We start from the raw sequence: 111,764 nt of genomic DNA, 5'->3' as shown, positions 1-111,764 counted from the left end.
TCGGGAAGCGAACCGGATCGTGCAGACCCTCCTCATCCCCGCCTCCGAGATCGCGCGCCGGGAGAAGGCAGTCCGGGCGGTGATCCACTCGGGCTACTTGGAAGGGTTCCCGGACGACATGCCGTGGCAGTCGCAGCTGTGGATGTACGCCCGAGGGGAAGTCACCCGCGAGCAACTGTCCGCGTACGCCGACGAAGGCCGACAGATCCCCCGCCAACCTGACCACTCCGCGGTCGGTCCGGCGGACGTTCCCGAGGACTGGTGGCGTTCCACGCAGGCGCGCATTCGCCGGAACCTCCTGAACACCACCCTCACCGAAGCGGAAGTCGCCGCGGCGCTGCAGATCAGCATCGATGAGGTCGGTGAGCTGTTTGAAGCGAACCGGCTGACGAGCTTCGATCTCGACGGCGAAGAACGCATCCCCGACTGGCAACTCGTCAAGCCCGCTCTGCCCGAGTTCGGCGACCCGTCGTCGCTGCTGCCCGGCCTGGACGTCCTCTACGCGGCAGCACCTCAACCGCTCCTCGATGCAGCCGCGATGACGGAGTTCATGAACACACCGCGCGACTTCCTCACCGTCGACGACCGGGCCCTGACGCCGCTGGATTGGATGCGAGAAGGCCGGCCGTTGACGACGATCGTCGCCCTGTTCCGCGGACGACGGTGGCGGCCATGACCATTCGGCCGGACCTGTTCCTTCTCAACGTCGCCTACGACGTCACCGGTGTGCACGGGCATGTGTTCTTCCGCGACCCGCCCAGCGGCGAGCTGCGTCAGGTCATCATCCGCAGCACCGACACCGGCAACATCTGCGAACCAGCACACGGCGACACCCGCACAGGGTGGGAACCCTTCCTCGAGGAAACCCGCTGGCTCATCGCCCTCACCCAGCCCGACACCCCAGACGAGCGCAGCTGATGATGCCGGGGCTCGAATGGGTCAACGCCGCATACGCCGGCAGGCCGCAGATCACGATCCCGTACGGGCTCGGTGACACCACCGACCTCACCAACACCCTCTCGGTCCTCAAGCTCGCGGGGCTTCGCTCGGTCGTGGAGTCGCACGACACGATCCGCCTCGCCGACGGACGCCGCGCACGCTTCCCCACCCTCACAAAACACCCCCGCGACGACGACCCGAATGATGCGGAACTACTCCTTCTGGCACCGCGCACTGTCACTGCGACGCAGATCGCGCTCGCGGAGCAGACGGCGACGGTGCTGCTGGTCGATGTTGACCGGCGCCGTGTCTGGGTCGACGGCAGACAAGCGCTCGGGACGAAAGACCGGTGGAAGGACGCAGCACCGATCTACGTCACCTTCGCCGTCGCACGGATGCTCGCCGTCAACGGTGCCACCTTCGACAAGCTTGTGCAGTCCGGGCTCACCGCCGGGCAGGTGGATGACGGGCTCGCACGCCTCGGAAAGCGCGTGCACCGCACTGACATCGGGTGGGAGTCACGGCAGGTCGGTGGCCTCGTGGACTTCTCGATCGCGTGCTATTCAGGACCCGGCGGGGTCAGGACTCGATGGACGTCCGATCTGCCGCTGGTCGAGCAGGCAGACCGGCTCATTGAAGCGGGCTGCCGTATCTCCGGCCGCGCGATATCTGACCGGCCCAGCTACCCAGCGATCAGCAAGCGTGAGATGCCCTATCGAGTCGTCGCGTTCACTGAGGAGGAAGTCGACATGGCCGCGCTCGGCTTCGAGCCCGACACGATCGGCTTCGCAGGCACCGAACTCATCCGCCCGGCTGACCCGACCATCTTCCTCACCGCGGCCGCCGCCGGCTACTCGGACCGCACCGACGACATCATCACCGCGAACACGCTCCTCCGAGCCGACTACCGCAACGCCGACGACTCGGCATCACTGCAAGAAGTGCGGGACCGGCTGCAGTTCCTCGCCGACACCGGATACGACCTACGACACAACCTGCCGAACTGAGCGCTCAGCCTTCGTGCGCGGGACGTCCGTTCGAGGCAGCCCGGATTCACTCGATCGACGCAACACCTTCCTCCGAGGTGTTCGCCGTGTACCTGTCCGTGTCGTCTCCGCAAGCTGTCCGCTTCCTCGCACTGATCCGGGAGGGACGAGGTCTCAAACCGTCCGCCCGAATCGCCGGTATCAGCAAGGAGACCGGGTACCGGTTCCTGCGCGAGCGGTATCTGCAGCTCCGCCGTTCCGGTTCTGATCCTGCAGCAGCGTTGACCATCGTCGGTGTGACCAGCAGTCGCGTTGCCTCCTGGGAAGCGCGCCTGAACCACACCGATCGACACCATCTGCGTGTCGAGCTGAGCGTCGAGGACCGGTTCTGGTCGGCGTTCAACGCGGGCTCATCCGTCGAAGATGCCGCGGCGGAAGCCGGGCTGGGCCGCGCGACCGGCTACCGGCTCCTGCGACGCCGATTCGACGAGCTCCGGAAGGGAAGCTCTGTCGCGTCTGCCGCCGTCACGCTTCGGATGAGCCGGAAGCGCGCTGACCTGCTCGAACGGGAACGGCAGCGCCGGATCCGTCGTGACCAGAACGCCGCCGCGGCGGCGTTGCGGAAGGCGCTGGCTTCGTCGGCGGACGTTGCTGATCTCACCCTGACCACGACGCGGCGAGGCCGGAAGGTCCGTGACGTCGAGGACGAGTACTGGCATCTGATGCGGCAGGGCGTGAGCGACACCGACGCCTGCAGACTGCTCGGCATGACGCGACGTTCCGGCACCTGGATCCGACAACGAGCCGGCTACCGCATCCCATCGCTCACACCGACCGCACCGGCAGCGGTCGGACGCTACCTCGAGCTGCGGGAACGGCTCCAGATTGCCGACCTGCGCCGACTGGGACTCTCGATTCGCCAGATCAGTGTCCGTCTAGGCCGGCACCCGTCGACGGTCAGTCGCGAGCTCCGACGGCACCGGACGGGAACCGGCGACTACTTGCCGCATCTTGCTGACGATGACGCCAAGCGCCAACGCGCCCGTCCGAAACCGCACCGCCTCGTCGCGGATGGCGCTCTTCGACGGCTGGTGCAGCGGAAGCTGAACCTGTTCTGGTCACCGGAAGAGATCAGCGGCTGGCTGCGAAAGACCTACCCTGCGGACTCGGCCATGCGCATCTGTCACGAGACCATCTACCGAGCCCTGCTCCTCCGGGAAGATGCTGGCCTGCACAAGCGCTACACGGGCAAACTCCGCACGGGACGTCGAGTTCGACGCACCAGGTGGAACCATCCCCTCGGTCGCGGGTCCCGGATCCGGAACATGGCCAGCATCACCGAGCGCCCCGCCGACGCTGCCGACAAGCAGACCGCTGGGCACTGGGAAGGAGACCTCATCGTCGGTGTTGGCTCCGTGTCCGCGATGGCCACCCTCCGTGAACGCACCACCCACTACGGCATCGTGGTGAACCTCCCGGCCGACCACACCGCGCGCAGCGTCAACGCGGCGATCACGGAAGCGTTCGCCTCGATCCCCAAGCACCTGAAACGGTCGCTGACCTGGGATCAGGGCGTCGAAGATGGCCGCCCACGAACAGCTCACCGCCGCGACCGGTGTCCCGGTGTTCTTCGCCGACCGATCCAGCCCCTGGCAGCCCGGCGCGAACGAGAACTTCAACGGGCTCCTCCGGCAGTACTTCCCCAAAGGCACCAACCTCGCCCTCCACAGCAGCAGCCACGTCGCCACCGTCATGAACGAGCTCAACAACCGCCCACGAAAGCGCCTCGACTACGACACTCCTGCCCAACGATTCAACGCCGAGAAGCGCCGCATCACCGCCCTCCAGCTACCCTGAAACCAGCCCCAAAACGACCATCTGTTGCGTCGACCATCAGAATCCGCCGCAGTCTGGCGAGAATCAAATCGGACGGGGTATCTGCGACTCGACGACGCGAGGCAAGGCAGACGGACCGCCGCTGGCCGATGAACGACCGGCTATCGAACGGTCGGCCCGAACTTAGAGATCCTTGCGTGCGGGGTAGGAGCTTTGCGCGCCGTGGTGCTGGACGCTGTGCGCGGCAACCTTGCAGGCGAAGCGTGCGCCCGCGACGAGCGAGGCACCTTGGTCAAGCTCTGCGCAGAGGGCGCCGGCGAACGCGTCCCCGGCGCCGGTGGTGTCGACCGGGGCGATGCGAACGCCGCTGATCTTCGTGATCTGCTGACCGTGTTCGGCAACAACGGCGCCGGCAGAGCCGGCAGTGATGACGACCGAGCGGGCTCCAAGCTCGAGCACCGCTGCAGCGACCACGTCCAGCGCGGCGCTGGGATCGTTGACGAGTTCACGCGCTTCGTGTTCGTTGACGATGACAGGGTCAGCGGCAGCGAGAAGGGCTACGACGTCGTTGGTCACCGGTGAGGCGTTGAGCACGACGCGGTGCCCTCCCGAGACTGCTCGTTCGACTGCGGTTTGGATTGGTGCCGCTGGCCCTTCCATCGCGACGGACACGATCAGGTGATGATCTTCTGGCCAGTGGTCGCTCACATCAGTAGGGCGGAGCTCGTCGTTGGCGCCGGCGATTACGACGATCTGGTTCTCCGCGTCATCGCCGACGGCGATGAAGGCGCTACCGGTCGGGGCGGCGGTGGTGCGGACGACTGTGCTCGTGTCGACGCCGGCGGATCGCAGTGCGTCAGTGAGTACTCGTCCGTCCGCGTCATCGCCAACGGCGGCGATCAGTTTCACGTGTGCCCCGAGTCGGCCGGCTGCTGCTGCCTGGTTTGCTGACTTCCCACCGGCACCGGTCCGGGACCGGCGCGCGACGACGGTGTGACCGGGTGCTGGGAGCTTGGTCACTTCGGCGGTGGTGTCGAGGTTCGCAGTTCCGACGAAGAGGACCGTCACGGAGCGCTTCCTTCCAGCATCGCGATCGGGTTGTGATGCGTCATGAGCTGCCACGCTCGGTCGTCGATGGCGTGCTCGCGGAGGTAATCGCGGAATCGGGACGGCACGAAGGTCAGCCCTTCACCGCCGTGCTGGGTCCACATCTGCTTCAAGAAGAGGTCGTGGGAGAGCAAGATCTGGCTGGTGTGCCCGTCTCGAACGAGCGCAGCGATCGCGGTCGCGGTCTCGGATGGGTCCGGTGCGCGGCCCTCACCGGGGAAGGTGATGCCCATTCCGATCATGTCGAACTCCAACCACACGCCCCGGTCCGCAAGGGACCGTTGGTAGTCGGCGTCGTGGCCGGATGGGTCCATGTGGGCCAAGACAATTCTGTCCGCGGGCACTCCGGATTGCTCGAGGACATCAAGAACTTCGTGGCCACGGCGGAGCCAACCCGGGAGGTGGACCATGAGGGCCACCTCCGGGCGGACTCGGTGTGCTTCCGCAGCGGCGATCAGACCGTTCCGTTCGGAGGCTGTGAAGGCAGGTGATACCCCGACTTCACCGATCAAGCCGGCCCGAACGGATCCGTTCCCGACGCCGATGGTGAGGTCATGGATCATCTCGGCCGCGACGGCGTCGACCGTGTCAGCGGCGTGGTCGCCCTGTGCGGCTTCGAGGTACGGCCCGGTTGCCATGACGATCGCGACGCCGCTTTCGCGGGCCATCGCGGCGAGAGCGTCGGGGTCACGGCCGATTGCAGCGCTGCCGGTGACGTCGACGATCATCGACCCACCAACTGCTGCGAACGCCGCAACCTCAGTAGCGACCGCGGTCTGGCCCTTCGCGGCGACGTTGTCGTAGTTGCAGTACGGGTCGGACCGGAGCCGCCACTGGTGCTCTGCTGCCACCGGGACATCCACCAGATCTCGGTGTTGATCTTCCGGAACTGGGCTAGACGCTGCGGGGAGTGCGTTGAAGAGGTGTTCGTGCGGGAGGACGATGCCGCTGGGAGGGGCTGCCTGCAGTCCAAGGACCGTTTGGATCATCGGTGCTCCTGCAGTCGGGTCATCGTCTTCGCGGGAATCATCGCGATCCCTGCTGCGACAAGAGCGACCACAGTTCCGATGATGGTCACGATGTGGAGCGGGTGCCCGACCGACGGCACGAGAACGTCAAGACCGAGCGAACCGATCAGCTGCCCGGACACGGACGCCAGACCAAGGAGGAGCAGACCGATGCCCCGGACCAGGAGCGCCATCAGAGCGATCGAGAGGAGCCCGAGGGGGCCGCCGAGGTACATCCACCAGGTTGGCGGCAGCGTGATCGTGGCGTGGCCGACGATGACACGGATCATCAGGGCGATGAACAGTGCGGTGAAGCCGACGAGGAAGTTGAACCCGATGGCAACGAGCATGGACCCGGTCTGCTTCGCAACAGCGCTGTTACCGGCCGGTTGCCAACCTGCGAGGAGGCCCGCCGCGAACGGCAGCACAGCGAGGGCGATGACGCCGGGGGCGTGGAAGCTCGGCACGATGGTCAGGACCGTTGCGACGATCGCGAGAGCGGCCCCGAGCAGGCGCCAGGTGGTCAGCGGCTGCTTGATGGATCCGCTGACACCGAGCCGGTCGCAGATGACGCCGGACACGATCAGACCTGAGATCAGGGCGATCTGGAAGACCGCCACCCCGAGCCCGCCAACTGAGACACCTTCTGACAGAACGACCATCGCGCCGCACAGGCCCGCGAGGTAGTTCCACCAGCCCAGCTCACGGCTCCGGATCAGGCCTGGGATTGCAAGCGCCTGCCGGCGGGTGGTCGGCCTTGCGAAGATGATGATGATCATCACGATGAGTCCGACGGCGAAGGAGATCACGGCGGCGAGGTTGCCGTCGTTGACCGCTGTCCCCAGGGCGCCGTTCACGGTCGACTGCATCGGGCTCAGTGTGCCCGCGAGGATGGTGGCGAACACGAGGAGTGCGGTGGTGGTCGCGCCGACGCGTACGGCGTTCACTGAGGTTGTCGCGGTGACGGGGGTGTTCGAAGTCATTGCGGTGGCTCCTTTGCCAGGGAAATGGTGCGGAGAGGGGTTAGTGGGTAGCGAGCCAGGTGATGGCTCGGTCGAACAGGGTCGCGTAGCCGGGCCACTGCATGAACTCTTCGGGTGCCCAGTGCGGTGACACGTCGGAGGCGAACGCCAGGCTCTTTCCTGCATCGACCGATCGGACAGCGAGCAGCGGGTGACCGTCGATCGTGGCCAGCACGTCGGCGTCGTCCCGGGCGATCAGCTCCTGGTAGCCGAGCAACGCCGGCCAGACAGCGTCGAGTCCGTCCGTGATCGTGTGCTGCAGGCCGGTGGTCTCACCCTGAACGCCCTCGGGGCTCTCGACACGGTCGTCGAAGGGGTGGATCTGCACCGGCAGGACCGCTTCGAGGGGCGAGCGGTGGTAGTTCGCCTTCGCGCCGAAGCCCTGGAAGCTCATGTAGCCGCCGGCCATCATGAGGCCACCGCCGTCGCGCACCCACTCAGCAAGAAGCTTGAGTCGGTTCGGTCGGCGCTCGCCCTTGTTGAACACCCGCGGGTGCAGCAGCAGGGTGTTCGCGCCGATGTCGGAGAGAACGACCACATCGAACACGTCGAGGTCCTCGCGAGTCTCCGGGAACCGGACCGCGGCCTCGTGTGTCGGGATGTACGTCACCTCGTGGCCAGCGGAACGCAGGACGCTGATGAAGTGGTCCGCTCCGTACTCGAGCTGAGCCCGCGGCACAGAGTCGAAGCCCTTGATGTCCAGGGCAGCGCCCAACCATGATTCGCCAGCCAGTAGGACCTTCGACATGCCGCTCTCCTTTGCGCAAGTTTGTGTAACTTGCGCAAATGTAGGGGGCGTTGGGCGATGTGTCAACTAGGATCGGGAGCAGAACGGGGGTGATCACCGATGACGATGACGGAAGTTGCGCAAGCAGCGGGGGTGTCGCTGTCGACGACGTCTCGATACCTTCGTGGCCAGTTGCGCCTCTCACCAACGACCGCGGCTCGTATCGATGACGCGGTCCGCGAGTTGAACTACGAACGTCCCGCTCGGACCCGTGAAGCGGACCCGACGACGGCCCTGCGCATCGCACTGGTCCTCCCCGAGCTCGGGAACCCCTTCTTTGCGCAGATCGCCGATGCGGTGAGCCTGGTGGTCGCGAGCACAGCAGCATCGCTCTACATCACCGTCGCTGGCGGCGAAGCGACCCGCGAAGCAGTACTGACCGATCTCCTCGATGGAGCCGCACGGTTCGACGGCATGATCTACGTCGGCATGGAACCAAGCAACAGCGCGGTCACCGCCGCCATCCGCCGGGGGTTTCCCGTCGTCGTCCTTGACGAAGCACTGACGGACACTCCGGAAGTTGACACTGTCTGCGCCGACAACTTTGGCGGCGCCTACCAAGCAACCATCTACCTGCTCCAGCTCGGGCACCGCAGTATCGCGCACATCGGTGGGCCAAGCGATCTCGCGACATCGCAGGAGCGAGAGCGCGGCTTCCGTGCCGCCTTCGAACATGCCGGCGTTCCGGTCAACGAATCATCCATCCTCCACGGCCCCTACTCCGAACAGTTCGGAGCAAACGCCTTTACACAGCTGATCGGCGCCACGCCCACCGCGGTATTCGTCGGAAGCGACATCGCCGCCGTCGGACTCCTGGGCGCAGCCGCACGATTCGGCTACCGAGTCCCCCACGACCTCTCCGTCGTCGGCTGCGACGGCATCAGAGTCGGCGAATGGCTCCAGCCGCAACTCAGCACCCTGCGCCAACCACTTCGCGAACTCGCCGAACTCGCCGTCGGCACACTCACGCGACGCATCAAAGACAGCACCACTGCACCCGTGAGTGAACAGCTACCCATGACCCTGACCATCCGGGAGTCATCAGCCGCCCCCGCACCGACGGTCTGATCCTCGATCGGCTCCCGATACGGTGCTGGGATGCTTCCCGCCCCCACCACGCGGCTCCAATTTCGCGAGATGACCCCGGCAAACCTCGACGACATGGCCGACCTGCTCGGTGACCCCAGGTCATGGAGTTCTATCCCGCGACCAAGAGTCGAGACGATGCGGCTCGATGGATCGCCTGGAACCAGGACAACTACGACACCCACGGCTTCGGGCTCTGGATCATCGAGACCCACGCGGGGCAGTTCGTCGGTGACTGCGGCTTGACCTGGCAGGACGTCAACGGCGTCCCGATGCTCGAAGTCGGCTACCACGTGCGCGCGACGCTCCACGGGCAGGGATACGCCACTGAGGCAGCAGCAGCCTGTCGGGACTTCGCTCGTGCTGAACTTCACGCCCCCGAACTCGTCGCGATCATCCACCCCAACAACACTGCTTCCGAAAGAGTCGCGCAGAAGATCGGGATGACACGACGAGAAAAACGACCATGGCGGCCCCATCGCCGTGCGCGACGTACCCGGCATAACGCTGTAACCGCGTCTCGGTAGCCGATCGGCTACCGGACAGGCCGAAACCAGTGTCTGCCCCCGCCCAGCCCAGGGGCCGGCGCAAGAAGCTGGCACGAGAAGCAAATCAATGAGCCGGCGGCCGGAGCCCGGTAATCACCAGAGTCAGAACCCGGTGCCACGCGTCTGCAGGTGCGGGCGGGTCCATGACGAATACGACTGCGGCACAGACCGCTCGGAAGTCAGCGAACGAGAAGTCGTCACGGACAAGCCCCTGGGCATGGTCGGCAGCGATGAGGGCACCTATGGGCCCCTCCGACTCCTCGATCGCGAGCCGGACCTCGTTGCCGAGCCCTGTCGCGTGGCCCTGCAGCGCAGCACGCAGCGCACCATCCTCTGCGGCGCTGGCCATGTACGCCTCAAGCAGCGTTCGGACGCGAGAGCGCCCGTCGACCTGCTCGCCGGCGAACCGAACAGCATCGTCCGCGAGTCGACGAATGCGGAGCGCGGCGATCGCGTCGACGAGGGCCGCCTTGTCGGGAAAGTGCCGGTAGAGCGTTCCCACACCAACGCCAGCATCCGACGCGATCTGCTCCATCGACACTCCAGTGCCCGAAGCGCGAAGAAGCACCGCGGCGTGATCCGTGATCCGCTGGCGATTGCGCTGCGCATCCGCTCGCATCGTGCCCCTTCCGTCTGCAACGTCTGAGGCGTACCGTATCAAACGGAATCAGCCTTCCGTTTACGAAATGGAGACCCATGAACGCCACAGCCGAACTCATCATCGAAGCACAGACCGACACCTCACGAGCGGCAGTCGCCGTGCGCGGCGGCCGGATCGTGGCAGTCGCCGCGGACGCCGCCGGCGTCGATGCACTGCACGGCACCTGGCGCGGTGACTCCACATCCGTCTTTTTGCAACACGGGGTCCTTGCTCCGCTCTTCGTTGACACGCACAACCACCTTGCGTTGGCGTCTCGGAACGTGCTCGGAGTGCCTATGCACGACGTGCGAACGATCGACGAGATCCTCGATCGCATTCAGGAACGCGCCGCGCACACTCCGGCAGGATCCTGGGTCATCACCGCGGCGGACTGGCACGAGATGCAGCTACAGGAACGCCGCTTCCCCACTGCAACCGAGCTCGACGAAGCAGCACCGGACCACCTCGTCCTGGTGCAGCGTGGTGGCCACAACGCCGTCCTGAACAGCGCAGCGCTTGCTGCTGCCGGCGTCACCGCGACCTCTGGCGACGTCGCTGACGGGTATGTCGCTCGGGCCGACGACGGGACCCCCACCGGGCTGCTTCAAGACGGTGCACTTACTGCTATGCAGTCAGTGCTCCCCGAAATGTCCCAAGAGGACCTCATCAAGGGGATCGAAGCGACGAGTTGCACCTACCGGGCAGCGGGCGTCGGCGTCGTCCGCGACCCAGCCGTGTCTGTGGAGGAGTGGGGCGCGTTGCAACGGGCCCGATCAGAGAACCGGTTGCACGTCCGAGCCTTTTCTATGATCTTCTCCCCGGCTACCCTGATCGCGGCCGCTGGCTCGATGGACGATTACCTCGACGGACTTGAGGCGAAGGGAATCCACCCGGACGACGGTGACGACCTCCTCCGCCTCTGGGGGATCAAGCTCGTCGTCGACGGCGGGGTGGAAGCCGCTGCGCTCCGCGAGCCGTACGCGGATCGGCCGGACTTCACCGGCACTCTGCTGATGACGCCCGATGCGCTGACGGATGCACTGCGCGCCTGCGTCACCCGCGGATGGCCCGTCGGCACCCACGCCTGCGGAGACGCCGGAGTCGACGCGTTCCTCGACGCCGTCCAGCGGAACGTGGGCCGCGGCATCCAGCACGAGCACGGCCAGGTCGTCATGGAGCACGGCGCCCTCATGGACGCCGACCAGATCGCGCGAGCAATCGCGCTGGACGTGCACATCACCGCCCAGGAAGCTCTCCGGAATGGGCTCATCGCACCGTTCGTCGAAGCATGGGGACAGGAGCGAGCAGCCGCAATGTTCCCCTGGCGGGAACTGCTCAACGCGGGCGCTTCCGTCAGCGCCGGCACCGACCATCCCATCAGCCCCCTCGACCCGATCGCTGGCGTCCTCGGAATGACTACCCGACGTACGACGCTTGGGATCCTCGGCGCAGAGCACGCATGCACCAGAGACGAGGCGCTCGAGCTCTACACACGTGCAGGCGCGGAGCTCCTTGGGCACGACCTCACGGGAACGATCACGGTCGGAGCGCCAGCGGACTTCGCCGTATACCCGGTTGACCTGCACCACGCTCCCGACGAAGCACTCGCTGACGCCCACCCGACCCTGAGCGTCCTCGCCGGTGAAGTGCTTCACCACCAGGAGGTGTCTCGATAGCGGATCGGCGGTTTCAAGGGGTCGTTGCAACGGGTGGTTGTTTCGGGTCCGAGAGTAGCTGCTCGAACGCCTCGGCTGGCGTGCGGTAGTCGAGGGTTTTGCGGGGCCGTCCGTTGAGTTCGGCGGCGACTTCGAGGAGCCGTTCCGGGCTGTGGACGCTGAGGTCGGTGGACTTCGGGAAGTACTGCCGGAGGAGGCCGTTGGTGTTTTCGTTCGAGCCGCGCTGCCAGGGCTTGTGGGGGTCGCAGAAGTAGATCGCGAGGTCGGTCGCGAGGGTGATGTCTTTGTGTCGGGCTAGCTCGGTGCCTTGATCCCACGTCGACGAGCGGCGCAGGTGACCGGGGAGGGTCTGGATGGTCGGGATCATTGCGTCGCGGAGGGCGTCGGCGCTGTGCCCATCCGGGAGGTGGAGCAGCATCACGTAGCGGGTGGTGCGTTCGACGAGGGTGCCGATCGCGCTCCGGGCGTTGATTCCGACGATGAGGTCGCCTTCCCAGTGACCGGGAACAGCCCGGTCATCGGCCTCGGCGGGGCGTTCGCTGATCAGGATCATGTCGCGGATTTTCGACCATGACGCCCGCCTGGGTTCTCCCCGGTGCCTGCGATGGCGCGGCCGGTGCGGAGGTGTTTGTGCAAGTCAGCGCGCAGGTGCCCGCGGCCCTGAACGAACAGGGACTGGTAGATCGTCTCGTGCGACACGTGCCTCTCCGGCCGGTCGGGGAACGTCCTGGCCAGGTCATCACGGATCTGCTCCGGGGACCAGTTCCGCACCAACCGCAACTTGACCTGCAGGGCAAGCTCGGCCCGGTCCAGCTTCCGCGGTTCTGGGCGCCGCGCACGAGTCCGACACTGCTTCTCGGCGGAGTATGGGTGGTAGGTTCCACCGGCAGCGGAGTTTCTCGTCAACTCACGGCTGATCGTCGACGGCGCCCGACCGAGTGCTTTCGCGATCGCGCGCACGCCCTCACCGTCCTGGCGTAGGTCTGCGATCTGGAGCCGCTCTTCTTGGCTGAGGTACCGGTCGGAGCGGGGCGTGTGGGCGAACGGGTTCCGTCCGCCGGCTGCTTTGACCCATCGGTATCCGTGACGTCGGTCCACGCCGACAGCATCACAGGCCGCCGTCCGTCCCAGGCCCTGTCTCAATAGCTCCCAGAACCAAGCCTCCCGGGCACGCTGCTCCAGCCTCGATCCCATCTGCAGCACTTTGATTCACGGTGGTGTTGCAACGACCGGCTGAACCCAAGGATCGGCTATCGGACGCCGCTGTCGCCGCTCATGTTGGCGGCGGTCGTCGCTGCCATCCAGTTTGTGAGGAGCGTGAGCGCGTCCACGCTCGGGGAGTCAGGCTCGGCCGTGTCGACGGTCATGTCGAGAGACGCGTCCGCGGCGAGGGCCATGGAGTCGAAGGAGAGCTCCAGGTCCCCGACAATGGGGTGGTGCAGGCGCTTTCGCCCGGAGGTGTGCCGGCGGACGTGGTGCGCGGCCCACATGGTGCGGAAGGTGTCGCTGCGGGTAGCGAGTTCGCCGATGAGGTCGGAGAGGTCTTTGTCGTAGGGGTCCTGCCCGGCTGACGAGCGGAGGAGCGCGACGGTCATCTCGGCAATCTCGTCCCAGTCGCGGTAGAACGTCGCCGCCCGAGGGTCGAGGAAGGTGTACCGGGCTAGGTTCATCGCTGCCCCGGTAGGTTCGGCAAGGTCCGCATAGAGGGCCGCGCACAGCGGGTTCACCGCGATCAGGTCCAGGCGCGAGTTACTAATGAACGCAGGACTCGTGGTGATGCTATCCAGCACCCGTTGCACGCTCGGCGTCGCGGCACGCGACGGCGGCCGACGCTGCGGCCGGATCGCCCGGCCGGCGCTGCGGATCAGGTCTTCCAGGTGCGCCCGCTCCGCGTCGTCGAGTACCAGCGCACGGCTCAGGCCGTCGAGCACCGCGTCGGACACCCCGGTCGCGTCGCCGCGTTCCAAGCGCGTGTAGTAGTCCACGCTCACCCCGGCAAGGACTGCGGCTTCTTCGCGTCGAAGCCCCTTCACCCGCCGGTTCGCAGCGCCAGCCGGGAGGCCGACGGACTCCGGCGTCGTCCGTGCACGACGGCTGACGAGGAAGTCACGGATCTGCTCACGGTCGCTCATGATCGTCCGACTGTACGACCGCCGGCCGGGAGAAGGCAGGCCCTCCGAGGCACCCCCTCACCGTGACTCCCTCAGCGGTAGCCACCCCGGTTCGCTGATCGGTGATGCGCGGCACCGTGCCACGCCGGAAGGACCCCAGATCATCATGAGTACCACCACCCGGACCTGGTTCATCACCGGATCCTCCCGCGGTTTCGGCCGCGTGTGGGCTGAGGCAGCCCTGAACCGTGGCGACAACGTCGTCCTCACCGCCCGCAACACCGATGCCGTCGCCGATCTCATCGAGCAGTTCCCGGAGCAGGCGCACGCCGTCCAACTCGACGTCACCGACCGTGACGCCGTGTTCGCCGCCGTCCAGGAAGGCCTCGACCGGTTCGGACAGCTCGACATCATCGTCGCCAACGCCGGCTACGGCCTCTTCGGCGCGGTCGAGGAGACCACCGAGGACCAGGCCCGCCGGCAGATCGAGGTCAACGTCTTCGGTGCCCTCTGGCTCCTGCAGGCCATCGCTCCCGTCCTCCGCGCGCAGCAGCACGGCCGGGTCCTCATCACCTCCAGCTTCGGCGGCCTGATGAGCTTCCCGACCGCCGCGCTCTACGGCGCATCGAAGTACGCCGTCGAAGGGCTCGGGGAGTCCTTCGCCCAGGAGACCCAGGACTTCGGCACGAAGGTCACCCTGATCGAGCCCGGCGCGTACGCGACGGACTTCATGGGTGACTCCGGCGACCAGACCGAACCGAACCCTGCCTACGACGGCGCACGAGGACGCACCGGCGAGTTCTTCAGCAAGATGCCCGTCGCCGACCCAACCCACACCGGCGACGCGATCCTCGCGCTGACCGACATGGACCAGCCGCCCCTGCGGCTCATCCTCGGCGAGCACGCCATGCCGCTCGTCGTCGACACCTACAACGAGCGCATCGCGTCCTGGCAGGAACACCAGCCCCTCACCGCTTCCGCGCAGTAGTCCGGACACGAGACCGCGCATCCGCATCACGTGGTTGCGCGGTTTCGTTGGACCATCGCTCATCGGACGCGTCCTTAGGATCCGAGGGGTCCCGTCATTCGATATTCGGGATGCCGAACAGGTGCACGAGCAGGCAGGTGTAGAGCACACTGGTAGCGAAGGGGAGTAGCTCCCACAGCCCCCAGCGGGCGATGCGGCGGATGTCGACACACTGGCGGTCACGATGACCAGCCCGGCACCCCACCCCGGTTGCTCGGGGCGAGCGAGACCTTCGGCCCTCAGCTGACGGCCGAAGCTCCTCCCGAGGCGTTCCGGTTGCGGCTCCGACCGGAAGTGCCACCATGCCCCGTACCGCTTGGGCGAAGATCGCCCTCTGCCTGGCCTTCATGGCGCCAGGCGTCGTGTTCCGACTCACCGGGTTCGCACCGCACCCCGTGGTCGACCTATTCATTTTTGGCGGTGCAGTTGTCGCCGCGTCGTTCCTGCTCGCGTGGGCCGCGGAAGCGGCGCAACTGGACATCTCCGGGCCGCTCGCGATCGCAATCCTCGCACTGATCGCCGTGCTGCCCGAGTACGCTGTCGACCTGTACTACGCATTCCGGTCGGGCTACGACCCCTCCTACGAGCAGTTCGCGGCCGCGAACATGCTCGGCTCGAACCGGCTCTTGCTCGGCTTCGGGTGGCCGTTGGTCGTGTTTGTCGCGATCATCGTCGCCGTCCGCGCGATCCGCGCCGGCCGCAGCCGGACCGGCGACGCCCGGATCCAGGGGCGGAGTGCGTTCTTGCAGCTCGACACCGGTGTGCGGATGGAGATCGGGTTCCTGGTGCTCCTGGCCCTGGTGGCGTTCCTGATCCCCATCCTCGGCATCATCCCGATGTGGTTCGGCGTGCTACTGATCCTCGTGTTCGTGGTGTACCTCTGGCGTGCCGGGCAGGCGGAACAGGGCGAGCATGAAGAACTCGTCGGCATGGCTGCGAACATCGGCAACCTCCCGCAGCGCCGGCGCCGCATCACCGTGATCGCGCTGTTCGTCATCGCGGCCGCCGTCATCCTCGCCTCCGCGGAGCCGTTCGCGACGGCCCTGGTTGACAGTGGCAGCACGCTCGGCATCGACAGCTTCTTCCTCGTGCAGTGGCTCGCCCCGCTTTCGTCCGAAGCGCCGGAGTTCATCGTCGCGATCCTGTTCGCCCTCCGCGGCAACGGTGCGGCCGCGATCGGGACGCTGATCGCGTCGAAGGTGAACCAGTGGTCGCTGCTAGTCGGGTCCCTCCCGATCGCGCACGCGCTCGGTGGCGGCGGGTTCGACGTCGTCCTCGACGCCCGCCAGACCGAGGAATTCGTCCTCACCGCGTCGCAGACGCTGATGGGTGTCGCGATCATCATCGGTCTCCGGTTCCACCGTTGGGCCGCGATCGCGCTCATCGCCCTGTTCGCGGTGCAGTTCGCCGTCACCGGCACCACCGGGCGGTACGTGCTCTCCGCCGCGCACCTGCTCATCGCGCTCGTCGTGTTCTGGATCCAACGCCGTCATATCGTACCCACCCTCGCTGCACCATTCCGCCGACCCACGCAGCACCAGGTATTAGAGGAACCGCTCCCTGTGCAGTAGGCCGCCTGCCTCAGGCGCTGCCGTGTGTGTGGGTGCAGGTCGTCCCAGTAGACGATCGAAGGCACCGTGGGGCGCTGCTCGTCCCTTTTCCTGGTGCTCTTCAGCTAGCGCGGTGACTGAGCTTGTCACCGGCCGCATCTACGACGACGCCGCAGTGTTGCTGGGAGTCAGTACGACGTCATTCAAGAGACCTTTTACCGCGACCCGGACACGCTCTCGCAACCACGCGTGCGCCGCATCGGAGTCCGAGCGCTGGTGCCAGACGCTGACCACCTGCGGCGACGGCAAGTTCAAGGGAATCGGTGTGGTGAGGAGGTCGAACGCCGCGGTTGCCGAGTCGATCATCCCGCCAGGGGCGGTCAGCACGGCGTCGGTACCGGCGACGATCTGCGCGGCGGCGGCGATGGTGCCCACGCTGGCCACGACGAGGCGTTGGGCGTCGTGCTCGGCGAGAGCATCGTCGACCGGGTCGGCAAGGCGGCCTCGCCGGGAGACCACGACGTGCGGCAGCGCGGCGTAAACCGGCACGTTCAACCGGGCGGCGGCGGGATGCCCCCGTCGCAGCACCACCAGCAGTGGGTCGCGGCCGAGCACGTCGTGACGCAGCTCCGGAGCGTTGGGCACGCTAGAGCCGAGTTCGAGGTCCACCACTGCGTGTCGCAAGTCGTCGGTGCTATGAGGGGTCTCGGTTAGGAAGCGCAGTCGCACCCCTGGTGCACTCCTGAGCACGTCGCTCACCAGGGCAGGGGCGATCGCCGCGGTCAGCGCGTCGTGAGCGCGCAGGGTGAAAACTCGCTCGAGGGTGGCGAGATCGAGCGACCCGCTCGGGGCAAGCAGCTGACCGGCCTGACGCAGGAGCTCTCCGACGTCATCACGCACCGCGAGGGCGTAGGGGGTCCGTGTCATCGTCCGACCGGTGCGCACGAGGATCTCATCGCCGGTGAGACGCCGTATTCGGCCGAGGCTGCGGCTCACCGCTGGGGAAGAGAGCCGTAGCCGCGCGGCTGCCCCGGCCACGCTACCTTCCTCGACGAGCGCTTCAAGCACCGTCAGCAAGTTGAGATCCAAGTGCATGCCGGTAAACCTACCCGTAACAACGTTGCACTGGACTTCATCCAGGATGCCAGCCACGGTAGAGCCATGCCCACGAACGAAGAACTCCTTCACACCCTCACCACCGCTATGGCCGCCGCCGCCGCAGGCATCACGCGCCCCGAACGGCGCTTCAACACCCCAACCGAGCTGACCGCGGCGCTAGCCGCGAACGACGACGCCGTCACCGCAAGCCTGCGCCCCGCCCTGCTCGCTGCGCTGCCCGGATCGCAATGGACCGCCGACGAACACGGAGAAGGTCCAATGCCGGCCGGGGACTGGTGGGTCGTGGATCCGGTCGGGGGCAACCTCAACGCGATCCAGGGAACCCCGGACTGGAACATTGGCGTCAGCTTGGTCCGCGAGGGCCGTGTGGTCCTCGCGGCGCTGCACTCACCGGCCGTCTCGGAGACGTTCACCGCGATCGCCGGCGCCGGCGCCTTTCTCAACGGAGCCCGGCTGAGTGTCTCGAGCAAGACCGACCTCGCCCTTGCGCTGACCGGCACCGGCCAGGCCCGTCCCAGCAGTGATCCCGCTCACGCTGACCTGCGCGGACGGGCCATCGCGGCCATGATGCGCAGCGCCCTAGCGGCGCGTCAGTCGATCCCGGTAGGTCAGCACCTGACCCAGGTCGCGGCCGGTCGCGCCGACGTGCACTGGCAGTTCGAGAACCTGCGCTCCCACATCGCCCCGGTCCTCATCGCCATCGAGGCCGGAGCCGTGGTGAGCGACCTGAACGGTGACCCCTGGAGCATCACCAGCGAGGGCTACGTGGCCGCTGCTCCCGGCGTGCACGCTGCGGCTCTGGCGATCCTGGGAGCGCTGCGATGAGCACTACCCCGAACGTCGCGCCGTTGCAGATCACCGTGCTGGGTGCCTCGGGTGCGACCGGGCTCCAGCTCGTCCGTCAGGCCCTGGACCGCGGGCACACCGTGGTGGCCGTCGCTCGCCGTCCCGAACGCATCGATGTCCCCGACGGAGAACGGCTACTGCGACGAGCGGGAGATGTCACCGACCCGGACAGCATCGCCGAGGCGTTGCGCGATAGCACGATCGTGGTCTCGGGCCTCGGTGTGGTCGGCGGGGAACGGGGTGGCGTGCTCAGCGCCGGTGCCCGTGCGGTCATTGCCGCGCGACCAGAGCGGATGGTCTGGCTGGGCGCCTTCGGTACCGGCCCTTCGGCCGCCTCCGCCGGCCCGCTCACTCGGAGCCTGCTCCGGGTCGTGCTGCGCGCGGAGATCGAGGACAAAGTACGTGCCGACGCACTCGTCCTTGGCGCCGGGGGGTCGGTGGTCCACGCCGGCCCGTTGAGTAATCGCCCGGAGTCCGCGTCCCCCCGCGGGGTTCTCCTAAGCCAAGTTCCTCGCCGGCTCTTCCCCGCCTCCATCAGCCGGGCGAGTGTCGCATCCGTCATGCTCGACGCCGCGCAGTCAGGCGTGCGGGGAGTCATCGTCCCGTTGATAAATCCAGTTGGGAAATGACCACTGGCGTGGAGGGCTTACTCGTGTGGCCCAGTTCAAGCCTCGCATGGAGGCAAATCAGGATGCTGAGACGATCGTCTCTGACCGCCCGGTAGGCGATCTGCAACCGGACATCACCACGAAGCAGGCCGAGCTGTCACAAACGAACGTTTCCGGTAGGTCGTCGCGCTCAGCTTGCGAGACCCTGCCGCAAACGATGGCTGCTTCTCGGCCTAGCTGGCGGCTGCCTGAGGCGGCGGAGGTGTTCGGTAGGCCTTATGTCCCGGGTCGCGGCAAAGGGCTGTTCATATCGCCAACCATGTGGGTGGTATTCGGGAACGGCTCCGTCGAGCGACATCGGTCACCCGCTGCTACGAAGCGCCCCTGAGGAACTGCTCGACGGCGATACGGGTGAGACGGTCGAGTCGACTCGCATGGACCGCTGAAGTGTTCACTAGGGTGGCAATGCCGTTCATCGTGGCATACAGGATCAGACCGATCTCTTCCGGCTTCCCGGGGCGGAGTGCGCCCTCTGCCTGGCCGCGATGAATAAGCCGCAGGATCGGTGCATACGCGACTTCGGAGGCACGAGGAACCTCTGATGACTGCGTACCGTGCTTCGCGGCGTTCATGACCTCCAGCAGCGCAGCGTTCTCAGAGGCGAAGTGTACGAACGCGGATGCAGCTGCGTGGACGAGTGTCGCGAAGTCCGCGGTTTCCTCTGCTGTGGCGTTGTGGATCTGAGCGCCGAGGCGGGCGTAGCCCGCCTCGGCGAGGGCATCGAGGAGGTCTTGCCGCTCGACGAAATGTCGGCGGGGTGCGGCATGGCTCACCCCGACGTCCCTGGCGAGATCACGCAGGGAGAGCTGGGCGACACCGCGCGCACGAAGACTGCGCTCCGCCGCGTCCAGCAGCGCTGCGCGAAGGTTGCCGTGATGGTATTGCCGCGGCGGGGGGAGCGTGTTCACCGCTCCAGCATATGCGCCCGATGTTGATGTTGACAACATCAGTAGTCAGCGCCTACATTGATCTCATAAGTCAACGCGTGACAACGGCGATCCCTTCTCAGACAGGCCGCGTCATCGTAATCACAGGCGGGATCGGCGGCGTCGGGCGCGAGACCGCGAGTGTGCTTGCCCAACAGGCCGCGTCACCTCCTGGGCTTGCGCGGCGCTCCCGCCCTCGCCCGGCGTGCGGTCCGAACCCACGATGCACGGACCGGAAGGCGCCTCAGGGAGCAATCGGAGGCTCTCACTGGAACCTCATTCCCTGCCCCCAACCGAGCGCAGAAAGATGCTGATAAATGATCCCCTCAAAGAACGAACTGGTCGCTATTTCGGGTGCGTCGACGGGGATCGGTGCGGCCACCGCCCGCCGCATCGCCGGACGCGGATATCACGTGCTCGCCGGTGTGCGCCGCGATGAAGACGCAGACGCAATCCGCGCCGACCTCATCGAACCGATCACACTTGACATCACTCGCGCCGATCACATCGCCGCGCTCGCCCGCCGCATCGCGGACGACCCACAGAAGCGCGCACTGCGAGCCGTGATCAACAACGCCGGAATCGAGGTGAACGCACCCATCGAGGTGCTGCCACTCGGCACCTGGCGGGAGCAATTCGAGATCAACCTCTTCGGCCACATCGCCATGACACAGGCGCTGCTTCCAGCGCTTCGAGACAGCCGCGGCCGAATCGTGAACATTAGCTCCGTCGGGGCCGAAGCCACCCTCCCAATCTACGGAGCCTATGCAGGAAGCAAAGCCGCCCTCGAATCCGCCAGTGACGCCCTCCGCCAGGAAGTCCGGGCGCAGGGCATCCAAGTCGTGATCGTGCAGTCCGGCGGCGTGAAGACTCCAATGGCGGAAAAGAGCGGACCACTGTCGCTGCGTCTCGCTGCAGCCATGAGCCCGGAGCACACCCGCCTCTACGGCGAGCTAATCGCCGCGACCGTGAAGTTCCAATCAGCCTTCCTCACACGCGCGATCACCGCCGAGAAAGCCGCCGCCAGGATTGCCCAGATCACCACCACCCGAAGACCCCGCACCCGGTACAGCCTCGGACCCGACGCTGCCTTCACCCTCCCCCTCAACCGCATCCTCCCCGACCGACTCATGGATCGCATCTTCGCCCGATAACCGCCTCCCTCACCGCCGACAGCAGGAGAACACGACCATGACCCATGACACCGACCGCGCCCACATCATCGAACTCTTCGGCCGATACGCCGACATCGCCGACACGAAGAACTTCGGAGAACTCCCTCTCCTGGTCCACGCAGATCCCTTCACCATGGACTTCGAGTCCGTCACCGGGATGCCTCCGGTCCAGACCCCGCTCGACGACTACCGAGACGCGCTTCGCGAATCCTTCGACGCATTCATCGCCACCCACCACACCATCACCGGCCACGTCATCACCATCACCGGCGATCACGCCAAAGCCCACGCCCACGTGCGCGCCGAACACTGGGTGCCCGACGACATTGCGGGCGACGGCCCCAACCGATGGCTCGTCGTCGGCTTCTACGACAACGAAGCTACACGCACCGAACACGGCTGGCGATTCAGCAAAGTCACACTCACTGCGACCTATCAAGAGAACAGCCATCTTCTTGCCGCACACTCCGAAGGATAGGACGGCACCTCCGGACTGCCTACTGGAAACAATCGCCCGACTACAACTCGCGGGCGGTTCGATCCACCCGTTGCGAGCAGTCTCGCTCTGTGCCGTCGTTCTCGCTTCGAACGGTGTCGGTTCAGGTGGTGCCGATGACGCGGGTGCTCCGCACGGCGTCGACGACGTCGTTCGTGATGACGTCGAGCTCGTTCATCTTCAGGACGCGTTGGATCTGTGGGGGCAGACGCTCGAGGAGGCGGAAGTTGCCGCGGGTGATGCGGCCGACCGCGGCGATGGCGTGCGCGTCGGCGAAGTCGTCGGGGTCGATTGTCTTGCCGAGCTTTCGCCATTGGCGTTCGAGCACGAACGACAGCTGGTCGTGGCCGAGCAGACGGTACTGGTGGGCGAATCCGAGGCGGCTTAAGAGCTGCGGGTAGTGGCTGAACTGCTTCTCGATGCCGGGCATGCCGATGAGGATCATCGCGATGCCGGGGCGGTCGTACTGGTCGCGGAGCCACTCACTGGCGTTGCCGGTGAAGCGTTCGGACTCGTCGATGATGATCAGCTCGAACATGGACGGGTTGGGCCGTGGGAGTGGTCGAAGTGGCGGCCGTGGAGGCGTACGCAGCACTGCCGGAGGCCCCGCTCGATCATAAGCCCAGCAGTGTCACCAACGTCACGGCCAGGTACAGCTAGCGGCTTCCTCCCATGCTGACGCGGTCGATGATCATCTGGATACGCTCGGCGGCTTCGCCCGGTTCGGAGGTGATTGCCACTGGCGAACCGTCCTCGCTGGCGCCCCATGGCACGAGCACGTCGAAGTCAAGGTCGCGTACGATCTCGAGGCTGCGCACATAAGCGCTTCGGAGGCCCGGGTCGAGCACGACCGCCTTCCACTCGCCGCCCTCAATCCAGATGAAGTCGCCCGTAAACAGGTATCGGTGCGTCCCGCTGTCCCAGAGATAGGACGTTGTTCCGGGGGTGTGCCCAGGGGTGGGGATCACCTCGAGATCATCGCCTATCGTCTGGGGACCGTCATAGACCTGCGCCACCGGCATCGCTCGGGCGATGTCGTCCCAGTCGGCTCGGTGGACGGCGATCGGGACGTTGATCGGCGGACGGCCGTACATCGACTCGTGCGCGTGATTGATCAGCAGCAGCTCGGCTCCGCCCGCCGCGTTGATCGCGTCGGCGGCCTGAGCAATGCCCGGCGAGTTATAGACCAGCACGTTGCCGGTGCTGCGACGCAGCAGATACGAGCGCAGGAGCACGTCGTGCTGGTAGGGCAGGCGAGCGGTCGGGGTGGCCAGCAGGTCGTCGGTGACGGTCTCCAGTGGCGTGGCGCTTGCGGACATGGCGTTGCTCCTCAGATTCAGTTGGCGCGGCCGAGCGCGATCGCGCTGTCGGCGAAGGAAAGCGGGGCAGGCAGCCCGTGAGCGGGCGCGGGCCGGAGCCCATGGATGAGAAACTGCGCATATCGCCGCCACACATCCGGGTCCTGGTCATGAGTGATGTCGGCGACTCTGCCGACCATGAAACCGAGCAGGCAGACCTCGTCGGCGGAGAACTCCGCGCGAATCTCGCCGGCCTCGATTGCTCTGAGGATGAGGCGATGCACGATCGGAATGAACTCGCGGCCGAGGACCTCCGAGAACTGAACATCCCGCCCCGCGGACGTGAGCACCGCCTCGAGGCCGCGATCGGTCGCGCGCAATTGCATGACCGCGAGCAGCAGGCCACGCACCGCGGCCCCCGCATCGTCGACAGCGTCCGCCTCGTGCGCAAACCCGATCAGCATCGCTACTTTTTCATCGAAGAGGGCGTCGAGCACCGCTTCCTTGTCCGCGAACTTGCGGTAGACCGTGCCGATACCGACGCCTGCGTCACGCGCGACATCATTCAGCGTCGCGGCGGTGCCGCGCGCCGCGAACACCCGCGACGCTGCATTCAGCACCCGTCGGCGATTCCGCTCGGCATCCGTACGTGGCGCTCGTGACGCAGAGGAAGCTGGCATCGCCACAGTATACGGCTTAAAGGATACGGACATTCCGTGTCCGCTTCGCTGGGTCGGCTGCCGGGCAGCACCGCGTCACCGCACTACGCAGCTCGCTGGTCACATTGAGAGGAGCTAGGCGTTCCGGGCTGCGACCTGCTCGTCCGTATCCCGGGAACTCCTCGGCGACCCGAACTCCTCGGTCTCCGACTGGATCCTCTCCGCGGTAAGACGGTGATTCCTCTGCTGGGCCAATAATGAGTCCAGGCTCCGGCAAGGCGGCTATCGAGGCGGACGCCGCCTGCCTCGATCATGCGATCAGCAACAACGGTTGATTCGTCGCTGAGCTTTACCGGGCCACTAAATGTCCGGCCATCGTCGCGCACGTCGACGCCGGCAGTGACGAGCGCGTCGTGGACCGGAGCAGCCATCTGAGAGTCGAGGAGACAGGACGTGCGCTCCTCGCTGCACGAGAGTCAACCGTGCATGCCGCGCAAGAAGATCCTCAACGGCTTCAAGACCGAAAAATTGCACCCCGATCGCGAGGGCGCCGGCCTGCCTGGTACCCCGTCGAGAACGGCGCTGAGGTGGTCGACGTCTTCGATGCCCTCGACGCTGCGCATGGTGTGCGTCGGGATGATGCCCGACGTCGCGCCGGCCGTTGCCCCAGCGCCCACGCGCTGTAGTGCACGGTAGATCGCCTAATGGGGCTCCCTATTCATCTCAGGGGGCGACGAGGCGGGCGTGATCGAGGTGGTGAGCTGCTGCATGATCCGGGCGAAGAGGAGGGTCGAGTCTGGTTGCTCTTGGTGGAGGTGCCCGCTGTGCAGCAAGGTCGGGTACAGCTCTGGATGCGTTTCCATCATGGTGGCCGCCGCGCGTCGCAACGAAGCCCCATCGGCCTGCCGAGCGGCTGACTCCGTCAGGGCTGATCCGACGGTTATATCAGCGAACAAGCGTGTGGCGGCCGCGAGGGCTAGGTCCTGGAAGCCGCCTCGGACCAGCGCGGCTTGTAGTGCTTCGATGCGCAACGTGACCAGCGGGCCCTGGAGGGGGCGACCCGCGAGTGGCGGCGACCAGGGATGTTTGAGCATTGCACGACGCCAGTCGACCATCAGCTGTACGACGGCCTGATCCCAGGGCAGGTTCGTGTCAGGGATTCGTACCTCGCCGAACACGGCGTCGAGGGCGTGGTCGAGGAGTTCGTCGCGCGTGCGAACGTGCCAGTACATCGCCGCCGCGGTCACTCCAAGCTCTGCTGCGAGGCGCCGCATTGTCAGACCGTGCGGCGTGCTTTCCGTGTCGAGGATGTCGACGGCCTTCGCCACGATCGCGCTCAGCGAGAGCGTGGTGGATCGATCCGGTCGAGCGAGTGGTGCCGTCGTCCATGCCGAGTCGATGGGTGGCGTCCGAACCGGCAACTCCTTGGTCATCGTCCAACAATACTCGACAAGCATCATTAACTGAACACTGTTAGTCTGACTAAACGCAGTTAAGGAGAAGCGATGCGGACGTGGAAGTGGTGGCCGCTGGCGGTGGCCGGCCTCGCGCAGGTGATGGTGGTGTTGGATGCGACCGTCGTGACGATCGCTCTTCCGGCGATGCAACAACAGTTCGGGATGAGTGATCTTGCACGGGGATGGGTCATCACCGCGTACGCGTTGGCGTTCGGCGGGCTCCTCCTCGTCGGCGGTCGCCTTGTGGAACGGTTCGGTCAACGACGAGGTTTTGTCTTCGGGCTCATCGGTTTCGGCCTCGCGTCGCTGCTGGCGGGGGCTGCGCCGACCGCCGCTCTTCTGTTCGCTGGTCGGGCGCTGCAGGGCGTGTTCGCGGCGCTGCTTGCCCCGGCGGCGTTGACGATCGTGAGCACCACCTACGCAGAGGGACGAGTCCGCGCGCGCGCCTTCGGTATCTACGGAGCACTCAACGGCGCGGGCGCGGCGCTCGGATTGTTGCTCGGCGGTTTCTTCACCGAGTACGTGAACTGGCGGTGGTGCCTGCTGATCAACGTGCCCATCGTAATCGTCGCGTTGCTGCTGACTCGTCCGGTGATCCGGCGTGGTAGTCCGCAGCGACCACGCTTCGACGTCTTTGGAGCACTCTCGAGCGCTATCGGGATCGGGGCACTGGTGTTCGCCCTGACCGAAGGGGCGAACTTCGGGTGGTCGAGCTGGGTGACGATCGGTTGCTTCGCGCTCTCGGCTGCCGCGTTCGCGGCGTTCGTCCTGTCGCATCGCCTCACGCGGGACCCGATCCTGCCCTTCGGGGTTGTCCTTCATCACCGGCGGGGTGCGGCGTTTATCGCGATCGGCTTGCCGCAGATGGCGCTGTTCGGCTTTTACCTCGTTCTGACGTACTGGTTCCAGAGCATCTTCGGCTGGCCGGCCCTCCTCGCAGGCGTTGCCTTCCTGCCCCTCGCGTTCGCAATCGTGCTCGGCTCGACCTTCCTCAGCGCTCTGCTCGTGCGGCTGCTCTCCGCCCGGGTGGTCGTCACTGGGGCGCTGGCAGTCATGGCGGTCGGCATGCTGATTCTCGTCGGGATCGACCCGGAGAGCAGCAGCGCCTTCGCAACCCGCTTCCTCCCCGCTGAGCTCCTCGTCGGCATCGGCCTCGGAATCTCCTTGAGCATCGCAATCCCGGAAGCCACTCAAGAGCTCCCGGAGTCGGCATCAGGCACGGCTTCCGGAGCGGTGAACATGTTTACGCAGCTCGGCGGCGCTGTTGGGCTTGCGATCCTGAACACGATCGCTGCCGGCGTCACGGCTGCCGCACAACGGTCGTCTCTAACAACCCGCGCACCGGACGCGGCTATCGCCGGCTACGACGTGACCATGATCTGCGCTGCCGGCTTCCTCATCATCGCAGCGGCCCTCGTGTCCCTCGTGCGAGGTGCGCTCCGGCCGCGCAACGGCTGAGCTGGTCCGCATTACCCGGCGCCATCATCGCGATTTCCAGTGCAAGAGCTGAGGTCGGTGGACTTGGGGAAGTGCTGCCGGGGCAGGCCGTTGGTGTTCTCGTTCGAGCCGCGCTGCCAGGGCTTGTGGGGGTCGCAGAAGTAGATCGCGAGGTCCGTGGCGAGGGTGATGTCCTTGTGCCGGGCAAGCTCCGTGCCCTGATCACATGTCAACGAGTGGCGCAGATGCTCAGGCAGGGTCTGGATGGTGGGAATCATCGCGTCGCGGACCGCGTCGGCACTGTGCCCATGCGGCAGGTGCAAGAGCATCACGTACCGGGTCGTGCGCTCGACGAGCGTGCCGATAGCGCTACGCGCGTTGGTGCCGACGATGAGGTCGCCTTCCCAGTGGCCGGGCACGGCTCGGTCGTCGGCTTCGGCGGGGCGTTCGCTGATCAGGATCATGTCGCGGATTTTCGACCACGATGCCCGCCTGGGCGCGCCCCGGTGCCTGCGGATTGCGCGGCCGGTGCGGAGGTGTTTGTGCAGGTCAGTGCGCAGGTGGCCGCGGCCCTGGACGAACAGGGACTTGTAGATCGTCTCGTGCGACACGTGCATCTCCGGCCGGTTCGGGAAGGACCGTGTCAGGTCACTACGGATCTACTCCGGAGCCCAGTTCCGTACCAACCGCAGCTCGACCTGCAGAGCCAGTTCGAGCTGGTCGAGCTTCCGCGGTTTCGGGCGTCGCGCACGAGCGCGGCACCGCTTCTCAGCGGCGTAGGGCCGGTAGGTTCCGCCAGCTGCGGCGTTCCTGGTGAGCTCACGACTGATCGTCGACGGTGCCCGACCAAGCTCAGTCACGGTCCGGCGGACGCCTGCGCTGCCGAGGTGGAGGGCAGCGATCCGGAGCCGTTCCTCCTCGCTCAAGTACCGGTCCGAACGAGACGCGGGCTCGAACGGGTTCTCCCCGCGAGCGGCTTCAAACCATCGGTATCCCCGACGTGTACGCACGCCGACAGCATCGCAGGCAGCAACAAGCCTGCTCACGCGCTGTCCGAGTAGCTCTCAAAACCGCTCCTCTCGGGCACGCTGTTCAAACCTGAGTCTCACTTGTGAATCTCCGATTCGCAGTGGTAGCGCGACGAGCGGCTGAACCAAAGATGGTCAAGCGGACGCCTATGGTTCCAGCGAGGTATATTCGAGACGTGCAAAGCGGCCGGGCGGGTGACCGGTCAGCCTTGAGAAGGTCTGCGCGAACGCTGCTGGGGTGGGGAAGCCGCAGCGCATCGCAACTTCAGTGACCGATAGGCCCTCTGCGAGAGCGACCGATGCGTGAAAGGTCCGCAGCACCGAGCGCCACTGGGGGTAGGTCATGCCGAAGTGGGAACGAAACAGACGACTCAGCGTTCGCTCGCTCACCCCGACATGTTGCGACAACGCACCGATTGCCACCGACTCGGACAGATGGCTCTCTACGTAAATGCAAGCGCGCTGTAGCCGATGGTCCGAAGGGCGGGGCAGCGTCAGACCGTGTGACGGGAGCTCCGCTGCGAGCTGCAGGAGGAGCGCCAGTGCCGTACCACGAGCAGCTCCCTGCAACAGCTCTCCACTGATGTTGAGAATGAGCTCCCGAACGAGGCCTGTTGCCGGAACGACCCTGGGAGCGTTCCGTTGCGCTCTGGGCAAAGGCTCGGGCACACCGATGACATGGACCGTGCTCGCACCGAACACGCGATGCTCGTGCCACACGCCGGCCGGTATATGCACGGCACGCTCCGGGGTGGCGGCCCATCTCCCTTCGCTCGTCTCAACAGCGAGGACCCCGTTACTGGCGTAGAGGAACTGGTCGTCGTCGTGGACGTGCGCAGCGATCACAGCACCGGCCGAGTGATACTCGATCCCGGTAGCGGCGCGAGGCTGATGGCTGAATTCCTTCATGCGGCGTCAGAATACCGGAAGCCGACACCAGTCGATGGGCCTCAAGCTGCAGTGTGCTCAAAGACCGTGACCGGCCGAAGTTCCCTCCATATGCATTCCGCTCCATCCTCGGAGGGCTCCTCGTCGACGTCGCCCCCCTCCGTCAGTCGCCGCCATTCGCACGGTTATGGACGGGCAACCTGATCGCAGGCATCGGAACGCAGCTCACCGTCGTCGCGGTCGGTCTCCACGTGTGGAGCCTGACGACCTCCACCCTCGCAGTGTCCCTCGTCGGCGCGCTCGGCCTCGTCCCGCTCATGGCCGCGGGCCTCTACGGCGGTGTCGTCGTCGATGCCTTCGACCGCCGAACTGTGCTTCTCGGCGCATCGACCGTCATGTGGTGTACGACGTTGGCGCTCGTCGCAACAGCGCTGTCGGGGTCGACGTCCTTGCCGCTGCTCTACACCCTCGCAGTCGCCAACTCTGTGGCAGCGGCAGTCGTGGCGATCGCACGCACAGCCGTCATCGCACAGCTGGTTCAACCAGAGCACCTGCCCGCGGCGGCCGCGCTCTTCGGTATCTCCTCCGGCGTGTTCATCACCGTCGGACCAGCACTTGCCGGTGTGCTCGTCGCAACCGTCGGCCTGCCGTGGACCTACACCCTCGATGCAGGGCTTTTCCTCGCCTCCCTCGTGGCTGCGTGGACACTTCCATCGCTCCGACCCGAAGGTGAGCGCGTACGCCTCGGTCTTCGCTCCCTCGTCGACGGCCTGACGTTCCTCAAGCGTTCTCGGGTCATCAGCGCCTCATTCCTGGCTGATATCGCCGCGATGACCTTCGGCAGACCGCACGCGCTTTTCCCCGCGGCGGCCGCGACCGTCATCGGTGGCGGAGCGTCCACCGTCGGCATACTCACGGCCTCCCTTGCGGTCGGCGCGGTCGGGCTCGGGCTGTTCAGTGGTCCGCTCTCCCGCATCGAGCAGCAGGGACGCGTCGTGGGATGGTCGATCGCGGCATACGGCGCGAGCATCGCAGGATTCGGCATCGTCCTCGTCGGCACTGGCATGCGCGGGGCCACAGCTCTCGTCGACCCGCTCGCGCTCACACTCAGTTGCACGTTCCTCGCGGCCGCAGGCGCAAGCGATGAAACCAGTGCGATCTTCCGCACGGCGATCCTGCTCACCGCCGCCCCGGATTCATTGCGCGGCAGACTCCAAGGGGTTTTCACAGTCGTGGTCAACGGTGGACCCCGAGCAGGGGATCTCTGGGTCGGACTCCTCACTACCGCGACGGCGATCTGGGTTCCACCTGTCCTCGGCGGCGCGCTCGTCATCGTGACCATTGGCCTGGTCCTCAAATGCTTCCGCGAACTCCGGCTCTACCGCAGCACCGCCGGCGCGAGCGGGACGTCGGGCCACCCGACGGCAGCACTTTGAAGGAGACCGTTCGGGTGACAGATCGGCTACTGAGACGCCGCTAGCAAGCGGTGATGTCTTCGATCCGCGACGGGCGGATAGCAGCGTCACGAGCGAGGGTGACGATCAGTACGGGATGACGGCTTTCCGTCGGTCGGCTCAGGACGATTCCGCGAACCGGGCTGCCGTGGACCGAAACGCTTCGGAAGCGTCGGTGAGAGCAGCATCTACGTCGACGTGGAGTCCGCGAGCCGTCGCTGCGAGGTCCGCTTCCGACAGGATCGCTTCTCCGATGCCATCGGTGACCGCCTGCATCACTGTCGTGAGGGCACTGGCATGGGCACGCGCGACGAGAGCCGGAACAGCAGGATCCGTCTGCTGGATCGCCGCGGCGATCGCTTCGGCTTGATCGTTGCGGAACGCCAGGGCGTACCGGCGGAGTGAGGCGCTGATCACGGACTGCGCCGGGAACTCACCTCTCGCGAAGACGGCATCCCGAGCGGCGAAGTGATCGATGTCGCCGTGCACCTGCGAGCGCAGGGCCTCGGCCGGGGTGGTGCTCCGGTCACGGTCCGCCACCGCGCGGCGTGACCGTTCGAGCATGTCGTCAGCACGGTCGAGCACGAGGTCCGGCTTCGCGGGGAAGTAGTTGTAGAGCGTCTGCTGGGCGACACCGGCCGCCCGGGCGACGTCCACCATCGCGACGGCGTCGTAACCACGGTCGGTGAAGAGCTGCGCTGCGACATCGGCCAATCGCTGACGCATCGCGCGCTTCTTCTGCTCCCGGAGGCCCACCACGTGCGTCACACCGCGATCTTCCCACAGAACATGGAGTAACTCCATCTTCACTGCTACGCTTCAAAACGTAGGGTTACTCCACCAATGAGCCCGGCGATCTGCCAGGGAGGAACACATCATGAGCACGGAACCCATGCAGCAGCCCGCTCGGGTCCTCATCTCGGGGGCGAGCTTCGCCGGGATGACCACGGCGATCTGGTTGCGGCGACTCGGCTACGAGGTCACGATCGTCGAGCAGGCACCCGGACTCCGCCGGGGCGGCACCCCGGTCGATCTCCGGCGCGACGCGATGGAGATCTTCGACCGCTTGGGCATCTTGTCGGCCGTGCGGGCAAAAGCACTGCCACCACGGACCACGGTCATCGCCCACCTCGACGGCACTCCTGTCGTGAGCGCCGCGCCGGATCCGTCGGATGAGAGCATCGTCGTCGACCAGTACGAGATCCACCGCTTCGACGACGTCGAGGTCCACCGCGACGACCTCCTCGACATCCTCCACGCCGAGATCGAGGGCGCTGTCGAGATCGTGTTCGGCGACTCGATCACCACGCTCACCGAGACGGACAACGGGATCCGGGCGGCGTTCCGTTCCGGCGCGGACCGGGAGTTCGCGATGGTGCTCGGCTGCGACGGCAACCACTCCACGGTGCGGCGACTGTGGTTCGGTCCGGAATCGGACTACAGCCACTTCCTGCACCACTACACGTCCGTCACGGTCGTGCCGGACATGTTCATCGAGCCGTGGACATCGCGCATCCAGAACGCACCCGGCCGCACGCTGCTGCTGAACTCCTACGCGGGCACCACCGACGTGGTGTTCCTGTTCCGGTCGGAGGATGAGATCGCCTACGACCACCACGATCTCGAGGCGCAGAAGCAGATCATCCGGAACGCGTTCAACGACGCCGGGAAGCCGTTCTCGGACGTCCTCGAGCAGGCCCTGAGTGCCGACAACTTCTACTTCGACAAGCTCAGCCAGAACCGATTGCCGGCATGGTCAGCCGGCCGGGTCGCGCTCGTCGGGGACGCCGCATACTGCCCATCACCCGCGGCCGGTATGGGCGGGTCCGTCGCCATCCTCGGAGCGACCGCCCTGTACGACGCGTTCGTCACCGCCGACGGGGACATGGCGGCCGCATTCGCCGAGTACGAGCGCAGCTTCCGCCCCACTGCAGAGCGGATCCAGTCCGAGACCGAGGAGTTCGGGCTGCCGATGATCGCACCGGACACCGAGGAGGAGATCGCAGCCCGGAACGCTCAGCTCCTCGCGATGTGAGGTCGCTTGACATCGAACAGCGGGAGGGCTTCGCCTGGTAGCCGACTGACAGCCGGGCGGTCTCCTCGTCTCCGCGGGGAGTCAGGCGAGGACGGGTGCCGCGTTGGCTTCCTCGACGCCGGTGGCGGCGAGGGCAGCCATGAGTTCGGTGACGGCCTGGGAGTCCTCGTTGGCGTCGATGGCGGTGACCTTGCCCCAGCGGAGGGCGACGATGTGGACGCCGTGCTGGTGGTACGGGGAGCCGTCGGGGAAGGTAGCGGTCCCGGTCCAGCGGATGATCACCCTGGTCGCCTACGCCCAGCCCTTCACCCACATGTCGGTAATCGCGAGGTGCAGGCGCGCGTGGGGCGCGCGTACGTGCACTTCGGCCTCGAGCGTCCAGCGCTGTTCGCGCTGATGTTCCCCCCCCCCCCCCCCCCCCCCCCCCCCCCCTCCCCCCCCCCCCCCCCCCCCCCCCGAGGAACTTCACCCGGACGACTTGGACCTACGACGAGCTCAGACAGAGAGCATCGGCATTCTCGCCTCTGCGACCGCCACGATCGGCATCGGCGGAGACCAGCCCGACGGGGTACTGCCACTTATAGCGTTGGTGAGTTGGGCATTCGCCCACGGACTCGCCGTCCTCGTCCGCGACGGAGCACTGCAGAACCTCGCTGACCAGCTCGTCGACAACTTTGACCGCGCTGTCCGGTAGTCGATCGGCTATCGGACACCGAAATGGCCCCCGACAGCGAGCTGCTGTCCGGGGCCGTTTGCGTGCGACGCGATTGGTGTCAGTCGGTGCTGTGTCGCCGTGGTCGGCGTGCGAGTGCTGCTGCTTGGTCGTCGCGGGTGTATTCGAGTGCGTGGATCGCGTGTTCGACGCGGGACCTGGTTGCAGGGCGGACGTTGGTGGCGCCGTTGAGTACGCGGGACACGGTCTGGTGCGATACGTGTGCGGCGGCGGCGACGTCGTGGATGGTGGGCGGTTTGGTCACGTGCTGGCTCCTCATGGCTGCTGAGGTGCGGGCACCGTCGTGGACGACATGACGGTGCCCGCCGGGCCGGCGGAAAGGGGGACGCCGGCCCTTGTGCTCCGCCCGTTCACTCGGTGCCCCGGGTTGGGGCCGGGCGGAGGTGGGAGGGTTTCAGTGGCCGGAGCCGAGGTTGCCGGCGAGGCGGCCGTGGAAGGCCTGGCTGGCGTCGTTCATGCCACGGATCTCGACCCGCTTGCCGTGCTGGTGGTACTTCGTCTCGATCGAGTCGAGCACGGCGACGGTGGAGGCGTCCCACACGTGCGACTTGGTCATGTCGATGATCACGAGCTCGGGGTCATCGACGTAGTCGAACTGGGTGGTGAGGTCGTTTGAGGAGGCGAAGAACAGTTCCCCCTCGACCGTGTAGAGCGCGTGCTGCTCGCCGGTGCTGAGCGTCTCGATGCTGCGCGAGACGCTGGTGAAGTGGGAGACGCGGCGGGCGAAGACGATCATCGCTGCGATGATGCCGATGATGACGCCGATGGCGAGGTTGTCCGTGGCGACGACGATCACGACGGTGAGGACCATGACGATGGTCTCGCCGACGGGCATCCGCTTGAGGGTGGAGGGCTTGATGCTGTGCCAGTCGAAGGTGCCGACGGAGACCATCACCATGACGGCGACCAGGGCGGCCATCGGGATGATCGCGACGATGTCACCGAGCCCGACGACGAGGACCAGCAGGAACACGCCGGAGAGGAACGTGGAGATCCGGGTGCGAGCGCCGGAGGCCTTGACGTTGATCATCGTCTGGCCGATCATCGCGCAGCCGCCCATCCCGCCGAAGAGGCCGGAAGCGATGTTCGCAACGCCCTGCCCAAGCGCTTCACGGGTCTTCCGTGAGCCGGTGTCGGTGACCTCGTCGACGAGCTTCGCCGTCATCAGGGACTCCAGGAGCCCGACGAGCGCCATCGCGAGGGCATAGGGGGCGATGATCGTGAGCGTCTCGAGGTTCAGCGGGACGTTCGGGATGAACAGCGTCGGAAGGCTGTCGGGCAGCTTGCCCTCGTCGCCGACCGTCGGGATCGCAATCGACGCGAACACGGTCACCAGGGTCAGGACGACGATAGCGACCAGCGGTGCCGGGATCGCCTTGGTGAGGCGGGGCAGCAGGACGATGATCGCGATGCCGACGGCGGCGATCGGCCAGACGAGCCACGAGACGCCGATGATGTTCGGCAGCTGCGCGGTGAAGATCAGGATCGCGAGCGCGTTGACGAACCCGACCATCACGGACCGCGGCACGAACCGCATCAGCTTCGCAGCGCCCAGCCCGCCGAGGATCAGCTGGAAGATCCCGCCGAGGAGGACGGTCGCGATCAGGTAGTCGAGACCGTGCTCCTTGACCACGGGGGCGACGACGAGGGCGATGGCGCCGGTGGCGCCGGTGATCATGGCGGCTCGGCCGCCGACAAACGAGATGACGACGGCCATCACGAATGCCGAGAACAGGCCGACGCGCGGGTCGACGCCGGCGATGATCGAGAACGAGATCGCTTCGGGGATCAGGGCGAGGGCGACCACGAGGCCGGCGAGGACCTCGCGGAGCAGGATCTTCGGGTTCCGCAGTGCGGACAGGACGGTGGGACTGTGGTGCGCCTGGACGGGCACCGACTGCGTGACGGTCGTCACGGTTCTCCTTCAGTGAGGGGTGCGGGCGCTGCGCCCGCGAGAGCTGTCGAGGGGCGCGTCATCGCGCTCGGCCGGCGGCATCAGAGCGTCCAGCCAATCCCAAACCTTCCGTTGCGGCAAGGTCGGTATGGTTCGACTCTAACGCAACGGAAGGGTTGGTGTGCAAGTGGGGAACGAAACGAAGACCACTGCGTCGAGCGAGTACCTGATGCACATCGGCGAGGTCGCCGAGCGCACCGGGTTGAGTGTGAAGACGATCCGCGACTACGACGCCGCGGAGGTGCTGCATCCGTCCGGCCGGACCGATGGTGGGTTCCGGCTGTACTCCGAGGACGACGTCGCTCGGCTGCTGATGGTGCGGCGGATGAAGCCGCTTGGGTTCTCCCTTGGGGAGGCGGGCATCCTCGTCGACGCGGTGAAGGTGCTCGACGAAGCGCAGCCCGACGTCGACGTGACCGCGGTCCGGTCCCGAGTGGCCGCGTTCATCCGGGACGCCGAAATGCGGCGGGATCGCCTCGACGAGCAGCTGCACATGGTCGACGAGTTCCTCGACGAACTCCGCGCCCACTGAGCCCCACCGACCGCGTTTCGCCCTGCTGTTCAGCGGACTCGAGCCTGGTCGTGCGGGTCAGCTGCGGAGGGAAGGGTGTTGTGGGGCGCGGGCGAAGACGGAGATGACCGCGACGATGGCTGGGAGGATCGCGAAGACCAGCACCGGGGTGGTGTAGTTGCCGGCGACGTCGTGGCCGAGTGCGAGCAGCAGCGGCCCGAACGCGGTCGAGGCGAGGTTCGTGCCGGTCGCGACACCACGGATGACGCCGATGTTCGCGGTCCCGTAGTAGCGGACATACGCGGCGGCCTCGATGCCGCGAAGCGCTCCACCGGCGGCACCGAGCACGAGCCCGTAGAGGACCGCCGTCCATCCGGTGTGGACGATCGGCAGCAGCAGGAGCGCGCCGGTGAGGGTTGTCATCGCGATCGTGACGCCGAACTTCGGTGGGATCCGGTCTGACAGTGCGCCCGTGAGCAGGGTCGCGGCGATGCCGGTGACGGTCTGGGGCAGGAAGTTCGTGGCCGCTTCTGCCGGGGTGAGGCCCTGCTCGCCCAGGACGGCGACCTGATGGAACGCCAGCGCGGTGCTGAGCATCCCCGACACCGCGAGACCCGCGGCGATGGTCCAGAACATGCCGGTCGATGCCGCTTCCCGGAGCGTCCACACCGGCCCCTCACCGGCAGCTTCCGCGGACGTCCCGCTCTGGCCACTGGTGGCGGTGCGGCGGGGCAGGAGGAGCCCGATCGGGATCACGACGGCGGCGACGACGATCGCCTCGACCCGCCAGGCGACGTGGATGTCCGTGCCGGCGATCAGGGTCTCGACGAACACCGGCACGAGGGAGATTCCGCCCGAGCCGATTCCGGACGCGATGCCGAGCGCGAGGCCCCGTCGGTTGGTGATGCTGCGGGCGACGAGCGTCGTCGCGGCGAGTGAGAGTGCGCCCTGCCCGGCCATGCGGACACCGACGAACCCGGCGGTCAGGCCGACGATCCCGGCGACGAAGCTCAACGCGGCGAGGAACACCGCGAACGCGATCCCGATGAAGATCGTCATCCGCCGGACGCCCCACCGGTCCAGTGCTCGACCCGTCAGTGGCAGCACGCACGCGCCCAGGAGGGTGCCGATGAGGTAGCTCGTCGACACCTCGGTGCGGGAGATCCCCAGTTCACGAATCAGCGGGTCCGTGAAGACCGACAGGCCGGCCGTCTGCCCTGGCGCGCTCATCACCGAGAGGACACCGCCGGCAGCGATCACGGCGACCCACGGCAGCCAGCCACGCATTCGCGTCGAACTCGTGCCGGTAGGCGTCGGTGTCAGGTCCGCTGGTGGGGCGGCGTCGGTGGTGGGAAGGGTGATTTCGGACGTGTTCGGGGAAGACGTGATGCCACGCTCGCTTTCACTCAGGGACTCCCGAACCCTACCGTTGCGGAAGGTTTGAGGGTTCAGGTGCAGGAGCCGCGGACGTGGCGGCGCTACGCTCGCCACAGCCCAGCAGGACCATGAAGGAGCGGCGGATGACGGAACAAGCGGCACCGACGACGATGCACATCGGCGAGCTCGCGGACCGCACTGGATTGTCGAACCGCACGATCCGTCACTACGACGAGGTCGGTCTGCTGCACCCGTCCGGTCGGACCGAGGGCGGCTTTCGGCTCTACACCGACACCGACCTCGCCCGGCTGCTCATCATCCGACGCATGAAGCCACTCGGCTTCACCCTCGAACAGATGGCCGAACTCCTCGCCGTCGTCGACGCCCTCGAAGCCGCCGACAACGACGACGACGACGACGACCGTGCCCGACTCCGCGGGCAGCTCGACGAGTACATCCGCGACACCGAAGAACGCCGCGCCAAGCTCGAACAGCACCTCGGCATGGCCGACGAGTTCCTCGGCATCCTCCGCGACAGGTAGGCGTGAATCGTCCGGTGAATCACCGGCTATTGGGACGCCTCGATCGCGAGCTGCGCGACCTCGACGACGGCGTCGGAAGGCATGTCCGGGTAGTAGTCCTCGCGCAGCTGTTTGGTGAAGAGCTGCATGTCGGTTCCCGGCGGCTGGTGGGCTTGCTCGGCAGTGAGGATGTCGAGCCGGTACTGGTGTACGGCGATCACGGTGCCGGGCATCGGTCCTGCCGCCGGGTGTTCATCGAAGACGAACACGGCTGCTCCCACCGGTACGTCCTCGTTCCACCGCACGGTGGTCACCTTCTCGCCAGACATCACTGCCTCGTAGTGCTTGCGATGGAAGTGGATCGTGCTGGGTGCCGCGCTGACCATGCATCCGCTCTGCCGCAGCGGCAGGGGACGGCAATCGAGGCGCCGGCGATGTCGAGGGACCGGGATGGGGTCAAGTGCTTGTTTAGGGCATGCGTCCGGTGCGGAGCGCGTGCTCGACGTCCGGGCGGTCGTTTACCCGCGCTGCTGCTGCTGCCGCCTCGACGTCGTAGCGAACCTGGTGGAATGTGACTTCCCAGGAACCGGTCGTGTCTTCGACCACGGCGTACCGAGCGTCCGGTGTTCCGGCTTCAATGACGTGCGGGTAGGGCTGGTCATCGTCATAGGCGGGCCAGCCCACGCTTCCCGGGTTCACGATGAGTGTCCCGTTCGTCAGGCGCATCGACCGCTGCAGATGGGTGTGCCCACAGAGCAGGAGCTGCTCGTCAGGGAGGGTGCCCAGTCGGTGCGTGACTTCGTCCTCGGTCGCTGGGCGCACACCGCTTGGCGTGACCGTTTCCAGGAGGTAAGTCAGGTCATCATCCGGTGCTCCGTGGAACGCGAGCACGCCTGCTGCCGGCCGGGCGATGGCCGGCAGTGACGCCAACCATGCTCGCTGCTCATCGCCGATCTCGTCGGCGGCGAGTCCATCGGAGAGCCCCATCTGGTCGCGAGGGGACTCGAGGAGCTGCCGTTCATGGTTGCCGCGTACGGTCGCCGCGGGGGTGTGCATGAGTAGCTCGGCGGTCTCCGCGGGGCAGACACCGCCCGACAGCAGGTCGCCCAGGTTCACGAGGTGGTCAATCCCCGATTGGCGGATCTCGTCCAGGACCGCTCGCAGAGCGAAGACGTTGCCATGGACATCCGAGATCGCAGCGATACGCACCAGCCGACGCTAACAGCGTCGACCGTGACACCCCACCGTTCCGAGGAACGATCGATCAGCGGGCGGCGGGTCAGGCCAACGCCCAGAAAAAGTGATTGCCCCGGCGCGCCGACGCATTTCTGCGCCTCGTCCGGGGCTTACAGATGACAGGCTAGCACGCAAACACACAAGCGACCACAGTCGTTGTGACACCAGGAGGACTCGTGCAGCCCGTCGACCCAGCGACATTGACGTCGCTCCCGCAGACCATCGGCACCGACCGATTCGCCCCGTACTTGGTCGCACGCAGCGGGAACCCCGACGAGGGCATCCGCCTGTACACGTGGAACGTTGAGGCATCAGCGGCGCTGCTCGGCGCCTACGCAGCGCTCGAGGTTGGTTTGCGGAACGCCATCCACGATCAGCTCCGAGCGACGTTCAACCGTGACGACTGGTGGGAGGCCGCGCCCATCACGTACGCCGATCTGCAGGAGGTTCGCTCCGCGGAGGGGTACCTCGACCAGCGCAAGGGGCCCGGGTCCTGGAGCGCCGGACATGTCGTCGCCGAGTTGAAAACCTCGTTCTGGGAGGGCCTTCTCGTCAACCGGTACCACGCTTCGCTCTGGGAGACTGGCCTCAAGCAAGCGTTCCCGCACTACGCCGGACGACGCTCGGATCTCCGAGCCAGGATGGAACGCCTGCGCTTCCTCCGGAACCGGGCTGCGCACCACGAACCGATTTTCGCGCGCGATCTCAGCATTGACCATCAGTACATGTGCGAGCTCGCGGGCTACGTCTCCCTCGATCTCGCGACGTGGATTGCGTCCCACTCCCGTCTTCCGTCGGTGATCGTCAGCCGCAGCCAAACGATCCTCGGCGCCAGGCCGTCCCGGTTCTGACGGTTCCGCAGCGCCCCGCGCTGCGGATCAGACGGGCCCAGTGCAAGCGACGACGCATCGACTGAAGGAGGAGACCATGACCACCCCTGAGCAGGAGATCGCGGCCGAGTTGGAACGTCTCGAGGAGGACTCAGTGCACAGTGCGGCGAACCAGTTCGCCCTCGGGCAGCAGTACCGGATGATCGAGCTCGTCGCCGGCGTCCCCGCCACGGTCCTCGCCGCCATCGCCGGGGTCACCGCCCTGGCGAGCACGACGGGTCGAGTGACAGCAGGCATCGTCGCGCTCGTCGCTGCCGGCCTCGGGGCATTGGTGACCTTCCTCGGCGCCGCCGACAGATCCGCCCGAGCATCAGCTGCCGGCAACGAGTACCTCGCGATCCAGAAAGAGGTACGCCGTGCCCGGCTGATCGACGCGCAGCTGGTCGATGCCGCAACTCTCCGGGAGCTGCTCCGAACGCTCACCGACCGAGCACACGCGCAAAACCTCGCGGCGCAACCACCCAACGTCCTCGCACGCCACTTCGGCCGCCGCAGCGTTGAACGCGGCGACCGCGAGCACATCGTTGACATCCGAGGAGCTGGCGATGCCCAGGACCGTTGATGCTGCACTCCAGCAGTACCTGACACTCCTCACGCCGACCCCCACCGAACGGCAGGTCGCCGCGATCCACCGAGCGAGCATCGAGACCAGGTTGCGCTCCGAGCTCAGCGTCGCGGAGGTCCGGGAGACCGGTTCGTTCAGTCACGGAACCGGCCTGCGCGGTCGAAGTGATGTCGACCTGATCGTTGCCCTCAACTATTCACGACCCATGAACCCGTCCACCGCGCTGCACTGGGTCCGGGACGCCCTGGTCGACCGTTTCCCGCGAACCACGATTCGGACCAGCTCCCCAACGGTCGTTGTCTCGTTCGCTGGCGGCGACGAGGTCTTCGAAGTAGCGCCAGGCTTCCTGTCCAGCACCGAACCGGTGTCGCGGTACTGGATCCCGCGGCCTCCCACCGGTTGGATGGAAACCGCTCCCGCAGCACATCTCCGATACGTCACCGAAGTGAACAAGAACCCGCAGGACGGGGCGAAGGCCCTGACTCGTCTGTTGAAGGCGTGGAAGGCCGCTCGGCGAGTGCCGGTGAGCTCGTTCTACTTGGAGATGGCGGCCGCGGAGCACATGGTCGGCGAATCATACTTCGATCCACTATCGGACCTGCAGGCGGTCCTTCAGAAGCTCAACTCCAGCCAGTTCCGGGCGCTGACGGATCCGACCGGTCAGACAGGGCTTATCCATGCGACTTCATCACTGGGAGGTTACTCCGCTGCGATGAGCGCAGTCCAGGACGCGGAACACAACGCACGCCAGGCCTTCATCGCTCGAGCGCGAGGCCAGGAACTCACCGCATTCGGCTTGCTCCACAAGATATTCGACCGAAGCTTCCCCGACTACGCGTGACGACCACCTCGACCGTCCCGTTAGCCGATCGTCTACCGGTCACGTGACTACCAGGTCGACGCAGCTCATCGAGGAACCGGCTACAGGTACTGCTGCTGGTCTATTGCCGCAGCGAACGCCTGTGCGTTGAGGCGCGTGTTCCAGATGCGCCGGTGCTTGTCGGTGGGTCGAATCTCACGGCTGCGGTGGTACGCCTTCGCCGAGTACCAGGAGGCCGTCTCGACCTTCGCCAGGTTCAAGTCCAGGGCTTCGTCGAGGGCCGGCCTTAGGTCGCTGTCCTGGGAGGCGAGCAGCACTACGTCGACGTCAGGTTCGCGGGCTTCACGCACCATCGCAAGGGCACAGAGCACGTCAATGCCCTTCTCCCGCTTGCCAGTAGTGATTTCCTTCCCCGTGGCGTCAGTCGCCTTCCGGCCGTCCGCGTCTCGCTGGTAGTCGTACGTCAGCGGCCGCATCTTCACCTTGACGCGTGGGTCCTTCTCCCACTCGGTCTGCTGAGCCATGTTCCGCGCGTAGGCGTCGGGGTCATGAACTGCGCTGGGGAGGCCTCGGTATGCGAAGACCTGAGTGAGCACCGCCTTCGACTCTCCGTCGCGCTGGTTGGCGTTGCGCGCATGGATGATCTGGTTCGCGAAGTGCAGCGGGTGGATCAGACACTCGTGAGGCGCCTTGGAGGGTTCGAACACGGCTCGGCCCACGAGGTGGACGTTTTGGTAGTCGATGATGACCGTCGTTCGCAGCATGGTTGGAAGCCCCCGGATATGAAAAAGCCCCACCAGTCCCGGAGGACGGTGGGGAGTTAGGTGTGCAGCTTACAGCCCGAATCAGGCTGCCGTCTAGTCGGCGGCGGATCCGGGGTGCCTCGCCCTGAACCCGCCGCCGCAAACGTCCTCTAGGTGTAGTTCCTCGGGAGGTTGTGAACGGGTGAGGTGAGAAGAAGACCTCCGGGACGATGTGAGTTACCACACACCACGTCGCACCGGAGGTCTTCGTGACTCACGCTAATGCCCCATTCACCCCGACTGGCAGGGAACGTCTTGCCCGGCTGATCGTCGAGGATGGTTGGCCGATCCGTCGCGCGGCGGAGCGGTTCCAGTGCTCACCCGCGACCGCAGCGAAATGGGCTCGCCGGTATCGGGCTGGCTTGTCGATGCGGGACCGGTCATCGCGTCCCTTCAGCAGTCCGAGCCGGCTGCCGTCGCGGACCGAGCGGCGGATCATCGCGCTGCGTCTGACACGGCGGTGGGGGCCGCACCGGATCGCGTTCCATCTGCATCTGGCCCGGTCAACAGTCGGGCGGGTTCTTGCCCGGTTCCGGATGCCGTTGCTGCGCAACATCGACCAAGCGACCGGGCTGCCGGTGCGGCGACCGAGGCCGATCCGGTACGAGAAGTCACGGCCGGGTGAGCTCGTCCACGTCGACATCAAGAAGCAGGGCCGCATCCCGGACGGTGACGGGTGGCGTGTTCATGGCCGCGGGTCTGCTCAGGACCGCGCCGCTGGCGTCATCCGTGACCGTGCCGCGCGCCGAGGGGCTCGTGGTTCTCATGGGTTCCGGTTCCTGCACCACGCCGTCGATGACTACTCCCGACTGGCGTATTCAGAGATCCACGAAGACGAGCTCGGCGTCACCGCGGCCGGGTTCTGGGATCGAGCGAACGCGTTCTTCGCCGCTGCCGGCATCCGCATCGAGGCGGTCATGACGGACAACGGCGCCTACTACCGGTCCCGCGACTTCGCCGCGGCGCTCGGTCACATCAAGCACCGCTTCACCAAGCCCTACCGACCGCAGACCAACGGGAAAGTCGAGCGGTTCAACCGGACCCTCGCCGCCGAGTGGGCCTACGCCCGCGCCTACGACAGTGACGCAGCCAGGACCGCGACCCACGCGACCTGGCTGCATCACTACAATCACCACCGACCACACACCGGCCTCGGCGGCCAAACCCCATCAGACCGCGTCCACAACCTCACGGGGAACTACAGCTAGCCAGCGACGACCTGCCGTCCCCGACGGGCGTGAGCCTGCAGCCGATCGTGTCACCCCTTGACGCAGGCGCATCGTGGCGGGTGCTGTCGTGGCGCGAGGAAGCCGAGCGCCTGCGCCTGACATCGGTGGAGTTCACAGTTCACTCCACCGGGAATGGTCCGGTACTCGAGGTCCGCGGGACCGCTGTGGAAGAACTGCGTTGCACTGACGACGACAGCTTCTCCTCCGCCTCCGCACCGCTGACCGGTCTTGGCGCATGCTTGGCAGGGATGCTCGAGCTTGTCCCGGTCCGCGAACCGCCCGGGACCGCCGGAACAGGACGAACCTCGCAGAGAGAGACCCCCGGTCACGTGCCGGAGTCACGGGTCGATCATGGCGAGCGGCTCATCTGCCCGACCCGCTCCGCATTGGGACAGCGGGCCGCGGAGGGTGAGACCGGAAGTGCTCGAATCGGTCGTTGGAGCGTTCGCGGGCACTGGCGGCGACAGTGGTACCAGTCGCGTCAGACACATGAGCGCATCTGGATCGCTGAACATGACTCCGGATCCGTGGACGCGTCCGTTGCTCAGCTGCGCAAAGTCTTCATCATGGCGCCCCGCCGTTCTGCCAGCGCTCAGTAGTGGCTACGACCGATTCGCGGTGCCGTCAACGCGAAAGGCTCGCTCCTGCCGATCCTGAAAGGCAGCCGCTCCAGTAGGCTCGCTCACCCGGAAGAAGCAGCCCTTCGCCTAGCAGACCAGCCTGTCCACGCCGCCCGCTACCAGTCGTGGACAGTGCCGTCGGCCAGGCGGTGGAACGGCAGGTAGGCCTGTTCGTACGGGTACTTCCCCGCCTCGTCGACGTCGAGCGACACACCGAGGCCCGGTTCGTCGCCCGGGTGCAGGTACCCGTTCGTGAAGGTGAAGGTCTGCCGGAACACCTGGTTCGTCTTCGGGCCGTGCTGCATGTACTCCTGGATGCCGAAGTTGTGGATCGCCAGCCCGAGGTGCATCTGCGCCGCGAGTCCCACCGGGGAGATGTCGGTCGGTCCGTGGAACCCGGACTTGATCTGGTATAGCGCGGCGTAGTCCACCGTCTTCTTCAGCGGGGAGATGCCGCCCATGTGCGTGACGGCACCGCGCACGTAGTCGATGAGCTGGTCGCGGATGATGTCCTTGAAGTCCCAGATCGTGTTGAAGACCTCGCCGATCGCCAGCGGCGTCGTGGTGTGCTGGCGGACCAGCTTCAGGGCCTCCTGGTTCTCCGCGGGGGTGCAGTCCTCGAGCCAGAACAGGTCGTACGGTTCCAGCGACTTGCCGAGCTTGGCGGCCTGCAGCGGCGTCATCCGGTGGTGCCCGTCGTGCAGCAGCGGCAGTTCCGGACCGAACTCGTTCCGGACCGCTTCGAACACGGTCGGCACGTGCCGCAGGTAGGCGCGGGTGTCCCAGTCCTCCATGGCGGGGAACGCTCCGCGCTGGGCGGGTTCGAAGTCGTAGCGGACACCCTCGTTGCCCGACGTCGTCTTGTTCGACGCGATGCCGTAGATGTTCTCGAGGCCGGGGACACCGGTCTGCACGCGGATCGAGCGGTACCCCTCTTCCTGGTGCTCGCGGATCGAGTCGAACAGCTCGGGCAGTTCCTTGCCGGAGGCGTGCCCGTACGCCATCAGCCCGGTGCGCGAGGCGCCACCGAGCAGCTGGTACAGCGGCATCCCGGCGACCTTGGCCTTGATGTCCCAGAGCGCCATGTCGACCGCGGCGATCGCGGCCATGGTGACGGGGCCGCGGCGCCAGTAGGACGAGCGGTAGAGGAACTGCCAGGCGTCCTCGATGCGGCTGGCGTCGCGGCCGACGAGCAGCGAAACGACGTGCTCGGACAGGTACGCGGACACGGCGAGCTCGCGGCCGTTCAGCGTCGCGTCGCCGAGGCCGGTGACACCGTCGGCGGTGGTGATCTTCAGCGTCACGAAGTTGCGGTTCGGGCTCGTGACGATGACCTCCGCCCGGTCGATGAGCTGTCCGCGGTCGGCCGAGGCCCAGGTGTCCGGGCGGCCGGCGGTCAGGTCGGTCGCCGAGGTGTTGGCGTCGATCATGGGGGCTCCTTGCGCGTCTGCAGATCGATTCGGATCGGCAGGAACAAATGGTGGTGTCGCCTGATGAGGCACGAGGGATCGCGGCAGCGTTCGCGCGGTCTGCAGTCGAGTCCTGGTCAGCCGAAGACAGGTGCCCGCGTCGCGAGGGCTACAGAGGTATTCAGCGAGTGATCCGGCGGCAGGGTCAGCAGCAGCTCGACGCCGCTGAGTGGATCTCCGAACGGGGCGACAGGCGCAGCGGTCGGGTACGTCCGGATGACGTGTTCGATCATCGCGTTGCGGATGACCTCATTTCGCAGCAGCACGGTGCCGGCCCAGCTGATCTGAGGGTGGTCGTTGGCTCCGCTGCGTTCGAGGGCTGCAACTGCGGCGACACCGAGTTCGTATCCGGCGTCGAGCAGGATGCGACGAGCGGTGGTGTCGCCGGCGTCGGAGCAGGCAGCCACAGTCGCCGCGAAGGAGGCGACGACGGGCACGCGCGCTGGATCCGCCTGCAGCGTCATGTAGAGAGCAGCCGGATCCCCGAAGCGTTCCGTCAGGGCGCTCAGGAGCATGCTGGAGCTTGCTCGCCCGTCGAAAGCTCGCATCGCTGCGTCAAGGCCTTGACGGCCGATCCAGTACGCGCTTCCGGCGTCACCGATGAGGTTGCCCCACCCGTCGACGCGGGCGACGCGTTCACCGACGCCGAGCGTGACAACGCCAGTTCCTGCAGCGGTGACGGAGCCGAGCGCATAGCGGTTAGCGCTGAGGTACCCCGTGACGGAGTCATGTGCGAGGACCGCCCGGTGCACGCCGAGTAGCGCTACCGCGTCGAGCAGCACACGGGCGTCCATCTCGGCGTCTGTGAGTCCGGAGACGCCTGCAGCGACTGCCGCGATGTGAATCTGCTGCCCGGCAGCTACCTCGAGGAGACGGTCAGCGAGTTGCGGCACGACTGGCCGGTCTGTGCGGATGGGTGCCGTGTCGAAGGACTGCTGTAGCGCGTCGGGAGATGTCAGCCGGATGCGGGTGCCGGTTTGGCCGCCGTCGATGGCTGCGACGTATGCGGGGGGCATTTCGGCGGCCATCATGCGCTCTGGAGTAGCTGCTGGAGCCATTCGGTCTGACGAACCTGCTGGCGGAAGCCACCGCCGGAGTGTTCACCGAATGGGTACTCGACCAGTTCTCGGGCTCCGGCGTATCGGTTAAATGCGCCGTACACGGTGGAGGGTGGGCAGACGGGGTCCATCAGCCCGACGGAGAACAGTGCCGGCGCGGTGGCACGCCGGGCGAAGTTGACCCCGTCGAAGTAGCGCAGCGTGTCGAATACCTGGTCGCAGTGCTCCGGGTACACGCGCAGGAAGCGGACGATCTCGCCGTAGGGATCGGTCGGGCTGATTGCTGTGCCTCGGGGGAAGTCGCAGAGGAAGGGTACGTCTGTCAGGACCGCAGCCAGGTCGGGGATGAGGCCGGCGACTGCGAGGGCGATACCGCCGCCTTGGCTTGCTCCGCGAACGGCGACGCGTGTTGTGTCGACGAAGGGTACTTCTCGGACGGCGTCGACGGCTCGGACCGCGTCGGTGAACACTCGGCGGTAGTAGTAGTCGTCACGGTTAAGGATCCCGCGGGTCATCGAGCCGGGGACGGTGGAGCCGGTGCCGTCGGGGTCGACGGTGTCGCCGCCGCTGCCCCAGGCGCCGCCTTGGCCACGAGTGTCCATGAAGAGGTGCGCGAAGCCTGCGTCAGCCCAGTGGGCATGTTCGCCTGCCAGGCCGCGGCCGCCGCCGTAGCCGTTGTACTCGACGACTGCGGGAAGTGCGTCGTGCGGGTTGTTCGGTGCGGTGAGCCATGCCTTGATCGGTGCACCGTTGGCGCCGTTGAAGGTGACGTCCCAGACGGAGTAGGTGCGCCAGAACCCTTCGACGGGAGTCATGGTGAACTCGAGGGGCGTGTTGCGGACGGACTGGAGTGTCTGTGCCCAGAAGTCGTCGAAGTCAGCCGGATCGGTGACTTCGGACTGGTAGTCGCGGAGCTTCTCCACAGGGATGTCGGTCAGCGCCATGTGGCACCTCCAGCTGAAACGGCGAGGAAGTCCTCGACAGGCGGGGCCGCGGTCGTTCCGCGGGCGAGAAACGTGGGTTCTGGCGCCGTGGTGTCGGCGGTGCACTTTCCGCGGAGACTGCCGAGCAGTGCTTCGCCGGCAAGCGCGCCCAGCTCGACCACGTCGTGGCTCATGGCCGATACAGCTGGGTCGGCCAGTCGACACAGCATGGAGTCATCCCATGCCAGGAGCGACACCTGCTCAGGGACTCTGATACCCAGGTCATCGGCAGCTTCGTTGGCGGCGATCGCCATTACGTCGTTGTCGTACACGATCGCTGTCGGTCGCTGTGGATCGGCTAGCAGCGTTCGGGTCGCTGCGAGTCCTCCAGCTGGCGTGTAGTCCGCTTCGACCTGCCGGCCGGAGACGTCCAGCGTTGCGACTTCTGCTTCGAATGCGCGCATGCGTCGCTGCGTGTGCAGGAACTGACTCGGTCCCGTGACGTGAGCGATGCGTCGGTGTCCGAGTTCGACGAGCCTGCGGACGGCCTGCCGCATCGCGGAGGTGTTATCGGTGCGGACGACGCTGAAGGGTGCTACGTCGTCGAGCTCGCCGATGATCACGGCGGGTAGGCCCAGCTCGCGCAGCAGGGCGGGTCGCTTGTCCTCTGGTTGCAGGTTCGCGACGACGACACCATCGACGAAGGACGTCGCCGCCCAGCGCTGATAGGTAGTGAGCTCTTCGACGTCGTCGCTGACGATCTGCATCAGCACTCGGTACCCGGCCGGGAGGAGAACGTCCTCGAGCCCAGCGACGATCTCCCGGTAGAACGGCTCGAGCGGTACCTTTGCCCCGGGCGGTCGATGAACGATGAACCCGACGACGTTCACCGGGCCAGTTCCTTCTGCGCGACGGACGCGACCTCGTTCGCGGTGGAGATCACCCATGGTGCGAGGAAGGCGTCGGACTGCCCGGTGACGTCGGAGGTGACGCGGAACGTGGTCTGCTCGCCGGGCAGGAGGGTCACAAGTCCCGTATCGACGACCGCATCGGGGTCGACACGGTCAGCCTGCACGAAGAGGTCACGGACGTATCCGGTTGCGTTCACGGTGACACGGTAGCCGCCGTCGACCGCTTCGACATCAGCGGTGTACGCGTCGATGTCGGGTCGCTGGTCGCGCAGTTCGACCGGGTCGTGGATTGCACGCCGGAAGCCACTGTTCTGGTCGACCTCCGCGACGAGGATCTCGGTGGCCGGGTCGGCGAACGCGGTCACGGTGTCAGGGATGAGGATCGTTGCGGTACCGCGCGCAGGGATGTCGGTGCTGAGGTGCGCTTCGGCGAGGACGGTGCCATCGACGTTTCGGCGGGTGACGTGCAGCGCCAGGCCAGTGACGACTTCGTCGGTGTCGTTGAGCAGCACCGTTGCGAGCGAGTCGTTCTCCGGAGCGATGCCCATGAAGGCTTCGTCGATGGCTCGCTGCGACGGCCGCGGCTGGATGGTGAGCAGGCGCGGAGCGTAGGCGTCGCGCATGGCGTACCAGAGCGGCTTGCGGTGACCGTCGAAGTCGACTGCGGCCCAGGAGACGACCGGCCAGTTGTCGTTGAGCTGCCAGAGGATGACACCGGTGTTCAGCGGGGCGAGGGAGCGGAAGTGCTCGACGCCGAAGCGGATCGCCATCGCCTGGTTGAGCTGTGTGCCCCAGTGCCACGCGTCGATGGTGTCGAACTCGGGGAAGTGGGCAGCGGCGCCGCGGGCGAGCTTGTGGTTGCCGAGTTGAGCCTTCTGGTGCACGAGCATCTGCTTGCCGTACGGGTTCATCGGTTCGTCGTGGACGACGCGGGTGAGGGTGGACCAGGCCGGAGGGCCCTGGAACCCGAACTCGCTGACGAAGCGGGGCTGGTAGTCGCCGTAGACGCGCCAGTCGCGCTGATTCCAGACGTCCCAGATGTGCATGGTGCCGTGGTGCTCGTCGTTGGGGTGGAGGTAGTCGCCGTACGAGTAGGGGCTGCTGGGCGAGTAGTAGCTGGTGGGGTCGAGTTCGGCGACGAGTCGCGGCAGCAGGTCCCGGTAGTACCCGTCTCCCCAGGTGCGTCCGTCGAGGCGCGGCAGCCAGCCCCAGACGACGGAGCCCCAGATGTTCTCGTTGCTGCCGTTCCAGATGATCAGCGACGGCCGGGACGACAGCCGTGTGATGTGCTCGCGTGCTTCGGCTTCCACTTCTCGGGCGAGGTGCTCTTCTTCGGAGTACGCCGCGCACGCGAAGAGGAAGTCCTGCCACACCAGGACGCCCAGTTCGTCGGCAAGGTCGTAGAAGTCGTCGGATTCGTACATGCCGCCGCCCCAGACGCGGACGAGGTTGACGTTGCCGTCGAGCATGTCGGCGAAGCGTCGTTCGAGGCGGGGTCGGTCGACTTCGGTGAAGAAGGCGTGGTCGGGGATCCAGTTGACGCCGCGAACCTGCACGTCACGACCGTTGACGGTGAGGAGGAACGGGCGGCCGGCGGTGTCCGGTGCGGTGTCGACGACGACGGTCCGGAAGCCGACCCGAGCCGTCCAGATCTCGCCTGGAACCGTGATGGTGACGTCGTAGCGGTGCTGATCGCCGTACCCGACGGGCCACCACAGCTGCGCGTCTGGGACGCGGAGGGTGGTGGTGTTGGTGGTTGCTCCGGCGGGGACGGTCGTCCAGACCGTTTGGCCGGCGATGGTGACGGCAAGGTCGATGTCCTCAGACGTTCCGCCGTCACGTTCGATCACGGTGTGAGCGGTGAGGATGCCATCACCACCGTCCAGGGTGGCGAGGGGGCGGACGGAGGCGATGCGGACACCGCTCCAAGATTCGATGGCGATGGGACGCCAAATGCCGCTGGTGGCGGCGTCGATGCCCCAGTCCCAGCCGAAGTTAGATGCGCTCTTGCGGAGCTGGTTGTACTCGTGGTGGTTGGTGCGCGGCAGCGCTCCATTGATCTCGGCCCGGCGCAGCGTCTCAGGGACGGGGGCGGCGAAGGTGATCGTGAGGTCGTTGCTGCCATCGCGCAGCGCGTGGCGGAGGTCGATGCGATAGGTGCGGTGCTGGTTTTCGGTTCGGGCGATGACGGTGCCGTTGAGGGTGATCTCGGCGACGGTGTCGAGGCCTTCGGCGACGAGGTCGTGGCGGGTCTGACCGTTCGGGTGCCACTCGAAGCTGGTGCGGTAGCGCCAGACCGTGTCTCCGATCCACTGCTGTGCTGCCTCGTTGTCGCCGTCGAACGGATCGTCGATGAGGCCGGCGGCGACGAGGTCGGTGTGCACGACCCCCGGCACCGTTGCCCTGATGGGTGCGGTCGGGAAGTTGGCAGGTGTCGGGCCGGTTACCGCTTCGACGGTCCAGTTCTGATCCAGCGGCTGGCGGGTGATGGTGGGCTCAGACATTGCGGTCGCTCTTCCCGGCTGCCATGGCGGCCGATCGGTTGGTGGGTAGCTGCGCGAGGCGCAGCTCGGGGTTGGGTGCGGCTGCAGCGAGGCGCTTGGTGTACTCGTGCTGTGGGTTGAGGATGACGTCGTCCGCGGGGCCACGTTCGACGATTTCGCCCTTGTACATGACGAGGATCTCGTCACTGAAGTGGCGTGCTGTGGCGAGGTCGTGCGTGATGTAGAGCAGACCGAGGTTCTCCTGCCGCTGCAGGTCGGCGAGGAGGTTCAAAACGCCGAGCCGGATGGATACATCGAGCATCGAGACGGGCTCGTCGGCGATGAGCACCGTCGGTTCCGGCGCGAGCGCGCGGGCGATCGCGACGCGCTGCCGCTGGCCGCCGGAGAGCTCGTGTGGATGCTTCGCGGCGACCTCACGTGCGGGGGTGAGGCGGACACGCTCGAGGAGTTCGTGAATCTTCTGCTCGACGTCGGCTCGGGTGGAGGCTCGTCCGTGCAGCTGCAGCGGTCGGGCTAGGTGGTGTCCGATGCTGTGGTAAGGGTTCAGGGACGCGAATGGGTCCTGGAAGACCATCTGCACGTTGTGGCGGTAGTCGCGCAGGCCCGCGCCGCGTCGGCGGACGGGTTCCCCGTCGAGCAGGATCGCTCCTTCGTCGGGGTGCTCGAGCTGCGTGATGAGCTTTGCGATGGTCGACTTGCCGCTGCCGGACTGACCGACCAGGGCGGTGGTCTTACCGGACTCGAGGGTGAAGCTGACGTGGTTGACGGCGGTGAGCTTGTCGGCGCGGCCTCGCACGTTGTACCGCTTGACGACGTCCCGGAATTCGAGGGTGGTCATGAGCGCGTCTCCTAGCTCAATGCGGCCGCGGCCGCTGTGTCGATGACTCCGGTGCGGATGAAGTCGCCTCGTTCTCCCGTGAGGGACGGGAAGGAGGACAGCAGCCGCTTCGTGTAGTCGTGTTGCGGGTTCGCGTACAGCGATGCTGCTTCGCCGAGTTCGACGATCTCGCCGGCGCGCATGACGGCGATTCGGTCACTGATCTCGAGCAGGAGCGGCAGATCGTGGGTGATGAAGATCACCGCGAACCCGAGTTCTTCGCGCAGTCGGGTGATTTCGTCGAGGATCTCCCGTTGCACGACCACGTCGAGGGCTGTGGTCGGTTCGTCCATGATCATGACCTGCGGGTCGAGGGCCATGGCCATCGCGATCATCACGCGTTGACGCATGCCTCCGGAGAGTTCATGCGCGAACGACTTCAGCCGCGACGCTTCTACTCCGACGCGTTCGAGGAGTTCACCGCTGCGGGTCCGTCGGTCGGCGCGGGACATCTCCGGCCGGTGGGTGGTGAAGATGTCCTCGAGCTGCGCGCCGATGCTGATCACCGGGTTGAGGGAGTTCATCGCTCCCTGGAACACCATGGAGATCTTGTCCCAGCGGAACTGCCGGAGCTCCTCGCCCGAGAGTTGACCGAGGTCGATGGTGTTGCCTTCCCGGGAGTGGAACACCGCGTGCCCGTTCGTGATCAGGGCCGGGGGCTTCAGGAGCCTGGTGATTCCGTACGCGAGGGTCGACTTGCCGCAACCGCTTTCGCCGGCGAGACCGAGGATCTCGTTCCGCCCGAGGCTGAGCGAGACGTTCTTCACTGCGTGGGTGATTGTTGCGCCGGCGTAGTCGACACTGAACTGGTCGATTTCGAGCACCGGATCGGTGCGGTGTCGTGCGGCGCGTTCTGTGGTGAGGTCCGTGGTGCTCATCGGGCGTTCTCCTCCTCGAGCTGCTTGATCTGCGCGGGGCTGAGCTTCCAGCGCTTGCGCATGGACCGGGTCGAGTCGCGGAGCTTGGGGTTGATGATCTCGTCGATGGAAAAGTTGATGAGCGTCAGCCCCGCACCGAGGAGGGCAATGACCAGGCCCGGCGGGACGAACCACCACCACGCGCCTTGGGTGAGCGCAAGTGCGTTGTACGCCTGGAAGAGGACGCTGCCGAGGGTGAATGTTCCGCTGGCTCCGATGCCGAGGAAGCTCAAGCCGGCTTCTCCGAGGATGGCGAAGATGACGGCGAAGACGAACTGGCTTGCCATCACAGGGATCAGATTCGGCAGGATTTCGACAGCTAGAACCCGCCAGGTCTTCTCGCCGGAGATGCGCGAGGCGGCGACGTAGTCGCGGTTGCGCAGGCCGAGCGTGACGGCGCGCAGCACGCGGGCGGATCCTGCCCAGCTGGTGATGGCCAGCACGAGGGCGATGAGGAGCAGGCCACGGGCCTTCACCGGCACGTAGTTGCCGATGACGATGACCAGCGGCAGGCCGGGGATGACGAGGAATACATTGGTGAACAGGGCGACGGCTTCGTCCACCCAGCCGCCGATGTACGCGCCGAGGATGCCGAAGATGGCGGACAGCAGGGTGGAGAGGATCCCGACGGCGAATCCGATGATGATCGAGCCGCGGATGCCGACGGTGACCTGTGTCCACACGTCCTGGCCGGTCTGGGTCGTGCCGAGGAGGTGGTCCAGACTCGGGGGTGCGTACGCGTCGCTGCTGATGCCGTTGGGATCGCCGACGACGAGCGGGCCGATGAAGCCCCACGCAACGATGAGGACCGTCAAGCCGACACCGACGATGAGTTTCGGAGACGACGACGGAAGGAGCGCTCGGATCGATCCATGCTTCTTGATGGGTTCGACCTCAGTGGCGTCTTCGAGAGGAACTGTGATGGACATAGTGGTTCCGTCCGGTCAGGCGCGGGCGCGCGTGCGGGGGTCGATGAGGCCGTAGAGCAAATCGACGACGAGGTTCGCGGCGAGGACCGAGAGCGAGATGACGAGGAACACGCCCTGCATGAGCGAGTAGTCGTTGTTCGACACCGCCGTCCAGAGCAGCTGCCCGATGCCGGGGTAGCTGAAGACCTGTTCGGTGACGATCGATCCCGCGACGACGAATCCGAGCGAGATGGCGAATCCGGAGAGCGAGGGAAGGACCGCGTTGCGTGCGGCGTAGGTGATGCGGATGCGGCTCGGCTTGAGGCCCTTGGCTTCCGCGGTGACGATGTAGTCCTCGGAGAGGGTGGCGACCATCATGTTGCGCATGCCGAGCATCCATCCGCCAACGGAGGACAGCACGATGGTGAGTGCGGGGAGGAAGCCGTAGTAGAGGGCGCTGCCGAGGAACTGCAGTGAGAACCCTGGGGTCACTGTGGCGACGTCATAGCCGCCGGCGAAGGGGAAGAGCTGCACCGTACGGGTCAGCACGAGCACCAGGATGAGTGCGAGCCAGAAGTACGGCACCGCTTGGAACATCGTGGTGACGGGGATGAGGTTGTCGAGCCAGGAGCCGCGGCGCCATCCGGCGGCCGTGCCGAGACCGATGCCGAGCACGAAGGAGATGACCGTTGCGAGCCCGATCAAGGCGATCGTCCACGGCAGCGCCTGCCCAATGACGGTGGTGACCTTCTCCGGGTAGTTGACCAGGGAGACGCCGAGGTTGCCGTGGAACAGGTTGTTCAGGTACTCGCCGTACTGGGACCACCAGCTGCCGGTGCCACCGCCGAGCTCGACCGTCAACGCCTTCCGAGTCGCGGGAGTGATGATTGCACCCGTTGCGCTCATCTTCGAGATGATGACGTCGACCGGATTGCCGGGCATGAGCCGAGGGATCAGGAAGTTCAGGGTGACCGCAGCCCAGATCGCGACGACGTAGAAAATGACTTTTTGCAGGTAGAAGCGCATGCGACTCTTCCTTTGCTGTGGTGGGGGCGGGGCTCGGCCCCGCCCCCGAATGAAAGGAACGCGAGTTTTACTTCGCGGGACGGATGCGCTTCAGCACGATGCCGTTGTCCCAGCTCTTCCAGGGCTGCGGGAACGCATAGAGGTTCGACTGGGTCGGCCAGCCGGTGGCGCGGGCGTTGTTGTACTCAGCCAGCGAGGAGTTGACGTAGATCGGGATGTAGGGCATGTCCTTCGCCAGCTCCTGCTGGATGACGCCGTACTCCTTCTTCTGCGTTGCCTCGTCAGTCGTGCCGGCGATGGTCTTGATCGCTGCATCGACGGTCGAGTTGGAGTAGCGGGTGAGGTTGGTGGTGGCGCTCGAGCCGACCTTCGCCGTGTTCGAGGAGCTGAGGTAGTCGTTGTAGATGAAGTACGGCGACGAGGACACTCCGACGTTGAGGGAGTTAACCGATAGCTGGAACTTGCCGGCGACCTGCGACTGCGTCCACGCGTTCTGTGCCATCTGGTTGACGGAGAGCTTGATGCCGGCCTGCTTCAGTTGCCCCTGGAGCAGGGTGCAGAGCGTGTCGTAGTCCGTCCAGCCGGACACCACGTTGATGGTCAGATCGATCTCCTGACCATCCTTGGCGTAGTAGCCGTTACCGTTCTTGCTGTAGCCGGCGGCTTCGAGGATGCTCTTCGCCTTGGCGGTGTTCGCGGTGGAAGGCAGCTCAACATCGCCGGAGACGATGTTCTCCTTGTTCGTGTTCGGTGCCAGCAGGGACGGCGATCCGGGCTTCGAGAAGCCTGCGGAAGCCTGCTTGTTCATCTGCGTGCGGTCCATCGCGTAGTAGATGGCCTGGCGGACAGCCGGGTCGGTCTGCGCCCCGGTGCAGCCGAGGTCGGCGTTCGCGCAGGTAAACAGCGACGTCGTAGCGACGGGGGTGTTGGTGTAGCTGAGGTCCTTGTTCTTCTTCACGATCGAATCCAGCGTGGGCAGGAACGCGCCCATCCAGTCCGTGGAACCAGCCTCGAGCGCGCTGGTGGCTGCGTCGGCGTTCGCAAGGGCGACGTACCGAACGTTCTCCACCTTGGGCTGGTCCGCGCCAGTGCCCCAGTAACTGTCGTTCTTGGTCAGGACGTAACTCTGCGGCGTGAAGGACTTCAGCTTGTACGGTCCGGTGCCGACGGGGTCGGTGTTCGTGACGCTGGTCGGGTCCTTGATCTTCGACCAGACGTGCTCCGGAATCATCGGAGTGTTGCCGAGCAGGCTCGGTCCGAGGGTGAACGACGTCGAGTCGAAGGTCAGGACGACGGTGTTGTCGCCGTCCTGCTTGACGGTGAACTTCGCACCGGAGGTGTTCAGGCCGGGGTTTGATGCGATGAGGTTGAAGGTGTAGGCGACGTCGGAGGCCGAGAACGGCTTCCCGTCGGACCACTTCACGCCGGAGCGGGTCGTGATCGTCAGCTGCGTTCCGTCGCTGTTCCACTTCGATGCGCTCGCGAGTTCAGGCGTGGGCTCCTGGGAGCGGGCGGTGTTGTAGTAGTACAGCGGCTCGTAAAGCACGCCGAGGGTGCCGGCCAGCGCCGCGCCGGTGTTGTTCAGCGGGTTGAAGTTCTCGGTGAAGTTGCCGGCCGTGCCGGCGAACAACGTGACGGTCGAGGCTCCACCGTTCGCACTAGACCCGGCGGAGCAGCCGCTCAGCGCCAGCATGGCACTGCTGGCGAGAGCGACCGCGGCGAGAGCGACGGTCTTCTTTCGCGTGAGGAAGGACATCGTTGACCTTTCGTACTGGAGGACAGGGACCGCCCCACCAGCACTTCGGCGTGACGACGTAGTCTTTCTTACCCCACTTACGTAAGTTGGTCAAGAAAGGCCCGCGCTGTACGGTTGCAGGGTGAGCGCACAGGAACCGATTGCCCAGAGTCGGGTCAGCCTGACCCCGGGCGGCAGTCGTGGCCTCGTGCTGGACCTCATTCGCTCGTACGGGCCGATCAGCCGGGTTGAGTTGGCGACGCGGACTGGACTGACACAGGCCACGCTCTCCGGCGTTGCGCGCGCGCTGCTTGCAGACGGACTTGTGGCAGAAGCCGGTCGGGCTCAGTCGACCGGCGGAAAACCGCGGACAAATCTGCAGCTCGTCTCCGGCGCCCGGTTCGCGGTCGGCGTCCAGTTAGGCAGCGAATCGAATTCGTTCGTTGCGGTGGATCTCGCTGGTTCGGTAGTCGGCCGGATGCGCACCGTGGGCGTATCTGCCTCCACACCCGCCGACGCTCTGCGGGACATCGGTGAAACGATCCTTGCGCTGCTCAGTGGAGTCGACGTTGATCCATCGAAGGTGGTCGGAGTCGGCCTCGTAGCCCCGGGACCGATCGACGTCGACGGCGGCACCTTCCTCGGTGCGCCGCAGCTCAAGGGCTGGAAGAATGTACCGGCACGAGAGCGACTTGCAGAAGCCGTCGGGATCCCCGTCATCTTGGACAACGACGCGTCCGCCGCCGCGCTCGGCGACTTCTGGTCTGGCGACCTGCCCGACGTGCACGCGCACGCGACGATCTACATGGGGCAGGGCATCGGCGCCGGGCTTCTCCTCAACGGCACAGTGCTGCGCGGCGCGAGCTCGAACAGTGGTGAGCTCGGTCAGACAATCCTCGACACGTCAGGGGGGAGGCTCTGCACACTGCAGGAGCTTGCCGCTCCGCTGGCGGTGGTGCAGAACGCCCTCACACGCGTCTACGTTGATGAACGCTACGGCCTGACTGAGTCTGATCCGGTGGGTGGTTTCCGACGTCTGGCGGTAGGTGCCGCCCGAGGCGACAAGGAGGCCGCGGCGCTTCTGCAGGGATCTGCCGACTACCTAGCGATCGCCGTCACAAATCTCGCGGCGATCCTTGATCTCGATTCGGTGTCTCTCGCTGGACCCGCGTTCGCTGACGCAGGCGACATCTATGTGCATGCGATTACAGATCGTTTGCGTCGGCAGTTCTTTGCTCGTGACCGTCATGCGGTACGGGTAAGGATGTCGAGCCAGGTCTCAGATGCGGCTGCTGTGGGAGGTGCGGCGCTCGTGTTGCAAACGCTGCTCGCGCCGCGCACCTTCACGGTCGGACGTTGACCGAGCCTCGGTGAGGACCGTCATAGGCGCCCGGTAGCTCTTCGAACCACCGAGGCCCACGCACCCCCGAACCGGGATGCTCGTCTGGAGCGGCTGAATGACTCTCCGGTGGCAGTGGACTCTGCCGAACCCGTTCCGAGACACTCGCTCCGGACAACGAAGTTGCTCCAGGGACAAGATCACACCGACAAGGACGAGTTAGAACCAGAGTCCACACCTACCCGGAGATCTCACTGCTTCCAGACCGCTCCAGCAACTCCTCGCCCGTAGCGGCCCTGTTGTCGAATGTGCGTTCGGCAGCAGGGCCGCTCGCTGTGATCCGACTGTAGGTACGCAGCAGAACTTGTCACGAAGGATGACAACGGGCCGTGAAATGTAGAAGTACGTGTCAAAACGCCGCTGTTGGACACGTAGTGCTGCGCGTTTGACACGTTGTTCCCGCAGCCACAAACAAGCTGCGACTAATGCGGCATGTTGACGAACCGCGAGAACATCCTGTGGAACGCCACCGTGATGGTCTTGAGCTCCGCGAGCTCTCCCGTGCTCGCTCGAAGTGGAAGTGGCTCCGGCCGAGAACCGGCTACTTCCGCTTCGTCCTCGATCGGGTTGCCCTTCGGGCCAGGCGACGGCAGTCTTTGCAGCCGACCGAGCCCTCCGCCACATGGTTGTCGGGGCGTTCTTGGAAGTCCCCGTGCAGCGGGCAGGTCACCGTGACGTAAGTCTTCTGGTCGATGAAGACGACCTTCGCGTAGTCGTACTTGTCGCCGTGCCGGTCGGTTGCACGTTGGATGAAACGCTGCGTGCGCAACTCCTGGTTGGCGTTGCGGAAGCCCTTGCAGCTTCGGCATCCCTGGCCGCGCTGCGGGCCCCAGGGCGTTTCGCGGACTCGGCGGTGCTCGCGCGGGGTTTGCTCGAAGGGCCCGTGGTCGGGGCAGATGATGGTGACCTTGGTATCGCCGTTGACGTAGCCGCGGTGGACATGCGCGTAGTCGTATCGGCTGTCGTGCAGCTTCGTCGCGAAGTCGATGAACTCGGCGGCTCGTTCTTCACGGGTAGCGGTGCGGTAGTCCAAGGGGTCCTCCAGGAGTCGTTGTCCTGGAGCTATGCCGGCACGCCCGAACCAGCTGGGGAAGTTGGCTAGGAGCGGTCTTTGAAGGCCGTGTCGGTCTACTTCTCGGCGTTCCTCACGTCAGGGTCCGGCCGTCGGGCATAGCCGTGGCATGCCTTCGCTCCCTGCCGCCGTTCGAGCGGCGCTCCGCTCACCGAGTTCAACCGAGCACCTCGTCGTGCCGAACCAGGAGACCGTCACGTCCGCGACTGCCCTGGGGCGGCCGATGGGCGCCGCCTTCGGTCGTCCGTTCCCACGTCGAGGTCTCGTCGAGCACTGCTCGCACGTCCAATGTTGGGAACCCGCGCCGCTCATCCTCGGGGACTCAACGCTCGGTGCCCGAAGCTCGAACGCAGACAAGGGGACTCTTGTCGCGCAGCTTCGCCCAGAGCCCCTCAACGCGATGCGGAAGTACCGGAGCCAGTCGGTTCCCGCCGACCGGTGGGCCAACGTCGAGCCGTTCGTGCTGGACGCTGTCGCGCTCGTCGCGCCCGCGTGTGCCTACCTTGCTGAGCGGCTGATGGTCGCGGTGACGCCGTATGTTGACTGGGTCGTCCACGTCAACGGGATGCAGAAGGTCGCGAACGTGTTCCACCCGGTGCTGATCCGCCGGTACATATCCCGCGACGACCTCCACCTCAGAGATAAGACGCTCCGCGACTACCGGTCCTTTCTGCTCCGGATCTCGGAGGTCGTCCTCCCCGACGAGGGGCCGATCGAGTTTGCGCCGTTGAATGGGCAGTCTGTCACTGCCCCGTACACCGACCTCGAGATGAACCTGCTCGAGTCCTGGGCGCTTGGGCAGTCGACGGCACTGCGACGTCGAGGTGCTGGAGCAGTCCTCGCCCTGGGAGCAGGTGCTGGGCTTGACCCGTGGGAGATGCAGCACCTCCGGCGCAGCGATGTGCGCGTTGACCGTGACGGAGCGCTCGTCGACGTCCAGGGCGGAAGGCCGAGGTCGGTACCTGTGCTCGAACAATGGGAACAGCTCCTCATCGACTCCCTCGCGGACGTGCCGGACGACGCATGGGTGCTTGGCGGGGAGGACAGAAAGGCGACCTACAACTTCGTCACGCCGTTCATCAACCACACCGACTTCGGCAACGAACCGAAGCCAGTCCCCACGCGAATGCGCGCTACGTGGATCACCACGCACCTCGCTGGCGGCACGCACGCCGGGGAGCTCATGGCTGCCGGCGGACTGCGCAAGCCCGAGCACTTGGTCACGTCCCTGCGGCACATCCCGACGATGGACGCTTCCGAGCACCGTCGACGGATCCTCGGCGAAGCACGCGAAGTTCGGTAACGCCATCAGAGGACACGGAACCGTGCTGCCCGGAGCTGCTGTTCGCGTTCGGGCAGCAGGCGGCCGCGGGCGTGCTGGGCTCGTTGCTGGGCAACCCACCGTCCGATCGTCACCTCGGCGGGGTCGGTCGCGCGACGACGCGGCGGTCGGTGATGATTAGCCCAGAACTGCTGGTGCGCGGCGAGCATCGACGACCACCGCGCGTCGCGGGGGTTCCAGGCGAAGCCTGGCACCGCTTCAAGTCGTCGAACCTGGTACGAGCAGTAGCCACCCGCAGCGCCGACCTGCCGGAAGTACGTAAGGGTGTCAACGAGGGTCTGTTCGGCGGTCGCAGGGCGGGGACGGGTCGAGTCGGCGCGGGGCATCCGTCCGTGCTTGTCGACGAAGTCGTCGAGGTCGTGCACTCGGTCGGTCCAGCGTCGTACGAAGGATTCAACCTCGACGGCGTCATCGGTGTCGGCGAGGTAGAACGCGACGCCGCGTCGTTGGTCGAGGGTGAGCGTCAGGGCTGGCTGCGTTGCGTGGTCGGAGTACTCGGCGTGGAGCGCTGCGAGCGCCGTGGTCGGGGTGGGCATGTGGTCCTCTCCGAGGCCGGCGGTCGGCCTCGGAGGGGGTATGCGCGGAAGGGGCGTTGTCTTTGGAGGACGCGCGGGTCGCGGACGAGCGGGGTCCGCAAACAGGACCAATCCGGCCGCGAAGATCACTACGTTTTCTGAGTCCCCGAAGCAGAGAGCCGCCCGGATCGCATGCACATCGCGAGCGTCACGCGTACGACGCCGACGTCACCGTCGCGTGCGCAAGCAAGCGGCAACACGCCCGGGGTGACGCGACCGTTCGCGCCGGCGGCGTCCCCCGCCGATCCGCGCAGGTACGCGGATCGCTCGGCAGTGAGATCAAGATCTGGGGCGCGTTCCCACAGCTCATCTCACTGCGCCTGCATAGGCCGGGCATGCCTAGCCAGATCCTCCGCTCGCTGCGTCAGTACATCGCCGCGATGCTGCGCGCCCTCTTGTCGTTCCTCGCAAACGGAGAAACACCGGTGAAGTACGTCCCGACGTTCGCGGACGACCGATGGAGCGTTGTCCGGGACTTCGTAGTCAGCGCAGTGGCCGACGCGGCGGCATCCATTGCTCAGCCCGCCGACCGGCTCATCGTCGTTGCGGCACCGTTCGTCGACTGGGTCGTCAACGTCAATGGATACCCGGCGAAGACCGCCGTCGTGTTCCACCCCGTCATCATCCGGCGGTACATCACCCGGACCGACGTCACCTGGTCGGACACCACGCGTCGAACGTATCGGTCCGCTCTGATGCGCATGTCCGAGGTCCTCGTCGGCGAGGTGCCGCTGGAGTTCGCGCCGACGGCTCCGCAGAACACCGCAGCACCCTACGACGACCTCGACCTGCACCTCCTTGAGAGCTGGGCGACGGGCCAGTCGACCGCGGCACGACGGCGCAGTGCCGGCGTCGTCCTCGCGCTCTGCGCTGGAGCGGGGCTGAAAGCGAGCGAGCTCCTCCAAGTCCGCCGCCGCGACATCGTCGCTGACGCCGAGGGTGTCCTCGTCACCGTTACGGCGGGAGCCCGGACCGTTCCGCTCCTGGCCCGATTTGAGACGCTCCTGCTCAAGTCCGTTGCCGAGGTCGAGCCGGAGCACTGGGTATTCGGGTCGCCGAAGCGGGTCAAGCACGGCATCAGTACGCTCACCACGTTCCTCTACGACACCGACCGCGGCAACGAACCAAGTCCCGTCACCACCCGCATGCGGAACACCTGGCTCATCACCCACCTCATCGCCCGCACCGACATGCGCGCTCTCATGACCGCCGCCGGCGTCACGAAGTTCGAACACCTCGACCAACTCGTCGCCCATGTCCCGGCACTGGACACCGATTCCTACCGCAGCCAGCTCCGTGCGGAGGTGGCACGATGACCGCGCCGCTTCCCAAGCACCACGACTACGAAGATGCTGAGCGATTCATGCTCGAAGCCTTCGGTGTGCCTATGGGGAAGTATATGCGCGTCGGCGAAGTGGTTCCACTCGAACTCGCTGTCCACGAGGCGGTCCTCCTGTTCAGCCGCGCACCGATTGAAGAACGAGTGATGGAATGGCGGCGTGAGGAACGTCGCTCGAATCGAGGACGTCGCGCACTCTTCTCAGAAGTAAGCCTTCTGAAGTTGATGTTCGTGACGATGCGAGCTCGACGAAGCGTCAGCATCAAGAAGATGACCGAAGTCGCGATGTCCTTGACCGTTCGGCAACGCGAAGCCGTTGGCATCCTTCATTTCTCTCCGCACCAGGCTACGCAGTACCGCCGCCTCTGGGAGGCGATCCAGCGCCTGCGAACCCTCACTGACCGGCACCCCGGCAAGCGGGGCGAGCGAATGCTGAAGAAGGACTATGACCTCCTCGTCGCGAGTCGAGAGCGTAAGCAGATGGCCAAACGGCACGCGCGAATGCTCGAACTCACGAACCTCCTCATTGACGGCTCGGTCAACTTCCTGCCGAGAGACGTCCGCCGACGGTTCAAGGGCGCTGTCGCCATCGACGCCACCTTCGCGGAGGTCTCCGGCAGCCAGAAGGGTGACAAGACAATCGGCCCGAACGATACGGTTTCGGTGAACTTCGACTGCGGGTGGTACACGCGCGATGGCGATCACGACGGGTCCAGAGTCAAGAAGAGCAAGCGCAAGTTTGGCTGGGAGGTCGAGTTCGCGGTCATGACTCGCGACCCTGCTGAAAGCGACTTCACATACCCGCTCCTGTTCCTCGCGACCAGCGGGCACAAGCCGGGCAAGACTCGCGGACACGGCCTGCATCTCTACAACTCGATGCGCTCGCGCGGAATCGACGTCAAGACACTCATCGGCGACCGCGCGTACTTCCCCGGCGCCCGAGTGCAGGACCTCCAAGGGCCGCTCGCGAAAGCTGGCGTCAAGGTCGTTATGGACTACAAGACGACCGAACTCGGCATCCAGGCGTCCTACAACAGCAAAGACGGCCGTCACAAGCTCATCATGGTGGGCGGCAACTGGTACATGGCATGCATGCCCTCAACCCTCATCTTCCTCGAACAAACTCACCAGGCGCGACTCGCCGCCATTGAAGAGTTGCCGGAAGAAGCGCAAAGCGCCGCTCGCGCTGAGGCCGAGGCACTCGCGACGAAGCGTCGGAACTCGCGCAGCAAGTACCATCTGAAGCCGCGCAGCAACTTCGACCAGACGGGCGCCCGGCAGTACACCTATCCCACGTTCAAGAGCGATGAGGTCGAGTTCGATCCCGGATCCGGCGAAGTCGTGGAACTCAAAGTGCCTGGGAAGACCGTCAAGGTCCCGGGCAACCTCAGCAATCGCCCGGGTGTGTTGAATCAGCGCCACCTGAAGTACCACCAGGAGTTCGAGTACGGTTCCGACGAGCAGCGTGCCTGGTTCGGCCAGCGCAACAATGTCGAGAACGGCAACTCACGCCTCAAAGACGCCGATCGCGAAGCCCTCGGAGTGGCTATGAAGCGTCGCGTCCGCGGGCCTTGGTTCGTCGAGCTCGCTGCCGCATTCGCAGCTGCAAGCGCAAACCTCGCTCGCATCATCGAGTGGCTGAAGGAGCGACTGAGCCTCGCGCCCATCAACCGCATGAACAACACCAGCCCCGCCCTGTTCGAGGCCGGCCTGAGCACCCTGACCCTCGACGAGCACGACACTCGAAACGGCTTCAACGCAATCGCGCAGCTACCGGAGTTCCAACTACTGGACTGACGAGCCCGCGCCTCCAAACTTCATAGACCCTGAACTCCCCCTCGCCACGTCCGGCAGGGGGTATTCGTCGTTCCTCGAAGCGAACGCAGACCAAGGCACGCGTCGCGGTACGCTCCCCAGCGGTCGTCGGGACAGGACGAGCGACCCTGGGAGCGGAGCTGAGCGCGGTTTTCCACCTCGGCCTAATGTCACGCTCGAATTTTCCGACTGAGATCGCCGAAAACTCCGAACACCCCTCGGCTCCGCCTCCAGGATTCGAACCCGGACCTAACGGCACCAAAGGCCGTCGTGCTGCCATTACACCAAGGCGGAACGCACCCGTGGGTGCTCGTCCATCCTCCCATGACCGGCGAGGCTGGCCGTCCGCCCCGGGTTCGGCCAAGATGGAGGGATGCCGCACCAGGACGAGGTCGACCGGATCGTCGCGGCGTGGGGGCGTGAGCGTGCCGACCTCGACTTCGGCCCGCTCGAGGTCCTGTCCCGCGTCGACCGGCTCGCGCGGCACCTGGACCGCGCGCGGCGAGCGGCGTTCGACGCGGGTGACATGGAGCCGTGGGAGTTCGACGTGCTGTCGGCGCTGCGACGGGCGGGTGAGCCGTACGAGCTGAGTCCGAAGACCTTGCTGCAGCAGACCCTGGTGTCGAGCGGCACGATGACGAACCGGGTCGACCGTCTGACGGCGCGTGGGCTCGTGGGGCGTCGGACGGACCCGAAGGACGGCCGCGGCATCCTCGTGTCCCTGACGACGAAGGGCCGGGTCGCGGTCGACGCCGCCATCGCGGACCTGTTGACGGCCGAGCGGGACATCCTGTCCGGGGTGTCCGACGCCGAGCAGGACCAGCTGGCCGGGCTGCTCCGGCGGCTCATCCTGGGCCTCGGGGACTAGTCTCCGGCCCATGCACGCGATCACCCTGGCCGTCGCCGACGTCGCACGATCGGCGGACTTCTACCGCGCCCTACTCGGGATCGAGGGCAGCGGCGTCATCGGCACCGAGTACCCGCCGACCGAGACCGAAGCGGGCGGCACCACGGCGATGTTCACCCTGGACGACGGTCTGATCGTCAGCGTCTACGGGCGGGACGACATGGCGAAGGACTCTGGTGTTGCCCTCGCCGACGGCCCCGCGGCGACGATCGGGCACTTCGTCGACAGTCAGGCCGACGCCGAAGCGTTCCTCGACCGGGCCCGGATCGCCGGCGCGACGATGCTCGCTCCCCCGTACACGCGGCCCTGGGGCATGTGGTCCGGGTTCTTCCAGGACCCGGACGGGCACCTGTGGGAGGTCGTCGCGAACCCCGGCGGCGGGGCTCCCGAGGACGCGAAGCCAGCGGAGTAGACCCACTCAGACCCCGAGCAGCTCCGCGACCTCGAGCCAGCGCTCTTCGAGCTGCTCGATCTCGGCCTCGTGCGCCGCGAGCTTCGCCTGCAACTCCCCGAGCCCGGCGTAGTCCGACTGGTCGTGGGTGGCGAAGTCGTCGAGCAGCTTCTTCCGGTCCGCACCCACCTTCGCGATCTTGCGGTCCAGCGCCGACATCTCCTTCTCGGCCGTCCGACGCTCCGCGCCCGACAGGCCCGAGGCGGCCGCAGCCGACGCGCCGGAACCGGCTGACGCAATGGACCCGGCCACAGCACCGGCCGAGCCGGTCCCGCCAGCGGTGTCGGGCCTCCCGGCAGACGCGGCGGCAGCCGCAGAGGCGGTCCCGCCACCGGTGCCGGCCGCACGGAGCCGCATGTACTCGTCGACGCCGCCGGGCAGGTGCCGCAGGTGCCCGCCGAGCACGGCGTACTGCTGGTCGGTGACGCGCTCGAGCAGGTACCGGTCGTGGGAGACGACCAGCAGGGTGCCCGGCCAGGTGTCGAGCAGGTCCTCCATGGCGGCGAGCATGTCGGTGTCGAGGTCGTTCGTGGGCTCGTCGAGGATCAGCACGTTCGGCTCGTCGAGCAGGATGAGCATGAGCTGCAGGCGGCGCTTCTGGCCACCGGACAGGTCCTTGACCGGCGTGGAGAGCTGCTCCGCCGTGAAGCCGAGGCGTTCGAGCAGCTGCGCAGGCGTCATCTCCTTGCCGTCGGCGACGTAGCTCGTCTTCTTGCGGGCGACGACCTCGCGCACCCGGTCGTTCGCGAACTGCGCCAGGTCGGCGAGCTGCTGGTCGAGGATCGCGACCTGCACGGTCTTGCCGGTCTTCACCCGGCCGCTCGTGGGCGCGAGCGTGCCCGAGACGAGGTTGAGCAGCGTCGACTTGCCGGCGCCGTTCGGGCCGAGGATGCCGGTCCGCTCCCCCGGTGCGATGCGCCACTCGATGCGGTCGAGGATCTGGGTGCCGTCGAACGAGACGCTGACGTCGAGCAGGTCGACGACGTCCTTGCCGAGGCGGGCGGTCGCCGTCTTCGCCAGCGCGACCGTGTCGCGGATCGGCGGGACGTCGTCGATCAGGGCGTTCGCCGCGTCGATGCGGAACTTCGGTTTGCTCGTCCGCGCCGGTGCGCCGCGGCGCAGCCACGCGAGCTCCTTGCGGGCCAGGTTCTGGCGGCGCTGCTCGCTCGCCGCGGCCTGCCGGTCGCGCTCAACGCGCTGCAGGATGTACGCCGCGTAGCCGCCCTCGAACGGGTCGACAACGCCGTCGTGCACCTCCCACGTGTCGGTGGACACGGCGTCGAGGAACCATCGGTCGTGCGTCACGACCACCATGCCGCCCTGGTTCGACGACCAGCGACGGTTGATGTGCTCGGCGAGCCACTGGATGCCCTCGACGTCGAGGTGGTTCGTGGGCTCGTCGAGGAACAGGACGTCCCAGTCGCCGACGAGCAGCCGCGCGAGTGCCACGCGGCGGCGCTGGCCACCGGACAGCTCGTCGACGCTGACGTCCCACGGGATGTCCGACACCAGGCCGCCGATGACGTCGCGGATCTTCGGGTCGCCGGCCCACTCGTGCTCTTCGAGGTCGCCGACGACGGTGCTGCCGACGGTCGCGCCCTCGGGCAGGATGTCGCGCTGGTCCAGGTAGCCGACGGTCAACCCGCGGCGGTGCGTGACGCGGCCGTCGTCGGGTTCGAGGCGCTGGGACAGCAGCGCGAGGAGGGTCGACTTGCCGTCGCCGTTGCGTCCGACCACGCCGATCCGGTCCCCCTCGTCGATGCCGAGGGTGACGTTGTCGAAGACGACCTTGGTGGGGAACTCGAGATGCAGGTTCTCGGCGCCGAGGAGATGAGCCACGCGTCAAGGGTAGGCGGCGTGGCGGGGTGGTCGGTGCGGGGGCGTGTGGGTGGGGTCTTCCGGCCGGGGCGGGGATTCGGGTCGTAGGGCCGGGGCGGGGCCGGGCGCACGGTGCGAGCTTGTTCGAATGGTGCGAGGTTGACCGCTCGGTGCGAGGTTGTAGCGGCGCACGGAGCGTGCAACCTCGCACCAGCCGACGGACCGCGCACGGTGCGACGGTGCGACGGCGCATCGGTGCGTCGGTGCGACGGCCTGGAAGCGCGGGTCAGCTCGGTCGCACGGTGCGGGCTTCGGCAGGTGGTGCGAGGTTGACCGCTCGGTGCGAGGTTGTAGCGGCGCACGGAGTGGGCAACCTCGCACCAGCCGACCAACCGCGCACGGCGCGTCGACCTGGAGGCCCGGGTCAGCTCCCCGGGGCTGGCGCGGCTCCGGCGGTCGGGTACGTCAGCTCGCGGGAGCGGCGTCGCCCTCGCCGGCGGCGTCCTTCGCGCGCTTCAGCCGAGCCTGCGCCTCCCAGTACTCGATCTCGCGCTCGAGTTCGGCGAGCTCCTGCTCCGTACCGCTGATGCGCTTGGCGCCGTGGGCGTTCCGGGCATCGCCGAGGGTGGCGTACCGGTCCTCGTGACGGGCGGGTTCGATGTAGCGGCCGTGGTTCCGCTCACCCGGGGCCCAGTCGTGGCCGATGGCGAACCAGACGATGCTGCCGACGACGGGGATCAGGATCACGAGGATCACCCACGCGATCTTCGGGAGTCCGCGGATCTGATCGTCGTTCTTCGTCAGGATGTCGATCAGGGCGAAGACCAGCAGGATGACGGTGATCCCGGGCAGCAAGACGCTCATGTTCGCGATTCTATGGAGAACCTGAGGGCTGTCGCCACGCCCCGAACGCGTGCCGGTGTTGCGATCCGGCCACGGTCAGCTGCGGGGCCGTACAGGGTCGACGTCCATGCGGTGCGGGGCTACGAGACAGCGCCGGGCGAGCACGGTGCGACGCACCGACCACACGAACTGGGCGACCGTGAACAGACTTCCGGTCAGGTAGACCGGCCAGAAGGCCGTCCCCGCGACGGCGATCGACGACCAGACGACGAGCAACCCGGCCTGCATCGGGAGTGCGGCACCGCTCGCCAGGTCGGTCGCGACGGCGTCGACCACGATCCGTCGATCCGCCGGCGCGTCCGCCTGGCCGACCGCCGCACGGGAGACCGCACGCTGCTCACGCTGCAACAGGGAGGCGACGACCTGCTCACGGACGACGGTGCGTCCTGCACGGCGCCGGAACCGGACCGCCCGGATGATCTCCACCACCAGGATGAGCACCGCGATGCTGAGTCCGACGGTCGAGAGCATCAGCCGTGCATCGGAGTCCGGGGGCAGCGCGACGCCGACGAGCACCAGCAGCGCGATCACGAGGGCCACCGCCAGGACGAACCCGCGGATGGGCAGGACACGACGGTCACGCGGCTGCGCGAGGTACGCCTTCGCCCGGATCTCCGCGTCGGCCCACCGCCGATCGGCGGCCGTCTGTGCTTCGGTCACCGATCTGAGCGAACCAGCTCGACCTGAGCATCCGTCACAGGGCCGCGACCCACTCGTCCGTGCCGTCGGTGAACCGCTGGTGCTTCCAGATCGGGACTCGCTCCTTCACCAGGTCGACCAGCTCCCCGCACGCTGCGAACGCCTGCGCCCGGTGCGACGACGCCACCGCTGCGGCGAGCGCCACGTCCCCGATGCCGAGCGACCCGACGCGGTGCAGCACGGCGATCCGGACGTCGGGGTGGGCGTCGGCGACGGTGCGGGCGACCTCGGCGATGACGTCGCCGGCGCTGGGGTGCCGCTCGTAGTCGAGCGCGGTGACGCCCTTGCCGCCGTCGTGGTCGCGGACGACGCCGGCGAACGTGACGACCGCGCCGTCCTGGTCGGTGGCGACGACGGCGGAGACCTCGTCGACGGTGATCCCCCGGTCGACGACGTCGGCGAGGACGACGCTCGCATCCGGTGCCGGGGTCGGGGCCGGCGACGCGGTCATGACGCGCTCCGCGGCGCGTGGCCCTCGCCGTGCACCTGCGCGAGCACGTGCTCTACCAGCCCGTCGAGCACGGCCAGTCCATCCGCCACCCCGCCGCGCGACCCGGGCAGCGTGACGATCAGGGATCCGCCGGTGCTGATGCCGGCGATGCCGCGGCTCAGCAGTGCGGTCGGACCGGCCCCCGCGAGCCCGCGACGACGGACCTCTTCGAGGACACCGGGCAGCTCCAGGTCGATGAGGGGCGCGACGGCCTCGGGCGTCCGGTCGGTCGGGGTGACGCCGGTGCCCCCGGTCGTGATGACGATCCGGGCCCCGGCGAGCAGTTCGGCGGTCACGGTCTCGGTGATCGCCCCGCCGTCGGGGACGATCACGGGCTCGGCGACGGTGAAGTCCCGCTCGCGCAGCCACCCCGCGATGACGGGCCCGGTGCGGTCGAGTGCCGGATCGACGGCTGCCTGCGTGGACACCACCACAACGGCGGCACGGCCCCTGGTCGGCTGCGAGGTCATCGGTTGCTCCAGTCTCCGGACCGACCGCCGTGCTTCTCGAGCACTCGGACGTCCGTGATCGAGGCCGCCCGGTCGACGGCCTTCACCATGTCGTACACGGTCAGCGCGGCGACGCTCGCGCCGGTCAGCGCTTCCATCTCGACGCCGGTGCGCGAGGTCGTGCGGACCGAGACCTCGATCAGCACGCGGTCGTCGGCGCCGGTGATGTCGACCTGCACCCCGGCGATGGGGAGCGGGTGGCAGAGCGGGATGAGGTCGGAGGTCTTCTTCACGGCCATGATCGCGGCGATGCGGGCGGTGCCGATGACCTCGCCCTTCGGCAGGGAGCCGTCGAGGATGCGGGCGACGACGTCGGGCCGGGTGACGAGTGTGGCGGTGGCGGTCGCCGAGCGGTCGGTGACGTCCTTCGCGGACACGTCGACCATGTGCGCGGACCCGTCGGCGCGCACGTGCGACAGCTCGGCCGCGTCGGACGGATCGACCTGATCGGACGTGTCGGCGGGTTCGGTCATCGGAGGCTCCAGACGGTCAGGACGTCACCGGGTTCGACGGCGTCGACCCCCACCGGGACGTGCACGAGGTGCGTGGCGGCGGCGTAGTGCGCGAGCAGGTGGGAACTCGGGCCGCCCACGAAGTGGACGACCCCGTCGGCCACCCGGCCACGCCGCACCTGGTGCTTGCCACCCGGTGACTGCGCAGCCGAAGCAGCGGGCAGGTGCAGCACGGGGCGGTCGGCCGGCAGCCCGACGAGGGGCGCGAGCAGCGGACGGAGGAAGACCTCGAACGAGACGAGCGCCGACACCGGGTTGCCGGGGAACGACACCACCGGCACCGGTCGACCGGCGAGCTCCACGCTGCCGAACGCCTGCGGCCCGCCGGGCTGCATCGCGACCGGGGTCACGGCGAGCCCGCGGGGTTCGAGTGCCTGCCGCACGACCTCGTACGCGCCCGCACTGATGCCCCCGGTGGTGAGCACGAGGTCGGCCCAGTCCCCCACGGCGTCGTCGAGCTCGGTGACGAACGCGTCGACGTCGTCGGGGACCCGGACCGTGCGGGACGAAGCACCGATCTCGGCGAGCGCCGCCTGCAGCGCGATGCCGTTCGCGTCGCCGATCGTCGCCGCGTCGGTGTCGGCTCCCTGCAGCTCGGACCCCGTCGAGACCACGAGCACCCGCAGTGGTCGACGAACCTGCACGGTGGACACTCCAGCGGCTGCGAGCGCACCGAGCAGGGCGGGGGTGATCGGCGCTCCGGTCGGAGCGATGGATGCACCGAGGGCCAGGTCGCTGCCGGTCGCCCGCACGAAGGTGCCCGGCACGAGGTCAGCGGGCACCGTGACGTGCCCCAGGTCGAGCGCAGCCGGGAAGGACCCCGGCGACGTGGCCTCCACCGGGAAGACGGCATCGGCGCCGTCGGGGATCCGCGCGCCGGTCATGATCGGTGCCGCTGTGCCGGCGGAGAGCGGTGCGGGGACGACCCCGGCGGGGATGGGCGCGACGACCCGGACGTCCTGTCCGGCATCGGCCACCCGGACCGCGAAGCCGTCCATCTGGCTGTTGTCGAAGGGCGGCAACGGGACCGGTGAGGCGACGGGTGCAGCGAGCACGCGGTGCCCGTGACCGGCACGGCCGTCGACGGCCAGGTCGTCGATCCGCCACGACGCACCCCCGAGGCCCGCCAAGACCGGCGCGAGCAGCGCCGCCAGGTCGTCGCGGTGCTGACCGATCGTTCGCACAGGTGCCTCCGAACAGGGATGGTGTCGCCGCTCCCGGTTCGTCCGGGGCCGGCGTCAGTAGCGTATCCAGCGCGCAGACCGCGCCGACGACCTTTCGGAGGACCTGTGGAGAACGACGAAGCCGTGACGATCGGTGTCATCGGGGGCTCCGGCCTCTACCAGCTGTTCGAGGAGGGGACCGCCGAGGAGCTGGACGTGCCGACGCCGTTCGGCCCGACGTCGAGCCCGATCAGCATCGGCACGATGTCCGGCCGTCGGGTCGCGTTCCTCACCCGGCACGGTCGTGAGCACTCCGTCGCGCCGCACCGCATCAACCACCGCGCGAACCTCTGGGCGCTCCGCTCCCTGGGCGTCCGGGCGATCGTGTCCTCGAGCGCCGTCGGTGGTCTGCACCCCGACTACGCCCCGGGCACCTTCGTCGTGACCGACCAGCTCATCGACCGCACCTTCGGCCGCGCGGACACGTTCTTCGAGGAGGACGTCCAGCACCTGTCGTTCGCCGACCCGTTCGACCCGACGCTGCGCCGCGCGGCCGTCGACGCGATCGCAGCACTCGATGTGCCGTTCCGTCCGACCGGCACGTGCGTGGTCATCCAGGGCCCCCGCTTCTCGACGCGCGCCGAGTCCGTCTGGCTGCGCGAGGCCGGCGGCCACACCATCAACATGACGATGACCCCCGAGGTCCCGCTCGCCGCCGAGCTCGGCATCGCGACCGTCAACCTGTCGTTCGTCACCGACGCCGACGCCGGCCTGGCCCCGACGGAGGACGAAGCCGCAGCCGCAGCCGCCCACGCGGCCACGGCGGACGCAGCGGCCACGGCGGGCACAGCGGCCACGGGCGACGCAGCCGACGACGCCGGCGCACCCGTCACCCACGCCCTCGTGATGGAGCGTCTCGCCCGCGCCAACGAGGTGATCGTCCGCGCCATCGGCGGGATCGTCGGCGCGATCCCCGCCGACTTCACGCCGCGCGAACTCGTCCCGGCGAGCGCCAGCGCCAGCATCATGCAGACCCAGCCCACCGCCGCGACCACGGGACCCACCGCATGACCCGCCTGCTCGTCACCGGCGGCGCCGGCTTCATCGGGTCCGCGATCGTCCGCCGCGCGCTGGCCGACGGCCACGAGGTCCGCGTCCTCGACTCCCTCCGCGACGACGTCCACGGCGACGCCGGCGAGGTCGTGCGGGCCCACCAGCAGCGGGGCATCGAGTTCGTGCACGGCGACGTCCGCGACCGGGTCTCGCTCGACGCCGCGCTCGACGGCGTCGACGTGGTCTGCCACCAGGCCGCCAAGGTCGGCCTCGGCGTCGACTTCCAGGACGCCCCCGACTACGTCTCGTCGAACGACGCCGGCACCGCTCACGTCCTCGCCGGCATGGACCGGCACGACATCGGCCGACTCGTCGTCGCGAGCTCGATGGTCGTCTACGGCGAGGGCGCCTACACGACGTCCGACGGCGAGCCCGTCCGTCCGCCGGCTCGCCGCCGCGAGGACCTCGGCGCCGGTCGCTTCGACCCGATCGGCGCGGACGGCCACCCCCTGCTGCCCGGACTGATCGACGAGTCCGCCGCGCTCGACCCCCGCAACGTGTACGCGCAGACGAAGGTCGCGCAGGAGCACCTGGCCTCGAGCTGGGCGCGCGCGACGGGCGGGCGCGCGATCGCGCTCCGCTACCACAACGTCTACGGACCGGGCATGCCCGCGAACACCCCCTACGCCGGTGTCGCATCACTGTTCCGCTCGGCACTGGCCCGTGGCGAGGCCCCACGCGTCTTCGAGGACGGTGCCCAGCGCCGAGACTTCGTGCACGTCGACGACGTCGCCGGAGCGAACGCCGCCTCCATCGCCGCGACCGCCGACCTGCCCGCCGACTCGTTCCGCGCGTACAACGTCGGGTCCGGCGTCGTGCACACGATCGGCGACATGGCCGCGGCGATCGCGGGCCCCGACGGCCCCCAGCCGGTCGTCACGGGCGAGTACCGCCTGGGCGACGTCCGCCACGTCACGGCGAGCTCGGACCGCATCGCCGCCGAGCTCGGCTGGCGCGCCGAGGTCGACTTCGAAGCAGGCATGCGCGACTTCGCGACGGCACCGCTCCGCAGCGCCGTCCAGTAGCCCCACTTCGTGAGCAGGAATGGTCCGGTCACCGGACGAGACCCGACCATTTCTGCTCACGAAGCGCGTGCACCCCGCGCCCCGCGCCCAGCGCGACCACACGCCGGGCGTGACCCGACACGAACGCCCGCCACGGGCCTCCCGTCCGCTTGTCCCCCGTTCTGGGGACCCCGCCCCGAAACAGTGCGCTGACTGACCATCGGGTACAGATTTCCTGTACCCCGACGCGCGTCGTCGTGTTACGTCGAGTGCATGACAGGACACACCCGTCGATCTGACGACCGGCACCGAATGACGGACATGAGTGTCGACGTCATCCTCCCGTGCCTCGACGAGGCCGATGCCCTGCCGAAGGTGATCGCTCGCCTTCCGGAGGGCTACCGCGCGATCGTGGTGGACAACGGCTCGACCGACGGTTCCGCCGACGTCGCCCGCGCCCACGGCGCCCTCGTCGTCACGGAACCGGTGAAGGGCTTCGGCTCCGCCTGCGCCGCGGGCGTCGCGGCCGCCACCGCCGACTTCGTCGCCTTCTGCGATGCGGACGCCTCGATGGACCCCGCCGAACTGCCGCCGCTCGTCGACCGCGTCGCGAGCGGCCGCGTCGACCTGGCGCTCGGCCGACGTGTCCCGACGAGCAAGGGCGCGTGGGCGCCGCACGCACGGTTCGCGAACCGCGTCCTCGCTGTCCTGATGCACCGTGCGACCGGCTACCGCCTGCGCGACCTCGGCCCGATGCGCGTCATGCGCCGCGAGGACCTCGTCGCCCTGGACCTGCAGGACCGCCGCAGCGGCTACCCGCTCGAGATGGTCCTGGCCGCGCACGCGGCCGGCTGGCGCGTCGACGAGTCCGACATCGGCTACGCGCAGCGCATCGGCGACAGCAAGGTGACCGGGACGCTCCGCGGCACGATCAACGCGGTCCGCGACATGACCCGCCTGCTGCGCGCGTACCGCCGGGAGGCCCGTGTCCGGGTCGTCGCACCGGCGTCCGTCCGCCACGTGTCCGGCTCCACCGTCGCGACCGGTTCCACGGCACGGCCCGACTCCGCACCCGTCACCGCCTCGGTCGAGGGGACGCGCGCATGATCGCCGGCATCACCGTGGCCGTGGTCGCGAAGGAGTGCCTGCCCGGCAAGGTGAAGACCCGCCTGACCCCGGCGCTCTCCCCCGAGGGCGCCGCCCGTGTGGCGTCCGCGAGCCTCGCCGACACCCTGTCGACCGTCCGCGCCCTGCCCGCCGAGCGCCGCGTGCTGTTCTTCGACGGCGACGTCGTCCCGGAGTCGGCCGAGGGCTTCGACGTCCTCCACCAGCCCGGCGGCGGACTCGACGAGCGCCTCGGGTTCCTGTTCGACGCGATCGACGGCCCGTTGCTGCTCGTCGGGATGGACACCCCGCAGGTGTCCACCGACGCGCTCGCCCGGGTGTTCGACCAGCCCGAGCGCGACGCGTGGTTCGGCCCCGCCGAGGACGGCGGCTTCTGGTCGCTCTACCTGCAGGCCCCGACCGGCGACCTGCTCCGCGGCGTCCCGATGTCGCAGGACGACACCGGCGCCGTCCAGCTCGCACGTCTGACCGACGCCGGCCTGGACGTCGGGATCCTCGGCGAGCTGCTCGACGTCGACACGATGCCCGACGCCGAACGCGTCGCCGAACTCGCGCCGGACTCCGGCTTCACCCAGGCACTCCGTGCCGAGACCGCGGGGAGTCTCCGATGACCATGCACGCACCCGTCTCCTTCGGCGCCGGCGGCGGCGAGCCCTACGCCCGGGCACTGCGCTCGGACGGACGGCTCCGGCTGACCGACCCGGACCGCCCCGACGTCGTCACGACGATGGACGTCGGCCGGTGGAGCGCCGCGGCCGACCGGGTCGACCGCTCGCTGCTCGACGACGCCGACGGCCCCGTGATCGACATCGGCTGCGGCCCCGGGCGGATGCTCGTCGCCGCGCGCAACCGCGGCATCCCCGCACTCGGCGTGGACGTCTCCGCCGAGGCCGTGGCGATCGCCCAGCGGTCCGGTGGCACCGCGATCCAGGGGTCGGTGTTCGACGCGGTCCCCGACGAGGGGCACTGGGACACCGCCCTGGTCATCGACGGCAACATCGGCATCGGTGGCGACCCCGCCGCCCTGCTCGAGCGCTGCGCCGAGATCGTCCGCGCCGGTGGCCGGGTGATCGTCGAGACGAACCCCGACCCGCTGGCCGACCGGGTGTACACCGCCCGCGTGGTGGACGCCGACGGCCACGAGAGCGCCGGGTTCCCCTGGGCCGAGGTCGGACTCGACGCGCTGCACCGGCACGCGGCAGACGCCGGCCTCGTGGCGCGGCAGAGTTGGACGGTCGCGGGCCGGAGCTTCTGCGAGCTCATGGCCTGATCACGCACGTTCGTGCACTTGTTTTGCATCATGCAAGACAGTCACGTACGGTCGAGCACATGACGAACAGCACCTTCCCGCTCGGCGGCACCTTCGTGTCCGGACTCCGCGGCCGTGACGAGCGCGGGTCCTTCACGGGCACCCGCTCCACCGACTCGGTCGGCACCTACACGGGCGCGCCGATCACCGGACGCCTCGGGCGCTTCACCGACGTGCAGCGGTCGCGTCCCGGCACCTGGACCGCCTCCACCCGCACGGCCACCGGCTCGTTCCGCACGGCGACCGGCTCCTTCCGCACCGCCTGAGCCGTGCCGTCGCCCCGGTCGGCGGACACGGCTCCGGCCGCGCTCTGCGGCCCGGGCTGTGCGCCGGCCGGACGCGTCCGGGTGCGCGATGCCAGGATGGACCCATGAACGACCGCGCCGGCACCCCCGCGACCGCAGACGACCTCGTCGACATCGACGCGCTCGTCGCCGCCTACTACGACCGAGTGCCCGATGTCTCCGTCGCCGAGCAGCAGGTCGTGTTCGGCACCTCCGGCCACCGCGGCTCCTCGCTCGACTCCGCCTTCAACGACACCCACATCGCCGCGATCACGCAGGCGATCGTCGAGTACCGGCAGTCGCAGGGCACCGACGGCCCGCTCTTCATCGGGCGCGACACCCACGCCCTGTCCGGCCCCGCCGAGCGGACCGCGCTCGAGGTCCTGGCAGCGAACGGCGTGCACGTCCTGGCCGACAGCGACAACGGCTACGTGCCGACCCCGGCGTTGAGCCACGCGATCATCCGCTACAACCGCGCCGGCAACCCCGACACGGCGGACGGCATCGTCATCACGCCGAGCCACAACCCGCCCCGCGACGGCGGCTTCAAGTACAACCCGCCGCACGGCGGCCCCGCCGACAGCGACGCCACGAGCTGGATCGCCAACCGAGCGAACGCGATCATCGAGGGCGGCAACACCGAGGTGCAGCGCACCGAGCACGCCACCCCCGACCGCTACGACTTCCTGCACACCTACGTCGCCGACCTCGAGAACATCATCGACATCGCCGCGATCAAGCGTGCCGGGGTGAAGATCGGCGCCGACCCGCTCGGTGGTGCATCGCTGCCGTACTGGAACCTCATCCGCGACCACTACGGCCTCGACCTGACCGTCGTGAACCCGGACGTCGACCCGACCTGGTCGTTCATGACGCTCGACTGGGACGGCAAGATCCGGATGGACCCGTCGAGCCCCTCGGCGATGGCCTCGGTCCTGGCGCACAAGGACGAGTTCGACGTCCTCACGGGCAACGACGCCGACTCCGACCGGCACGGCATCGTCACGCCCGACGGCGGCCTGATGAACCCGAACCACTACCTCGCCGTCGCGATCGAGTACCTCTACGCACACCGTCCGGCGTGGCGCGACGACGCCGCCATCGGCAAGACCCTGGTGTCGTCGAGCATCATCGACCGCGTCGCCGAGTCGCTCGGGCGCCGTCTGTGGGAGGTCCCGGTCGGCTTCAAGTGGTTCGTGCCCGGCCTGATCGACGGCTCCGTCGCCTTCGGTGGCGAAGAGTCCGCCGGAGCGTCGTTCCTGCGCACCGACGGCACGGCGTGGACCACCGACAAGGACGGCATCATCCTGGCGCTCCTGGCGTCCGAGATCGTCGCCGTCACCGGCAAGACGCCCTCGCAGCTGTACGTCGAGCTGACCGAGCGCTTCGGCGACCCGGTCTACCAGCGCGTCGACGCCGCGGCCTCGAAGGAGCAGAAGGCACGCCTGTCGAAGCTCGACGGCGACGCCATCACCGCCGAGACCCTGGCGGGCGACCCGATCACCGCGAAGCTGTCGAAGGCCCCCGGCAACGACGCGGCCGTCGGCGGCGTCAAGGTCGTCACCGACAACGCCTGGTTCGCCGCACGGCCGTCCGGCACCGAGGACGTCTACAAGATCTACGCCGAGAGCTTCGTCGGGCAGGAGCACCTGGAGCAGGTGCAGCGCGAGGCCAAGGAGATCGTGGACGCCGCACTCGGCGCCTAGTCGGTCACCCGCAGGACCCGCACTGGCGGCGGTCGAGGATCAGTCCTCGGCCGCCGCCAGTGCCAGTTCGCAGAACATCGCGTCGGCCCACGAGAACCACGGGCGCGAGAACTGCGCCGGGTCCTCGACGTCGAACGACTCGTGCATGTCGCCGGTCCCGCCGTCGGTCGCCACGAGCACGTCGAGCAGCTCCCGGCGACGCGCCGGCGACCCGGAAACCAGCCCCTCGACCGCCAGGGCGATCGGCCACACCCGCTGCGGCAACGTGTGCGGGCTGCCGACGCCGGCCGCCGCGGTGCCGCTGAACCAGTACGGGTTCGCCGGTGACAGCACGAAGTCCCGCGTCGCCGCCCACACCGAGTCGTCGAGCACCGACGGCGCCGACAACGGCAGGGACAGCAGCGACGGGGTGTTCGCGTCGTCCATGAGCAGCACGCCGCCCAGCCCGTCGACCTCGTAGGCGTAGACGTCCTCCCCCGCGGGCCCGGGCACGACGCCGTGCTGCCGGACGCCGTCCAGGATGCTCGCGCGCAGCACGTCGGCGTCGTCCGCCAGGCCGGTGTCGGACCAGACGTCACGCGCGATGGCGGCGACGGCGAGCAGCGCCTCGGCGGCGAACAGGTTCGCCGGCACGATGTAGCCGTACGTGCAGGCGTCGTCCGACGGGCGGAACCCGCACCACGTCATGCCCGTCACCGCGACCGGGGTGCCGCGGCCGTCGCGCGCGAGGGTCTCGGTCGGGATGGCCCCGTCGCGCACGAACCGGTAGCCCGAGGCGTCGTGGTCCTGTTCGGTCCGCCACTGCGCCACGATCGTGCGGAACGCCCGATGGGCCCGCTCGTCGAGCACCGCGGTCGACCCGGTCGCCCGCCACAGCGCGTACGCGAAGGTCACCGGGTACGCCAGGCTGTCGACCTCGTACTTCTGCTCCCACACCAGCGGGTCGGCGTTCAGGTCGTCCGGGTCGTAGTGCGCGCCGTTCGGCTCGCGGTTGAACGAGTTCGCGTAGGGGTCGTGCTCGATCAGCCGGAACTGCCGCCGCACGACCGCCCAGAGCAGGTCCGCGAGCGCCGGGTCGTCCGCCGCGAACCGCAGGTACGGCGTCATCTGCGTCGTCGAGTCGCGGAGCCACATCGCCGGGATGTCCCCCGTGATGACGAAGGCGCCGTCGTCGTCGAGCGAGATCGTGTCCCGCAGTGTCCGGACGAGCGCGCGCTCCACCCGGTCCCCGATCTCGGTGCCGACCGCGGCGCGGACCCGGTCGGCGGCCGCCACCAGCGTCGGCGTGATCTCCTCGAGCTGCGTCCGCGTCACGACACCCATCGCACTGACTCCTGTCCGTCGGTGACGCGGACGGTCCGCGTCGACCCGGGTGGATCGAGCACGTCGTCCGTCCAGCAGTCGAGTTCGAGCGGCCGTGCACCGAGCCGGAGACCAGCGTCCCACGTGCCGAGCGCATCGAGTCCGAGCGTGTACGCGGTGTCGACGGTCCCGCCAGCGGGCACGTCGACCGTCACCAGGGCGAGCAGTCGCCGTCGCCGCGGTCGGACACCGGTCTCCCGCCGCCGCCCCCACAGGGGCGCCGACACCCGACGGGGCGCGTCCGACCTGTTGCGCACCGTCACCGGGACGGTCACCGTCCCCCCGGCCAGGAGGCGCACAGCAGTCACCGCGTCGCTCCCCTCCGCCAGGCGGACGTCCACCCCGTCGCCCGGCCCGGGTGCACCGGTCACGGTCGAGCGGCTGGTCACGTCGACGTAGCCGCGTGCCGTCTCGAGCCGCTCGTCGTGCGCCACCGGCAGGACGCCGTCGGCGCCGGGCCAGGTCGCGGGGAGCCGCCCCTCGGCCGGGGCGCCGAACAGCACGTCCGCGACGGCACGACCGCCGGAAGGCCCCGGGAACGGCACGACCAGCACGCTGTCGGCCAGGGCGAGCACCTCCGTCAGGACCCGCGGTCGACCGTCGACGACGACCGCGACGACCGGCAGACCGCTCTCGCGGGCGGCGCGGAGCACGTCGAGCTGCGCGTCGGGCACGGCGATCGAGGCCAGGTCGACCCCCTCGCCGTTCGTGGTGTCCGGAGCCGGACCGCTGACGGCGCCGTTGTCCTCGAAGCCGTCGTCGTACGCGCGACGACTCGACCCGCCGAGCACCACCATCGCCACGTCGGCGCCGAGGAGCGCCGTGCGGACCGCGAGGAGCCCGTCGGGGCCCGGCAGGGGCTGTCGGAGCCCGCTGCCCCGGGCGGTGCGGATCCGGGCGGGGCCGAGCCGGGCCTCCAGGGCGGAGCGGACGGTGGACGCACCGGGGTCGTCGGGCGGCCGCGGAGGTGAGTAGTCGCCGAGCAGTGCGTCGACGTCGTCGGCGTTCGGGCCGACCACGGCGACGACGGCGTCGGGTGCGATCGCGGGCAGCGCTCCGCCCAGGGCGACCACGGCGCGGTGAGCGGCACGTTCGGCGAGCGCGATGGTCGCGCGTTCCGGTGGCTCGGCGCGCGTCGCTGCTGGTGCTGGTGCTGGTGCTGGTGCTGGTGTCGTTGGTGGTGCTGGTGTCGGCGTCGCGAGCAGGCCGACGCGGCGCTTCAGGGCGAGCACGCGGTCCACCGCCTGGTCGAGGTCGTCGGTGCTGATCAGGCCCCGGTCCAGTGCCTCGTCGAGGTGCGTGTACGACTCGTCCCACAGGCTCAGGTCGACCCCGGCACGGAGCGCGAGCGCAGCCGCTGAGGCCGGATCGGGGGTGACGTCGCGCAGCCGGTCGATGGCGGTGCCGTCGGCCATCACGAGCCCGTCCCAGCCCCAGGTGTCGCGGATCGTGGTGGTGAGCAGGTCGCGGTTGCCGCAGCACGGCACCCCGTCGACGTCGTTGTACGCCGCCATGAAGCCGGCGACGTGTTCGCGTGCCGCGGCGAGCGCCGGCGGCAGGTGCACCTCGGCGAGCTCGCGGCGGCCGATCGGGGCGCCGGAACCGTTCCGCCCACCGATGCCGGCGCCCTGCCCGGCCAAGTGCTTCGCGACGACCGCGACGTGTCGGTCGTCGATCGGGCCCGGACCGCCGCCCTGCATGCCCCGGACGGTGGCGGCGACCATGATCGCGGCGAGCGCGGCGTCCTCGGACCAGCACTCCTCGCTCCGACCCCACCGGGGATCGCGCAGGACGTCGAGCCCGGAGACGAGGGCGACGTGGGTACCGCGGGCGCGGACCTCGGCGGCGACCGCGGCCGCGAGGTCCTCGACGAGCTGCTCGTCCATCGCGGCGCCGAGCGCGAGGTTCACCGGCACCGTCGTGCCACCGAGGGCCTGCAGCCCGTGCGGGACCTCTTCCACGAAGAGCGTCGGGACGCCGCCGTCGCTGTGCGCGACGACGTGGTCCTGCACGGCGGCGTAGGCCTCGGCGGAGCGTTCGGGTGGGATGCCGTTGCCCCAGTGCACGCCGGACCAGGGGTCGGCGCGGAGCACGCCGTAGACCGCGCCGATCCCGCCCCACCGGTCGACCTCGGCGCGCAGGACGTCGGTGATCCGCGGGCGGCCGTCGACCCAGCGGACGGCCTCCCAGCCCTTCAGTCGCTGGTTGAGCTGGCCGATGCGGGCGCGGACGTCGAGGCTGGTCGCGGTCTGGTGCTCGGTCATCCCTTGATCGCTCCGGAGACCAGGGCGCGCTGCATCTGGCGCTGCAGGATCGAGTAGACGAGGTACACCGGCAGCAGCGTGAACAGCGTGCCGGCCATGAGCATCCCGTAGTCGGTGCCGGCGTCGACCTTCAGCGTCGGGAGCGCCACCTGGATCGTCCGCTGCGCGGTGTCCGGCCCGATGAGCACCAGGGCGTAGAGGTACTCGTTCCAGAACGACAGGAAGTTCAGCAGCAGCACCGTGGCGATGCCCGGGATGCAGATCGGCAGGTACACCTGGCGCATCACCTGCCACGCCGAGGCACCGTCCATCGACGCGGCCTCCTCCAGCTCGCGCGGGATCGTCCGCATGAACTGCGTCAGGATCACGACGGCCAGGGGCATCGCGGTCGCCGGCAGCAGGAGCACGAGGAACGTCCGGGTGTGGAACAGCCCCATCCCGGCGGCGAGCAGGAACGTCGGGAACAGCGCCGCGAACGACGGGATGAGGAACCCGAGCGAGAACAGTCCCTCGACGATCCGTCCGGCGCGGCCGGTGGCCCGGGCGAGGGCGAACGACGCCGGCAGCGCGAGGACGAGGGTCAGCACGAGGGCCGCCACCGTCGTGATCGCCGAGTTCGCGATGGCCGGTCCGAGCGAGGCCTGGCGGATCGCCTCGGTGAAGTTCGACAGGTCCCACGACGCGGGCAGCGCCAACGGGGACTCGAAGATGCCGTCGTTGTCCTTGAACGACGACACCACGAAGTAGTAGAAGGGCAGGATCAGCAGGGCGGCGTAGATCCACGCCACGGTGCCGCTCGTGATGGAGCCGATCCGGTCACGCAGCCGGATGCCGGCGGTGGGTTTCGCCATGGTGGTCTCCCGGGGTCTGTCGGTCAGGGGCGGTCAGTGGGTCTTGCGCAGGACCCGGCGGATGACGAACATCCCGGCGAGTCCGAGCACGAACAGGACGACGCCGACGGCCTGGCTGTAGCCGAGGTCGGTGTCGACGAACGCCTTCTGGTACACGAGGTACGACAACGTCGTGGTCGCGGTGCCCGGGCCGCCCTGGGTCAGCAGGAGCACGTTCTGCGCCGAGCTGAAGAGCATCGACAGGAACTGCAGCATCGCCACCACCCCGATGAAGTCGCGGGCGATCGGCCAGTACACACCCCACGCCAGCCGCCACGATCCGGCGCCGTCCATCCGGGCGGCCTGCACGACCTCGGTGTCGACGCCGTCGAGCCGGCTCGCGATGAGCACCGCCGAGTACCCGATGCCGGCCCACAGGTCGACGACGATGAGCGCGCCGAGGGCGGTCGCGGGGTCGGCCAGCCAGGCCTTGCCGCCGATGCCGAGCGTCGCGAGCACCCCGTTGACCAGGCCGTCGGGATTGAGCATCGCGTAGAACATCATCGCCGTGGCCGGTGCCGAGATGAGCGCCGGGATGAAGAGCAGGTAGCGGAGCACCTTGTGCCCGCGCGGCTTCTGCACGACGTGGAAGGCGAGCAGGAACGCCAGCACGATCATGATCGGCAACCCCACCACGATCTGCACCGTGCTGTTCCGGACCGCGGCCCAGAACGTCTCGTCGGAGAACAGCACCCGGAAGTTGTCGAGCCCCGCGAACGTCGGCGAGACGAGCATGCCGGGCCAGCTCAGGAAGGCGATCACGATCATCGCGACGACCGGCCCGATCATGAACAGGCCGTACCAGACCAGCGCCGGGATCGCGAAGGTCGGGAAGCTGCCGCGGCTGCTGCCGACGGCGCGGGATCCGCGGCGGACAGGTCCGGGCGGGGTCGACGCCGACCGGACGGGTGGTTCCTCGACGAGCACTGCCATGGGGAGCTCCTTCTCGCAGGGTCGGGTGGGTCAGGCGGCCGTGTAGGCGCGCTCGAAGAGGTCGATGATGCGGTCGGCCGAGGTGCCCGAGCCGTACGCCAGGCTGGTCGCACGGATCATCGGCTCGTACGCCGAGTCGGGCACGAGCAGGTCGGGCAGCATCACCGGGGTGACCTGGTCGTCGGTGAGCTTCGACGCCTGGGCGACGAGCGGGAAGTCGCGGCTGACGGTGTCGGTGATCCGGCTCATGTCGCGGCCGGAGTCGAGGACGAACTCGGTCGTCACCGCCGACGAGTACAGGTACTGCACGAACGGCTTGATGAGGTCGAGCTTCGCCCGGCCGTTCTCGCTGATCCAGATGCCGTGCCCGTTGTAGCTCTTGATGACGCTCGGGTGCGCGATGGCCGCGTGCTGCGAGGGGACCGGCCAGCCGCCCACGGTGACCTCCTTCGCGCGTTCCTTCGACACCAGCGCCAGGGCGGAGGACATCGCGGGGACGATCGCGGCCTTGCGCGTGGTGAACTGCGTCAGTTCGGAGTCCGAGGTGAACCCCTGCACCGAGTCCACGAAGACCCCGGCGTCGCGGAGCTCGACGAAGTGCTCGACTCCGCGGACCGCACCGGCGCTCTCCGAGATCCTGCCCGTGGAGAAGACCTTCGCCGCTTCGTCCTGGGACACGAACCCCTGGATCACCTGCATGAGGAGCTTCTGCCCGCTCCAGTCCGACCCGCCGACGGTGACCGGCCCGATGCCGGCGGAGCGCAGGCGGTCGGCTGCGGCGATGAGCGCGTCCGAGGTCGTCGGGATCTCGCTGACTCCGGCCTGTTCGAGCAGCGCCGTGTTGAACGACACCGGCCAGTTCGTCCGGGTGAACGGGAACGCCCGGAGCCGGCCCTGGTCGTCGGTCCACTCCTCGATCGCCTCGGGGATGATCTTGTCGCGCAGATCCCACTCGTCGAGGTACCGGGAGACGTCGATCGTGGCGTCCTCACCCGTCCAGGACAACGTCCGCCCGACCATGTTCACGATCGCGACGTCGGCTTCCTTGCCGGCGAGGGAACTCGTCTCGAAGACGATCGGCAGGTCGGACCCGTTCGAGAGCAGGGCGACCTTGCGGTCCGTGCGGCGGCGGTAGGCGGCGACGACGTCCGTGAACGTCTGCGCACCCGCGACCGCGCCGCTGAGCTGGGTGTGCACGCTCAGCGTGCCGGGGCCGCTCGAGGCCGGGGTGAGGGCGCTGCACCCGGCCAGGATCGGCGCGAGGATGCCGGCGCCGAGCCCCGCTCCGATGAGGGTGCGCCTACTGATGCCGTCCGTCACGGTGCCTCCCTGGCAGTGGATGGTGGAGCGATCGCGATGCTTTTGGTACAGCGGTGTACTTCAGGTGACGAGCAACGTATACCGCTTTACACGAGGTGGTCAAGCCTCTACGCTCGACGGCATGAGCGACACCACCGCCGGAGCCGTCGACCGACGCCGCGTGACCATCGCGCAGGTCGCCAAGCGCGCCGGCGTCTCGACCTCGGCGGTCTCGCACGTGTTCAACGGGCGGCCGAACGTGTCCGCCGCCACCGCGGCCCGCATCCGCAAGGCCGCCGACGACCTGAACTGGCGACCGAACCTGGCGAGCCGCAAGCTCTCCGGCAACGCGGGTCACAGCCTGGGACTGGTCCTCGCCCGCTCACGCGACACCTTCCAGCGCGACCCGTTCACGATGCGGCTGATCGCCGGCCTGACCGAACCCCTCGCCGCGATCGGCTGGTCGCTGTCCGTCACCCTCGTGCAGGCCGACGACGAAGCCGCCGTCTACCGGCAGTGGTGGACCGAGCAGCGGGTAGACGGCTTCCTGCTCGTCGACGTCCGCACCGACGATCCCCGCATCCCGATGCTGCAGCACCTGGCGGCCCCGGCCGTCATGCTCGGCGCACCGATCGCCGGCAGCACCGTCCCGGCGGTCACGGTGGGCGACGCCGACGCGACCGAGTCCCTGCTGGACCACCTCGGTTCGCTCGGGCACCGCCGGATCGCCCGCGTCGGGGACGGCCCGGCGCTCGCGCACACCGGCGCCCGCGACGCCCGCTTCACCGCCGCAGCCGCGCGCCGGGGCGTGGACGCGCTCGTGCTCGGGTGGCGAGCCGACGCCGAGGACCCGGTTGCCGACCTGCTCGCCCGGCTGGACCGCGCCACGGCGATCGTCCTGGACGGCGAGGCGATCGCGGCCGAGGTGATCGCGCACGCCCCCGAGCTCGGCGTCCGCGTGCCCGAGGACCTGTCCGTCGTCGCGTGGGAGGACTCGTGGGTCTCGTCGATCGTGCGTCCGTCGCTGACCGCCCTGGACGCCCCCGTCGAGGAGTCCGCCCGCACCGCCGTCGCCCTGGTCGAACGACTCGTCCGGGGTGACGAGGTCACCGATGCCGAGGTCGGCGGGCGCGCCCTGCACGTCCGCGGCTCGACCGGCCCCGCCCCAGCCGTCGCCACCGTTCCCTGATCGAAGGAGACCGATGACCACCGCCACGCGCTTCGGCGTGAACTACGTGCCCTCGACCGACTGGATGTTCCAGTGGCAGTCGGTGGAGGAATCAGCGATCCGCCGCGACCTCGAGGCGATCGCCACCCTCGGCCTCGACCACGTCCGGCTGTTCCCGCTGTGGCCGACCCTGCAGCCGAACCGCACACTCATCCGCCGACGCGCCCTCGACGACGTGGCCCTGGTGGTCGACATCGCCGCCGAGTTCGGGCTGGACGCCAGTGTCGACGTCGTCCAGGGGCACATGTCCGGATTCGACTTCGTCCCCGCGTGGCTCGTGAACTGGCACGACGGCAACATGTTCACGGACCAGCCGGCGATCGACGCGCAGGCCGCCCTGGTCGCCGCCGTGTACGACGCGGTGCGCGACCGCCCGAACTTCACCGGGCTGACCCTGGGCAACGAGCTCAACCAGTTCCAGCCGCCGAACCCCGCCGCGATGCCCGCCGACACCGCGCAGGTGACGCACTGGCTCGAGTCCCTGCTCGGCGCACCCCGCGACAAGGACCCGCGGCACGTCGTCACGCACTCCGAGAACGACCACCTCTGGTACCGCGACGGCCACCCGTTCGTGCCGGCGCACGCCAGCCGGCTCGGCGACGTCACGACCGTGCACTCCTGGATCTTCAACGGGGTGGCCGGTCGGTACGGCGCACTCTCCGACGAGTCCGTCCGGCACGCCGAGTGGATGATCGAGCTCGCTCGCGCCTTCGCCACCGACCTCGAGCGGCCCGTCTGGCTGCAGGAGGTCGGGGCGCCCGACCGGCACCTCGCCGAGTCCGAGATGCCCGAGTTCCTCGAGCGCACGGTCGCGGCGGCCCTCACGACCGAGCGCCTGCACGCGGTCACGTGGTGGTGCTCCCACGACGTCTCCCGCGACCTGGGCGACTTCAAGGACCTGGAGTACTCGCTCGGTCTGCTCGACGTCGACAACCGCGTGAAGCCGCTCGGCCGGCGCTACGCCGAGGTCGTCGCCGACGCACGACGCTCCGCCCCGATCCCGACCCCGCGCACGAGTGCCGTGGTGGTCGACGTCGACGCAGCCGACCTGCCGATCCGTCGGGCGGACCTGGCACCGGGCGGCCCGGTCTTCGAGCGCTGGCACCGCCTGCGCGCCGCCGGCGAGGCCGTGACCGTCGTGACGAGCCGGACCGCAGCCGACCCCGCGGCGCTGGCGGCACGCGGTGTGACCCGGGTCGTGGAGACCGCAGCGGTCTGACGGGGCCGAGCCGGGCCTCCTGGCCGTGGACCGGGATCGTCACCGAGCCCGCGATCCGGGCGTACCGTGACTGCCGATCCACACAGGAAGCCGCTCCTGAGCAACCGAGCACTTGCGGCAGATGTAACTTTGCAGGCAGCGCAAAAATCGTTTCGCCAGCGCATCGGTACCGGGAGACCCTGCTCATGACCCAGACGGCGACCGCACCCGCGGCCCCCACCACGGCGTCCAACGTCGTGATGAACCACCGACAGATCCTGTTGGTGATCTACGGCCTGATGGCCGGGATGTTCCTCGGAGCCCTCGACCAGACGATCGTCGGCACCGCGATCCGTACCATCGGTGACGACCTGCACGGCCTCGACCAGCAGGCCTGGGTCACCACCGGGTACCTGATCGCCTCGACCGTGACGACGCCGATCTACGGCAAGCTCTCCGACATCTTCGGTCGGCGGCCGCTGTTCATCACGGCGATCGGCATCTTCATCGTCGGGTCGTTCCTCGCGTCGTTCTCGACCTCGATGCTCATGCTCGCCGGGTTCCGTGCGCTGCAGGGCCTCGGTGCCGGTGGCCTGATGTCCCTGCCGCTGGCGATCATGGGCGACATGCTCGCCCCCCGCGAGCGGGCGAAGTACCAGGGCTACTTCCTGGCCGTCTTCGGCATCTCGTCCGTGATCGGTCCGCTCGTCGGTGGCGTCTTCGCCGGCGCGAGCGAGCTGCTGTTCATCTCCGGCTGGCGCTGGGTGTTCCTGATCAACGTGCCGATCGGCGTCATCGCGCTGTTCATGGTGCTGACGTTCCTGCACCTGCCGAAGTTCGGTGACCGTGGCAAGCCCCGGATCGACTGGTGGGGTGCGACGCTCGTCATCGTCACCCTCGTGCCGTTGCTGCTGATCGCCGAACAGGGCCGCGAGTGGGGCTGGAGCTCCCCCGGCGCCTTCGCCTGCTACGGCATCGGTGCAGCCGGTCTGATCGCGTTCATCATCGTCGAACGGGCGATGGGCAGCGACGCGATCCTGCCGATGAAGCTGTTCGGCTCGCGGGTGTTCTCGATGTCCGCGATCCTGTCCGTGCTCGTCGGCTTCGGCATGTTCGGCGCGATGCTGACCATCCCGCTGTACCTGCAGATCGTGAAGGGCGTCACCCCGACCGAGTCCGGGTTCGCGATGCTCCCGATGGTGCTCGGTCTGATGATCTCGTCGATCGCCTCGGGCCAGATCATCTCGCGGACCGGCAACTACCAGGTCTTCCCGATCACGGGCACGGCGTTCACGGCCATCGGCTTCACGGTCCTGACGTTCCTGACCGCCGACCGCCCCCTCTGGTTCCTGATGCTCGGCATGTTCGGCATCGGCCTCGGGCTCGGGCAGCTCATGCAGACGCTGACCCTCGCGGCGCAGAACTCGGTGTCCCCGCGTGACATCGGCGTCGCCACCAGCGCCGCGACGTTCTTCCGGCAGATCGGCGGCACCATGGGCACCGCCGTGCTGCTGTCCGTCCTGTTCACCCTGATGCCGACGAACATCACCGCGGCGATGCAGAACGAGACCGACCTGAAGAGCGCCCTCAACGCCGCGCTCACCCCCTCGGTCGCGAACGCGTCCGAGAACAAGGGCGTGATGGACCAGATCTGGACGAAGATCGTCGATCCCGTGCAGAAGAACGTGCAGGACGGCCTGAACGACGGCGCCGTGCAGGCGAAGGAAGCCGCCGACGCCGCCGTCACGAAGCAGGTCACCGCCGCCGTGCAGCAGCAGGTCGCGGCCGGCAAGCTCCCCGCCGCCGCAGCCGACACCGTCATCGCCCAGCAGGTCGACGACGCCAAGCCGGCCGCGGAGCAGCAGGCCCTCGAGACGGCTGCAGCCAAGGCGAACGCGACCGTCGTCGACGGCACGCTGCAGGTCGACTACTCGGACAAGGCGCAACGTGAGAACGTCGTCGACGAGGTCGCCCCGACGCTCATCAAGCAGCTAAAGAGCGGCGACTCGAGTGCGAGCTCGTCCGGTTCCGCGGCGACGAGCGACACCTCGTTCCTGAACGGCGCGGACAAGCGACTCACCCGTCCGTTCCTGGTCGGTTTCAGCGACTCGGCCGTTCGCGTGTACTACGTCGGCCTCGCGGTGATCCTGCTCGCGTTCGTGCTGACCTGGTTCTTCCGGGTGCCGCCGCTGCGCAAGACCTCGGCGCTGCAGGAGCAGGCGGACGCCGCACGGACCGCTGACGCTGACGCTGCGGCTGCCGGTGCGGGTGCTGCCGGCGCCGGATCGGGTTCGGCTGCGATCGCGTCGTCGGACCCGGTGCCGACCTCGCCCGACGTGCCCGCCCAGCCCCGGTCAGCACGCGCTGCCGGATCGTCAGACGTGTCGGTGCTGCCGAACGACGTGCTGCCGAACGACGTCACCACGGACGGCACTCGCGCGCCGCTGCCCGACGCCACGACGCACGGCGCCCACTCGGCGGCTGCGCCCGTGGACGAACCCCCGACGACGACCGGTGCCATCCGGACCCGGGCTGCCCATGCTGCCCCGGTGGTGGACGCCGGCGCCCCTGCGACCGGGGCCGACGCTGCGGAGGCGAGCCGTGCCTCCCGGCTGGACGACGCGGACGACGCGGCGCACCCGCACGGGCGACACTCGGCCGAGTAGGCGCGCGCGCAGGTCGGCCCTGCCGACTCGGAACGACGAGGTCGACGTCGCACGACGTCGACCTTGTCGTCTCTGCGCGCGTGCAACTGTTGCGGGCGCGCGGGTGCGTCGTCCTCGATGTCGTGCGACGTCGAGGGGGTCGCACTGCGCGCGCACTCGGTGCATGTGCATGTTCCGACGAACCACGCGTCGATCACCTCGTGGAGCGTCGCAGCATGCACCCGCATCGTGTGCGTGCGCATGTTCCGACAGGACACGCGTCGATCACCTCGTGGAACGTCGCACGATGCACCCGCATGCACCCACGCGCCCCGCCTACCCCGCCTACGCACTCGCGCCACCACCCCACGCGCGCCACCACGCACGCACGCGCCACCGCCGCCCGTCAGCCCGCCGGCACCGCTCCCGCGCGACCACCCGGGGCCGCACCCGCCACCTCGAACGACGCCCCCGGCAAGCGCTTCCGCATCACGTCGATCGCCGCCGGGTTGTCGTCCACCAGCACGTACCGCCGCCCGAGCGCCGAGGCCACCGCGCCGGTCGTCCCACTGCCGGCGAAGAAGTCGAGCACCCAGTCGCCCTCGCGCGACGACGCCTGCACGATCCGCCGCAGCACCCCCTCGGGCTTCTGCGTCGGGTAGCCGGTCTTCTCCTTGCCGGTCGGCGACACGATCGTGTGCCACCAGACGTCGGTGGGGAGCTTGCCGCGCTCCCGCTTCTCGGGCGTGACGAGCCCGGGCGCCATGTAGGGCTCGCGGTCGACCGCCGACGAGTCGAACCAGTACTGCGACGGGTCCTTCACGTAGACCAGGATCGTGTCGTGCTTGGTCGGCCACCGCGACTTGGACTTGGCGCCGTAGTCGTACGCCCAGACGATCTCGTTCAGGAACGACTCGCGGCCGAACAGCGCGTCGAGCAGGACCTTCGCGTAGTGCGACTCGCGGTAGTCGAGGTGCAGGTACAGGGTGCCGTCGGTGGTGAGGAGTCGCCAGGCCTCGATCAGTCGGGGCTCGAGGAACGTCCAGTAGTTCTCGAACCGGTCGTCGAACCGCATCAGGTCGCCGCGGACCCGCTCGTAGGTCCGTCCGTGGAACCCCATCACCGGCCCGTCGGCGCTCGGCACCGCGGACGAAGCATGCCGCCGCTGGTACCGCCCCGTGTTGAACGGCGGGTCGAGGTACACGAGGGTGAACGTCCCGTCGGCGAGCGCCGGGGTCACGTCGAGGGCGTCGCCGAGGACCACGCGGTCCGGGCCTCGGTCGTCTCCCGTGTGCACGGGACCATTGTGGCGCACGGACCGCAGCCAGCGGCGACTCGGCCTCGCGGCGTAGCCTCGGCGCATGGCAGCACCCGAGGTCCGCAACGACACCGACAAGCAGCAGTACTCCCTGGTCGAGGACGGCGAGGTCATCGGCTTCGCGGCGTACGAGGTCGACGGCGACGAGATCCGCTTCGTCCACACCGAGGTCGACCCGTCGCACCGCGGTGGCGGGCACGCGTCGATCCTCGTGCAGCACGCGCTCGACGACGTGCGCGACGGCAGCCTCCGGGTCGTGCCGCAGTGCAGCTACGTCCGCGCGTGGATCGAGCGGCACCCGGACTACCAGGAGCTCACGACGCGCTGACGCGCAAGCACCGGTCAGTACGACCGGTCGTGCGTCCCGATCCGCGCTTCGTGCCGACCGGCGCTCCGCACCGTCGGCACCTTGATGAGCACGCTGCCGCTGAGCAGGTCGTGGTCGTCGTCCGCCGGTGACGGTGCCTCCTTCGGGAGGCGCGACTGACGTTCGTACTCGGCTTGCGTCTCGTGGCGGGTCGGCGCGAACACCTCGTCCAGCATCCCGCCGATGCCTCCGGATCCGCCGCTGCGCGTGGACTTGTTCGACAGGTCGATCCACCCCACGCGATCGGCGATCCACACCACGACGACCACGGCGGCCACCGCCCCCAGGAAGATCAACCAGTTCACGCGAGCGACGCTACGTGGACGATCCGGCCACGACATCAGCCGCGCGGGGGATTCTCATGATCCGCACGTGTGGTTCATGGAGTCGGTCGTCACACTGGTCGAGCGGCGGCCGGAGCGTCCCCCCTCTGCTCCGGCCGCCCACCACCAGCCCGCTTAGGGCACCCGCTCGAGCCACTCCTTCGTCGCGAACTTCGTCCGCACCAGTTCCCGCGCCTTCTCGCGCTCGGCGTCGGTCACCGCGCCGGGAGTCGCCCCGTACAGCTTCGTGAACGTGCCGATCAGCCGGTCGATGATCTCGGCGCGGGACAGCCCCGTCTGCGAGCGCAGCGGGTCCACGCGCTTCGCGGCCGACGTCGTCCCCTTGTCGCTCATCTTCTCGCGCCCGATCCGCAGGACCTGGACCATCTTCTCGCCGTCCATGTCGTAGCTCATGGTGGCGTGGTGGAGCAGGGATCCGGTGCCGAGGCGCTTCTGCGCGGCGCCGCCGATCTTGCCCTTGGCTGAGGTGATGTCGTTGAGCGGCTGGTAGTACGCGTCGATGCCGAGGGACTTCAGCGCCTCGATCACCCACTCGTCCAGGTAGGCGTAGGAGTCCGCGAACGTCATGCCCTGCACCAGGTCGGCGGGGACGTAGAGCGAGTACGAGATGATCGCGCCGGCGTCCATGAACATCGCGCCGCCGCCGGAGATCCGCCGGACGACCTGCACGCCGAACTTCTCGGCACCGGCCGGGTCGACCTCGTTCTTCAGCGACTGGAACGACCCGATGACGACGGCGGGCTGGTCCCACTCCCAGATGCGCAAGGTCGGACCGCGGCGACCGGCGCCGACTTCTTCGGTCAGCACCTGGTCGAGCGCGAGGTGCTCGTTCGGGCTGATCGGACCCTCGTGGATGATCTGCCAGTCGTAGTCCTGCCACGACGACGCACGGGACAGCGCGCGGCGGACGGCGACCCCGACGGACTCGGGTGTGAACCCGAGCAGCACGGCGTCGGCGGGGAGCGCCGCACGGACGGCCGCGGCGATGCCGGCGGCGTCGGTCGTCGACGGCAGCCCGTTGACGGCCGCGTCGATGAGCGGCAGCGCGTCGTCGGGTTCGAGGAAGAAGTCGCCGGCGAGCCGGAACTCCTGGATGTCCCCGTCCACCACGTCGAGGTCGACGACGACCAGTTTTCCACCTGGGACCTTGTACTCACCGTGCACGCGTCGAGCCTACGCCCGCCACCTGTCGGACTGGAGGCGCGAATCGGCGCCGCCACGGGCCTCCCGTCCGCCAGCCGGTACCGTCTCAGGACGCGGCGCGCGCCGTCACCCGGTCCAGCCACGCGACCAGGTCGGCCACGACCTCGTCGCGGTTCGTCTCGTTGTAGACCTCGTGCCGCGCCCCCTCGTACACCTGCACCGTGACGTCGGACAGTCGTCCGCGCCGCCGGTAGGCCTGTGCCAGCCGCTCGACCGACCGCGGCCCACCGAGGGCGTCGTCGGACCCGACCTGCAGCAGCATGGGCAGGTCGTGCGGGATCCCTCGCCGCGGGACCCCGAGCAGCCGGAGTGTGTCGGGCAGGCCGAACAGGCCGATGACGTCGGCCTCGACGGCGAGCGGGTCGACGGACATCGCGTCGATGATCTTCCGGTCGCGGGTGAGCCACTCGAACTTGGTCGGACCGGAGCCCGCGTGTCGGGCGTTGAGGTCGCCGCTGTTCATCCAGCCGGGCAGCCGGTAGGCGGTGGCGGAGAGCACGACCCCGTCCCACGACTCCGACGAGCTGTTCACGATCCGCTGCGCCATGAGCGAGCCCCACGAGTGCCCGAGCAGCACCAGTGGCACGCCGGGGGTGTCCGCACGGGCGACCTCGCCCATCTGCTCGACGGCGGCGATCGCGGCGCGCAGTCCGCCGGGGCCGAGCCGACCGAGCTTGGCGTGGTCGCCGTCCCACTGCCCGAGGCCGGTGCGCCCGTGCCCGCGGTGGTCGTTCGCGTGCACGGTGTACCCGGCGCGGACGAGGTCCTGTGCCAACGGCTCGTACCGCAACCCGTGCTCGCCGACGCCGTGCGCGATCTGCACGATGCCCTTGGGGCGTGCGGCTCGCCAGGTCGAGTAGACGATCTCGACGCCGTGGGCGTCGGTGAACGAGGCGTCGCCTCGCGCTGCGGAGAAGGTGGGCACGTGAGGATCCTCGCAGACGGGTACTCCCACGCACCTGTTCATCCGGCGTTCACGCAGCGGGTTCGAGGCGGGCCTACCGTCCCCGGCATGGACGTCCTCGTCATCGTCGTGCTCGTGATCGTGGTGGCCCTCGTGTTCGACTTCACGAACGGGTTCCACGACACCGCCAACGCCATGGCCACGTCGGTCGCCACCGGGGCGCTCAAGCCCCGGACCGCCGTGCTCATCTCCGCCGTCCTCAACGTGGTCGGCGCGTTCCTCTCCACCGAGGTCGCGAAGACCGTCTCGCAGGGCATCATCCGCGAGGGCCAGGACGGCGTCCACATCTCCCCCACGATGATCTTCGCCGGGCTGGTGGGCGCGGTCCTCTGGAACCTCGCCACGTGGTACCTCGGGCTGCCCTCGTCGTCGACGCACGCGCTGTTCGGCGGGCTGATCGGCGCATCGATCATCGGCGCCGGGCTGAACTCGGTGGACTGGGCGACGGTGGTGTCGAAGGTCGTGCTGCCGGCGCTGCTCTCACCGGTCATCGCCGGGGTCATCGCCCTGGTGGCCACCTACCTGGCGTACGTGCTCACGAAGAACGCCACGACGCACGGTGCGGCGACGGGCTTCCGGCACGGCCAGACCGTCTCGGCATCGCTGGTGTCGCTCGCGCACGGCACCAACGACGCGCAGAAGACGATGGGTGTCATCACGCTCACGCTCATCGCCGCGAACTACCAGGACAGCGGCACGGGCCCGGCGCTCTGGGTGATCCTGGCCTGCGGACTCGCGATCGGCCTCGGCACCTACACGGGCGGCTGGCGGATCATGCAGACCGTCGGCAAGAAGATCTCCGACGTGCAGTCGCCGCAGGGCTTCGCGGCCGAGACGAGTTCCGCCGCGACGATCCTCATCTCCTCGCACCTCGGCTTCGCCCTGTCGACGACGCACGTCACCAGCGGTTCGGTGATCGGGTCCGGGCTCGGCAAGAAGCTCGCCGACGTGCACTGGTCGGTCGTCGGCCGCATCGTCGTCGCGTGGGTGATCACGCTGCCGGCAGCCGCGGTGGTCGGCGGGTTGGCGACCTGGCTCGCCTCGACCTCGACGGTCGGCCTCGTGCTGGTGGCGGTGCTCGCCCTGGCCGGCGGGCTCACGTTCTACGTCCTCGCCAAGCGCAAGCCGATCTCGCACGACGACGTCGCAGCCGGATCGACCGAACCCACCGACCAGGCCGAGCCGCAGCCGGCCGGCGCGCAGAACTGAGGGGAACGACGATGGAGATCGACTTCACGAGCATCGGCCTGGTCGCGGGCGTCGGCTTCGTGGCCGCGGTGGGCATCGTGCTCGTCTACACGCTCGGCCTGCGGCTGCTCGGCACCGGTCAGCCGCTCGACACCGGGGGCGAACGCACCCAGTACTCCGAGGAGACCCCGCGGTCCGGGCACACGCCGCCGGCAGCACTGGCGGGTGCCGTCCTGTGCTTCGCGGTCTGTGCGGCAGCCGTGCTCGCGGGCATCTGGCTCACGATCCCCCAGTTCCACTAGCACGTTCCTTCCCATCGCCCCCGCGCTGGGAAACGGAAACGGGCGTACCTGGTCGAAACTTCCGACCAGGTACGCCCGTTTCGACCTGGTACGCCCGATGTCAGTGCGCGGAGTACCCGCCGTCGACCAGGTGGTAGCTGCCCGTGATGAACGAGGCCTTGTCGCTCAGCAGGAACAGCACGAGCGCGGCGACCTCCTTGTCGGTGCCGAGACGCTTCGTGGCGTGCTCCTCCTCCAGCGCCGAGATGGCTTCCGGCGTCATGGCGTTGCGGAGCAGCGGAGTGTCGATGAACCCGGGGCCCACGGCGTTCGTGCGGACGCCCTGCGCCGAGTACTCGAGCGCGGCGACCTTGGTCAGGCCGGCCAGGGCGTGCTTCGACGCGACGTACGCGGCGTTCTGCGCGATGCCGACCGTGCCGAGCACCGACGCCATGTTCACGATCGAGCCACCGCCGGCGGCGACCATCGCGGGCAGCTCGTAGCGGAGCCCGTAGAAGACGCCGTCGAGGTCGACCGCACGGACGCGGTCCCAGGCGGCGATGTCGTACTCGCCGATCTTCTGCGGGGCGGCGCCGATGCCGGCGTTGTTCACGGCGAGGTGCAGCGCGCCGTACGTCTCGACGGCGTACTGGACCATGCGCTCGTTGTCGGCGGCGACGGCGGAGTTGGCCTCGAACGCGCTGGCGGTGCCGCCGGTCTCCGTGATCTCGGACGCGACCCGCTGGGCAGCGTCGAGCTTGATGTCGGTGACGACGACCGTGGCGCCCGCCGCGGCGAGCTCCTTCGCGACGGACTCGCCGATGCCGCTGCCACCACCGGTGACGATGGCGACCTTGCCCTCGAACTCGGACATGATTCCTTCTCTCTGAACAACACCTGTTGTCCAGGACAACGGTACACCCGAAAACCAGTTCGTTCACTGAACTAATGAGCTAGGCTAACGACCTGTGACCGACGCCACCGACCTCCGCATTGCCGTGAACCGGCTGTCCCGGACGCTCCGCGCGCAGAAGGCCGACACGACCGTCACCGACGCCCAGTTCGCGGCGCTCGCCCGGCTCCACCGCGACGGCGCGATGACCCTCGCCGACCTGAGTCGCCAGGACGGCGTCACCCCGCCCTCGATGACGAAGACCATCGCGGTGCTGGTCGAGCGTGGCCTGGTGTCCAAGGGCGGCCACGACGACGACCGCCGCAAGGTCGTCCTCTGCGCCACCCCGGCCGGGGCCGCGTTCGTCGAGGAGACCCGTCGCCGCCGTGACGGCTGGCTCACCCCGCGGCTCGCCGCACTCACCCCCGTCGAGCGCGCCACCCTCGCCGACGCCACCGAGATCATGAGGAGGCTGGCCCAGCAGTGACCGCCATGTTCCGCTCCCTCGCCGGACGCAACTACCGCATCTGGTTCGCCGGTGCCCTGGTGTCGAACGTCGGTACCTGGATGCAGCGCACCGCCCAGGACTGGATCGTCCTGACCCAGCTCTCCGACAACGACGCCGTCGCGGTGGGGATCACGATGGCGCTGCAGTTCGGCCCGCAGCTGCTGCTCCTCCCCCTGACCGGACTCGCCGCCGACCGCTTCGACCGTCGCAAGATGCTCATGCTCACCCAGGCGCTGATGGGCTTGCTCGGGCTGGGCCTCGGTGTCATGGTCCTCACGCACACCGCGACGCTGCTCGCGCTGTACGGCTTCGCCCTCGCGCTCGGCATCGTCGCCGCGTTCGACACCCCGATCCGTCAGGCGTTCGTCTCCGACGTCGTGCAGGGCGAGAACGTCGCGAACGCCGTCGCACTGAACTCCGCCTCGTTCAACGCCGCCCGCCTGATCGGTCCCGCGGTCGCCGGCGTGCTCATCGCCGCCATCGGGTCGGGCTGGGTGTTCGTCATCAACGCCGGCTCGTTCCTGGCGGTCCTCATCGCGCTGCGCTTCGTCGACCCCGCGCAGCTCGCCGAGCGGGTGCACGCCGGCCGCGGCAAGGGGCAGATCGTCGCCGGCTTCCGGTACGTGCGGACCCGGCCGGACATCATCGTCGTGCTCTGCATGATCTTCGTCGTCGGCACGTTCGGCGTGAACTTCCCGATCTTCACCTCGACCATGGCCCGGGTCGAGTTCCACCAGGGTGCCGGCGAGTTCGGCCTGCTCAACTCGGTGATGGCGATCGGCTCGGTGTTCGGCGCCCTGATGTCCGCCCGCCGGGACAAGCCGCGGATGCGCACGCTGGTGCTCGCCGCCGGGGGCTTCGGCCTGGCGTGCACAGCTGCCGCCCTCGCGCCCACGTACTGGACGTTCGCGTTCGTCCTGGTGTTCGTCGGACTCGCGGCGCTGACCTTCATGACCACCGCGAACGCCCTGGTCCAGACCACCACGAAGCCCGCGATGCGCGGCCGCGTGATGGCGCTCTACATGGCGATCTTCGCCGGCGGCACCCCGATCGGCGCCCCGATCGTCGGTGCCATCGCGGACGCGTGGGGTCCCCGCTGGGCCATCGCGGTCGGAGCGGCGTCGGGCTTCGTGGCGCTCGCAATCGCGATCGTCTGGCTCGTCCGCTTCCAGCGCCTCCGGCTCCGGTACGACGCGGACACCCGCCTGCACCTCGCGGTCACGCACGCGATGCCGGTGGTCGGCACCCGCGCCTCGCGCGCCGCGCTCCGCCAGGAGCTCGAGCGCGAAGAGGCGGTCGCCGACCGCTCCAGCGCCGTCTGACCCGTCCGGGCAGCGTCCACCTCGCGAAAGCGACAGATCTCCGCGAACCGTTGGCGGGGCTCTGACGCTTTCGCGTGGCGGACGGGAGGCACGGGTCGGGCCCGCCACGGGCCTCCCGGCCGTCGCCGGTCCGGTCCAGGGCCGCGATCAGTGCGCGGGTTCGGTCACCGCGAAGACGCGCTCGTCGAGCGCCGCGGTGACGCGGTCCGCAGCGGCCGCGAGCCGGTCGCCGGCATCGCCGACGACGCCGAGGGCTGCGTCCGCCGGGACGGCCTCGAGCCGATCGCGGGCGGCGGAGAACGCCGCGACCTCCTCCGCGACGCAGGACGGAGCCACGTCGGCCAGGCACTCGGCGGCCCGTCGGACGGTGAAGCGCAGCGACCGCGGACTGTGCTCGTCCAGGAGCAGGAACGCCGCGGCGTCGTCCGGCACCGGATGGTGGTCCCGGCCACGCAGGAACGCCTCGCCCGCACCGCAGGCCCGGAGCGCCGCCGTCCACGAGGTGACCGAGTCCGGTTCGAGCAACCCCGAGGCGAGCAGTCGGGCGGTCGAGGCGACCCGGGTCAGGGAGCGGCCCAGGGTGAAGAACTCCCAGACCTCGTCGCGACTGGCGTCCCCCTCGACCACGCCGATCGCGAGGGCGCTCCGTTCCCGAGCCCAACCGAGGAACTCGTGCGCGCGGCCCGGGGCGATCTTGCGCGGCATGCGCGAACGGGTGACGTCGAGGCAGTCCCAGAGTTCGCTCGAGACGACCTCGCGGGCTCGACGGGCGTGGTCCCGCGCGACGGCGACCGCGGCGGCGATGGACGCCGGCTCGTGGCGGTCCAGCGCCAGGGCGTCGATGGTCGCGGACCGGTCAGCGTCGTTCGCCGGTCCGGCGGTCCCCACCACCGAACGGAGCTCCGCGGCGACGGCCCGGTCGTCCTCGACGGTGCCGGGTTCGCGTCGGGCGACGTAGACGTCGAGCAGGCGTGCGACCACGTCGGTGCGCTCGACCGCGCTCCCCACGTGGAAGACGTTCCCCGCGAGTCGGCTCAGCACGGCTGCTCCTGCATCCCCAGAACCTAACCAGCGGGCGTTGCGGGAGTGTTTCGGAGCCGCGTCACGGGTGTTGCAGTGTCCGATGTCCGCGCACGGGCCCGGGTCTCCGCCGCGATACCGGCTCCTCGCTAGACAATCTAACTAGAGCGTCTAGCATTGCAGGATGACGTCCGAGGTCCTGACCAGCACCGCGGGGTTCTGGTACGAGGACTCCCCGGTCACCGCCGTCGACGTCCTGAACGCCCTGCGCCGGTACCGCACCGCCGAGAGCGCCGCGCAGCGTCGGGCTCGTGAAGCCCTGGGGATCGGCGAGAACGCGCTTCTCGCACTGCGTGTCCTCATCGACGCCGAGCACGACGGCCGGACCGTCAACGCGAAGGACCTGGCCGAGCGCCTCGAGATCACGGCGGCGTCGACCTCGGCACTCGTCGACCGGCTGGTCCGCAGCGGCCACGTCGAGCGGCACCAGGACCCGATCGACCGCCGCGGCGTGATCCTCACCGCCACGGGGACGTCGATGGGCCACGCCCTGCGCGTGATCGAGGAACTCGACGCCCGTGCCCTCGAGGTCACCGAGCACGTGCCGTCCGACGAGATGGCCGTCGTCGTGGACTTCCTCGACGAGATGGTCCGCGTGGTCGACGACGTCGACGCAGGCGCCCGCACCCTCCGCCGCGCGTAACCTGCTGTCCATGGACCCTCGCGGCACGCACGACCCCGAGGACGACATGCCGTTCGCCGAACTCGACTCCCGGGCCCGCGCCGACGCCGCACTCCGACGGATCCAGGGCGGGGCCGATCCGACGCGCGAGGCCTTCGACCTGGCGAACACCATGAACGACGAGGCCGTGGGCCGGCTCACGGCACGGCTGCGACGGTTCCTCCGCCGCGACTGACGCGTCGACGCGCGGGTCGACTCGCGCGTTGACTCAGAAGGCGGTGCCGACCGCCGCGATGTCGTCGCCGCCGTGCCCGGCCGCACTCGCGTCGGCGTAGACCCGCCCCAGGGCGTCGAGGAGCGTGGTGGACACGTCGTTCGCCCGCGCAGCCTCGGCGATGAGGCCGATGTCCTTCCGCAGCCCGTCGAGTGCGAACTGTGCCGGGAACTCCCCCGCGATGATCGCCGCGCCCTTGGTGTGCGCGTAGGCCGAGTCGCTCGCGCTGCCGTCGATCGCGTCGAGGAACAGCTGCGGATCGAGCCCGAGCGCCGCGGCGAGGGCGAGCGACTGCCCCGTGGCCGCGGTGATCGAGGCGATCCAGGCGTTGGCCGCGAGCTTGAGCGCGGTCCCGTCGCCGACCCGTTCGCCGGCGCGGATGGTCTTCGCGCCGATCGCGTCGAGCACGGGGACGACCCGGTCGACCTGGTCGGCGGGGCCGGCCGCCAGCATGGTGAGCTTCCCCTGCTCCGCCGGGGCCTTCGTGCCGAGCATCATCGCCTCGACCAGGGTGATGCCGTACTTCGCGGCGAGCTGCACGACGGTCTCGGTTCCGTCGACGCCGATCGTGGACGCCTGCACCCACACGGCGTCGGTCGGAGCGTCTCCGGCAGCCTGTTCGAGCACGTCGACCACGGCGTCGGTGTCGAAGAGGGTCAGGAGGACCACCTCGGCGTGCTCGACGGCGGCACCCGGGTCCGTGGCGACCGTTGCACCGTGCTCACCGAGCGGTGCGGCCTTGTCGGCACTCCGGTTCCAGACCGTGACCTGGTGCCCCTCGCGCAGCAGTGATCCCGCCACGCCGGCACCCATCGCCCCGGTCCCCAACACCGTCACTCGCACGTGCGTCTCCGTCCTGCCACGGCGCGGTGCCCCGGCGTTCCCGACGCTACGCGCTCGACCGTCGCCGCTGTCAGAGGAGCCCGCGGGCCTGCAGCCAGGTGGCCGGATCGACCGGGACCCCGCCGACGATGACCTCGAAGTGTAGGTGCGCCCCGGTCGAGACGCCGGTGTTGCCGACCGCGCCGAGGCGTTGGCCGGCCGACAGGACCTGACCGGGTCGCACCCCGATCGCCGACAGGTGGCCGTACCGGGTCTGGGTGCCGTCGGCGTGCTGGAGCAGGACCTGGTTGCCGTACCCGCCGAGGACCCCGGCGGAGACGACGCTGCCGGGCATCGCGGCGACGACGGTGGTGCCGATCGGAGCCGCGAAGTCGATGCCCTGGTGGTTCGTCGAGCAGGCCGAGCACCCGGTCACCCAGCGCGAGCCGAACCCACCGGCGGCCGGCACGTTCCCCGCGGTGGGGCGAGCCGCCGCGTCCGATGAGCCGACGGCGGTCGCACGTGCCTGGGCGGCAGCGGCTCTGCCGATCGAGAAGCCGTCGCGGTCGACGGAGAGCCGGGCGGAACCGTCGGCGACGAACTGCTGCACGCCGGGCACGGGACTGCTCGGCGACGGGGTCGATGCCATCGCGGTCTGCGGGGAGCCGACGGCGACGAAGAGACAGGTCACCGCGGCGGTCGCCGTCGCGGGCAAGGCGCGGCGGACGGAACTGCGGAAGGAGGAGGGGGAAGCCGGGGTGGCGGAAGGGGGAGCCACCACCCCGGCGGCTCTGGGGGCGTCCGGACGCGTGCCGTGCCCAGCACGGCGCCGCTCGGACGCTTCGGGTCGGCGAGTACGGGAGCGGTTCGCGGCCCGCCGCTCGGCGCCGCGCGGGCGCAGCGGGAGGCCGTCAGCGGGCGTCGTCATCGCTCGGGGACCGCCGGGCTCAGACGCGGACGACGCCGTCGCGGGCGATCCGGTCGAGTTCGGTCGCGACGGCGTCGACGACCGCTCGGGTGATGGCGTCGGCGACGGTCTCGACCAGGACGAGCTGCTCGGGCTGCACGCGGAGCTCGGTGACCACCGACGGGGTGACGCGGACCGTGATGTCGTCGATCGCGGCGACGAGGGCCGCGGGCACGAGGGTCGAGTCACCGGCACGGACGGGAGCGGTCATCGGTGAGGTCGGTGCGGGCGCTGCGGCTGCTCGAGCCGGGGTCGGGATCGGGGTCGTGCTCGTGGCCGGCGGCTCGGGCTGGTCGCGTCGCTGGGCGATGGAGTCGAAGAGCGGGGTGGAGGACATGCTGCTGACCGTCCGATCTGAGTCGTGGTTGCGGGCCGTTGTCGGGCGACCCGTCGGGGATGCGTGCCGTGCGGCACGTCCCTCATTCAACCATCGATATTTCAGATGTGCAATAGTGCCCGACAGATCCCGGTCAGTCGGGGTCGACGGCAGCCGCGGTCGGGTCGTCGGGCTGCAGCGCCCGCTTGACCCGTTCGACGATCGTCGCCGGCGGGTTGTTGTAGGTGTTCGCCGGCTCCTGGCCGCTGAGCTCCTGGATCGCCGCCATCACCGCATCGGTCGCGTGTCGGCGTGCACGTCCGGACGAGGCCTCGCCGAACGCGGACAGGTCGATCGGCTTCCCGAACTCGATCGTCACCTTCGCGAGCTTCGGCAGCTTCGAGCCGACGGGCTGCACGTCCTGGGTCCCCGTCAGGGCCACGGGCACCACAGGCGCGCCGCTCGTCAGGGCCAGCCATGCCACGCCCGTGCGGCCCTTGTAGATCCGGCCGTCCAGGGAGCGGGTGCCCTCCGGGTAGATCGCGAAGGCCTCGCCCTCGTTCAACCGCGCGAGCCCCAGGTCGAGCGCCTGCTGCGCCGCGGCGCCCGCACCACGTTCGACGCCGATCGCACCGATGCCGCCGAAGAACGCCCGCGACACCGCGCCACGGAACCCGGTGCCGGTGAAGTACTCCTGCTTCGCCAGGAAGGCGACCTTCCGCGGTGCCATCAACGTGATCGCCGGGGAGTCGATGAAGGAGCGGTGGTTGCTCGCGAGGATCACCGGCCCGCGCTTGGGAACGTTGCGGCGTCCGATGATCTTCGGTCGCCAGAGCATCCGCGCGAGCGGTGTCACCACTGCGCGGCTCAGCACGGTGGCGAACTTGGTCGAACCGGACACCGGGCCTCCTCGTCGTGACGGCGAACTCCCGAGTGTAATCACGCCTGCGAGCAGTACATGCCCACGGCGGCATGCACGTCCGACCGTGGGGTCAGTCGGCTTCGGACGCGACGACGTCGAGCACCGCGCGGCCGTACCGCTCGAGCTTCGCGGCACCGACCCCGGAGATCTCGGCGAGCTGGTCGACGTCGGACGGACGCACCGCCGCGATGCCGCGGAGCGTCGCGTCGTTGAACACCACGTACGCCGGCACACCCTGCTCGCGCGCCTGGGCTGCACGCCAGACCCGGAGCGCCTCGAACAGGCCGACCGCCTGCTGGGGCATGTCGGTGACGACGGTCCGCCGCGACGACCGGCTCGCCCGCGGCGCCTTCACCGGGTCGCGACGCATCCGCACCTGGACCTTGCCGGTCAGGACCTCGGCGCTCGTCGGGCTGAGGACGACCGTGCCGAACCCGTCGCCCGAGACCGCGGCGTAGCCCTGCGCGAGCAGCTGCCTGGCCACCGCGCGCCACTCGCCGTCGGACAGGTCGGAACCGATGCCGAAGGTCGCCAGGGACTCGTGCTGGAGTTCCTGCACCCGCGGGGACTGCTTGCCGACCAGGATGTCGACGAGGTGGGCGACGCCGTACCGCTGACCACGCTCACGCTCGAGCCGGACGACCGTGGACAGCAGCTTCTGTGCGGGCACGGTGCCGTCCCACGACTCGGGCGGGGCGATGCACGTGTCGCAGTTGCCGCAGGCCGTGGACGGCTGCCCGAAGTACGCCAGGAGCCGCACCCGCCGGCACTCGATCGTCTCGCACAGGCTCAGCATGGCGTCGAGGTGGGCGCTGAGCTGCCGACGGTGTGCGGCGTCGCCCTCGGACTGGTCGATCATCCGTCGCTGCTGCACGACGTCGTTCAGGCCGTACGCCAGCCACGCGGTCGAGGGCAGGCCGTCGCGCCCGGCACGACCGGTCTCCTGGTAGTACCCCTCGACCGACTTCGGCAGGTCGAGGTGCGCCACGAACCGGACGTCGGGCTTGTCGATGCCCATGCCGAAGGCGATCGTCGCGACCATGACGATGCCGTCCTCGCGCAGGAAGGTCGACTGGTTGCGCGCACGCACCCGGGCGTCGAGCCCTGCGTGGTACGGCAGCGCCTGGATGCCCTGTTCGGCCAGTGCGGTGGCGGTCCGCTCGACCGACTTGCGCGACAGGCAGTAGACGATGCCCGAGTCGCCGCTGTGCTCGGTGCGGATGAAGGTGAGGAGCTGCTGCAGCGCGCCGGTCTTCGGTTCGATGCGGTACTGGATGTTCGGGCGGTCGAAGTCGGCGACGAAGTGTGCGGCGTCGTCGAGGCCGAGCCGCGCCGAGATCTCCTGGTGGGTCTGCGGGGTCGCCGTGGCCGTGAGGGCGATCCGGGGCACGGTCGGCCAGCGCTCGTGCAGGACGCTCAGCTCGAGGTAGTCCGGCCGGAAGTCGTGGCCCCACTGGGCGACGCAGTGCGCTTCGTCGATGGCGAACAGCGACACCCGCGCCCGGTCGAGGAGCGCGCGCGTGGACTCGAGCCGGAGCCGCTCGGGCGCGAGGTAGAGCATGTCGACCTCGCCCTGGACGACCGCGCGCTCGACCCGGGCACGCTCGTCGGGCCCCTGCGTCGAGTTGAGGAAGGCGGCACGCACCCCGTTCGCCGCGAGGGCGTCGACCTGGTCCTGCATGAGCGCGATGAGCGGCGACACCACGACCCCGACGCCGTCGCGTACGAGCGCGGGCACCTGGTAGCAGAGCGACTTGCCACCGCCGGTGGGCATGAGCACCAGGGCGTCACCGCCGGCGACCACCTGGTCGATGATCGCCGCCTGCTCGCCGCGGAAGTCGTCGTAGCCCCACACGCGGTGCAGGACGTCGAGCGCGGCTGCTCGTGAGGCAGACACGGCGGCGGGCGCGGGCGTGGTGCTCATGCCACGAGCCTACGGGCGACCGGCGACACCCACGGCACTGTCCACACCGGCACGGTCCACAGCGGCTGCGTCGACATCGTCGGCACGAGCCGGCGCGACGGCCCAGCCCGTGCCCGCCGGGGCGAACCACCGCTTGCCGCCCGCCCAGACCGGCGGCGTCCCGCGGAACCGCGGTGCCTCGTGTCCGGCGAAGGTGCGATCGAGCTTCCGCCACCAGGCCAGGACCTCGACCATGCCCCAGAACGCGAGCGACGTCCCGAGGGTGACGAGCCATCCGATGGGCGTGCCGTTGGCGTCGGACGAGGTCAGGTCGATCCCCGACCACCCCGGTGCCTGCAGCACGAAGATCATGATGTTGTTGAAGGCGTGCTGCAGCACGGTGGCCTCGAGGCCGCCGGTGCGGAGCACGATGATCGCCGCGATCAGGCCGAACGAACCGACGTCGAGGATGCCCCAGACGTTGTAGCCGTTCGGGATGTGCAGCAGGGCGAACACGACGGTCGACACCGCCACGGCGATGATCGTGCCGGTGCGTCGCGGGATCCACGACGCGATCGTCTGCATGAGGAAACCGCGGAAGATGAACTCCTCGGCTGCGCCCTGGAACGGCACGAGCAGGACGACCAGGACGATCGTGAGCGTGAGGGTGCCGAGGGAGACCGTCGACTGCCCGATCGCGGCGTGGTTCCACGCGAAGCCGCCGTCGGTCGTGATCATCCCGCCGTCCCAGAAGAGACCGGTCTGCACCACGAACATGACCGCCGCGATGACGAGGGTCGGCAGCACGCACCACGCCGTCCACGCCCACCGCACCCGGAAGCGCGTCGACGTCAGGATCGCGCCGGGCCCGAGCCGTGCGACCTTGACCGCCAGCAGGATCCCCGGCAGCAGGACGACCAGCGACACGAGCGACAACGACAGGACGAGCGGATCGGTCGGGTCCAGCAGACCGCCCGCCAGGTCGTTCTGCAAGTCGATCAGCGCCTGCGGACCCTGGGTCACGCCGAGCGGGACGAAGTACGCCACCGCTATGACCACCTGCGAGGCGAAGTACCAGCCCGCCAGGAACGCGAGGGCGACCAGCGGGCGCCACCACCTCCATCGTGCGTCGACACGGGGCAGGCGGTGGTAGGGAACACTCACGCCCCGCAGGCTACCGGGCCGGGCAGGATGGGACCCGTGCTCACCGTGCTGTTCGGCCTGTCCGGAGCCGTCGTCTACGGTTTCGCCGACTTCCTCGGCGGGCTCGCGTCGCGGCGGATCCGTCCGGTGGCGGTCACCGCCGTCGCCGCGGCGATCGGGATCGTGCCGCTGCTGATCGGTCTGGCCGTGCTCGGGGGGACGCCGTCGTGGGCGGGCACCCTCTGGGGCGCCGTCGCCGGACTGTCCGGCGCGGTCGGGGTCCTGCTGCTCTACGCCGCGTTGGCGATCGGCCCGATGAGCGTGCTGTCACCCCTGACCGCGGTGTTCGCCGCCGTCGTCCCGGTCCTGGTGGCCGTGGCCCGTGGGACCGTCCTGTCACCGCTGGCCGTCGCCGCGGTGGTCGTGGCCGTCGTCGCGGTGGTGCTGGTGGCGGCCGTGCGGGACACCTCGGGTGCACGACTCACCGTGCGTGGGGTCGTCGCGGCCGCGGTCGCCGGGTGCGGGTTCGGCGGGATCGTGCTGGCGTACGACGCGACCCCACCCGGCGCGGGCATCCACCCGCTCGTGGTCGCGCGGGTGCTGCAGACGGTGCTGCTGGGTGCGGCGGCGCTCGTGGTGACGGTGCGTGCCGGGCGCGGGGCGCGGTCTGGAGGCGCGGCAGACCCCGCAGCCTCGGTCGGCGTCGCGGGGTCTGCCGTGCCTCCAGGGCGCTGGTGGCCGCCGCGTCTGCTGCTGACGGTCGCGGCGTGCGGCGTCCTCGACGCCCTTGCGAACGTGTGCATCCAGGCGGGGCTGCACGCGAGCGACGACCCAGGCACCCTGCCCGTCGTGAGCGTGCTCAACGCGCTCTACCCGATCGGCACGGTCGTGCTGGCCGGGGTGGTGCTGCGGGAGCGGTTGACCGCGCCGCAGTGGGTCGGCATCGCGCTCGCGTTCATCGCGTCGGTGGGCCTGGCCCTGGCGTGACCGGACGACTCAGACGTCGGGGATGAGCCGCTTGCCGAGGGACACGGTGCGGTCGTCGGAGTACCCGAGGGACTCGTAGAACCCGAGCACCCGCTCGTTGCCAGCACGGATCTGCAGGTTCACCTTCGGGCAGCCGAGGTCGGTGAGCAGCCGCTCGAACTCGGCCATCAGCGTCCGGCCGAGACCGGAGCCCTGCAGGTCCGGCTGCACGGCGAGGTAGTTGACCCAGCCGCGGTGCCCGTCGAAACCGGCCATTCCCGCGGCGACGACCCCGCCGGCCTCCGACTCCGCCACCAGGAAGAGCTCGGGCTGGACCGTGGCCTTGCGCGCGATGTCGCGGCGGGGGTCGTTCCACGGGCGGACGAGACCGCACGATTCCCAGAGGGCGACGACCGCGTCGGTGTCGTCGGCGCGGAACGGGCGGATCCGGTACTCCATCCCCCCACGTTACGGGGGTGTGGAGAACGTCGTCACCGGGCCGTCGTCGTGATCTGATAGACCTGTCCGACCGACCAGCCGATCAGGAGCCCCGTGACCGCACACGACACCATCCCGTCGCGCCGCAGCGCGCGGGACGACGACGGCGGCAGACGGTCCGGGCGCCGCTCCCCCCGGCGACGGCAGACGGTCGGTGGCGCGATCGTCTCGCTCATCGCCGAACTGCTCATCATCGCGGGTGCCGGCACCGGGCTGTACGTGGTGTGGACCGCCTGGTGGACGGACGTCGTGGCGGTCAACGAGCAGTCGAAGCTCGTCGAGGGGCTCGACCAGTTGAAGACCCCGGACGGGGCCGGCACCGAGCACCGTGGGACCGCACCCGTGCTGGCGGAGCCGCCGGACCTGTCCGACGTGTTCGGCACGATGCAGATCCCGCGCTTCGGCAAGGACTACAACCGGCCGATCGGCGAGGGCACGGACCGTGAGAAGGTCCTCAACACCATCGGGCTCGGGCACTACCAGGACACCGCGATGCCCGGGGCTCCCGGCAACTTCGCCGTCGCCGGACACCGCGTGACCTACGGCAAGCCGCTCAACCAGATCGCGGAGCTCAAGAAGGACGACTCCGTCGTCGTGCGGGTCACCGACGCGAAGACGAAGTTCGACGTCTGGTACGTCTACAAGGTCACCGACAGCCAGATCGTCACGCCCGACCACATCGAGACGATCGCGCCGGTGCCGAACAAGCCCGGAGTCGACCCCTCGCCGTCGGACCGCTGGCTGACCCTGACCGCGTGCCACCCGATGTGGTCGGCGGCCGAACGGTTCGTCACGCACGCGAAGCTCGACTACTGGATGCCCGCGTCCGAGGGCACCCCGAAGGAACTTTCGGAGACGGCCAAGTGATCTTCCCCCTGGTCTGGCGGCTGCTGCCCGGCCCCACGTTCCTGAAGGTGCTCGAGCTGCTCGTGCTGCTCGCAGCGATCGTGTTCGTGCTGTTCCAGTGGGTGTTCCCGTGGATCGCGGCGGACATCCTGCCGCCGCCGGACGGCACCGTGGAGTCCACGCCGACCCCGTAGCGGTCGGCCACCCGGAACCAGGACCGGCGGCGGACGGCAGGCGGCGTCAAACCGTTGTCGTCACCTGCGAGCCGCCGGCTGCCGTCCGCCGCACGGCGATCCGCTCCGGGATCCGCTGCTTGAGTTCCTCGACGTGGCTGACGATGCCGACCTGCCGCCCACCGGCGGTCAGTCGCGACAACTGCCCGATGACGTCGTCGAGGGTCTCCGGGTCGAGCGTCCCGAACCCCTCGTCGACGAAGAGCGTGCCGAGCGAGACGCCACCGGCCTCGGCCTGCACGACGTCGGCCAGCCCGAGCGCCAGGCACAGCGACACGGTGAACGTCTCGCCGCCGGACAGGCTGCGGGGGTCCCGCACGGTGTCGGTGGTGTGGTCGTGCACGGCGAGTGCCAGGCCGGTCCGGCGTGCCCGTGACCCGGACTCCCGCTCGTCCGAGGTCTCGAGCGTGAACCGCCCCGCGAGCATCGCCCGGAGTCGGTCGTTGGCCGCGGCGACGACGTCCTCGAACCGGCGCATGAGCACGTAGGTGCCCAGGGTGATCCCCGTCGGGTTCGCCGCGGTGACCCCGTTCGCGATGTCGGCGAGCCGGACCACGGCGCGGCTGCGTGCCGACGTCTCGTCACGGGCACGGGTCGCCCGGGTGACCTCGGCGGCGCACCGGTCGACCGCGTCGGCACGGTCGGCCGCGGAGACGGTGACCGCGGCGGCCTCGTCGAGTGCGGCGGCAGCGCGCTGGCGTCCGGCCCGGGCGCCGTCGAGGTCGAGGCGTTCCGCGGAGTCGTCCGCCGCGGCGACCACGGCGGGTTCGGCCAGACCGGCCACGACGACGGCCCGCTCGGCCTCGGCCGCGCTGATCAGCGCCCGCAGCCGGTCGGTGCTGTCGGGTTCGAGCCGTCCGGCCCGCGCTGCGGCGACGTCGGCGAAGTCCTGGTCGTCGAGGACCCGGTCGACCTCGGTACGGCGGTCGTCGCGGGCACGGGTCGCGGCGGCCACCCGTTCGTCGGCCTGCACGACCGCGCGGTACGCCTCGAGTCGCTCGTCGAGGAGTTCGACGGCCGTCCGGAGCGTCGCGGGGCGGTCGTCGAGGAGTGCTCCGAGCCGCCCGAGCGCCGCGGCCACGGTGCCGAGGTCGGTGTCGAGCCGCTCGGCGTCGGCCAGCGCGGTCGAGACCAGGACGGTCCGCCGTGCGTCGAGGTCGTTCCGCTCGCGCTGGAGCCGACCGGTCGTCGTGTCGTGCGCCGCCCGCTGCCGCTCGTGCTGCAGGACGAGCGCGGCAGCGTCGTGCGCGGCCCGGACCCGTTCGTCGGCGGCCGCGGTCAGGGCGTCGAGCGCGGCGGTGTCGACCGTGCCGACGACGTCGACGAGCCGCTGGTGTTCGGCACGTTCGACCGCCAGGTCCGACGCGGCGTCGGCGAGGTGCTGGTCAGCGCGACGGGTGGCGTCGCCGGCAGCGTCGACGGCCGCGGTCGTCGGGTGGTCGTCCTGCGGGGTCGCCACCGAGGGGTGCGCCGTCGACCCGCAGACCGGGCACGGGTCGCCGGTCGTGAGCGCCGCCCCGAGTTCTCCGGCGAGCCCGGCGATCCGGCGTTCGCGGAGTGCCCGCTCGGCGGCGAGGGCGTCGGTCGCCGACCGGCGCGCGGTGGCGACGGACTGCTCGGCCGTGGCGACCCGTTGCGCTGCGTGGTCGCGCGCCACGAGGTCGGCTCGGAGGGACCGGATCCGGGTGACCTCGTGCGCGGCGGCGTCCGAGTCGGCTGCCGTGCGGGCCGCGGTGCGTGCGGCCTCGACGATGCGGGCCCGCTCGGTGGGACGGGCGTCGAGCGCGGCGTCGCGTTCGAGCAGCTGCTCGGCGATCTGCTCGGCGTCCGCGGTGGCCCCGGCGATGGCGGACCGACGAGCAGCGGCGCCGTCCTCGACCGCGACGAGGTGCCGGACGGCCGACAGGTCGTCGGCCAGGGCGTCGCGTCGCAGCACGACGGCGTCGGCGTCGGCGGTGATCCCGTGGCGGTCACGCAGCGACCGGGCGGCCGCAGTGGTCTCGTCGGCGCGCGTGACTGCAGCGTCGAGTCCGTCGGCCACGGCGGTCACCCGGGCGGCGCGTTCGCCGAGTGCGAGGGCCGACCGGGCGGCGTCGACGGCAGGGGCGTCGTGGTCGAGTGCAACTCGCCGCGCGAGCAGCCCCGCGCGTCGTTCGAGGGCGGTCGCACGCGCCGTGACCGCCTCTTCGTGCTCGGCAGCGGTCGTCGCCGCCGCGGCTGCTGCAGCACGGACGGCGGCAGCGGCATCGGCGGCCGCACGGACCGACGCCACCGTCGACGGCACGACGGTCTCGTCGCCGTCGTCGAGACCGGCGGCCTGGGCGAAGCGGTTCAGGGCATCACGTACGCGGTCGTCGGCACCGTCGACCTCGGCCTGCACGGCACGGCGCCGCGCGGCGAGTTCGTCGGCCGTGCGGTCGTAGACCTGCGTGCCGAACAGGGACTGCAGGAGCTTGCGGCGGTCTTCGCCCGGGGACCGCAGGAACCGTGCGAACTCGCCCTGCGGCAGCACGACGGTCTGCAGGAACTGCGCGCGGTCGAGCCCGACGATGCGGCCGATCTCGACGCCGACCTCGGGGATGCGTGACGACATCGGTTCGCCGGCGACGTCGGACGGGTTCGCCAGACGGAACAGCTGCACGGACGCCTGCTGCTTGACGGTGCCGGTCCCCCGCTGCTTCGGGCGGTCGTACTGCGGGGTGCGGCGGACCCGGTAGGTCCCTGCGGTGGTCTCGAAGACGAGCTCGACGAACGGTTCCACCGCGGGGTCGGCGTGCTGGCTGTGCAGGCGGTCGGAGCTGGCGTCGGACCCGGCGAGCCCGCCGTACAGGGCGAACACGACGGCGTCGATGATGGTCGACTTGCCGGAGCCCGTCGGCCCCTCGAGTAGGAACACCCCGGAGGCCGCGAGCGCTGCGAAGTCGATGGACACCAGGTCGGGGTAGGGCCCGATGGCGCGGAGTTCGAGACGGTGCAGGTACATCAGCGGTCCCCCTGGCGCTGCAGCGCCAGCACCGCGGCCTCGTACGCCTCGGTCAGGACGGCGTGTTCGTCGTCGTCGGGGGCGGCACCGGTGGCGAAGGCCACGAAGTCGGCGGCGACCTCGACCGGGTCGGACGTCGCCGTGACCGCACGGGCCACCGAGGCCGGGCCGCGGTCGGCGGGTTCGTGCGTGATCGCCAGCGCGTGCGGGAAGTGGTCCTTCACCCGGGCGTACATGCGCTCGGGGTGCACCGTGTCGGTCACGGCCACCCGCACCCAGGCGTCGGCGTCGGCCCGGAAGACCCCGGACTCGATGTCGTCGATGCCCCCGCGGACGTCGACCAGGCGGCGCGGCACGGGAGCGGGCACGAGTTCGACCGAGACGGCACCGGCCGCGTCGAGCTCGGCGATGGTCACCGACTTCTGCTGGTGCCGCTCGCCGAACGAGAACGCCAGCGGTGAGCCGGCGTACCGGATCCGTCCGCCGTCGCCGACCCGCTGCGGGCCGTGCAGGTGCCCGAGGGCGACGTAGTCGAAGCCGTCGAAGACCGATTCGGCCACCCGGTCGACACCGCCGACGCGGATGTCCTGCTCGCTGTCGCTCGGGTCCGCCCCGCCGACGAAGGCGTGTGCGACGACGACGCTGCGGGTGCCGCCGCGCAGCGCGAGGTCGGACCGGATCCGCTCGGTGGCGGCCTGCACGACGGCGTGGTGCGACCGTGCGAGGGGCTCGTCCGGCACGTCGGCCAGTGCGTAGCGGGTGAGGTCGGGGTGCAGGTACGGGATGCCGTAGACCGCCACCGGGCCGTCGGCGTCGTCGACGAGCACCGGGTCGGCGATCCGGGCGGGTTCGGCGAGGATGCGGACGCGGCGGTCCATCACGCCGGCGCCGAAGCCCAGGCGTGCGGCGGAGTCGTGGTTGCCGGGCGTGAGCACCACGGTCGCCGTCTCGGCCAGGCGTTCGAGCACCCGGGACAGCATGCGGACCGCGTCGATCGGCGGGATCGCCCGGTCGTACACGTCACCGGCGATCACGACGAGGTCGACGGAGCGG

110 protein-coding genes, 1 tRNA gene and 5 pseudogenes (2 of these 116 only partly in view) are annotated in these 111,764 nt (G+C 68.6%); 50 read left to right on the top strand and 66 right to left on the bottom strand.

The window, feature by feature from the left end; translation table 11 throughout:
* The 3 genes in view from M4960_RS15875 to M4960_RS15865 are tightly spaced (each overlapping or abutting the next) and all read left to right on the top strand, a layout consistent with a single transcriptional unit that may run on beyond the window.
* Positions 1-676 carry the 3' portion of an antitoxin VbhA family protein gene (locus M4960_RS15875; RefSeq protein ID WP_248704772.1) on the top strand. It extends 176 nt beyond the left edge of the window, so the window shows 676 of its 852 coding nt (coding positions 177-852); its start codon lies beyond the left edge, outside the window; it ends in the stop codon at positions 674-676.
* Complete coding sequence (locus M4960_RS15870) at positions 673-918, top strand: hypothetical protein (RefSeq protein ID WP_248704771.1); 246 nt, start codon at positions 673-675, stop codon at positions 916-918. The genes M4960_RS15875 and M4960_RS15870 overlap by 4 nt, the downstream gene beginning before the upstream one ends.
* The gene (locus M4960_RS15865) at positions 918-1,946 is read left to right on the top strand and encodes a hypothetical protein (protein WP_248704770.1); all 1,029 of its coding nucleotides are present in this window, start codon (positions 918-920) and stop codon (positions 1,944-1,946) included. The genes M4960_RS15870 and M4960_RS15865 overlap by 1 nt, the downstream gene beginning before the upstream one ends.
* Before the next feature lie 389 nt (positions 1,947-2,335).
* On the opposite strand, the gene M4960_RS15860 is transcribed toward M4960_RS15865, so the two are convergent.
* A complete protein-coding gene (locus M4960_RS15860) occupies positions 2,336-2,644 on the bottom strand; it encodes a hypothetical protein (protein ID WP_248704769.1) in 309 nt (102 codons plus the stop codon).
* A 3-nt stretch (positions 2,645-2,647) separates the two neighbouring features.
* Here M4960_RS15860 and M4960_RS15855 point away from each other — a divergent pair.
* Both M4960_RS15855 and M4960_RS15850 read left to right on the top strand, forming a co-directional pair.
* Positions 2,648-3,445: pseudogene (locus M4960_RS15855) on the top strand (IS30 family transposase); the annotation flags it as partial.
* 61 nt (positions 3,446-3,506) lie between these two features.
* Positions 3,507-3,782: an IS30 family transposase gene (locus M4960_RS15850; RefSeq protein ID WP_248704768.1), complete on the top strand. Its 276-nt coding sequence runs from the start codon at positions 3,507-3,509 to the stop codon at positions 3,780-3,782.
* A 162-nt stretch (positions 3,783-3,944) separates the two neighbouring features.
* Here M4960_RS15850 and M4960_RS15845 read toward each other — a convergent pair whose 3' ends face one another.
* From M4960_RS15845 to M4960_RS15830, 4 genes are read right to left on the bottom strand one after another with little or no spacing between them, the layout of a single operon-like run.
* Positions 3,945-4,829 (bottom strand): ribokinase, encoded by an 885-nt coding sequence (locus tag M4960_RS15845; RefSeq protein ID WP_248704767.1) that lies wholly within the window; start codon positions 4,827-4,829, stop codon positions 3,945-3,947.
* Positions 4,826-5,857: a phosphotriesterase gene (locus M4960_RS15840; protein WP_248704766.1), complete on the bottom strand. Its 1,032-nt coding sequence runs from the start codon at positions 5,855-5,857 to the stop codon at positions 4,826-4,828. The genes M4960_RS15845 and M4960_RS15840 overlap by 4 nt, the downstream gene beginning before the upstream one ends.
* A complete protein-coding gene (locus M4960_RS15835; protein ID WP_248704765.1) occupies positions 5,854-6,858 on the bottom strand; it encodes a DMT family transporter in 1,005 nt (334 codons plus the stop codon). Before M4960_RS15835 ends, M4960_RS15840 begins: the two co-directional genes overlap by 4 nt.
* 40 nt (positions 6,859-6,898) lie before the next feature.
* Complete coding sequence (locus M4960_RS15830; RefSeq protein ID WP_248704764.1) at positions 6,899-7,645, bottom strand: glutamine amidotransferase; 747 nt, start codon at positions 7,643-7,645, stop codon at positions 6,899-6,901.
* Between the two features lie 99 nt (positions 7,646-7,744).
* Between M4960_RS15830 and M4960_RS15825 the strand changes: the two genes are divergently transcribed.
* Positions 7,745-8,752, top strand: a complete 1,008-nt coding sequence (locus tag M4960_RS15825) for a LacI family DNA-binding transcriptional regulator (protein ID WP_248704763.1) — start codon at positions 7,745-7,747, stop codon at positions 8,750-8,752.
* A gap of 122 nt (positions 8,753-8,874) precedes the next feature.
* A complete protein-coding gene (locus M4960_RS15820) occupies positions 8,875-9,297 on the top strand; it encodes a GNAT family N-acetyltransferase (protein WP_308222020.1) in 423 nt (140 codons plus the stop codon).
* 85 nt (positions 9,298-9,382) lie between these two features.
* On the opposite strand, the gene M4960_RS15815 is transcribed toward M4960_RS15820, so the two are convergent.
* On the bottom strand, positions 9,383-9,937 hold the full coding sequence (locus M4960_RS15815) for a TetR/AcrR family transcriptional regulator (RefSeq protein ID WP_260097590.1): 555 nt from the start codon (positions 9,935-9,937) through the stop codon (positions 9,383-9,385).
* Positions 9,938-10,014: 77 nt separating this feature from the next.
* Here M4960_RS15815 and M4960_RS15810 point away from each other — a divergent pair, with 77 nt between their 5' ends.
* Complete coding sequence (locus tag M4960_RS15810) at positions 10,015-11,634, top strand: amidohydrolase (protein ID WP_248704761.1); 1,620 nt, start codon at positions 10,015-10,017, stop codon at positions 11,632-11,634.
* Positions 11,635-11,647: 13 nt separating this feature from the next.
* On the opposite strand, the pseudogene M4960_RS15805 reads toward M4960_RS15810, so the two are convergent.
* From M4960_RS15805 to M4960_RS15800, 3 genes and pseudogenes are all read right to left on the bottom strand, one after another.
* Positions 11,648-12,303, bottom strand: a pseudogene (locus M4960_RS15805) (IS30 family transposase); the annotation flags it as partial.
* 279 nt (positions 12,304-12,582) lie between these two features.
* A pseudogene (locus M4960_RS19885) lies at positions 12,583-12,828 on the bottom strand (helix-turn-helix domain-containing protein); the annotation flags it as partial.
* A gap of 56 nt (positions 12,829-12,884) precedes the next feature.
* Positions 12,885-13,766: a helix-turn-helix transcriptional regulator gene (locus M4960_RS15800; RefSeq protein ID WP_248704759.1), complete on the bottom strand. Its 882-nt coding sequence runs from the start codon at positions 13,764-13,766 to the stop codon at positions 12,885-12,887.
* A 145-nt stretch (positions 13,767-13,911) separates the two neighbouring features.
* Between M4960_RS15800 and M4960_RS15795 the strand changes: the two genes are divergently transcribed.
* Entirely contained in the window at positions 13,912-14,733 is an 822-nt protein-coding gene (locus tag M4960_RS15795; RefSeq protein ID WP_248704758.1) for an SDR family NAD(P)-dependent oxidoreductase, read from the top strand.
* 341 nt (positions 14,734-15,074) lie between these two features.
* Positions 15,075-16,343, top strand: coding sequence for a sodium:proton exchanger (locus tag M4960_RS15790; protein WP_248704757.1), 1,269 nt, complete (start codon positions 15,075-15,077; stop codon positions 16,341-16,343).
* A 138-nt stretch (positions 16,344-16,481) separates the two neighbouring features.
* Here M4960_RS15790 and M4960_RS15785 read toward each other — a convergent pair whose 3' ends face one another.
* Positions 16,482-17,417 carry a LysR substrate-binding domain-containing protein gene (locus tag M4960_RS15785; RefSeq protein WP_248704756.1) on the bottom strand — a complete coding sequence of 312 codons (936 nt, stop codon included), beginning with the start codon at positions 17,415-17,417 and terminating at the stop codon, positions 16,482-16,484.
* 66 nt (positions 17,418-17,483) lie between these two features.
* Between M4960_RS15785 and M4960_RS15780 the strand changes: the two genes are divergently transcribed.
* On the top strand, positions 17,484-18,266 hold the full coding sequence (locus tag M4960_RS15780; RefSeq protein WP_248704755.1) for an inositol monophosphatase family protein: 783 nt from the start codon (positions 17,484-17,486) through the stop codon (positions 18,264-18,266).
* Positions 18,263-18,916, top strand: a complete 654-nt coding sequence (locus M4960_RS15775) for an NAD(P)-dependent oxidoreductase (protein WP_248704754.1) — start codon at positions 18,263-18,265, stop codon at positions 18,914-18,916. The genes M4960_RS15780 and M4960_RS15775 overlap by 4 nt, the downstream gene beginning before the upstream one ends.
* Before the next feature lie 350 nt (positions 18,917-19,266).
* On the opposite strand, the gene M4960_RS15770 is transcribed toward M4960_RS15775, so the two are convergent.
* A complete protein-coding gene (locus M4960_RS15770; protein ID WP_248704753.1) occupies positions 19,267-19,863 on the bottom strand; it encodes a TetR/AcrR family transcriptional regulator in 597 nt (198 codons plus the stop codon).
* A 335-nt stretch (positions 19,864-20,198) separates the two neighbouring features.
* On the opposite strand from M4960_RS15770, the gene M4960_RS15765 reads away from it, so the two are divergent.
* Together M4960_RS15765 and M4960_RS15760 are read left to right on the top strand one after the other, a co-directional pair.
* A complete protein-coding gene (locus M4960_RS15765; protein WP_248704752.1) occupies positions 20,199-21,035 on the top strand; it encodes an SDR family NAD(P)-dependent oxidoreductase in 837 nt (278 codons plus the stop codon).
* A gap of 37 nt (positions 21,036-21,072) precedes the next feature.
* On the top strand, positions 21,073-21,534 hold the full coding sequence (locus M4960_RS15760) for a nuclear transport factor 2 family protein (protein WP_248704751.1): 462 nt from the start codon (positions 21,073-21,075) through the stop codon (positions 21,532-21,534).
* A gap of 121 nt (positions 21,535-21,655) precedes the next feature.
* On the opposite strand, the pseudogene M4960_RS15755 reads toward M4960_RS15760, so the two are convergent.
* The 4 genes and pseudogenes from M4960_RS15755 to M4960_RS15740 all read right to left on the bottom strand — a co-directional run.
* Positions 21,656-22,087: pseudogene (locus M4960_RS15755) on the bottom strand (AAA family ATPase); the annotation flags it as partial.
* 121 nt (positions 22,088-22,208) lie between these two features.
* Complete coding sequence (locus M4960_RS15750; protein WP_248704750.1) at positions 22,209-22,871, bottom strand: MBL fold metallo-hydrolase; 663 nt, start codon at positions 22,869-22,871, stop codon at positions 22,209-22,211.
* Positions 22,872-22,888: 17 nt separating this feature from the next.
* Positions 22,889-23,470, bottom strand: a complete 582-nt coding sequence (locus tag M4960_RS15745; RefSeq protein ID WP_248704749.1) for a TetR/AcrR family transcriptional regulator — start codon at positions 23,468-23,470, stop codon at positions 22,889-22,891.
* Positions 23,471-24,210: 740 nt separating this feature from the next.
* Positions 24,211-24,942, bottom strand: coding sequence for a TetR/AcrR family transcriptional regulator (locus tag M4960_RS15740; protein ID WP_248704748.1), 732 nt, complete (start codon positions 24,940-24,942; stop codon positions 24,211-24,213).
* Between the two features lie 72 nt (positions 24,943-25,014).
* Between M4960_RS15740 and M4960_RS15735 the strand changes: the two genes are divergently transcribed.
* Positions 25,015-26,424 carry an MFS transporter gene (locus M4960_RS15735; RefSeq protein WP_248704747.1) on the top strand — a complete coding sequence of 470 codons (1,410 nt, stop codon included), beginning with the start codon at positions 25,015-25,017 and terminating at the stop codon, positions 26,422-26,424.
* A gap of 11 nt (positions 26,425-26,435) precedes the next feature.
* Here the strand turns inward: M4960_RS15735 and M4960_RS15730 are convergent, their stop codons facing one another.
* The 3 genes from M4960_RS15730 to M4960_RS15725 all read right to left on the bottom strand — a co-directional run bounded on the left by M4960_RS15730 (position 26,436) and on the right by M4960_RS15725 (position 28,340).
* Entirely contained in the window at positions 26,436-27,020 is a 585-nt protein-coding gene (locus M4960_RS15730) for an IS30 family transposase (RefSeq protein WP_260097586.1), read from the bottom strand.
* 42 nt (positions 27,021-27,062) lie between these two features.
* Positions 27,063-27,413 carry a helix-turn-helix domain-containing protein gene (locus M4960_RS19880; protein WP_374202998.1) on the bottom strand — a complete coding sequence of 117 codons (351 nt, stop codon included), beginning with the start codon at positions 27,411-27,413 and terminating at the stop codon, positions 27,063-27,065.
* 165 nt (positions 27,414-27,578) lie between these two features.
* On the bottom strand, positions 27,579-28,340 hold the full coding sequence (locus tag M4960_RS15725; RefSeq protein ID WP_248704745.1) for an AraC family transcriptional regulator: 762 nt from the start codon (positions 28,338-28,340) through the stop codon (positions 27,579-27,581).
* Between the two features lie 53 nt (positions 28,341-28,393).
* On the opposite strand from M4960_RS15725, the gene M4960_RS15720 reads away from it, so the two are divergent.
* A complete protein-coding gene (locus M4960_RS15720; RefSeq protein ID WP_248704744.1) occupies positions 28,394-29,755 on the top strand; it encodes an MFS transporter in 1,362 nt (453 codons plus the stop codon).
* Between the two features lie 138 nt (positions 29,756-29,893).
* Here the strand turns inward: M4960_RS15720 and M4960_RS15715 are convergent, their stop codons facing one another.
* Complete coding sequence (locus M4960_RS15715; protein ID WP_248704743.1) at positions 29,894-30,499, bottom strand: TetR/AcrR family transcriptional regulator; 606 nt, start codon at positions 30,497-30,499, stop codon at positions 29,894-29,896.
* A 151-nt stretch (positions 30,500-30,650) separates the two neighbouring features.
* Between M4960_RS15715 and M4960_RS15710 the strand changes: the two genes are divergently transcribed.
* On the top strand, positions 30,651-31,808 hold the full coding sequence (locus M4960_RS15710) for an FAD-dependent monooxygenase (RefSeq protein ID WP_248704742.1): 1,158 nt from the start codon (positions 30,651-30,653) through the stop codon (positions 31,806-31,808).
* 81 nt (positions 31,809-31,889) lie between these two features.
* On the opposite strand, the gene M4960_RS15705 is transcribed toward M4960_RS15710, so the two are convergent.
* The gene (locus M4960_RS15705) at positions 31,890-32,090 is read right to left on the bottom strand and encodes a hypothetical protein (RefSeq protein ID WP_248704741.1); all 201 of its coding nucleotides are present in this window, start codon (positions 32,088-32,090) and stop codon (positions 31,890-31,892) included.
* 184 nt (positions 32,091-32,274) lie between these two features.
* Between M4960_RS15705 and M4960_RS15700 the strand changes: the two are divergent.
* Positions 32,275-32,502, top strand: a pseudogene (locus tag M4960_RS15700) (hypothetical protein); the annotation flags it as partial.
* 79 nt (positions 32,503-32,581) lie between these two features.
* Here the strand turns inward: M4960_RS15700 and M4960_RS15695 are convergent.
* Together M4960_RS15695 and M4960_RS15690 are read right to left on the bottom strand one after the other, a co-directional pair.
* On the bottom strand, positions 32,582-32,800 hold the full coding sequence (locus M4960_RS15695) for a LacI family DNA-binding transcriptional regulator (protein ID WP_248704739.1): 219 nt from the start codon (positions 32,798-32,800) through the stop codon (positions 32,582-32,584).
* Between the two features lie 135 nt (positions 32,801-32,935).
* The gene (locus M4960_RS15690; protein ID WP_248704738.1) at positions 32,936-34,456 is read right to left on the bottom strand and encodes a SulP family inorganic anion transporter; all 1,521 of its coding nucleotides are present in this window, start codon (positions 34,454-34,456) and stop codon (positions 32,936-32,938) included.
* 166 nt (positions 34,457-34,622) lie between these two features.
* On the opposite strand from M4960_RS15690, the gene M4960_RS15685 reads away from it, so the two are divergent.
* Positions 34,623-35,027 (top strand): MerR family transcriptional regulator, encoded by a 405-nt coding sequence (locus M4960_RS15685; RefSeq protein WP_308222019.1) that lies wholly within the window; start codon positions 34,623-34,625, stop codon positions 35,025-35,027.
* Between the two features lie 57 nt (positions 35,028-35,084).
* Here the strand turns inward: M4960_RS15685 and M4960_RS15680 are convergent, their stop codons facing one another.
* Positions 35,085-36,293, bottom strand: coding sequence for an MFS transporter (locus tag M4960_RS15680; protein ID WP_248704737.1), 1,209 nt, complete (start codon positions 36,291-36,293; stop codon positions 35,085-35,087).
* A 233-nt stretch (positions 36,294-36,526) separates the two neighbouring features.
* On the opposite strand from M4960_RS15680, the gene M4960_RS15675 reads away from it, so the two are divergent.
* Positions 36,527-36,925, top strand: a complete 399-nt coding sequence (locus tag M4960_RS15675; RefSeq protein ID WP_248704736.1) for a MerR family transcriptional regulator — start codon at positions 36,527-36,529, stop codon at positions 36,923-36,925.
* A gap of 26 nt (positions 36,926-36,951) precedes the next feature.
* Here M4960_RS15675 and M4960_RS15670 read toward each other — a convergent pair whose 3' ends face one another.
* Together M4960_RS15670 and M4960_RS15665 are read right to left on the bottom strand one after the other, a co-directional pair.
* Positions 36,952-37,290, bottom strand: a complete 339-nt coding sequence (locus M4960_RS15670; protein ID WP_248704735.1) for an ASCH domain-containing protein — start codon at positions 37,288-37,290, stop codon at positions 36,952-36,954.
* Positions 37,291-37,372: 82 nt separating this feature from the next.
* Complete coding sequence (locus M4960_RS15665) at positions 37,373-38,113, bottom strand: metallophosphoesterase (protein WP_248704734.1); 741 nt, start codon at positions 38,111-38,113, stop codon at positions 37,373-37,375.
* Positions 38,114-38,316: 203 nt separating this feature from the next.
* On the opposite strand from M4960_RS15665, the gene M4960_RS15660 reads away from it, so the two are divergent.
* The 3 genes from M4960_RS15660 (at position 38,317) to M4960_RS15650 (ending at position 40,436) form a co-directional block, all read left to right on the top strand.
* Positions 38,317-38,991, top strand: coding sequence for a hypothetical protein (locus tag M4960_RS15660; RefSeq protein WP_248704733.1), 675 nt, complete (start codon positions 38,317-38,319; stop codon positions 38,989-38,991).
* A gap of 76 nt (positions 38,992-39,067) precedes the next feature.
* A complete protein-coding gene (locus M4960_RS15655) occupies positions 39,068-39,592 on the top strand; it encodes an SLATT domain-containing protein (RefSeq protein ID WP_248704732.1) in 525 nt (174 codons plus the stop codon).
* Positions 39,576-40,436 carry a nucleotidyltransferase domain-containing protein gene (locus tag M4960_RS15650; RefSeq protein WP_248704731.1) on the top strand — a complete coding sequence of 287 codons (861 nt, stop codon included), beginning with the start codon at positions 39,576-39,578 and terminating at the stop codon, positions 40,434-40,436. The genes M4960_RS15655 and M4960_RS15650 overlap by 17 nt, the downstream gene beginning before the upstream one ends.
* Before the next feature lie 80 nt (positions 40,437-40,516).
* Here M4960_RS15650 and M4960_RS15645 read toward each other — a convergent pair whose 3' ends face one another.
* The gene (locus M4960_RS15645; RefSeq protein ID WP_248704730.1) at positions 40,517-41,179 is read right to left on the bottom strand and encodes an NYN domain-containing protein; all 663 of its coding nucleotides are present in this window, start codon (positions 41,177-41,179) and stop codon (positions 40,517-40,519) included.
* A 248-nt stretch (positions 41,180-41,427) separates the two neighbouring features.
* On the opposite strand from M4960_RS15645, the gene M4960_RS15640 reads away from it, so the two are divergent.
* On the top strand, positions 41,428-42,426 hold the full coding sequence (locus tag M4960_RS15640; protein WP_248704729.1) for an IS481 family transposase: 999 nt from the start codon (positions 41,428-41,430) through the stop codon (positions 42,424-42,426).
* A 757-nt stretch (positions 42,427-43,183) separates the two neighbouring features.
* Here M4960_RS15640 and manD read toward each other — a convergent pair.
* From manD to M4960_RS15590, 10 genes are all read right to left on the bottom strand, one after another.
* A complete protein-coding gene (gene manD / locus M4960_RS15635) occupies positions 43,184-44,497 on the bottom strand; it encodes a D-mannonate dehydratase ManD (RefSeq protein WP_248704728.1) in 1,314 nt (437 codons plus the stop codon).
* Between the two features lie 116 nt (positions 44,498-44,613).
* The gene (locus M4960_RS15630) at positions 44,614-45,567 is read right to left on the bottom strand and encodes an N-acetylglucosamine kinase (RefSeq protein WP_248704727.1); all 954 of its coding nucleotides are present in this window, start codon (positions 45,565-45,567) and stop codon (positions 44,614-44,616) included.
* Entirely contained in the window at positions 45,564-46,538 is a 975-nt protein-coding gene (locus M4960_RS15625; RefSeq protein WP_248704726.1) for an acetylxylan esterase, read from the bottom strand. The genes M4960_RS15630 and M4960_RS15625 overlap by 4 nt, the downstream gene beginning before the upstream one ends.
* Positions 46,529-47,407, bottom strand: a complete 879-nt coding sequence (locus tag M4960_RS15620; protein ID WP_248704725.1) for a LacI family DNA-binding transcriptional regulator — start codon at positions 47,405-47,407, stop codon at positions 46,529-46,531. Before M4960_RS15620 ends, M4960_RS15625 begins: the two co-directional genes overlap by 10 nt.
* Complete coding sequence (locus M4960_RS15615) at positions 47,404-49,932, bottom strand: glycoside hydrolase family 2 protein (protein WP_248704724.1); 2,529 nt, start codon at positions 49,930-49,932, stop codon at positions 47,404-47,406. The genes M4960_RS15620 and M4960_RS15615 overlap by 4 nt, the downstream gene beginning before the upstream one ends.
* The gene (locus M4960_RS15610; protein WP_248704723.1) at positions 49,925-50,770 is read right to left on the bottom strand and encodes an ABC transporter ATP-binding protein; all 846 of its coding nucleotides are present in this window, start codon (positions 50,768-50,770) and stop codon (positions 49,925-49,927) included. Before M4960_RS15610 ends, M4960_RS15615 begins: the two co-directional genes overlap by 8 nt.
* A gap of 11 nt (positions 50,771-50,781) precedes the next feature.
* Positions 50,782-51,687: an ABC transporter ATP-binding protein gene (locus M4960_RS15605; RefSeq protein ID WP_248704722.1), complete on the bottom strand. Its 906-nt coding sequence runs from the start codon at positions 51,685-51,687 to the stop codon at positions 50,782-50,784.
* The gene (locus M4960_RS15600) at positions 51,684-52,655 is read right to left on the bottom strand and encodes an ABC transporter permease (protein WP_248704721.1); all 972 of its coding nucleotides are present in this window, start codon (positions 52,653-52,655) and stop codon (positions 51,684-51,686) included. Before M4960_RS15600 ends, M4960_RS15605 begins: the two co-directional genes overlap by 4 nt.
* A 15-nt stretch (positions 52,656-52,670) precedes the next feature.
* A complete protein-coding gene (locus tag M4960_RS15595) occupies positions 52,671-53,660 on the bottom strand; it encodes an ABC transporter permease (protein ID WP_248704720.1) in 990 nt (329 codons plus the stop codon).
* A 67-nt stretch (positions 53,661-53,727) separates the two neighbouring features.
* The gene (locus M4960_RS15590; protein WP_248704719.1) at positions 53,728-55,416 is read right to left on the bottom strand and encodes an ABC transporter substrate-binding protein; all 1,689 of its coding nucleotides are present in this window, start codon (positions 55,414-55,416) and stop codon (positions 53,728-53,730) included.
* Between the two features lie 121 nt (positions 55,417-55,537).
* On the opposite strand from M4960_RS15590, the gene M4960_RS15585 reads away from it, so the two are divergent.
* On the top strand, positions 55,538-56,755 hold the full coding sequence (locus tag M4960_RS15585) for an ROK family transcriptional regulator (protein WP_248704718.1): 1,218 nt from the start codon (positions 55,538-55,540) through the stop codon (positions 56,753-56,755).
* 580 nt (positions 56,756-57,335) lie between these two features.
* Here M4960_RS15585 and M4960_RS15580 read toward each other — a convergent pair.
* Positions 57,336-57,827: a hypothetical protein gene (locus M4960_RS15580; RefSeq protein WP_248704717.1), complete on the bottom strand. Its 492-nt coding sequence runs from the start codon at positions 57,825-57,827 to the stop codon at positions 57,336-57,338.
* 214 nt (positions 57,828-58,041) lie between these two features.
* Between M4960_RS15580 and M4960_RS15575 the strand changes: the two genes are divergently transcribed.
* Entirely contained in the window at positions 58,042-59,169 is a 1,128-nt protein-coding gene (locus tag M4960_RS15575) for a hypothetical protein (RefSeq protein WP_248704716.1), read from the top strand.
* A gap of 5 nt (positions 59,170-59,174) precedes the next feature.
* Here M4960_RS15575 and M4960_RS15570 read toward each other — a convergent pair whose 3' ends face one another.
* Positions 59,175-59,744: a helicase associated domain-containing protein gene (locus M4960_RS15570; protein ID WP_248704715.1), complete on the bottom strand. Its 570-nt coding sequence runs from the start codon at positions 59,742-59,744 to the stop codon at positions 59,175-59,177.
* Positions 59,745-59,806: 62 nt separating this feature from the next.
* Between M4960_RS15570 and M4960_RS15565 the strand changes: the two genes are divergently transcribed.
* Together M4960_RS15565 and M4960_RS15560 are read left to right on the top strand one after the other, a co-directional pair.
* Positions 59,807-61,099, top strand: coding sequence for a hypothetical protein (locus M4960_RS15565; RefSeq protein ID WP_248704714.1), 1,293 nt, complete (start codon positions 59,807-59,809; stop codon positions 61,097-61,099).
* Entirely contained in the window at positions 61,096-62,919 is a 1,824-nt protein-coding gene (locus tag M4960_RS15560; RefSeq protein WP_248704713.1) for a hypothetical protein, read from the top strand. The genes M4960_RS15565 and M4960_RS15560 overlap by 4 nt, the downstream gene beginning before the upstream one ends.
* Before the next feature lie 240 nt (positions 62,920-63,159).
* On the opposite strand, the gene M4960_RS15555 is transcribed toward M4960_RS15560, so the two are convergent.
* Positions 63,160-63,231: transfer RNA gene (locus M4960_RS15555), tRNA-Gln, on the bottom strand.
* 79 nt (positions 63,232-63,310) lie between these two features.
* Here M4960_RS15555 and M4960_RS15550 point away from each other — a divergent pair.
* The gene (locus tag M4960_RS15550) at positions 63,311-63,805 is read left to right on the top strand and encodes a MarR family winged helix-turn-helix transcriptional regulator (protein ID WP_194648573.1); all 495 of its coding nucleotides are present in this window, start codon (positions 63,311-63,313) and stop codon (positions 63,803-63,805) included.
* A gap of 10 nt (positions 63,806-63,815) precedes the next feature.
* On the top strand, positions 63,816-64,256 hold the full coding sequence (locus M4960_RS15545; RefSeq protein ID WP_123671924.1) for a VOC family protein: 441 nt from the start codon (positions 63,816-63,818) through the stop codon (positions 64,254-64,256).
* A 6-nt stretch (positions 64,257-64,262) separates the two neighbouring features.
* On the opposite strand, the gene M4960_RS15540 is transcribed toward M4960_RS15545, so the two are convergent.
* The 7 genes from M4960_RS15540 to glp all read right to left on the bottom strand — a co-directional run bounded on the left by M4960_RS15540 (position 64,263) and on the right by glp (position 70,410).
* Positions 64,263-66,134: an ABC-F family ATP-binding cassette domain-containing protein gene (locus M4960_RS15540; protein WP_248704712.1), complete on the bottom strand. Its 1,872-nt coding sequence runs from the start codon at positions 66,132-66,134 to the stop codon at positions 64,263-64,265.
* 444 nt (positions 66,135-66,578) lie between these two features.
* Positions 66,579-66,977 carry a PLD nuclease N-terminal domain-containing protein gene (locus tag M4960_RS15535; protein ID WP_248704711.1) on the bottom strand — a complete coding sequence of 133 codons (399 nt, stop codon included), beginning with the start codon at positions 66,975-66,977 and terminating at the stop codon, positions 66,579-66,581.
* Between the two features lie 75 nt (positions 66,978-67,052).
* Positions 67,053-67,676 (bottom strand): hypothetical protein, encoded by a 624-nt coding sequence (locus M4960_RS15530; protein WP_248704710.1) that lies wholly within the window; start codon positions 67,674-67,676, stop codon positions 67,053-67,055.
* A 34-nt stretch (positions 67,677-67,710) separates the two neighbouring features.
* Complete coding sequence (locus tag M4960_RS15525; protein WP_248704709.1) at positions 67,711-68,166, bottom strand: molybdenum cofactor biosynthesis protein MoaE; 456 nt, start codon at positions 68,164-68,166, stop codon at positions 67,711-67,713.
* Positions 68,163-68,675: a molybdopterin-binding protein gene (locus M4960_RS15520; RefSeq protein ID WP_111085508.1), complete on the bottom strand. Its 513-nt coding sequence runs from the start codon at positions 68,673-68,675 to the stop codon at positions 68,163-68,165. Before M4960_RS15520 ends, M4960_RS15525 begins: the two co-directional genes overlap by 4 nt.
* Positions 68,672-69,187, bottom strand: a complete 516-nt coding sequence (gene moaC / locus M4960_RS15515) for a cyclic pyranopterin monophosphate synthase MoaC (RefSeq protein WP_308222018.1) — start codon at positions 69,185-69,187, stop codon at positions 68,672-68,674. Before moaC ends, M4960_RS15520 begins: the two co-directional genes overlap by 4 nt.
* On the bottom strand, positions 69,184-70,410 hold the full coding sequence (gene glp / locus M4960_RS15510; RefSeq protein WP_248704708.1) for a gephyrin-like molybdotransferase Glp: 1,227 nt from the start codon (positions 70,408-70,410) through the stop codon (positions 69,184-69,186). Before glp ends, moaC begins: the two co-directional genes overlap by 4 nt.
* Positions 70,411-70,515: 105 nt before the next feature.
* On the opposite strand from glp, the gene M4960_RS15505 reads away from it, so the two are divergent.
* From M4960_RS15505 to pgm, 7 genes are all read left to right on the top strand, one after another.
* Positions 70,516-71,460, top strand: a complete 945-nt coding sequence (locus tag M4960_RS15505) for an MTAP family purine nucleoside phosphorylase (RefSeq protein ID WP_248704707.1) — start codon at positions 70,516-70,518, stop codon at positions 71,458-71,460.
* Positions 71,457-72,527 carry an NAD(P)-dependent oxidoreductase gene (locus M4960_RS15500; RefSeq protein WP_248704706.1) on the top strand — a complete coding sequence of 357 codons (1,071 nt, stop codon included), beginning with the start codon at positions 71,457-71,459 and terminating at the stop codon, positions 72,525-72,527. The genes M4960_RS15505 and M4960_RS15500 overlap by 4 nt, the downstream gene beginning before the upstream one ends.
* Positions 72,528-72,827: 300 nt before the next feature.
* On the top strand, positions 72,828-73,613 hold the full coding sequence (locus tag M4960_RS15495) for a glycosyltransferase family 2 protein (RefSeq protein ID WP_308222017.1): 786 nt from the start codon (positions 72,828-72,830) through the stop codon (positions 73,611-73,613).
* Positions 73,610-74,242 carry a DUF2064 domain-containing protein gene (locus tag M4960_RS15490; RefSeq protein ID WP_248704704.1) on the top strand — a complete coding sequence of 211 codons (633 nt, stop codon included), beginning with the start codon at positions 73,610-73,612 and terminating at the stop codon, positions 74,240-74,242. Before M4960_RS15495 ends, M4960_RS15490 begins: the two co-directional genes overlap by 4 nt.
* Entirely contained in the window at positions 74,239-74,901 is a 663-nt protein-coding gene (locus M4960_RS15485; protein ID WP_133938295.1) for a class I SAM-dependent methyltransferase, read from the top strand. The genes M4960_RS15490 and M4960_RS15485 overlap by 4 nt, the downstream gene beginning before the upstream one ends.
* A gap of 59 nt (positions 74,902-74,960) precedes the next feature.
* Positions 74,961-75,206 (top strand): hypothetical protein, encoded by a 246-nt coding sequence (locus tag M4960_RS15480; RefSeq protein ID WP_123293701.1) that lies wholly within the window; start codon positions 74,961-74,963, stop codon positions 75,204-75,206.
* 104 nt (positions 75,207-75,310) lie between these two features.
* On the top strand, positions 75,311-76,930 hold the full coding sequence (gene pgm, locus M4960_RS15475; protein WP_248704703.1) for a phosphoglucomutase (alpha-D-glucose-1,6-bisphosphate-dependent): 1,620 nt from the start codon (positions 75,311-75,313) through the stop codon (positions 76,928-76,930).
* Positions 76,931-76,969: 39 nt separating this feature from the next.
* Here the strand turns inward: pgm and M4960_RS15470 are convergent, their stop codons facing one another.
* From M4960_RS15470 to M4960_RS15450, 5 genes are read right to left on the bottom strand one after another with little or no spacing between them, the layout of a single operon-like run.
* Complete coding sequence (locus M4960_RS15470) at positions 76,970-78,253, bottom strand: glycoside hydrolase family 125 protein (RefSeq protein ID WP_248704702.1); 1,284 nt, start codon at positions 78,251-78,253, stop codon at positions 76,970-76,972.
* Entirely contained in the window at positions 78,241-80,556 is a 2,316-nt protein-coding gene (locus M4960_RS15465; protein WP_248704701.1) for a glycoside hydrolase family 3 protein, read from the bottom strand. The genes M4960_RS15470 and M4960_RS15465 overlap by 13 nt, the downstream gene beginning before the upstream one ends.
* A complete protein-coding gene (locus M4960_RS15460; protein ID WP_123293697.1) occupies positions 80,553-81,407 on the bottom strand; it encodes a carbohydrate ABC transporter permease in 855 nt (284 codons plus the stop codon). The genes M4960_RS15465 and M4960_RS15460 overlap by 4 nt, the downstream gene beginning before the upstream one ends.
* A 33-nt stretch (positions 81,408-81,440) precedes the next feature.
* Entirely contained in the window at positions 81,441-82,379 is a 939-nt protein-coding gene (locus M4960_RS15455; protein ID WP_248704700.1) for a carbohydrate ABC transporter permease, read from the bottom strand.
* A gap of 30 nt (positions 82,380-82,409) precedes the next feature.
* Entirely contained in the window at positions 82,410-83,699 is a 1,290-nt protein-coding gene (locus M4960_RS15450; RefSeq protein WP_248704699.1) for an ABC transporter substrate-binding protein, read from the bottom strand.
* Positions 83,700-83,820: 121 nt separating this feature from the next.
* On the opposite strand from M4960_RS15450, the gene M4960_RS15445 reads away from it, so the two are divergent.
* The 3 genes from M4960_RS15445 to M4960_RS15435 all read left to right on the top strand — a co-directional run bounded on the left by M4960_RS15445 (position 83,821) and on the right by M4960_RS15435 (position 88,770).
* Positions 83,821-84,867, top strand: a complete 1,047-nt coding sequence (locus M4960_RS15445; protein ID WP_248704698.1) for a LacI family DNA-binding transcriptional regulator — start codon at positions 83,821-83,823, stop codon at positions 84,865-84,867.
* A gap of 13 nt (positions 84,868-84,880) precedes the next feature.
* Positions 84,881-86,125: a glycosyl hydrolase gene (locus M4960_RS15440; protein WP_248704697.1), complete on the top strand. Its 1,245-nt coding sequence runs from the start codon at positions 84,881-84,883 to the stop codon at positions 86,123-86,125.
* A gap of 146 nt (positions 86,126-86,271) precedes the next feature.
* Positions 86,272-88,770, top strand: a complete 2,499-nt coding sequence (locus M4960_RS15435) for a DHA2 family efflux MFS transporter permease subunit (protein WP_308222022.1) — start codon at positions 86,272-86,274, stop codon at positions 88,768-88,770.
* A 385-nt stretch (positions 88,771-89,155) separates the two neighbouring features.
* Here the strand turns inward: M4960_RS15435 and M4960_RS15430 are convergent, their stop codons facing one another.
* Positions 89,156-90,046, bottom strand: coding sequence for a site-specific DNA-methyltransferase (locus M4960_RS15430; RefSeq protein WP_248704695.1), 891 nt, complete (start codon positions 90,044-90,046; stop codon positions 89,156-89,158).
* Positions 90,047-90,110: 64 nt separating this feature from the next.
* Here M4960_RS15430 and M4960_RS15425 point away from each other — a divergent pair, with 64 nt between their 5' ends.
* Complete coding sequence (locus tag M4960_RS15425; RefSeq protein ID WP_123293692.1) at positions 90,111-90,395, top strand: GNAT family N-acetyltransferase; 285 nt, start codon at positions 90,111-90,113, stop codon at positions 90,393-90,395.
* A gap of 14 nt (positions 90,396-90,409) precedes the next feature.
* On the opposite strand, the gene M4960_RS15420 is transcribed toward M4960_RS15425, so the two are convergent.
* The 3 genes from M4960_RS15420 to M4960_RS15410 form a co-directional block, all read right to left on the bottom strand.
* On the bottom strand, positions 90,410-90,739 hold the full coding sequence (locus tag M4960_RS15420; RefSeq protein ID WP_248704694.1) for a hypothetical protein: 330 nt from the start codon (positions 90,737-90,739) through the stop codon (positions 90,410-90,412).
* 153 nt (positions 90,740-90,892) lie between these two features.
* The gene (locus M4960_RS15415; RefSeq protein ID WP_248704693.1) at positions 90,893-91,942 is read right to left on the bottom strand and encodes a biotin/lipoate A/B protein ligase family protein; all 1,050 of its coding nucleotides are present in this window, start codon (positions 91,940-91,942) and stop codon (positions 90,893-90,895) included.
* A gap of 85 nt (positions 91,943-92,027) precedes the next feature.
* The gene (locus tag M4960_RS15410) at positions 92,028-92,906 is read right to left on the bottom strand and encodes an alpha/beta hydrolase (RefSeq protein WP_131846961.1); all 879 of its coding nucleotides are present in this window, start codon (positions 92,904-92,906) and stop codon (positions 92,028-92,030) included.
* An 87-nt stretch (positions 92,907-92,993) separates the two neighbouring features.
* Between M4960_RS15410 and M4960_RS15405 the strand changes: the two genes are divergently transcribed.
* A complete protein-coding gene (locus M4960_RS15405; RefSeq protein WP_132099455.1) occupies positions 92,994-94,154 on the top strand; it encodes an inorganic phosphate transporter in 1,161 nt (386 codons plus the stop codon).
* An 11-nt stretch (positions 94,155-94,165) separates the two neighbouring features.
* Positions 94,166-94,435: a hypothetical protein gene (locus M4960_RS15400; RefSeq protein ID WP_123293687.1), complete on the top strand. Its 270-nt coding sequence runs from the start codon at positions 94,166-94,168 to the stop codon at positions 94,433-94,435.
* Positions 94,436-94,535: 100 nt separating this feature from the next.
* Here the strand turns inward: M4960_RS15400 and M4960_RS15395 are convergent, their stop codons facing one another.
* On the bottom strand, positions 94,536-95,288 hold the full coding sequence (locus M4960_RS15395; RefSeq protein WP_248704692.1) for an SDR family NAD(P)-dependent oxidoreductase: 753 nt from the start codon (positions 95,286-95,288) through the stop codon (positions 94,536-94,538).
* Positions 95,289-95,382: 94 nt separating this feature from the next.
* On the opposite strand from M4960_RS15395, the gene M4960_RS15390 reads away from it, so the two are divergent.
* Both M4960_RS15390 and M4960_RS15385 read left to right on the top strand, forming a co-directional pair.
* Positions 95,383-95,793 (top strand): MarR family winged helix-turn-helix transcriptional regulator, encoded by a 411-nt coding sequence (locus M4960_RS15390; RefSeq protein ID WP_111085532.1) that lies wholly within the window; start codon positions 95,383-95,385, stop codon positions 95,791-95,793.
* The gene (locus M4960_RS15385; RefSeq protein WP_323749192.1) at positions 95,790-97,136 is read left to right on the top strand and encodes an MFS transporter; all 1,347 of its coding nucleotides are present in this window, start codon (positions 95,790-95,792) and stop codon (positions 97,134-97,136) included. The genes M4960_RS15390 and M4960_RS15385 overlap by 4 nt, the downstream gene beginning before the upstream one ends.
* Before the next feature lie 147 nt (positions 97,137-97,283).
* Here M4960_RS15385 and M4960_RS15380 read toward each other — a convergent pair whose 3' ends face one another.
* The gene (locus tag M4960_RS15380) at positions 97,284-98,177 is read right to left on the bottom strand and encodes an alpha-E domain-containing protein (protein WP_159573247.1); all 894 of its coding nucleotides are present in this window, start codon (positions 98,175-98,177) and stop codon (positions 97,284-97,286) included.
* A 163-nt stretch (positions 98,178-98,340) separates the two neighbouring features.
* Here M4960_RS15380 and M4960_RS15375 point away from each other — a divergent pair, with 163 nt between their 5' ends.
* Both M4960_RS15375 and M4960_RS15370 read left to right on the top strand, forming a co-directional pair.
* Positions 98,341-98,859 (top strand): MarR family winged helix-turn-helix transcriptional regulator, encoded by a 519-nt coding sequence (locus tag M4960_RS15375; RefSeq protein ID WP_123340168.1) that lies wholly within the window; start codon positions 98,341-98,343, stop codon positions 98,857-98,859.
* A gap of 10 nt (positions 98,860-98,869) precedes the next feature.
* A complete protein-coding gene (locus tag M4960_RS15370) occupies positions 98,870-99,073 on the top strand; it encodes a hypothetical protein (RefSeq protein WP_111085536.1) in 204 nt (67 codons plus the stop codon).
* A gap of 33 nt (positions 99,074-99,106) precedes the next feature.
* Here M4960_RS15370 and M4960_RS15365 read toward each other — a convergent pair whose 3' ends face one another.
* The 6 genes from M4960_RS15365 to M4960_RS19820 form a co-directional block, all read right to left on the bottom strand.
* Positions 99,107-99,943 (bottom strand): NAD(P)-dependent oxidoreductase, encoded by an 837-nt coding sequence (locus tag M4960_RS15365; RefSeq protein ID WP_123293850.1) that lies wholly within the window; start codon positions 99,941-99,943, stop codon positions 99,107-99,109.
* Positions 99,944-100,025: 82 nt separating this feature from the next.
* Positions 100,026-100,649 carry a M23 family metallopeptidase gene (locus M4960_RS15360; protein ID WP_248704690.1) on the bottom strand — a complete coding sequence of 208 codons (624 nt, stop codon included), beginning with the start codon at positions 100,647-100,649 and terminating at the stop codon, positions 100,026-100,028.
* Positions 100,650-100,881: 232 nt separating this feature from the next.
* Positions 100,882-101,238: a hypothetical protein gene (locus M4960_RS15355; protein ID WP_123293681.1), complete on the bottom strand. Its 357-nt coding sequence runs from the start codon at positions 101,236-101,238 to the stop codon at positions 100,882-100,884.
* A gap of 133 nt (positions 101,239-101,371) precedes the next feature.
* Positions 101,372-102,118 (bottom strand): 1-acyl-sn-glycerol-3-phosphate acyltransferase, encoded by a 747-nt coding sequence (locus M4960_RS15350; RefSeq protein ID WP_123340164.1) that lies wholly within the window; start codon positions 102,116-102,118, stop codon positions 101,372-101,374.
* 91 nt (positions 102,119-102,209) lie between these two features.
* Entirely contained in the window at positions 102,210-104,063 is a 1,854-nt protein-coding gene (gene recQ / locus M4960_RS15345; RefSeq protein WP_131846955.1) for a DNA helicase RecQ, read from the bottom strand.
* Positions 104,064-104,072: 9 nt separating this feature from the next.
* Positions 104,073-105,206, bottom strand: coding sequence for a CPBP family intramembrane glutamic endopeptidase (locus tag M4960_RS19820; RefSeq protein WP_248704689.1), 1,134 nt, complete (start codon positions 105,204-105,206; stop codon positions 104,073-104,075).
* 36 nt (positions 105,207-105,242) lie between these two features.
* Between M4960_RS19820 and M4960_RS15335 the strand changes: the two genes are divergently transcribed.
* The gene (locus tag M4960_RS15335; RefSeq protein WP_248704688.1) at positions 105,243-106,172 is read left to right on the top strand and encodes an EamA family transporter; all 930 of its coding nucleotides are present in this window, start codon (positions 105,243-105,245) and stop codon (positions 106,170-106,172) included.
* A 9-nt stretch (positions 106,173-106,181) separates the two neighbouring features.
* Here M4960_RS15335 and M4960_RS15330 read toward each other — a convergent pair whose 3' ends face one another.
* Positions 106,182-106,610, bottom strand: a complete 429-nt coding sequence (locus M4960_RS15330; protein ID WP_131921244.1) for a GNAT family acetyltransferase — start codon at positions 106,608-106,610, stop codon at positions 106,182-106,184.
* Between the two features lie 93 nt (positions 106,611-106,703).
* Between M4960_RS15330 and M4960_RS15325 the strand changes: the two genes are divergently transcribed.
* Together M4960_RS15325 and M4960_RS15320 are read left to right on the top strand one after the other, a co-directional pair.
* Positions 106,704-107,516 (top strand): class E sortase, encoded by an 813-nt coding sequence (locus tag M4960_RS15325; RefSeq protein WP_243648843.1) that lies wholly within the window; start codon positions 106,704-106,706, stop codon positions 107,514-107,516.
* Positions 107,513-107,689: a hypothetical protein gene (locus M4960_RS15320; RefSeq protein WP_159573240.1), complete on the top strand. Its 177-nt coding sequence runs from the start codon at positions 107,513-107,515 to the stop codon at positions 107,687-107,689. The genes M4960_RS15325 and M4960_RS15320 overlap by 4 nt, the downstream gene beginning before the upstream one ends.
* A 46-nt stretch (positions 107,690-107,735) precedes the next feature.
* Here M4960_RS15320 and M4960_RS15315 read toward each other — a convergent pair whose 3' ends face one another.
* Together M4960_RS15315 and M4960_RS15310 are read right to left on the bottom strand one after the other, a co-directional pair.
* Complete coding sequence (locus M4960_RS15315) at positions 107,736-110,711, bottom strand: AAA family ATPase (protein WP_248704687.1); 2,976 nt, start codon at positions 110,709-110,711, stop codon at positions 107,736-107,738.
* Positions 110,711-111,764, bottom strand: partial view of an exonuclease SbcCD subunit D C-terminal domain-containing protein gene (locus M4960_RS15310; protein WP_173169721.1) — the 3' portion only. The gene runs 110 nt beyond the window's last position; only the last 1,054 of its 1,164 coding nucleotides appear in the window; its start codon lies beyond the right edge, outside the window; its stop codon occupies positions 110,711-110,713. Before M4960_RS15310 ends, M4960_RS15315 begins: the two co-directional genes overlap by 1 nt.

Source organism: Curtobacterium sp. MWU13-2055, assembly GCF_023242305.1.
Classification (GTDB): Bacteria; Actinomycetota; Actinomycetes; order Actinomycetales; family Microbacteriaceae; genus Curtobacterium.
Note: the sequence above shows the minus strand (reverse complement) of the source record. Positions and strands in the feature narration are given on the sequence as shown.

Excerpts from the sequence above, each read along its gene's own strand:
- M4960_RS15870 (WP_248704771.1), top strand. The coding sequence starts at position 673 with ATGACCATTCGGCCGGACCTGTTCCTTCTCAACGTCGCCTACGACGTC.
- M4960_RS15865 (WP_248704770.1), top strand. The coding sequence starts at position 918 with ATGATGCCGGGGCTCGAATGGGTCAACGCCGCATACGCCGGCAGGCCG.
- M4960_RS15860 (WP_248704769.1), bottom strand. The coding sequence starts at position 2,644 with ATGCCAGTACTCGTCCTCGACGTCACGGACCTTCCGGCCTCGCCGCGT.
- M4960_RS15850 (WP_248704768.1), top strand. The coding sequence starts at position 3,507 with ATGGCCGCCCACGAACAGCTCACCGCCGCGACCGGTGTCCCGGTGTTC.
- M4960_RS15840 (WP_248704766.1), bottom strand. The coding sequence starts at position 5,857 with ATGATCCAAACGGTCCTTGGACTGCAGGCAGCCCCTCCCAGCGGCATC.
- M4960_RS15835 (WP_248704765.1), bottom strand. The coding sequence starts at position 6,858 with ATGACTTCGAACACCCCCGTCACCGCGACAACCTCAGTGAACGCCGTA.
- M4960_RS15830 (WP_248704764.1), bottom strand. The coding sequence starts at position 7,645 with ATGTCGAAGGTCCTACTGGCTGGCGAATCATGGTTGGGCGCTGCCCTG.
- M4960_RS15825 (WP_248704763.1), top strand. The coding sequence starts at position 7,745 with ATGACGATGACGGAAGTTGCGCAAGCAGCGGGGGTGTCGCTGTCGACG.
- M4960_RS15820 (WP_308222020.1), top strand. The coding sequence starts at position 8,875 with ATGGAGTTCTATCCCGCGACCAAGAGTCGAGACGATGCGGCTCGATGG.
- M4960_RS15815 (WP_260097590.1), bottom strand. The coding sequence starts at position 9,937 with ATGCGAGCGGATGCGCAGCGCAATCGCCAGCGGATCACGGATCACGCC.
- M4960_RS15810 (WP_248704761.1), top strand. The coding sequence starts at position 10,015 with ATGAACGCCACAGCCGAACTCATCATCGAAGCACAGACCGACACCTCA.
- M4960_RS15800 (WP_248704759.1), bottom strand. The coding sequence starts at position 13,766 with ATGAGCGACCGTGAGCAGATCCGTGACTTCCTCGTCAGCCGTCGTGCA.
- M4960_RS15795 (WP_248704758.1), top strand. The coding sequence starts at position 13,912 with ATGAGTACCACCACCCGGACCTGGTTCATCACCGGATCCTCCCGCGGT.
- M4960_RS15790 (WP_248704757.1), top strand. The coding sequence starts at position 15,075 with ATGCCCCGTACCGCTTGGGCGAAGATCGCCCTCTGCCTGGCCTTCATG.
- M4960_RS15785 (WP_248704756.1), bottom strand. The coding sequence starts at position 17,417 with ATGCACTTGGATCTCAACTTGCTGACGGTGCTTGAAGCGCTCGTCGAG.
- M4960_RS15780 (WP_248704755.1), top strand. The coding sequence starts at position 17,484 with ATGCCCACGAACGAAGAACTCCTTCACACCCTCACCACCGCTATGGCC.
- M4960_RS15775 (WP_248704754.1), top strand. The coding sequence starts at position 18,263 with ATGAGCACTACCCCGAACGTCGCGCCGTTGCAGATCACCGTGCTGGGT.
- M4960_RS15765 (WP_248704752.1), top strand. The coding sequence starts at position 20,199 with ATGATCCCCTCAAAGAACGAACTGGTCGCTATTTCGGGTGCGTCGACG.
- M4960_RS15760 (WP_248704751.1), top strand. The coding sequence starts at position 21,073 with ATGACCCATGACACCGACCGCGCCCACATCATCGAACTCTTCGGCCGA.
- M4960_RS15750 (WP_248704750.1), bottom strand. The coding sequence starts at position 22,871 with ATGTCCGCAAGCGCCACGCCACTGGAGACCGTCACCGACGACCTGCTG.
- M4960_RS15740 (WP_248704748.1), bottom strand. The coding sequence starts at position 24,942 with ATGACCAAGGAGTTGCCGGTTCGGACGCCACCCATCGACTCGGCATGG.
- M4960_RS15735 (WP_248704747.1), top strand. The coding sequence starts at position 25,015 with ATGCGGACGTGGAAGTGGTGGCCGCTGGCGGTGGCCGGCCTCGCGCAG.
- M4960_RS15730 (WP_260097586.1), bottom strand. The coding sequence starts at position 27,020 with ATGCACGTGTCGCACGAGACGATCTACAAGTCCCTGTTCGTCCAGGGC.
- M4960_RS15725 (WP_248704745.1), bottom strand. The coding sequence starts at position 28,340 with ATGAAGGAATTCAGCCATCAGCCTCGCGCCGCTACCGGGATCGAGTAT.
- M4960_RS15715 (WP_248704743.1), bottom strand. The coding sequence starts at position 30,499 with ATGCGTCAGCGATTGGCCGATGTCGCAGCGCAGCTCTTCACCGACCGT.
- M4960_RS15710 (WP_248704742.1), top strand. The coding sequence starts at position 30,651 with ATGAGCACGGAACCCATGCAGCAGCCCGCTCGGGTCCTCATCTCGGGG.
- M4960_RS15695 (WP_248704739.1), bottom strand. The coding sequence starts at position 32,800 with ATGAGGAGCCAGCACGTGACCAAACCGCCCACCATCCACGACGTCGCC.
- M4960_RS15680 (WP_248704737.1), bottom strand. The coding sequence starts at position 36,293 with ATGCGTGGCTGGCTGCCGTGGGTCGCCGTGATCGCTGCCGGCGGTGTC.
- M4960_RS15675 (WP_248704736.1), top strand. The coding sequence starts at position 36,527 with ATGACGGAACAAGCGGCACCGACGACGATGCACATCGGCGAGCTCGCG.
- M4960_RS15670 (WP_248704735.1), bottom strand. The coding sequence starts at position 37,290 with ATGGTCAGCGCGGCACCCAGCACGATCCACTTCCATCGCAAGCACTAC.
- M4960_RS15655 (WP_248704732.1), top strand. The coding sequence starts at position 39,068 with ATGACCACCCCTGAGCAGGAGATCGCGGCCGAGTTGGAACGTCTCGAG.
- M4960_RS15650 (WP_248704731.1), top strand. The coding sequence starts at position 39,576 with ATGCCCAGGACCGTTGATGCTGCACTCCAGCAGTACCTGACACTCCTC.
- M4960_RS15645 (WP_248704730.1), bottom strand. The coding sequence starts at position 41,179 with ATGCTGCGAACGACGGTCATCATCGACTACCAAAACGTCCACCTCGTG.
- manD (WP_248704728.1), bottom strand. The coding sequence starts at position 44,497 with ATGATCGACGCCAACACCTCGGCGACCGACCTGACCGCCGGCCGCCCG.
- M4960_RS15630 (WP_248704727.1), bottom strand. The coding sequence starts at position 45,567 with ATGATGGCCGCCGAAATGCCCCCCGCATACGTCGCAGCCATCGACGGC.
- M4960_RS15625 (WP_248704726.1), bottom strand. The coding sequence starts at position 46,538 with ATGGCGCTGACCGACATCCCTGTGGAGAAGCTCCGCGACTACCAGTCC.
- M4960_RS15615 (WP_248704724.1), bottom strand. The coding sequence starts at position 49,932 with ATGTCTGAGCCCACCATCACCCGCCAGCCGCTGGATCAGAACTGGACC.
- M4960_RS15610 (WP_248704723.1), bottom strand. The coding sequence starts at position 50,770 with ATGACCACCCTCGAATTCCGGGACGTCGTCAAGCGGTACAACGTGCGA.
- M4960_RS15605 (WP_248704722.1), bottom strand. The coding sequence starts at position 51,687 with ATGAGCACCACGGACCTCACCACAGAACGCGCCGCACGACACCGCACC.
- M4960_RS15600 (WP_248704721.1), bottom strand. The coding sequence starts at position 52,655 with ATGTCCATCACAGTTCCTCTCGAAGACGCCACTGAGGTCGAACCCATC.
- M4960_RS15595 (WP_248704720.1), bottom strand. The coding sequence starts at position 53,660 with ATGCGCTTCTACCTGCAAAAAGTCATTTTCTACGTCGTCGCGATCTGG.
- M4960_RS15590 (WP_248704719.1), bottom strand. The coding sequence starts at position 55,416 with ATGTCCTTCCTCACGCGAAAGAAGACCGTCGCTCTCGCCGCGGTCGCT.
- M4960_RS15570 (WP_248704715.1), bottom strand. The coding sequence starts at position 59,744 with ATGCCCACCCCGACCACGGCGCTCGCAGCGCTCCACGCCGAGTACTCC.
- M4960_RS15560 (WP_248704713.1), top strand. The coding sequence starts at position 61,096 with ATGACCGCGCCGCTTCCCAAGCACCACGACTACGAAGATGCTGAGCGA.
- M4960_RS15550 (WP_194648573.1), top strand. The coding sequence starts at position 63,311 with ATGCCGCACCAGGACGAGGTCGACCGGATCGTCGCGGCGTGGGGGCGT.
- M4960_RS15545 (WP_123671924.1), top strand. The coding sequence starts at position 63,816 with ATGCACGCGATCACCCTGGCCGTCGCCGACGTCGCACGATCGGCGGAC.
- M4960_RS15535 (WP_248704711.1), bottom strand. The coding sequence starts at position 66,977 with ATGAGCGTCTTGCTGCCCGGGATCACCGTCATCCTGCTGGTCTTCGCC.
- M4960_RS15525 (WP_248704709.1), bottom strand. The coding sequence starts at position 68,166 with ATGACCGCGTCGCCGGCCCCGACCCCGGCACCGGATGCGAGCGTCGTC.
- M4960_RS15520 (WP_111085508.1), bottom strand. The coding sequence starts at position 68,675 with ATGACCTCGCAGCCGACCAGGGGCCGTGCCGCCGTTGTGGTGGTGTCC.
- moaC (WP_308222018.1), bottom strand. The coding sequence starts at position 69,187 with ATGACCGAACCCGCCGACACGTCCGATCAGGTCGATCCGTCCGACGCG.
- M4960_RS15500 (WP_248704706.1), top strand. The coding sequence starts at position 71,457 with ATGACCCGCCTGCTCGTCACCGGCGGCGCCGGCTTCATCGGGTCCGCG.
- M4960_RS15495 (WP_308222017.1), top strand. The coding sequence starts at position 72,828 with ATGAGTGTCGACGTCATCCTCCCGTGCCTCGACGAGGCCGATGCCCTG.
- M4960_RS15490 (WP_248704704.1), top strand. The coding sequence starts at position 73,610 with ATGATCGCCGGCATCACCGTGGCCGTGGTCGCGAAGGAGTGCCTGCCC.
- M4960_RS15485 (WP_133938295.1), top strand. The coding sequence starts at position 74,239 with ATGACCATGCACGCACCCGTCTCCTTCGGCGCCGGCGGCGGCGAGCCC.
- M4960_RS15480 (WP_123293701.1), top strand. The coding sequence starts at position 74,961 with ATGACGAACAGCACCTTCCCGCTCGGCGGCACCTTCGTGTCCGGACTC.
- pgm (WP_248704703.1), top strand. The coding sequence starts at position 75,311 with ATGAACGACCGCGCCGGCACCCCCGCGACCGCAGACGACCTCGTCGAC.
- M4960_RS15470 (WP_248704702.1), bottom strand. The coding sequence starts at position 78,253 with ATGGGTGTCGTGACGCGGACGCAGCTCGAGGAGATCACGCCGACGCTG.
- M4960_RS15465 (WP_248704701.1), bottom strand. The coding sequence starts at position 80,556 with ATGACCGAGCACCAGACCGCGACCAGCCTCGACGTCCGCGCCCGCATC.
- M4960_RS15460 (WP_123293697.1), bottom strand. The coding sequence starts at position 81,407 with ATGGCGAAACCCACCGCCGGCATCCGGCTGCGTGACCGGATCGGCTCC.
- M4960_RS15455 (WP_248704700.1), bottom strand. The coding sequence starts at position 82,379 with ATGGCAGTGCTCGTCGAGGAACCACCCGTCCGGTCGGCGTCGACCCCG.
- M4960_RS15445 (WP_248704698.1), top strand. The coding sequence starts at position 83,821 with ATGAGCGACACCACCGCCGGAGCCGTCGACCGACGCCGCGTGACCATC.
- M4960_RS15440 (WP_248704697.1), top strand. The coding sequence starts at position 84,881 with ATGACCACCGCCACGCGCTTCGGCGTGAACTACGTGCCCTCGACCGAC.
- M4960_RS15425 (WP_123293692.1), top strand. The coding sequence starts at position 90,111 with ATGGCAGCACCCGAGGTCCGCAACGACACCGACAAGCAGCAGTACTCC.
- M4960_RS15405 (WP_132099455.1), top strand. The coding sequence starts at position 92,994 with ATGGACGTCCTCGTCATCGTCGTGCTCGTGATCGTGGTGGCCCTCGTG.
- M4960_RS15400 (WP_123293687.1), top strand. The coding sequence starts at position 94,166 with ATGGAGATCGACTTCACGAGCATCGGCCTGGTCGCGGGCGTCGGCTTC.
- M4960_RS15395 (WP_248704692.1), bottom strand. The coding sequence starts at position 95,288 with ATGTCCGAGTTCGAGGGCAAGGTCGCCATCGTCACCGGTGGTGGCAGC.
- M4960_RS15375 (WP_123340168.1), top strand. The coding sequence starts at position 98,341 with ATGACGTCCGAGGTCCTGACCAGCACCGCGGGGTTCTGGTACGAGGAC.
- M4960_RS15370 (WP_111085536.1), top strand. The coding sequence starts at position 98,870 with ATGGACCCTCGCGGCACGCACGACCCCGAGGACGACATGCCGTTCGCC.
- M4960_RS15355 (WP_123293681.1), bottom strand. The coding sequence starts at position 101,238 with ATGTCCTCCACCCCGCTCTTCGACTCCATCGCCCAGCGACGCGACCAG.
- recQ (WP_131846955.1), bottom strand. The coding sequence starts at position 104,063 with ATGAGCACCACGCCCGCGCCCGCCGCCGTGTCTGCCTCACGAGCAGCC.
- M4960_RS15330 (WP_131921244.1), bottom strand. The coding sequence starts at position 106,610 with ATGGAGTACCGGATCCGCCCGTTCCGCGCCGACGACACCGACGCGGTC.
- M4960_RS15315 (WP_248704687.1), bottom strand. The coding sequence starts at position 110,711 with ATGTACCTGCACCGTCTCGAACTCCGCGCCATCGGGCCCTACCCCGAC.